This window comes from Salipaludibacillus neizhouensis, assembly GCF_002886185.1.
Classification (GTDB): domain Bacteria; phylum Bacillota; class Bacilli; order Bacillales; family Salisediminibacteriaceae; genus Salipaludibacillus; species Salipaludibacillus neizhouensis.
In genome coordinates this window covers 373,773-457,805 of the sequence record NZ_KZ614148.1, presented here as the reverse complement: position 1 = coordinate 457,805, position 84,033 = coordinate 373,773, and the positions used below count along the sequence as shown (strand labels likewise).

Sequence of the window (84,033 nt, the reverse complement as noted above, 5' to 3'; positions counted from 1 at the left end):
CATTTTAAATTCTTCACTATATTTGGCCATAAAAACACCCCCGAAAGTTAGATTTTCTACTCTAACTTTCGGGGGTCGGTACCAAGCCAGTCTTTTTTTGCATTGTCTTTCCTCAGTATCGTGCCTGAGAAAAGCATCTGCATGTAACTATTAAGAGCATCCCTATCATTTAAAAAACGCTCTAATTCTTTCTTAGATAACTCCACTATCATAATGACACTTGACAAAGTTAGCTATTTCAGTTAAGATTATCTTCGTGCTTGAAAAACACGATGTAGTTATGGTTCATATTATTTAAAATTAATTTTAAACAGTTAGACGTACACAGCATATTTCACCCTAAAAGCTGTGATTTGATCGTATTAAAAAGATCTGGAATCCTGTTAAAACTTCGAGTATGCCTTATTTAAACTGGCGCGGTCTCGGAGCCGCAGAGATGAAAGAGAGGTAGGGCTTTCATTACTTAAGCAATTATTTAGTCTATTGCAGTGATTTACCGCGGCAATATATGATCGAATATAAATCATAACGAGATCGTATATAAGGAAAAAACGTTTCTTATATATGTCGAATAAAAAGCAGGTCCCTTTAGTTGGGTACCTGCTTTTTTCCAATCTATCTAACAAATAAGGAGTCTCGAGCATTCTCCCAAAAATAAATCCGTCAGCCTCTGTACTAACAGAAGCTGACGGATTTAACATACTATGAAAACAACTGAGGGGACAGACCCCCAGTAAAGTAATTTCGCAATTTTGTCACTGGTTTAAAAAAGACCTGAATAAGAGGGCCTATGCCAAAAGCAACCAAAATCGTTCCTACTCCTATCGGACCCCCGATGATAAAAGCAATTACCAACACAAGTACTTCTAAAAATGTCTTGGAAAACGATAAGCTTTTTCCAGTTAAATAGTGAAATGCCATCATTAAATTATCGATCGGATTTCTAGCAAAGTTAGATTGTAGATACATAGATACGCCAACAGCGATACTTAAGATTCCGGTAATGAGCATTCCTGCTCTTAGCGTTAACTGCATCATTACTAAGTCAGCAAACACGAACACAAGCCAAAAATCTATAAACAAGCCTATAATGAACATCGTAATTAAAGCTGAGAAATCCGGCATTTTTTTCATTAGGAGACCGTTTAAAAGGATAAGGAAAAACCCCACAATGAATGTCCAGCTTCCAACTGTTAATCCTAGATTTTCCGAGAGCGCAACAAACAAGGCATCCCAGGGACCCGCACCCAGTCGGGCTAATATCATCATGCTCACACCAAATGAGACAAACATCAATCCTACTAGATAGAATATACTAATTATCAATCTATTTTTCACCTATTCATCCACCTCCCACACCTGCACAAACCATTATACTACCATTCTTTTGATAACCTTACTACTATTATTATAAATACTATATACCTATGCCGACTCAAACTTCTCACTAAGAAGGGACTGAAAAAGTAAATCGACTTTTTCAGTCCCTTGAATGTATAAGTTGGCAGCTATCTTTACGCCACGCGTGTCAAGGGAAACCCATCTCCTATCGAGTAGCACCTACACGCACTACGTAGGTGCTACTCGGGGGTGGCGAAAGATAACACTGCATTTAACAAAAGACGGCTATGCCGTTTTTCTTTCAAGATAAGAAAGATGACAGCTACCTTCATGCCGCGCGCAGCAAGGGAACCCCACCCTTGCTACTTAAATGATGGCGGCAGAAGCTAACGCTGAATTTAATAAAAGACGGCTATGCCGTTTTTCTTATATTTAACTTTTTGCTAGCTTTGCCTTTTTAGATCTTTCTATGGTTTCCAAACCTTGCTTTACCGTCCCGCAGGTAGCAAGACTGGATAGATCGTAATTCAAGTTTTTAGCCATCATCGCTATTTTAGGTGTAATTCCACTAATAATTAATTTTACCCCTTTTAACTGAAGAAGATCGCTTAGCTGAAACAAACCAATCATCGAATGTTCGTTCAGTGTCGCGAGCCCAGACAAATCAACAATCAATACCTCAATATCACCTTTAGCCAATTGTGGTAGCAACTGGTCGACAATATTATCGATTCGCCTTTCATCAATATTACCAATTAAAGGTAAGATCGCTACATCATCCTGAATAGGGACAATCGGAGTAGATAATAACTCAATTTCTTTTTTTATTTTTTCCATTTGCATTTCTGTTTCTTTCAATGGAGTAATGTCTTTTTGAATGCCTACAAAAAAGTGCTTGTCTTCATCCTCAAAATAAATGGGATCAATATGAAGCAAGTTCCAAAAAGATTCTCCATTTTTTTTATAGTTTAAAATTTCCACAGAAATCGGCTCTTTACGATTAATGGCTTCCTTTAGTTCATTAAGAGTTTGTTGGTTAGTCCCATCCCCTTGCAGAAAGCGACAATTTTTTCCAATCACTTCTTCCTGAGAGTAGCCAGTTAACGCAGTAAAACCTTGATTCGCATAAATAATTGGATTATCCTGCTGATCTGGATCACTTATAATAAAAACTAAATGAGTTTTCTCTAAGACTTTATTCTTCAATTGCTGAATACTAGTCAATTGTCACTCCCCCTAACTTCGTAAATTATCATTGTCTCCTATTCTACATCAGTTGGAGACATTTAACGAATAAAACATTAGGGATTCCAAGAAGAGATTGATTTGATGTTTGGAAGAATAATACGTCTAATACTCATGACTGAACAGCTCTGATAAAACGAGTGTCACCGCTCCGATCAACGAACCCTCTTCTCCTAATTTAGAAACGACAATTTCTGTTTTTTTTGCACGATCACTCAACGCTCTCGCTGAAACTACCTCATTTATAGGCTTCAGTAAGAAATTACTGGCTTGAGAAACACCGCCGCCAAGAATGATCATTTGCGGATTAATTAGATGAATGAGATTAAGTATTCCAATACCTAAATACTCTCCGGCTTCCTCAAGGATTTCACGCGAAACCGTGTCACCCTCCACTGCACACTCATAAATGATCTTCCCAGATATAGGACTTAACGTTTCACGTAATTTTTCTGTGAGTTTTGGCGCCTTCCCGGCATTCATTAATTGCTTCCCCTTAAATTTAAGTGCATTTCCCGATGAGAATGCTTCTAGACAACCTCGATTTCCACAAGAACAAACGGGTCCCCTCAAGTCAACGACGGTGTGACCAATCTCGCCAGCCAAGCTGTCATTTCCATGGACGAGCTGCCCACTTTGCACAAGTCCACCACCAATCCCTTCGCCTACATTCAAACAGAAAAAGTGGTCCATATCTTTCCCAACACCAAACCATTTCTCTCCTAAAGCCAAAGCCTTAGCATCATTCTCAACCCGCACTGGTAATGAAAATGTCTCTTCTAACGCCTCTTTTACCGGAACATTTTCCAGCTTTAACGTAGGTGCGTGGATGGCAATTCCACTTGTATGGTCGACAATGCCGTGCATGGCCACACCAATTCCAATAATTTTCTCTTGAACACCCTTTTCGATCTCTTGTTTAAACTTTGAAACAATCTCTTTTAGAAATAGTAGAAATCCTCCCTCATTCAAACCGGACGGGAGTTCTTCCGTTCTACGCATCGATACTTCCGCATTAAGGTTTGTTAAGGCAAGACGCACTTTTTTCACACCGACATCAACGCCAATAATAAAACGACTATCTGCATTTATGGCTAAAAGAATCGGTTTTCTTCCACCATTTGAAGTCCCGGGTCGACGTTCAACCACTAAATTAGCCAGAATTAGTTCCGCAACAATATTTGTCACGGTCGGTGGAGTTAACCTCGTTTCTTTGGCAATCTCGGAACGCGATATCATTCCATGAACCCGAATCGAGTTTAAGATGATCGAGCGATTTAAGGACTTCATCCCTTGAAAACTACCGGTTTTCTGTATGCTCATTACTTTGCCTCTTTCAATGATTCCATAAATGTTAAGAACGCGTTTTGTCCTTCCTGGTCGCGTTTGAATACGCCAGCATGGGAAAGGATTGTTGCAAATACTTTTCCTATTTCCTGTTGCAGAATAGCTTCTGTTTTTTCTAATGTTAAATGATCGTACTTGCTTAAAAGCTGCATTGCCCAATCCAGATGTTTTGCAATCTCTTCATTTTCGGCAATCGCCTTTTCCGGATTATCCGTTAACACTGCTTCAGTCAGTAGCCTTATTTCTTCTTTAAGCCGACCAGGTAACACGGCTAGTCCCATGACTTCTATTAAACCGATATTCTCTTTTTTAATATGGTGAACTTCTTCATGAGGATGAAAAATACCCATAGGATGTTCATCGGACGTTCGATTGTTTCGCAGCACTAAATCGATCTCGAATTTATTGTTACGATATCGTGCAATTGGTGTGATTGTATTGTGAGGTGTTTCGTCAGAAAAAGCGTGTACGCCAACACTCTCATCACTATAATGCTGCCACTTCTGCCGGACCATTTCCGAGGCACGAACAACCTCCTGTTTCGAAGAACCTTTCACCCGTAATACAGACATCGGCCATTTAATTTTGCTCACTGATACATCTCCAAAGTTAACAAGGCTTTCCGTTTCTTCATTCTCTGCTCTCGCCATAGGGAATTCATACTTCCCAGCCTGATAATGATCATGACTAAGAATCGATCCCCCAACTATCGGAAGGTCAGCGTTAGAACCGATAAAATAGTGCTGGAATTCTCCACAAAAATCGAGAAGTCTCTCAAATGTTTGTTCCGTAATTTTCATCGGTTCATGTTTTGCTGATAACACAATCGCATGCTCATGGTAATATACATATGGCGAAAACTGAAGATGCCATTCTTCTTTATTCATTTCCACAGGAATGGTCCGCAAGTTTTGTCTAGCAGGATGATTCAATCTTCCTTCGTACCCAACATTCTCTTTACACAACAAACATAATGGATAGTTCGAACTCGCTGCTTTTTTAGCTGCAGCTATTTCAGCTGGATCCTTCTCCGGCTTTGACAAGTTAATCGTAATATCAAGATCACCATAGTCAGTAGGGGTGGCCCAGCTGACATTCTTCGCAATCCGATCTCTGCGAATATAATGAATATCCTTGTTTATCTCATAAAACCAAGCTGTTGCTGCTACCACAGAATCGACCTTAGAGATACGATTAAATTCTTTGACTACCTGTGAGGGTTTATCCATAAAAACTGCCATTAGCTTCGTGTCTAACAGATCCCGTTCGGTTACTGTATCCTTTAATTGCCCTTCACTAACTGCCCAGTCAAGAATGTCGTCCAGAATTGTTTGAAGCTCGCGATCCGGAAAAGTCGCTGCACGAACATCTGATAAAGCTTCTTTTACTCCGAGAACCTCCATCACCTGATTTTTACAATAAATAAGATCCTCCGCATCAATCAGTTGCTTTTTCAAAGCATATTGAACAAGCTCGTTTAGTTGCTCGTCTATTCTCATTTCGCTGCCTCCTTAAGACTTCGATTCATATCCGTTAGGATGTTGACGGTGCCAGTTCCAAGCAGTTTCAATCATCTTAGTCATATCCGCATACTCAGGCTCCCAGCCAAGCACTTTCTTCGCTTTTTCTGATGAAGCTACAAGAGCTGCCGGATCCCCACTTCTTCTTGGGGCAATCTCTCGCGGAATTTCGATTTTGGTCACTTTCTCTACCGTATCAATAACTTCTTTTACACTAAAGCCATTTCCGTTACCAAGATTAAAAACATCCGGTTCCCCGCCATCACGTAAATACGTGAGTGCTTCTAAATGGGCTTGAATCAAATCTTTTACATGGATATAGTCACGAATACATGTTCCATCCGGAGTATCATAGTCGTCGCCAAAAATCATGATCTTTTCTCTCTGTCCTAAAGCGACCTGTAACACAATCGGAATGAGATGACTTTCAGGCTGATGGTCTTCTCCAATTTCCTCTGTTGGATGAGCTCCTGCTACATTAAAGTAACGAAGAACCACATATGTCATTCCATAAGCATTGGCACTCCACTTCAGCATTTTCTCAATCGCAAGCTTTGTCTCCCCATATGGATTTGTCGGAATCGTTGGTTCTGTTTCCTCGATTGGAATCGTTGTTGGTTCTCCGTAAGTCGCTGCTGTAGAAGAAAACACGATATGTTTTATGTCATATTCTTTCATCTTCTTCAATAGGCAGATCGCGCCGTACACGTTATTTTCATAATAATCAAGGGGCTGCTCCACACTTACTCCAACGAGCGAATCCGCGGCAAAGTGAATGACAGAATCGATATTATGGTTTTTGAAAACTCTGTCTAATGTTAGCCCATCTCGCAAGTCGCCTTCATAGAAGGTTGCTCCGTTTAAGACCGCTTCCCGGTGCCCCATCTGTAAATTATCGACGACAATAACTTCTTCCCCACGGTTTAGTAATTCTGCCACGCCATGACTTCCGATATATCCAGCTCCACCACATACTAATACTGCCATTTTGCGATCACTCTCCTTTAGTTAATTCTCTCGTTCCATCTCCAACATCTACTACATAAAACTCTGTTTCAATGCCTGTTCGTTGCTTATAGTCTCCCGCAATACGAGCGAGCACTTCCTCTATGTTATCTTCCTTAATCAAATTTACTGTACATCCACCGAAGCCAGCACCTGTCATTCTTGCCCCTAAAACAGATGGCTCTTTCCAAGCCGCTTCCACAAGAGCATCCAAATGCTCTCCTGTGACTTCATAGTCATCACGTAATGACCGGTGTGACTCATTCATTAATTCACCCACCGCAATGAGATTTCCTTCTTCCAGTCTTTTATGTGCCAACTTTGTTCGTCCATTTTCTGCAATGGCATGTTTCGCACGACGCATCGCTGTATCGTTTTGAATTACAGACTTATGGTTTTCAAATTGCTCCGTTGTCAGTTCACAAAGGTGATTAATGGAAACTTCCTTTTGAAGGTCAGCCAATGCTTCTTCACATTCACTGCGACGTTCATTATATTTCGAATCAGCTAAACCTCGTCGTTTATTCGTATTCGCAAGCACAAGCTTTACACCTTCTAACTTCACCGGTGCATAGCTGTACTCAAGGGTGTCACAGTCTAATAATATCGCTTGATCCTTCTTCCCCATGCCAATCGCAAATTGGTCCATTACACCGCAATTCACGCCGATATATTCATTCTCTGCTTGCTGGCACAGTTGCACCATTGGAATTCGTTCCATCTGGAAATGATTCATCTCATCCCACGCCACCGCCATCGCAAGTTCAATCGAAGCCGAAGAAGAAAGTCCGGCCCCATTTGGAATGTTACCGAAAAACAAGGCATCGAATCCGTGAGTTCCTGTTAATCCCTTCTCTTTAAACAAAGAAAGGACTCCTTTCGGGTAGTTCGCCCAATCATGTTCCTCTCGAAAGCTCAAGTCATCCAGGTTCGTTTCAATCACTCCTAAGTCCTCGAAATTTTTGGAGTAAAAACGAATAGTACGATCCTCTCTCGGTGAAATGACGATATAGGTCCCAACACTTAACGCACAAGGGAACACATACCCACCATTGTAATCCGTATGCTCCCCTATTAAATTTACTCGTCCTGGAGACAGATACACCTTTGGTTCCTCAGAGCTTTTAAATACTTCTTTAAATGACAACATTAATTCTTCTCTCATTTTATAACCTCCTAAGAAAAACGGCATAGCCGTCTTTTATTAAGTTCAAGTTTACCGGTTCTCGAATCCATTACAAGCTGGGGCTTTCCGCACTGCAACGCTTCAGTCTCCTCGGCAATAAGAACCATGTCCCTTACCGCCGGAGTCACCACCTTACACTTCTTCAAGCATTTCTTTCTATTCTCTCATATTAATGGTTGTTTTATTTAGAACAGGACAGTAATCGAATTAAAGGCCGACGCGTTCCGCGGGCAACGCTTCAGCCCCGTATAGCGCCTTTTGTTCGCTTTATTAATTAAATTAACAAACTAGTTATAACGCTTTCTTTTGTCGTTAATTTAAGTATACATGAATAGGGAGAAGAATGGAATGGACTTTTTTAATTAATTTAATTAAGGGTGGTATGAATACGAAAAGGGAAGGATGCGACGGATAAGCAGCAATTCTAGTTAGAAAATCCTCTCCAATAAAGCTTAAAATCCCTGATACCGTTCCAATGATGTAGAGGACACCTACGATTACTGCAGTCATTCCGCAAGCTTTCATTTCCTTCTCCTTTGTTTTTTATATCGTTTCAACATATGCTACGCTCGTTTTGGTGCAAAATATTTATTGACCTATTAACACTTCCTCTTTTAAATTAATGTCAAGTTACAAGACTGGATTCGAAGGTACTAACGGTCGCATGTTTGCTATCCCAACCATCTCTTTCAAGTCCATGTAACTGGTGACTCGGTAATTAATTTTAAGAGGAGTTACAATCAGAATTGCCAAAAACGAGTTAGTCAAAAGGATCAGAATGTAGCAAGACAAGTTCGCATGTTCAGTATTTGTTTAGAGTAGAATGTTATAAATATATATATTGTTTATGTAATCTATGAAACAGCAATAGCTAGAACAGAGTAAAGGAGATCATATATGAAGAGAGAAAAACTACAGCCAGAAAAGCAAGTTTTGGACCACGAATGGCTTAGACTCATTAATAAAGCAAAAAATATTGGATTAACTAAAGACGAAGTAAGAGAGTTTTTAAGAAGCAAACAAGTTAATTATAAGCTTTAGTTAAAGTTTATGAAGCCGTACCTTTTATTTATGTAGATAAATGTGAAGGTGGGTTAATAATAAAAATAAGGAAAGAATCTAAAGGGATTCATTCCTCATTTGGTATTTGAAAACTTACGATTGTTCCTTGTTCCGGTTCACTTTGAATCTTTAATCCTTGACCAAAAAGCTGCTTTAGTCGACGATCTGTATTATTCAGCCCTACACTAATCCTTTTTTGGGAGTCGTCTTTTTTAAAGAGAAGTCCCTGAAGCTCATCCTTTTTCATGCCTTTTCCATCATCAATTATAGAAATTTCAGTATAGTGAGGGTGTTTTTTTATCCGAATACAAACTGTTCCTCCATTTTCCTGTTTTAGAATGCCATGTTTTACAGCATTTTCAACAAGCGGCTGTATGGATAGTGGAGGTATAGATACATCAATATCTGCTTCTATATCCCACTGAATTGTTAGTCGCTCTTCAAATCGTTGCTTTTCAATATATAAATAGGAACGGACAAGCAATAGTTCATGATCAAGGGATACAATAGGATCGGAATTTTTAAAATCAAAGCTTACCCGTAAATAATTGCTGAACTCTTCAAGAAGCCGTTGCATTTTCGAAACATCAATCATGCCCAGTGCAGCGATAGAATTTAATGTATTAAATAGAAAATGTGGTTGGATTTGCGATTGTAGCCAAGCTCCCTCCATACGGATGCGATCTTCGATAGACATTTTTAACTCTGTTAATGCACGGACTCTTGCTTTTAATTCTAAAGTATCGACCGGTTTTGTTACGTAGTCATTCGCACCAGACTGAAAGCCGGTCATAATATCTTCAGGGCGGGTTCTAGCAGTCAATAACAACACAGGCAGTTCAGAGATAGAAAATCGTTCCCGGATATTACGAGTTAACTCATAGCCTGATGTGTTCGGCATCATTACATCAGAGATTACAAGATCGTAGTGTTCTGTTTCAAGCTTGGTCATTGCTTCGGTTGCACTTGTCGCTGTAATCAATTTATAACCTTCAACTTCAAGGATATTAGTTAGGATGTTTAAGTTTATCGGATCATCGTCTACAGCCAATAGTTTAGGATTGCCATTAACTGGATTAGATGTTCTTTTAGAATCAGAGACTTCAGATGAGGCAGCAATCATATTAACAGATTCAACCATGCTCGAGTAGCGACATCTTTCTTCTGCATCATCGGTACCATCGTATAAAGGTAGTGTAAAAATGAAAACAGAACCTTGTCCTATATCTGAGCGAACAGTTAACGTTCCATTATGCAATTCTACTAATTGCTTACAGATGTTTAACCCTAGCCCAAATCCACCACTTGCTCTTTTCGAATTTCGAGCAGCTTGTTCATAGGGGTGGAAAATATTTTGTGAAACATCTTTCTCAATGCCAATCCCCGTATCTTCTACTTCAATATAAGCCATTCCGTTTGATTCATATGAGCGAATCGAGATCGTTCCTTTATCCGTGAACTTCACCGCATTATGTAGTAAATTAAATAGAATTTGAATAAGTCTGCGTTCATCGGCCTTTACTGCTGGAAAAGTGTTAGCAATGTCTACCTGTAAATCGATCGGTTTCCCTTCTAACATTAGTTTAATCATGTCGAGAACGCCTGTAACCACTGATTGCACCCTTACCTTATTTATGTCTAGTTGAATAGTTTTTTCTTTCAGTCTGGTAACCTCTAGCAAATCATTTAACATGAAAGACATACGCTTACTGACATGGATCAAGATGTTTAAGCGTTTTCTATGCTCATTACTTGGAGGGGACGTTTGATCATCCAATATCGATTGAATAATATTTATAATTCCATGCAACGGGTTTCTCAACTCATGAGAGGTATTAACCAGAAACTCGTCCTTTCGCTTATCTTCAAGCTGTAGCTTTCCAGCAAGTTGTTTTGCTTCTGAAGTTATTAGGAAAAATCGTTTGAACCAAAATGCGGTAAAAGCAAGAAGTGCAATAATTAGATCAAATGGGTAATGCATCAATTCTGGTGTTGTGTTACCCAAAATAATAACCCAAACAATATTTATTCCAATAGTTAAGCATCCAAGTAGAAGAAATATGGTTTCCTCTTTTTCTTTTACGATCCTACGAAGCATGTTAATCGAAATCACAATTGAAAAGATCAAGACTGAGCCTAGCAGTACAGGAGTTAAGTTTATAATATCCTTTGAAGATGCAAATAAGACAAAGCAAATGTCCAACATACAATAAATCGAAAAAGCTTTTAATAATTTTTTATTTTTCTGTATAGGGAATAGACTATTAATAAATGGTGGAATAAATGCCGCCACACCAATATAAGACAAGAAGCTAATTTTCACCGACCATTCATATCCAGTTGAAAACCAACTAAATAATAATCTATCGTCAGCAGTTAGGACACTGAAAATAGCAGATAAGAGCAACAATGAGAAATAAATCATAACATTTTTCTGAGGAGAGCCAATGAAAAATAAGACTATCGCATACACAAGATGTAATAATAAAACAACGCAGAGTAAAAGCTGTAATCCCATGGAAAGATAAGTTCGAAACGTAATTGCCTCCATTGTTCCAAAACGAATGGATTGTAGTATTCCACCTTCTTTAAGATTACTCGATACTTGGATAAACAAATCGATTTCATTGTTATCTGGTTTGAAACTGACTGTGTATGGAATCGTATTAGCCTCTTGATATCCCTCTTCTGTTGCTGGTTGTCCCGCTCCCCCTATTAATTGACCGTTCACATATATTGTAGAGGCATCTTTAATTTTGTACATACGTAACCCAAAAGTCTGCTTGTTCTGATCATTGAGCAATATTCGTAGTCTGTAAGTTCCAAAGCCAAAGGAACGATCTTCATCGTACTTAATTGCATTATCTAAAGTATTTGGGACTTTCAGATAGATTTTTTCATGTTTAGATAGTTCCTGATCTGTTAGTACTTCTGGTTTTAAAAAATTTGAGGGATAAAATTCCCATTCTCCATTCAAAGTAAATGTTTGGTTGCTTGAAAATTCCGATTCGCGTAAATCTAATACGCCGTGAACCGCTGAGGGATTTTGTGGATAGTCGAAGATGGATAAAAAATTCATCCATGTTAAGCGTATAGACGTTATCGCAATAAGAAAAATGATAATTATTAATATCCAATTTTTTTTTGATAGTAACTTCATATTAGGAAATTCTACTTTCATGGAGAAATTATTTTAATATTTTCTTACAGTATTTTCTTATATACCCGCATTTTATCACTGATCTGCTAAAAGTTGTAGGTTTTTATCATAAATATGACTATAATACTTCGTTAAATAATACTCCTCCTTAAATTTGTATAAAATACTTATTATTGGCATATTTTAGTTATTCATTATAAAATTATATAAGTACTTATTAAGTCGGAAAGCAGAATGATGATCCTTAATGATAGAGAAATAGTTCAGAAAAATCTAATTAATAACAATGAAATTAATAGGGGTTATACGATGAGAGTATTATTGATTGATGATGAGAAGCTTGCATTAGATATTTTGACGTTCAATCTAAATAAAATCGAAGGTATAGAGATAATTGGTGCATACTCGGATCCACATGCAGCGATCCGTGATTTAGCAAGCATACAGGTAGACGCAATTTTTATTGATATGGAAATGGGAGAGTTTCACGGAATTGATTTGGCTGAAAGTATTCTAGCAGATTATAGTCATACAGAGGTTATATTCGTTACGGCACATTCTCAGTTCGCATTAGAAGCCTTCGAGGTGAATGCGATTGATTACTTATTAAAACCAGTTTCATTAGAACGATTAAAAAAGGCCATAAGTAAAACGCAAGATAAGTTAGATTTATATCATGCCGGACTGGGAACATCTTCTAAGAGAAACCAAGTATTATATATTTATACAATGAATAACTTCCTGCTTATTGACCTTCAAGAAAATGAAGTGAAATGGCGTACAAGAAAAGTTAAAGAGCTATTCGTTTATTTATGGCATCATCGTGAAGCCCCTGTTCATAAAATAAGATTACTGGAAGAACTCTGGCCTGAAATGGAGGCACCGAAAGCAACATCGCTTTTACATACAACTGTCTACCTATTAAGAAAAAAACTGAAAGAAATTGGGGTAGATAATTCAGTTTCACTTCTCAATGATCGCTATTTGTTAACTGTACCCATTGATAGTGATGTAATGGAGATTGAGAAATTCATACAAGCTAAAGATGTGAATCCTTCAAGTATTAAAAGGCTACTTGAACTTTATCGCGGTGATTACTTAGAGGAAAATGATTATGTATGGGGGACCCAGTTTAGACATTGGTTGAAACAGTCAGTATTAAATTACTTTGAGCAATTTATTGAACTATCTCATGCTCATAAAGAACCCGATATTTTAGTTGAAAAATGTCTGGAAAAAATGTTGAGATTAGACATGTATAATGAACGATATATGTACGAATATATCGATTATTTAGGACGAATTAATAACATCAAAAAGATGAAGGATTTATACTCTTGGATATGTGAAACAATAGAAGGGGATTTAGGGACTGAAATACCTATATTAATTATTGATTTGTATAAATATTATTTAAATAAAAAGTCTGATGGAACAAATACTTATTATTCCTCTTAGAAGAAGGTTGATTATTGGGAGGCCACTTATGAACAATCAAAAAAAGGTAAATAATAAAGTGATTTTTAATGAGTCTAACGGTTTTGTTAAGTTCAATTACTAAATCGACTCTCTAATTTCAAAAGGCAACTAGCTTCTTGATACAGATAGGCAAGGGTTTGAAGTTATCGCTCCTTTTTCCCATTCCCCCAGTTAAGTTAGAAACTTTTCGTACCACTAACGCACCTCTTAATAGAGTCAATTAATTTGTTAAATGCATACAACTATCACATTTTTGATTCTCAAAACTATGTTTTTTAATCTTTCCATTACTATCCTTTATACAAACGCTGTTTTCATCGCTAATTCTGTCATGACAACCATCGCTCGGTATGCTTCTAAGATATCCTTTGCTTGAAAAGACACAATCGTCGTCCCTTCTTCTAAAACCGTACCAGGCATTAAACTTGCCCACTCCGCTTCTCCGTAATTTGTGAATTCAATCTTCAATGTCGGATTTTCAGGGGGTACGAGAGGTTTTACTTGAGCAGCATTTTCAATGGCTTCTTTCGTTTTTTCATGCAGCAATTCTTTCGTTTTTGCTGGTGTTAAGCATATCGCAGCTGATCTTGATTGTTGTTCCTTTACAATAGCAGTTGTAACGTTCGGGATTAGCTGCTTCGCTTCCTTCGCTGTTTCATCATCCCCGGCAACCATAAGCAACGGAACACCAAAATGGCCAGCCACATACGCATTTAACCCTAACTCTCCAACTTCCACATCATTCACCCACATATTATGTACACCAAACGTCATCGTGTGGCTCATCACGCCAGCCTTCGCAGCCCTGGCATGATAACCGATAAACATTGCTCCACCAAAACTATCATCCAACCCTTGAACCATCGCAAAAGGCTTCACATCCCCGGCAATAAGTTTCGCTTCGGAATGAAGTTCTTCGATTAAAAGGTTGTTCATTTTTGAATGACTATCGTTAACAACCACCTCATAGCAATCCTTGCTAAACGCGGCCTCTATCACATGATTAGCTTCCTGCGTCATCATTTCCTGACCACGGCGATAGTTCCTGCTAGACGAATCTACAAATGTCGAATCTACCAAACCACTAATACCTTCCATATCAACAGATAAATAAAGTTTCAATTCAACGGCCCCTCTCTCACATCGCTACATTGATTTTAATTATAGCAAATATACTTGTAAGGTGAGTAAAAACACCAAACTTCCCAGTTAGTGAAAGGGATAATTCATTTACCATTTTATTGGATAAATCACTTCTTGCAATCCACTTTGAATAAGCTCCATCATTTCTTTTACTTCGATGTTTGGGTTTTCCGTCCCTTTACCTTTGAACTCTTGCAGTAGTTTCTTGAAGTTTAGTTCTTTCATATTAACCCATTCCCTCCTTTGTTTCCTGCTTTTTATAATCTATTTGCTAGAGCATCGCAAGCTATGTTTAATGAGTCTTAACTACTGTTGATTTATTTGTTTTTTGTATATACATATAAAGTGCAAATCCGAATGGTGTTGCTAAAAAAGTATTAAACTTACATGGTGTTTCAAATAAATATTTGTAATTTTTTACCATAATACTGCTGGATACGTAGTGAACTGATTGACGAAACCTGTATGATGGAGAAGATGCGTATTGCATTGCAACTTTCCTAAAGAAAGCAAACCCCTTAGGATTTTTTCTGTATTGTTTAAACATATTCAAACTAGATCCATCTTCTAAATACTCCACATGGCAAAGAACCTTATTCATTATTAATAAAGGAGCTTCTTGGTCAATCAGTATATATTTATAACTCAGAGGGCAGTACTTCTCTCCTTCAAAAACCGGGTATGAAAGTACTTTTCGAGTAAGTACTGTTCGATATACCATCTTTTTGTCGCCTTTAACTTTATGCACTTCATATAAATCAGCAGAGGTGGAAGACTTTATATGTCTTGGCATTTCTGTTCCAATAACCTTTCCCACAGGACTTGCATCCAAGCCAACGATACCAGCATATTTACTACTTCCATATGCTCTCCAAAATTGAATGATTTTTCCTATTGCATTATCAGCCATATAATCATCCGAATCTATGCAAATATTTAACTCCGTCTCAATTAATTCGTATGCGGTGTTATGTGCTCCGTGCATCCCCTTATTTTCTTGATAGTAATATCTAATCGAAACTTCCCCTTCATGAATCCACGTATCAACTAAATCTTTTGTATTGTCTGAAGATCCATCATCAATGATTAACCAAATAAAATCTTTACAATCTTGTTTTTTCAAGCTCTCATAGCCTAAGTGAAGTGTATAAGCACGATTATATGTTGGGGTAAAAATCGTTATAATTGGATTCATCCTGTTACCTCCAGTTTTGATTGACTCCCATTTGCTTCAGTAATATAATAATCAGTTAACCAAGTCGCCATTGTAACGGTATCAAATCCTTTTTCACGCATGTCAGTAGCATTGTCCCTATGCCTTACTGAAGAATTTAAAATAGCTGTTGCCCACTTCTCAGGAGAAGTTTTAAGGCTTTTAAAATCGAGTTGCCCCGTTACATCTGTTTCCGAAGTTATCGTATCAGAAACAATACATTTTAACCCAGCAGCTTGCGCTTCAACAAGAACTACGGGTAATCCTTCAAACAAGGAAGGAAATAAAAAGACATCCATACCTTGCATAATCTCTGATATATCTTCTCTAACACCCAAAAATTTAACTGCAGATGATAATCCTAACTTTTTAACCTTTTCTTCCATCCTAATTTTCAAGTCACCCTCGCCTACTAAGAGTAATGTCGAATTAGGGTTCTTTTCATTTACCTTTTTAAAAATATCAATTAATAGTTCATGATTTTTTTGCGTATTAAATCTGCCAATATGCCCAATGACTAAGTTATTCTCGACTTGAAGTTCTCGTCTAACTTTTTTTCGTAATTCTTCATTATATTGGAACTCTTTCACATTAACTGCGTTATTCAATACTTTTATATTCTCAACTTTACCGAATAACCATTCTCCCGCCTTTTCGGAACAGGCAAAATATCTATTTGGTTGATTCTTCATCGCTAATCTAGCATATAAACGGAATGGTAATTTTAAATCTATTCCTAAATCGCTTAAATGACTATGAGCAATTCTGCAAGGTACGCCTGCTCGATTAGCGGCCTTTAAGACGAAACCACTATTTTCATTAATATGTGAATGTACGACTTTGTAATGATAGTTTTCACTGAAGAATTTATCCAGCCCTCTGAAATATTTCCGATAGTTACCTGGACGAATATGTGGCATTCTATGAATCTTCCCACCTAACCTTTCAATTTCATCGTCATAGTGGCCCCTTTCAGACCTATGCACTAAAAAATCAAATTGAATCTTTTTATGTTCCATTTGGCGGTAATAATTCATTAACATCGTTTCAAGTCCGCCTCTATTCATAATAGTGACTACTTGAAGTACCCTAATTGGTTCCATACTATTCCCCTCCTATCTGGTAGCTTTTCTTAAACCTTCAATAACTAGTAACATCGTAAAAAAACCTGTTGCAAACCGATACTTAGCAAAACAATAAAACAGTTTCCAATGAATTGGAAACTGTTTTATGTCAAAGTCTATGAATGAATTCTTTAACCGAGTGTTATTCAGAATAGACTTAATTTGTCTAATCTTCCGAAAAACATTTACATTATTTCTTCTACTAATATTATTCAACCCTAATCCTAACGTATTAAGACACACACGATTAGTTAATGCCTTTTCGTATTCTTCTGTTAAATCATTCGTAACAATAAAATCATCTATAATTTCATATAAAGAATTCCATTGAATAATTAAGTTTGGCTTGTATCCTGTCGTAACAGAAGAACTGTTTGCACGCCAATAGTGATAATAAGGGCTATCGATAAAAGTAAAACTCTGAGCATGAAAAAAAGCATTTATATTAAACAATGAATCCTCGTTGGTACCAATTGCATTTAAGTCTGTAAAGGTAATGTCATTGTCTTGTATTACTTCGCTTCGATATAGTTTGGTCCAGACAGTTCCCCAAGCATCAAGATATTCCGGATTAGATATTTCCTTTTCAAGTGGACCGATTAATCTTCTCAACATTAATTTATTTAGCTCATTTCCCCTGAAAGATTCAAGATGAGACAAGGGAAATTGTTTCTCTTTGGAATGACTTCCAAACTCTCGAATGTAGGAACACATGACGATGTCTGTATCTTGTTCCATTGCGGTATTATACATTTGTGCATACATATCTTTCTGTATCCAATCATCAGGATCAACAAATCCAATATATTCACCCCTGGCAATCTGTAATCCTTTGTTTCTGGCAGCGGAAACTCCCTTATTTGTTTGATCGATAACTATGACACGTTGATCGACAGTTTGATATTCATGAAGTATTTTAGAACTTTTATCTGTAGATCCATCATTGATTGCAATCACTTCAATATCAAATAAGCTTTGAGATAATATACTATCAATACACCTATTTAAATATTGTTCAACGTTAAATACTGGCACTATTATACTTACTTTCGGTCTCATTATTATCACCTCCATACTTTAGATAAGTTTAATAATTTAAAACTTATTTCCTTTCAAGTGTCAATAAATTAATCTCAGGTGTATTAAAAAGCCGAAAGTTAAGGAACCCTATTGCATTGCTGCTACCGAGACCTCTACTTACATATTGGTTTAAGCCATCGTATTCCCAAAAACCACTCACTCTGTCTCTAGGTGGAAAGAAACCATTGTTCTCATAATAAGCTTCCGGAACCATCCGTGCGCCTAATAACGGAATCCTTATTTGCCCACCATGATAATGCCCGGCAATATGAAGATCATAATCGCGGAAAACAACCGACGGGTCATCTTTATGAATATCTATCCTCCTATCAACAAGAGGATAATGGTAAAGCGAAATTAAGATTTCTTGATCTGTTAACACCTCTATTACATTCAACTCTTCATATAAAGACTTTTGATACGTTTCTTCTTGATTTAAACCGGAGACTTCTGATAGTTGTTCTAACTTCGCTGATGTGTCTATTAGCGAAAGACCAAATTCAACAAAATGAACCTTGCCATCCCCTCTATTAATCGTTTTGAACTGCATCCAATTGTTCCACGCCTCTATCACTCATTCCAGTAATAAAATCATGTTGATCTAAAGAATAGGTCGGTCCTGTAAAAACACCTCCAGGATCAGTATTACCAGGAACAAATAATGCATCGTTCAAGTTATCCATTCCATCAAGAAGCGAATAAGTAGGATCATAATTATCACTGTTCTCATCATTTAGCATATCACCGGTAAATACAGCCACATCATACTCCAATTCATTAATTGTTTGAATCAACTTCTCTTGTCCTTTTCCAAACGTCTTTTCATGTAAATCAGCAATCTGTAAAATTTGAAATCCTTGCAAATCCGCTGGTAAGTCTTCTATATAAATAGTTTCTTCCATAACTCTAATCCTGTTATTGTCCCAGATTGTATAAACTGTTAAACTGATTAGAAAAACTAAAATTCCTATTGAGATCCTAATGAAGAATTTCATCTTCAGCACCCCGATAACCTATCTTCTTTCAATCTTTTATATTCTGTCTAGACCATTCATATAATGTAGTCGGTTCTGTTTTAATTTCACCTTTAAAGGGCTCTATACTAAAATGCCCTTTATCTTGTATCCCCTCTTTTATAATTACCTTTTTTACAGTCAATAAGATAATTTTCAGGTCGAAAAGGAAGGATTGCTGGTCCACGTATACAAGATCATAATAAAATTTATCCTCCCACGTAATCCTGTTTCTTCCATTAATTTGTGCCCAACCAGTAATTCCTGGCCTCACATGGTGCCGACGTTTTTGTTCTTCAGAGTATAATGGCAAATACTGCATTAATAACGGTCTAGGTCCAACTAAACTTAGCTCTCCTTTAATCACGTTAAACAACTGCGGCAACTCATCCAAGCTCGTTGCCCGTAACAGCATACCTAAGCGAGTCGCCCTTAGCTCATCCTTCATTAATTTACCGTTTCCATCTGTCGCATCAGACATTGTCCTAAACTTGAAAACTGTAAACGGAGTGCCGTGAAGTCCTGGCCTAACTTGTTTGAAACATATTGGTCTTCCCATCTTTATTAAAATCATCATGCTAATAATTGTGAGGATAGGGGAAAGACAAATTAACGCTATTATAGAGATAACTAGATCAAAGGTGCGTTTCATTGATGATCACCTGCATTAATATAGCTTTCGATTGAAAATCCTATTTTCATAATTCCCCCACCTTTATATTCATCTTTTTTGTTATAGAAAGTTATCCATTCTCTCTTTCAGCTTCCCGTTCCAATCTGTCGCCGTTTTCGAAGAACTGCATAAACTAACAGCAATATCTCCGGACCGATGTTTCTTTACACAATACGGAATCTTCCTTCCTACACCCTGCTTCAAAGCTTATCAACATATTTGAATAACACTCACTTCTTCTTCGGTCCCTAGGTTGTAGACCTCGATTCCAGGACAGGTAAAATCTAACTCTAATGAACTTCAGTGACCAATAGTACGAACCGAAACAAGAATATAATCTTTAATTGGAAATGACAACATCGTAACCAGTTTTTAAAAGTTCTACACACGTATGTTTCCCCATAATAGCAGCATCGCCAGTACTAGAATTTTTCTATGCAGCTCTATAAACAAAAAAAATCCCTTAATAGGAATCATCTGAGTCGTATAATTTAAAGGTTATTTTCAACTAATATTTATATGACCCTCTCCCTCCATTTTTTGTGATCTTTTATCAATTAAATTAAAAATTGGTTTATATAGAAGTTTAATAACATGGGATGTAATCAAACATAAAACAATTAACCAAATAAATATTAAAGGTGGATACTCCGGAAAAAAAGTTACTTGCGGAATAAACATAGTATAAAAAAACATGTGTATCAGCCATAAATTTGTTGAGTGGTTACTAAGATAAGTTAAGACTTTTTGCACAAGAATACTCTTATTCATTAATGAGAATAAGCATACAAATAGGATTCCGTTTATAGGTCCTATAATCGCAGATTCTATTATCCCATGAAAAATAATGAGTGAGAAAATCCCTAATGCACATAAAGTATTTTTAAATTCTATATTACTGAATTTATTATGGATTTTTGTATAAATTCTTTCCTTTGCAAAAATAGAGCCGATTATAAACGATAATTGAGAGGTCCCTAACAAGGTAACCATGCTTACAGTAGAACTTAATAAATCATAATCACTTACATTAATTATATTTTTATAAAACTGGACGTAACAAATAAAATAGATAACACCTGAGCCTAAAAATAACGCTATAGGATTGTATCTTTTTACTAACTTAATTAAGATAGGAGATAACAGGGTTATAATTATATATACTTGTAGAAACCACCAAGCACCATTATAAGAATTAGAAAGAAAGAAGAAATTCTGAAAAAATTTAGAAGCACTACCTGGGAACGTATCTGCTTGACCGGTTAAAATCCCAATAGATACAAACATAACTAAGACAATCCAGAAATTAACGGACAACTTTAGTATCCGTCTGAAATTCTTTAAGACAAAGGTTTCTTGGTTTTTCTTATAAACAATATAAAAAGCATATCCTGTTGCAAATAAATATATTGGTCTACAAGCATCACCAAGTAACCCAACGTAATATTCCACTGGAACGTCATTAATCCAAAAGAATGAAACGTATAACCCGTCAATATCCTTCCTAGCAAATAGATGCAAGTTAATCATCAACAATATAGCCATGCCTTTTAGTATTGTTGTGTCTTTTCTTGATAACTCCATGAATTCATCCTTTCCATCTCATATTAGGTACATCCTTATTTTTCATTTCATTGATAACAGTTATTTGATTTTACCAGACACTGAAACCTCACATTTGTGAATATAAGGTAGCTCCATTATTTAAAACCCTTTATGAGTGGACTAAGCCTGTTTTCATAGTACTTACCAAGTTTTTAACTAATTCTCTTTCTGTTTCATTTGCCCCATATCTCCATATAAAAGTAATGTAAAAAGCAGTAAATAGAATACATTTAATAAAAAAGAGACTCCAACTATAGTCAATAAGAAGATTGTTAAGAACAAAGCCAAATGCATAAGACATCCCCATACTAGGTAAAATTTTAATTATTTCATTACCAAAAACATAGACATTGAATTCAAAAGCTTTTATATATATTTTTTGTATTACTATCCAATTTAACAATATTATTGCGATTGTTAAACCTAATGCAATTCCGATTACTCCTAACCATTGAAATAAAAATAATCCAAGAATTAATCCTACAATCATTAAAGCTAATTGTAGAATAGTTCTTGAGCCATCATTTTTTTTTGCCCGAAGAATCATTACACAAGGGTAAAGAACAGCGTTTATAATCATAGCCGCCATTAGAATCAGTCCTATTGATGCTGCTTGTGAATAATCATTACCAATCCATAAATAAATAAATTCAGAGCCATAAAGTTGAAATGCGATTAATATTCCACCAAGTAATGTAACTTGTATTCTTGCAGTTCTAACTATGAAAAGTGTTAAGTCCTTTCCGTTTACACCTGATGAAACCATCTGTGTGATCCTGGGAAATAACTTACTATTAATAATACCAGATATATATTGATAGTAACTCGCTAAAGTCAATCCAATAGCAAAAACAGCAACTGAAGTAGAACCAGAAATTGCTCCTAGTATGAGCAAACAAACTCTCCAATAGAACATATCTGCAAGGTTACTTAGGAAAACAAAAAATGAATAGCCACTTATCTCTTTCAATAGTTTTCTATCCATCTTATCGAATGATATTTTTAAATTTAACTTAAATTTTGAATAAACGACATATGCTATACCTGTAACTAAGTTCAATATTGTATCAACTATTACAACTGCAATCGACTTATATCCTAAAGAAAGTAAAGTATATAATACTGCTATTCTGATAATTAGTCTAACAAAATTAAATAGATTTATAATTGTGAACTTTTCATACGCTTGTATATAAGCATTAAGGGCACCTATAAAAAAAGATACTGAAAGATTTAATATAGCAATGATAAATATTGCTTTTGCAATATTTAATTCATTAGTAGTTAAACCAGAACTATAAATGTCTTCAATAAAATAATAAAGTACTATACCTAAAAGTAAAGCAAGAGCTGCAATAACTAGATAGATTAGTATAGACATTCCAATTAAATTTGATTCCTTGTCCTTTCTACCTTCAAACCGATACTGAGATACATAACGAGTAATTGCATTCCCGAATCCAAAATCCATCAGGGTAAAACTTGCAATCATAGCTCCCATTAATGCGTAGATACCATATTCAGATTGGCCTAGTGAGTTAATTAAAAAGGGAGTGAAAAGAAGACCTGCGATAATTTCAGCACCATACATACCATAAGATGATAAAATGCCTTTTTTAATATCTTTTGAGGACATCTAGCATATTCCTTCCTCACTTAAATTATATTAGTTTATAAATTTCATTTATTTATTGACAATGATTTTTTTAAACTAGCTAAATTGTTGTATAGAAGTGTAATCGCAATAGTCATAAAATATAATCTAGCCTTTATCGTATATAACATAAACTTACCCATGAGATTCAGTCTTACAGTAGGTTTAATTAATGCACCTTTAGTTTTTGGATTAGATACAATTTCATTAAATTTTTTCACCTTAGAAATCATGCATATTTTATTCTTAGAACTAAATTCTAATATTATGGTATTAATTACTTGCTGTAAAAACCAACCGTTAATTATTTGTTTATTCTTTTCATTTTTTATATTATTCACACATAAGTAATTACTCTTTTCATCAAATAACCTTAAAATCATAGAAAATCTATCTTTTCTATATATTAACGAATTAGAATTACTGTGTCGTCTATATATATATAATGGTTTGTTAACGTAGAACGTATTTTGAGCACAAGAAAAAACCTTTAAATTATAAACAATATCTTGCATTAAAGGCATGTCTAATGGAGACGTTATTTTATTATTAATAAGAAGGTCTTTTTTATACAATTTGTTCCAAGTAAATGCATGCAACTGACCCTTTATTAAACCCATAAATATAATATTTAATACCTCTTCTTTTGTTAAATATTCTTCTTTTAAAAAAGGATATAGTATATTTACACGCCTACCAGTCTTCTCATATATCTCAGTGAAACCACATATTAGTACATCTGCACTGCTTTCAACAGCTTTAGTAAACATAATTTGATAACAATTTAAACTTATCCAATCGTCTGGATCAACAAATCCTATATATTCTCCTGCAGCCATTTCCACGCCTTTATTTCTTGAATAGCTTACTCCACTATTTATTTGGTGAACTACCTTGATTCGTTTATCCTTTAATGCATATTCATCTACAATATCTCTACTTCGATCAGTTGATCCATCATCAACAAGTATAACCTCAATATCCCTTAAGCTTTGAGCTAATATAGAATCTATGCATTCTTCCAGGTATTTTTCAACATTGTAAATAGGAACAATGATACTTACTTTAACATTCATATATTCCCCCTGCTATCTTTAGTTGGTGTTAATATTATTCTCTTTTAAGTTAAGCAATTTAGTTTATCTATTTCTTTCTTATTAGAATAATCCGTTTTTAATGTATTATATGAAAGTTTTTTCCTGAGGTTATCATCTCTAATAAGACTTGATATTCCTTCTGCCACCCCTTTTGGACTTAGTGAAGTAATTAATAAATCAACCCCGTCTAACCCCTGACTCTTAGATGTAGGATAGTTTGTTATAAGTACTGGTTTCCCAAGAACTTGGGCTTCTCTAACTGTGACAGCTTTCCCTTCATATCTTGATGGCTGAACATATATATTGGCTTTCTTTATAAAAGGATAAGGGTTTGTTTTTTTACCTAAGAGAATAAATGTGTCTTTAAGCTCATTAGTTTTGATTAACTCCTTAATTTTCAATTCATCCCCACCATAACCAACTAGATACCAAACAATATTTTCGAAACCTTCGTCTTTTAATATTTTTAATGCTTTTATTGCAATATCGATACCTTTTGCATGAGATAATCTTGCAACTGTAAGAATTTTAAATCTATTATCATTTTCCATTGGATTATCAACTTCTTGGTTACTCATTTTTTTTATAAAATGCGGGGACGTGATATTCTCTATGACGGTGATCTTGTTTTTAAGAGCACCATATTTATTCAAAAAAGAATCTTTGCAGGCGTCTGAAACTGCAATAATATGGTCAAACTTGTTCCACAGTTTCAAATCTAGGTTTATATCAGTTTCAACCGTAGAATAATCGGTATGAATCCAAGCAATTTTCTTCTTTGCTTTAACCTTTTCAGCCACAAAGTAATGTGGCCATAGATAGCTAATGGCTACATCATATTCTCGCTCTAACTCCGGAAGGAAAGGTAATGAATATTTCCACATCAGTTGCATTTGATAGTAACCTGGTTCAGTCATTTTTTTTATTTTCCCCAAAACATCCGCATTAACTTTAGATTGAAGCCTAGCAAGACCAAGTCTATAATGCTTTTCTTTAAAAACTTCTTTAATAGATTTTCGGAAAGTCGTATATTGTGCGACTTCATTTAGAATAGTTACTTCTGGAGGGATTAAATTCATAAACTCCCCTTGGTGTCGGTATAACATGAGATCAACTTTAAAACTGGTATAATCAAAGTGTTCCAGCATACTAATTAGGCTTCTTTCTACTCCACCTACCTCCATATCATAAGAGGCAATCAACACTTTTTTCATTCTTTACCTCCTTAAGATCTTGATGCTAACTTTCTAAGCCTCGCAATATTTTCTCCCCCAATAACTTTTGACAATACATACTTTATATTCCCTTTAAATTTTTGTTTAGGTGGTAGCCAGCTCTTATGGAAATAATGCATTGCATAAGTGTCTTCTGTAATAAAACTTCTGCAATTGATATAATCGTAAGGAGAAAAATACGTCAGAGGATAAAATGTACCTATCCCTTTAAGTTTTTGATACTTTCCATTCTGTTGAAGTCCCTTGTTTCGCAACATTTTAGTAACGAGAGCTACATTAGTGGACGTATCCGCTGTTCCGTCAACATTTAGAAATCCTTTTTCTTCATACGAATCTAAAAAGGATTTAATAAACTCGTTTCCTTTACTACTACCGATAGTACTAGTAGCTATATAGTTTTCCTGTTCAAATCCCCAAAATGCCTGATGGTGTAACAGATCATCGAATGGTTTGAATACTTCCACATCCGTATCTAGATAAATACCTCCGTAGTGATACAAAGCAAAAACTCTTATATAGTCACTAACGAAAGCATAATTTTTTGTTACGTAGGCATCTCTTACATATTTATTAACATTTAAATTAGAATTCTGCTCATTCCATTCAATAATCTTATAACCATCGAGATTAGCATGCCAACTTGCAATACATTTTTTTATCATTGCAGGCTTTTCTTTACCGCCGAACCAGCAATAATGGATCGTCTTTGGTATTTTCCCAGCTTCCATACATAACTCCCCTTAAATACAACTTGGTTAAAATGAGATTGCTTAGTCTAAATTCCCAAGCTAGTTCGTCTCTTTATTCTTCCATTCAATAAACTCAATAACTTTCTCATATTCTTTCAGCTGAGTTGTTGTCACACCTTTTCTCTTCAAGCTTCGGAAAAGGTCCTGGCATCCTTCCTCAAGCAATTGATCTGCATCTTCACCCAAATTAATTTTTATCCCCAAAACAGTGATTAGCTCTACATCCAAAACAATAGCGAGTTTTTCTAGTACTTTAATAGATGGATTCTGATTAATATTTCGTTCAATATTACTTAGATTTGATTTAGCGATATTTGCTCTTTCTGCTAATTCCGTTAATGTTAAACCCTTTTGTTTTCTGAGTCGGTTAATATTATCCCCTATCATTTTGGTTACCTCTTTTTTAATTATTTAAATAACCGCCTCTCGGTCATACGAACTCTCTAGAACCTTTTTTAGGTGATTGATGACAAACATCTGATCAATTTCTGTTAAACTCGAACCGGAAGGTAAACAAATTCCACTTTGAAATAATTCTTCGGCAACATGCTTTCCTGGATAATGAGAATAATAACTACACCCTTTAAACAAAGGTTGTAAATGCAGGGGTTTCCAAACAGCTCTTGCCTCAATATTTTGCTGATTTAAATATGTTACGATTTCACTTGCTGAATTCCCTGTTACTTTTTCATCAACCAATAAGACTGTCAGCCATCTGCTGGAACGAGAACCAAGATATTCAGGCATAAATGAGACACCATTGATCTGATTAAGTTCTTTCTGATAAACAGTAAATACTTTTCTTCTTAAATGAACTCTTTCATCCAATAAGCTAAACTGTGCTCTTCCAATTGCTGCAAGGATATTACTTAACCGGTAATTAAATCCCATCTTACTATGTTGATAAAATGGTGCAGGGTCTTTTGCCTGAGTGGCGAGAAACCTTGCTTTTTCAAGTGCTTCTTTGGAGTTTGAAACTATCATTCCTCCTCCTGAACTTGTTATGATTTTGTTTCCGTTAAAAGAAAAAATCCCATATTCTCCGATAGACCCACTTGCCTTTCCTTTATACGTGGAACCGAGTGATTCCGCTGCGTCCTCAATAACTGGGACTTCATAGTCATTACATATTTCCATAATTTCATCCATTTTAGCTGTTTGCCCATACAAATGAACGACAATCACTGCTTTCGGTAACTCATCCTTTATTGCCGCTTCTTTTAATGCTTTTGCTAAAGCAACAGAAGACATGTTCCAAGACGTCGGTTCGGAGTCAATAAACACTGGCTCTCCCCCTAAATATAAAATGGGGTTTGCGCTGGCAACAAACGTCAATGTGGAACAGAATACTTTGTCCCCTTTTTCAATATTCAATAAAGAAAGAGCCACATGGATCGCTGCAGTTCCTGAACTAAGGGCTACAGCGCCATCGACTCCTATATAATCAGCGACTTCTTTTTCAAATGCATCCAAATGGGGTCCTGTCGGAGCGATCCAATTGGAATCTAATGCCTCCTGAATGTAATCTTTTTCTTTTTCACCCAAATGTGGAGGAGAAAGAAAGATCATGTCAGACTTTGTATTCAACAACATTGTCACCTGCTTTCGTTTTAAATTGGGCTGGAACACCAACTGCAGTCATGAATGGAGGGATGGAATCAATCACAGTTGAACCTGCACCGATAACCGTCCAATCTCCAATAATCTTACTTGGAATAACTGTTGCATTTGCACCAATATGAGCACCTTCTTTTACAATAACGCTTCCTGTTAACGTCACATTAGGAGAGATGTGAACAAAGTCTTCAATGATCGTATCGTGTTCGACTATTGCTCCTGTATTGATGATGACATGGTCCTTTATTTTTGCCCCTGCATTGATCACGACATTTGGCATAATAACAGTACCGTACCCTATTTCCGCACTAGGACTAATAATTGCTGACGGATGGATGAGACAAGTAAATTTACTTCTAGGAAAAGATAGTTTTTTAACAATAGTTTTTCTTAAATAATTATTGCCAATTGCCACCACCCACTTCGCATTGCTATTTCGCTGATCGATCTTTGAAGCTTGGGATAGAGGTCCAAAGAAAACATCGTCTTCTGTCGTCATGCTTGTGAACTTATCATCAAAATAGCCAATGATTTTTATAAGATCATCCATTCTTGCTATATCAGCCAACACTTTACTATGGCCACCTTGACCGATCATCACAACTTCCAATTTGTCACCCCCCCTGTTTACAAAAGAGTAATATAATCACTCCTGTATTCAATATTTAATGTAATTACATACTCATAAATAAAATACATAAGATAAAGGACGATAATCATGTAGTAAACAAACGTTTGATTCTTATTCTGAAAAGTTTTCACTACCCATGAAATTAAAATCAAATTGAACAAATCAAAGTAAATTGCAAATCTTGCAAAAATCCATTGTTGGGTAGAGAGCACCATGAAAAGAACACCTAGCAAACAAAGATTCACAATATAATCACTTTTAGGGAATAGCTCTTTCAATCTCACTCTGCCCAAATAGGCGAGAATTAAAGGGGATGCAGTTACCGCAACTCTTATAACATTGGCCCCACCCTCTTGAAAATTAGCATATGCACCATAATCAGTATTGGAAATAGCTGCAAAGAAAATTTCAGAAAGTTGATTATATCCGGCCACTCCTATTACTCCAGCGCACAATAAGATCATCGTATTTCGTGACCACGCCTCTCTTCGAACAATAAAGTAGACAGGTAACAAAACAATGGCACTTTGATGGATCGTCGAAGCAATAAGAATAACAGTTGTGTATTTGAAGAACTTTCCTTCTAATAAGAATTTTGTGCCTGCAAATATGATCGATGCGGCCAAGTATTGACGAATCCCGTTCATTGACACTAAATACATCCCTGAAGTTATAAAAACGAAAATACTTAGTTCAAACAGCCTTGAATAGTTATACAACGTACTTACAATTAAAAACAAGGTGATAAATGAACACGTAAAAATAAATACTTGAGCATCAGATGTGAAGTAATGTACCCCCATTTGCAATAAAGCAAATCCAATTTCATTCTGTTCTCTGATAGTTTCCCAAGTGAACACATTCAGTTGAAAAGAGTTTATATAAGTATTAGTATCTCCTATGTTACTTCTTAGGCCTGAAACAAAAACTAGTGATAGAAAAGCAAAAAACACAAGAAATTTACTCGCTTTGATTGGAACAACAAAATTGTCTATATTTAATCTTGATTTGGAAAAATATCTTGCACTGAGTGAAAAACCAAATACAGTAGCAAGGTTTAACCATAAGACTCCCATATAATATATCCTTTCAACGGCTTTTGCTTTAGGTTAAAATTTAAAAAAGCCCTTCATTGTATTAATCAAAATTACGAGGCAATCTCCTTACTGCACTGCCCAACTAATCGCACCTTCTTCCTCCATGTATTTTGAGTATATGTTGGTTTGCTCTTGAAGGACGCGAGTTAGACTGTATTTTTCCTCGATCATTTCTCTTCCTGCTTTCCCAAATTTGATTCTTAATCCCTCATTATCCATCAGTTGGATAATCATTTCTGCAAACTCCATTGGATCGTCTTGCTTCACTGTCCAGCCATTATGATCATTCCTGATTAATTCTGAGTGGCCTCGATTTTCAGTGGCAACGACCGGTAATTGACAGGCCATCGCTTCCATAATGTTTACTGGTAAACCTTCTCGCAAACTTGATCCGACTGCCACATCACAGATCGGCAAAAGTGTGTCAATATCGTTACGCATTCCTAAAAAATCAATATAATTGTCTATTTCCAGCGATTTCGCCAGTTTGTCACACGATTGATAAGAACCCGGGCCTGCTAATAAAAGCCTAGTATTTGGTCGTTTTACTATAATAATCGCCATTGCTTTTAGAAGTAATTGTTGATTTTTATTTTTGTTGAATTCTGCTCCATAAAACAATAAAAAACCGTCTGGGCTATACCCCAACGATTTTCTACCTTCCTTTTTCTCTTTTTGGTTCAAGGCTTTAAATTTACTTGTGTTAACTCCTACACCATGAACATGTTTAATCTCTTTTGCTAGTAATCTTTTAGTCGCTAGAAGATGATCTTCTTCATTGATCGTAATTAAAGTATCTGTGTAACCCGATAAAAATCGTTCCACAGGATAATAGAGAAGCCAATTTGAAATCGGTGATCCGTGACAAAAATGGAAGCCATGAGCAGTGTACAATACGTGACTAACACGTCTTTTTCTGCTTCCAAATGCCGCTAGCCTTGTTATAACCCCTCCCAATGGAGTATGACAATGAATCATCGAATAATGGTTATCATCGATGATTTGTTTTAAATCCTTGTATGCCTGAATGTTAGAAAATTTGAATGGTGAGCGGGCGATAGGGATCGTAAATTTTTTATCCGTATACTCTAAATCTATATTTCCTGAGGCAGCAACATGGACTTCCCATCCTTGTTCTTGGAACCATTTCATCTGAGGTAAGTGAAAAGCCTGAAAATGATAATCTACTGTTGCGCAAAACAATATTTTTCTTGGCATAAGTCTCACATTCCCTCTCTATTTGATAGATTCCTTCTCCATTATCTCACTGAGAAATCCTAATATTGGCTCTCTTAGCTGCTCATCCTGCAAGGCAAACTCGATGGTCGTTTTTATAAAACCTTCCTTTTCACCGACGTCATACCTTTCTCCTTCAAAATCATAAGCATAGACAGCCTCTTCCTCATTCAGACGAGCAATTGCATCTGTTAACTGAATCTCTCCGCCGCTTCCCGGCTCCTGATCATTTAATTTATCGAAAATTTTCGGTGATAAGATGTAACGACCTAAAATCGCAAGGTCCGACGGTGCTTCCCCAGGTGCTGGCTTTTCAACGAGACCATTTACATTGTAAAGTCGGTCGGATAGTTGCATCGAATCAACTATTCCATAACGATGTACCTCATCTGTCCCAACTTTTTGCACTCCCAAAATGGATGACTGATAACGATTATATTGATTCATTAATTGTTTTAAACAAGGTTCCTCCGCTTGAACAATGTCATCTCCAAGAAGAACTGCGAATGGTTCATCACCTATAAATTTTCTAGCGCACCAGATCGCATGTCCTAAACCCTTCGGCTCTTTTTGGCGAATATAATGAATATCTACCATATTTGATGCTTCCTGGACTTTCTCAAGAAGTTCCATCTTTCCTTTTAGAAAAAGGGTTTCTTCTAATTCAAAGGAATGATCAAAATGATCTTCAATAGCTCTTTTTCCTTTGCCAGTAACAATGATAATGTCCTCAATTCCGGAAGCAATCGCTTCTTCAACGATATATTGAATCGTAGGTTTATCTAAGATGGGAAGCATTTCTTTTGGCATTGCTTTCGTTGCCGGTAGAAACCTTGTCCCAAGTCCTGCTGCCGGTATAATTGCTTTTCGTACTTTCATAGAAACAACCCCTTTCTCTCTTGTTTATGCTTCCACTTCTACTGGAATAGCTTTAGCTAGTAGTTTCTTAGAAGTTTCTTTTTCCCCATTGCTCAACTGAAGTAATTTACTTCTCAACGCTTCTTTATCAAATAATGGATAAATCATGATTAAATCCTCAATATCTTTAATGTAGATCGTGGAAGGTTTCCCTAAATGAATCTTAGGGAAAATCTGGTCTTCTTCAATTTCATCCTCGTCGAGTAGTTGCTCATATAATTTCTCGCCAGCTCTAATGCCCGTGTACTCTATTTCAATATCTTCAAGAGAATTTCCGGAAAGTTTAATCAGATTTTTGGCTAAATCCACGATTTTCACCGGTAATCCCATATCCAATACAAAGGTTTCGCCTCCTTTTGCAAGGCATCCGGCCTGTATAACCAATCTGGAGGCTTCAGGAATTGTCATGAAGTAGCGGACCATATCCGGGTGAGTAACCGTTACAGGACCACCTTTCTCAATCTGTTTTCGAAATAATGGAATGACACTTCCACTGCTGCCGAGAACATTACCAAATCGAACGACGGTAAACTTTGTCTTGCTTTTACGGTTCATATTTTGTATCACGATTTCAGCTAATCGTTTTGTAGCCCCCATGACACTAGTAGGTTTCACGGCTTTATCGGTCGAAATCATAACAACCGTCTTCACCTTATGTGTATCGGCAGCCTTTGCTACGTTCATCGTCCCTATCGTATTGTTTTTCAATGCTTCTTCTGGATTTCTTTCCATTAAGGGAACGTGCTTGTGGGCAGCCGCATGATAAACGATTTCCGGACGATGTAAGGCAAAAATATTCATGATCTTTTTTAAATCCTGGATATCGGCAATTTCTGTAACAATTTGCATTGATGTTTGCTTAAATACTTCCTGCAACTCCATTTCTATCGAATAAATACTATGTTCCCCATGTCCTAATAAAATGAGCTTCTCTGGTGAGTACTCGGAAATCTGTCGACATAGTTCTGATCCTATGGAACCCCCTGCACCGGTCACCAAAACGACCTTCCCGGTTATGGAAGCTGATATTCTTTTGTTATCAAGTTCGACAGGTTTTCTTCCTAATAAATCTTCCACATTTACTTCTCTAAATTGACTAACAGTAACTTTACCAGTAACAAGGTCTTCGATCATCGGCAATACTTGTGTTTTCACTTCTGCTTTGGAGCATTCCCTGTAGATGCTATTAAGTTTCGGTCTATTTAATGAAGGGATCGCTATGATAATATTTTCTATACGAAACTCTTTCACTAACTTCGATATATCCTTTATTCCACCAGCTACCGGAATGCCGAATATATCAAACTTGTGTTTATTTGGGTCATCATCCACAAAAACTAATGGTGATAGATCGCTCGAATGATTATTTAATAATTGCCTTGTCACCATCATTCCTGCTGAACCAGCCCCTACAATCATCGTTCTTTTTCTTTTACCAGTCACGCTGTCCCTAGAAATTTTTTCTTTTGCCATCCGCCACCAAAAACGTGAACCCCCGATTAACAGCACTTGTAACAGCCAGGTAACGAAGAGGATTCGGTATTGAATATGCGAGAATACCGTTAGTTGGATAAAGGCATTTAAAATAATAGCAAATGTCAATGTCTTTAAAATAATTTGTAATTCACCTACGCTCGCATATTGCCACACTTTCTTGTTGAGCCTGAACCAAAATGAAAATAAATGATAACTAAACAGTATGATAAAACAGGATAGCCAAAAATTCGTATTAAAATAAATACTCGGCTCGTTAATGATGATAAAACTAGCAAAAAACGCGGTAAGTATAAATAATGAGTCAAAAATAATAAAATATGGAACTCTTTTTTTATTGCTCATAATAACCCCCAGTTAAGACATTTTTGACATCAGATTCTTTATATAGCACATTTTATTGTTTACCCAGTTAAATCTTATTCAAAAGATTCACATGAGTAAAAAATAAAATAAAGTGGGCATTCAACCCCTCCTCACACCACACTAGCGACGACAAGCGTCTAAGGTATCTTTAAATACCCACAGAATGATCGAGTATCTCCATTAGTAAAGGTAAGGAGATATCACCTGTAAAGTGTAACTAATTTAATTCTTAATAACGAACAAGTGAATTAAAAAAATTTATGCTCTTATCAGTCGATCCTTTATAGATAGTTTTTTTCCGTTAAAGATGACACCTATAAGATTCACAGCATATGCGTCTAATACTCTCTTTGCCTCTAGCATTTCATTTATATCCGTCTTATGATCTCTTACTACTAAAACCGTTCCGTCAGACTTACTCGCTATGATTTTCCCTGTATCACTATCGAGAACTGGTGGATTATCGATAAAAATAAAGTCAAACTTTTCTTTCACTTCTCCAATGAGATGGTCCATTGCTGAAGATTGCAAAATTGGATTGAAATTAGCCATCGTTGGTCCAGATGTTAAAAGTTTTAAACTCTCAAATTGTGTGGTATTTATCGATTCAGACAGTTTTTTTTGTCCGACTAGTACATTGCTTAATCCGTAGTCATTTTTCACATGGAATATCTTATTAAGCATTGGATGATTTAGGTTTCCGTCTATTAGTAATACGTTTTTGCCTTCTCTGGCAAAAGTTAGTGCCAAATGACAGCATGTCGTTGTCTTCCCCTCCCCGGATGTCGGAGAAATAAAAGAAACAGTTTGATACTTATTCTTGTATGCAGCAAACTCAATATTTGATTTAATATGTTTATAATCCTTAAATAACTTAGATTCTGTACGATTGTAAAACGTTAAGAAATGCTGATTTTTATATTTATCAAACACTCGTTTCACCTCTCAATGATGTTTTCTTTTTCCGAGCAGGATTGCTTCTCAATGTTAAACGCTGAATTCTTGAAACACTGCCTAATACCGGGACTTCCATCATACTTTCAATTTGCCTTTCGGTTTTAATTCTGTTATCGATACTATCCAATAAAAGAGCAAATCCTACAGCCAATACAGCACCCAATATGAAACTGGCAAAACTGAGAGTATTAGTTGTTTCATTAATCGGATAAAGAGAATCTTGAACAGTTGCTTCTGATAACATACTGATTTCTGTATAGCCTAATCGTTCGCGAACGACTTCGGAAAAGACTGTTCCTACTGTATTGGCGACTAATACTGCATTTTCTGGTGAACTACCAGTTGCATCAATTTTTATTATCTCAGATCCTTCCACATCGGAAACCAAAATGAGACTTCCTAATTGTTCAGCCGAAGCTTCAATAGATGGATCCTTTGCTACTTCATCCAGAACAATAGGCTCCGTAATGAAAGTCTTCAATGTGTGCATATTTACGCTTTCTTCTTGTACCAAAATAGATGCGGTTGCAGAATAAATTGGTGCGGCTACATTTTCATGTTGATAATAAGTTCCTAACCCTCCTATAACTCCCGTCATAAGAATGATGATCCACCAACGGGTGACTAATGCCATTAAAATTGGTTTAATTTGAATTTCTTTCTCGCTCGAACCGTTCATTTGATTCCGCCTCCTGTTGGTGCTTGATAAAGAGCAGTAACTGTAAATCAGTACAATATCTTTTGCATTACACCTATATTAATTCTTAATAACGAACAAGTCAACAAAAATAGAGAACTTTTTTATGATTTTTTTGTAAAGTAGCTTTTTCCATAACTACTCCCATATTTACGACATTTTTCTATGTATTTCGTTTTTAAAATGTTCAATAAATGCAATTTTTTATGGAAAACAACATGAGCTATCATCACTCATGCCGTTTCTTATAAATCATCTATTGTTTTTCTTTTGCGATCGTTAGTGTGAACGTTGTTCCTTGTCCTACATTACTTTCCACTATTATTGTAGCGTTGTGGAGATCCAGAATTTGTTTCACAATGGAAAGACCAATTCCCGTGCCTACTTTTTGCGAACGTGCTTTATCAGATTTATAAAATCGTTCCCAAATGTTCGCTAGTTCATCTTCTGACATCCCTAGACCTTGATCTGATATATTTATTTGAACCACATTTTTTTGTTCTTTAACAAGAATGCCAATTTTGCTTCCATAAGATGAGTATTGTATAGCATTTTGTACCAGATTTATAAATACTTGTTCCATCCGTTCGGAATCAGCATAAATGTATACATCTTTTTTTCCTGTATCGAATTGAATCTCCATCTCTCGCTTTGACGTTTCCGGTTCTAATTTAGCCAATATTATTCGGAGTTGCTCTGTGACATTATACACCTTACGATCCAATTCCCAATTTCCTGCTTCGAGACTCGCCGTGCTCAACAGATCATTGACCAGTTTCATTAAACGATCTGTTTCATGATGCATGATGGTTAAATAGTGCTTTTCTTTTGCTCTTGGGATCGTTCCATCCAGCATTGCACCTAGAAATCCCCGAATCGATGTTAATGGAGTTCGTAGATCATGAGAAACATTGGCTACAAAATCTTTTCTCAACTGATCCAAACTTCCAAGTTCTTTCGCCATATGATTGAGAGTGTTGCCCAATTGACCAATTTCATCTGTCGTTTTCACATTTACACGATGAGAGAAATCCCCCTTGGCAAATTGAAGTGCGCTATGGTTCATATTCGTTAAGGGATCTGTTATTTTTCTCGAAGTATAATATATAATCATTGCGGTTATTACCAAAGCAATTAGTGCCGTTAAAAAGTTTATCCAAATAATTTGACGGGACTCACGATCAAACTCATGAAACACCATGACAATAGCTTGTGGTTCTTGCGAAAGGGATGGAATGTTAATTTTTGAAGCCATCACATACGATATTTCTTTTCGTTTTCCCAACAGTCGTTCAGATACCGTTTCTTCTCCAGACAAAGCTTGATCGACAATATTTGAAGAAAGTCCTTGCTCTTGCAAAAATCCTGGATGAAACAACGCCCTTCCTTCTGTATCAAAAAGGAGTATTTGTCGATTTTCTTGATCCATGTTGAATTCTAAGGAATGATGAAGTTCATCGTCTGACATTCCGACTTCACTTGCACTCTCAAAGAAATCTTGTATTTGATTAATCTGGTGTTCGAATGTTCGATTATATCTCGACAGCATTTCGTGATGGATAAGTGTGTTTAAGACTATTGCAAAGATAAGAAAAGAAAGAAATAATATTAGAAGATGTGACGTGAACAATTTCTTAAAGACACTGCTTCGTTTAACCATCACTCGTTCACCTCAAATTTATAGCCGATCCCATGTATCGTTTTTAACTGCCAATGAGGTAACTCATCGTTAATTTTTTCTCGAATTCGTTTAATATGCACATCGACAGTTCGGTTATCGCCTTCATAATCAAACCCCCAGATTTGTTGTACAAGCTGCTGACGAGTGAAAACGTGATTCTCATTGGAAGCAAGATAATACAGCAACTCCAACTCCTTTGGAGGTAACATGATAAATTCATCATTTCGAACAAGACGGTACTGACTAATATCAAGTGTCATGTTTAAGAACATTAAGCTTGGATTTTTTTGAGCATTGGGACTTGTCCTTCTAAGAATCGCCTTAATTCTAGCAATGATTTCTTTTGGATCAAAAGGCTTCACAACATAATCATCTGCACCTAATTCTAATCCTCTCACCTTATCGTAGCTCTCTCCTTTTCCCGTTAACATGAGAATAGGGACGGAGCGTTCATCGCGATTAATTTCTTTACAAACTTCCCATCCATCTTGCTTTGGAAGCATAATATCTAAAATAACGAATTCCGGGTTTTTATCGTAATATTGCTCCAATCCTGCTTCCCCATCCGCTGCAAATATGACTTTGTATCCTTCTTTCGAAAGATAGAGGTCCAGCAGTTCACTTATATAAGGATCGTCTTCTACTACAAGTATTTTCATACTATTTTTCATGGAAACACCTCCAATTCTTCGCATTTTAACGTCATACTATAAAACATCTGAAAGTGGCGTAATCGTTCCATCAATTTCAAACAGCACGAAAGCTCATGAGGGGGGACTCACAAGCTTTCATTTAATCTTTAATTAATTTATTGTTAACAGCCTTTATGCTGGATTTTTTCGGGACGTATACAAAGTGCGGCTTGAATACCTTTGTTACGTAATTCTAGGACTAATTCTGAGGATGTTTTCTTTTTGTATTTAACCATCACGATTCATCTCCTCCTTAACATGTGGTCCTGTGATAGATACTATTTTCGATGACGCTCCTCCAGTATGGTCCATACGTTTAACTTCATCGTGAATGTCTTTCATCTTTTCATCCATTGCACTTGCTGTTTTAGCTGCTTCTAATAGACCTTTTTCCAAATGTTTAGGAATTGTCTTGTCATATTTATAGTAAATTTTATGTTCTAGGCTTGCCCAAAAATCCATTGCAAGTGTTCGTAATTGAACTTCGACATTTACATATTCCACACGATCCGAGAGTGTTATCGGAACCTCTATAATCATATGTAAACTTTGGTAGCCATTCGGTTTTGGAAATCGAATATAATCCTTCACATCTACAACACAGAGGTCCTTTCTTTTCATTAACAGTTCGTACATATCATATACATCTGAGGAAAAAGGACAAACTACCCTCACTCCAGCGATATCATACAAGTTTTCTCTAGCAGAACTAACCGAGACTTTAAGTTTTTTTCTGTTTAACTTAGACACGATACTTTCCGGTGTTTTCAGGCGAGTTTTAACATGCTCGATCATATTTTCATCCCGCATATATTTAGCTTCTTCTACCATAATATTAATTTTTGTTTTCATTTCATCCAGGGCAAATTTATACGGAAGTAAAAAGGCTTTCCAAATCTTTGATTTTTCGCTCATCTTCATAAACCTCCATTGATTTCCAAACTTATGAATAACCTATATTTAATCTATAGTTATATCATATCAATAGTTTATGAACAGAGGATGAACATCCTGTGAAGAATTGTGAAACATTAAGGAAATGTATTATTTCGGTATTACTGTGGTTTCCCATTTTCTGGGGGGGCTAAAAAAGGGGTCTGACCCCTTTTTTAGCCCCCTTTTTAGAAAGTGGTGTTGAAAGGACAATGTTAAATAGGATGAAAGTCTTCTGCGGATTGTTATCCTTTCACTTCATTAACCCCTTATCGATCACGTACTATCAAAATAGAAGTGTCTATATCCTATAGATAGAGCGTCATCAGATACAAGACAGGCAAAACAAAGATCAATAAAACTGTTGTTATAAACCAACTGGAATTTGCTAGATCCTTATCCAAATTGAACAGTTGAGGTGGCACTAAAGAAGTAAATCCAGGGGGCATCGCCGATAGGATAATGATTGTTTTGAATGCAATGCCGTCATAAACCTCTCTAAGTCCAAACATAAGTGCGAGAATTGTTACAGCAACAGGAACAATTCCATACTTGATCGCCGCAACAACGAAGCTTTCTTTTAAGTACCCTTTAACCTTTCCTACTTGTAAATTAAATCCTGTAGGGACAACGAGCAAGATCGTAAAAATAGGAACCAGGACACTGTTTAAATCCGCGTAAAACGCTGGACGTTCCCACGGAGACAGGTTCAAACTTCCACCTATAACTATCGCAATAAGTGTAATAATGATAAAGGGATTTGTTGCTAACTTTTTTAAGAGGGACTTCTCTTTTAATCCTTGATTTTCCCCATAAGACTGGGCAACCGGAAAACCTACTGCATAGTATATTAGATCTTCGAACAATCTAAATAACGCTACGAAAACAAGACTTGCTTCTCCTAAAAAAACAAAACAAAATAAGTTCCCAAAACTCCCTAAGTTTGTAAACGTACCGGAAGCAAACATGGATCCTTGCTGTTTTCTGCCTAACTTCAGCCACTTAGCCGCATACAAGGATAGACCGCCACCTAATGCAATAGCTATCGCTCCTAATATTGGTATAACGATTAATCTCAAATCATCTAACTGAACATACCAAAACGCACCGAAAATAATCAGTGGATTAACAACTAGCAATGCAGACATTGTTGAGCCTTTTAATATCCGATGCATTTTTTCCGGTGACGATATTGTACCTTTATCTAAAAGAACCCTGAGTCCTTTGCCTACTAATAAACCTATTATCACAATCGCAAGTGCAAAAACAAAATTTCCAATCATGAACTATCCCTCGCCAACACTCATTTAGTATCCTTTATCTTACCATCAATTTATTCCTTATAGTTGACGTTCCTCTATAAAAATAATTTCCCACATTATGGGAGGGAACTTAAGGAGGAAGAGAATGGTTTTATACCAAACTGTGATTGGTCAGAAAAGCACTCGGAAGAAGAAAATGACGAGTAAAAGATCGAAAGGCCAACGAAATAGTTGGCCTTTTTTCATACTTGATTAAAAAGATCCTAAGGACGTATAGGATTTCCACGCTTGATTGAGAACAAACATACAAGCAGTAGAAAGCTGATTACATAATAATAGAAAAAGGATGCTGAACAACAATAAGATCTTTGAGTCTCAAGAGATTACCCTTTTAAATTCGCAGAGATGATGCAAAATGCCTCTGCAATAACGAAGGCTCCTGCGGAAGAAAGAGCAAAGCAATACACCGAAAGGCTTGCCCCGCTCCTCCGCGGGAAAAGAAGCAATGTAAGCGTCATCCCTACTCTTATAAATCCACGTCTCTTCCCTGGAGTTGTTCAGTAGCACCTAAATAAAAAATCAGAGAGGAGTGCCAATAAAGAGAGGGGGATTTTTGAAGCATGGAACATCAATCGACCTAATAGGAAGGTGATACAATGGCTTACAAAATTATAATTAGACGTGAATTATTAGTGAACCTACCTTCGTTAGATGAAGGTGAATTTGGCTATAGTACAGATACACAAGAGCTGTTCATTGGTTCATCAAATGGTAATATTTCACTTGCTAAGAAGAGTGATATTCCCAATGAAACCGGGTCTAATATATCTGTAAGTGAAGATAATGGATTTATCATTGTAGATGGTGAAGAACTTCAAGTTTACAACGATCAAGCTATCTTAGAAGCACTTGACTTGAAAGCGAATATTGAGGATTTACCTGCCACGTTTGTCACTATTAATGATGATTCAATTAGTGATAATGAAGCGTGGTCAGCAAGCAAACTAACAACTGAGTTCGATTCAAAAGCTACTACTAGCCACACGCATTCCCTTTCAAATCTAACCGATGTAGATGCAACAGACCGGACAAATGGGAACGCGCTACAATACGATTCGGAACAGCAAATGTTTGTATCGAAATCTCTTCCCCAGGGAAACGGAAATGGCGCCACTAGTTTAAATGGTCTAACGGATGTAGACGTTTCAACGATTCCTCCTTCTCAAGGTCATGTGTTATCTTATGAAGATGGTATCTGGAAACCTATAAAGTCAGAGGGAATACCTACCGACGGGGTAACAAGCGATGATATTCTTCTAAGCATCCAAGGAGAGTGGAAAGTATCGCCAAGTAGAGGAACTTTCGCCATTGAGCTTAGTAGGTGGGGAATTGAGACAGGATTTCCAGAGAAGCCCTATGTAGAAGAAGACTATTATAAAGCAAAAGGGAATGTTGATGGCATTAACGATGCACTTATGCATGCGTTTGAAGCTGGCTACTCAGAAGTTATCCTTCCCAAGGGAGACTACTCCATATGTTATCCTTATGAAATACTACCACAGGATTATCAGACCCTTAACCTTGGAGGTTCCACACTTAAAGTCATGTATGACTCCGATAGTAGGTCTCCTTTTGATACGTCTAGTAATGGCACCCATAGATTTGGAGGTAACACAATTTCGTTTAGAAATGTACGAAATGCCCACCTTAAAAATGGTAGGATTATTGGGTGTAAATACGAAAGAAGCTTTATCCATAGTGAAGAAAGGTGGGTAGAATGGACTTATGGTGTTCTACTTACTGGAGGCTCATCCTACTGTTCTGTCAGCAACTGTTATGTCGCAGGATACATGGGAGATTGTGTCAGTTTTAGCTCTACTGGATCTGTACGTACTGGTACGTCTGGTCAGGGGAATCATCAAGTTGTGGGTTATGTGGATAATAGTGAAGGGAATGTGATAGAGGATGAGGAAGCAAACTCCGTAGTATCCGCACTAATAACTATACCGAGAGAAAACGGTGAAAACATTAGCCCAATACTTTCCTTGAGTGGTCAAGGGTATTCAAGAACCACGAACATACTAAGTAAACGCTTTGACGTATACTACTATAGTAATGGGGATTATCTAGGAAGACTAACAAACAACAAAGTACATGCACCAGTGACTGTACCCCCACTTGCTACCCACTTTAGAATGGTGTATATCGGAGAAACCAATGCTAGTAAAAATATGCAAATTTTCATTAACTACGGAGGCGTACACCATAACCTGGTTGAATACAACGAGATTGTTGACGGTCATAGAGGTGGTATAACCCCTGGCGGGTCTTATAATGTCATACAGTATAATGAACTACGAGATAATGGTTCTAGTAATGGATGGATGCACGGAGGTGTACCTACATTTCCAGACTCTACAAGGTACGGGATTAATCAAGAAGACTCTTATGGAGACAATACTATTATAAGAGGTAATCATATATACGGAAGTTTTCACGGGATGCTTATAGGTGTGTATTCCGCATTTATAGAGAACAATGTTATAAATAATTGCGGTTGGGGAATTAGGGTGTACGGAATGGAGTATGGTCACATATCAGGGAATTATATACAAACTGGCAATCCTATAACATCATCGGGAACAAGCTTACTAGGGGCTATCCAAGTGATAGGGAACTACTGTAATGGAAATATAGTATTAGGAAACGCAAGTTATGAGTGCATAGTACAGGGTAACCATGTAATAGGTGGAGGATTGCAGGTAGCTAATGGCATGTGTGAGGGCAACTATGTCATTCTAAAAAATGGGCAAAGCGGTACACTTGAGGGAGATAACATAAAAAGAAATAAATTTATTGGTATGGGTGAAGAACACTCCTCACTTATGATATACGGTGCTGGACCAGAAGTACTAGAGGGTAACGAGTTTCATAACGTGAAAATTGATATTTTTAAGTACTCTGGGCATCTTACAGTAAAAAACTGTACCCTGAACAGATGTATTGTTACGACATCATCGAGGTCAGATATGGAGGTATTCACCTTGAACATTAAAGGTTGCGATATATTTGATACCCAATTAATTGCTAGGGGTGGAGTTAACTCTGATGCTGGTTTACGCACAAGGATGAATATATCAAATAGCACACTTAGTATTTCTGATGGATACGAAAATTCTTACTTTGTAATGGCAGGTACCAATATAGCCCAAGCCGTTGAGATAAATATTGAGAATTGCGTTCTACAGACAGACAAACATGACTTGGAGACTATATCATACTCTTCTAATCTGAACATTAACTCTTTGAGCCTCTCTATAAAGGACACCACTATAGAGTACACGGGGGAAGGTATGCTAGAGACACAGTTTAATTCACGAGAAGGTACGATTCACACTGGCATCTTGGCTGACGTAATTTACAAAAACGTTATTATAGGGGGTTTAGTAGGTGACAAGTACTCATTCCACAACCCTGACAATTCCGTAAGTAAAAATGTATCATTAGAGCTTGTCGATACAATATATAAAGCTACCGTAATTCATGATTTACAAACATTAAATCCATTTATTTCTATAAAGAAAGATACTGGAGAATTAGTTACCCCTTCTATATTTATTTTAGATAATAAAACAGTGGAGATTATCTCTAATGATGACATGGAAATAAATGTGTTCATAAAAAGAGTTTAAATGACAAAAACATTATTATGAACCTTGAAAAACAGTGCCGGACAAACTATTGATTTCGCAAAATTAAAGGCCAACTAAACTTGTTGGCCTTTTTATAATGTCATTCATTGCTTCCCTTACAATATCATGGAAAAACAAAGCGAAGTGGGGTGCCCTTTTATAGGACTGTATTATAGGGTCAGACCCCTTTTTATTAAGATTGTGAATAAGATAATCGATGGCGGAGCAAGATAAGGGAAATATTACTAAAGGAGAGATCGAATGGTTAAATATTTATTTGGATTTCTAGCAGTTTGCATGCTTTCTGTAGCGACATTATCTGCTCCAGTGAGTGCAGAGGGTGTTAACGATGTTGAACTTACCGAGGATCAGCGTATGGAGATGTCCTTGCTTCAAAAGGATGCCATCGAACGAAAGAAGGAGATTATTAACAAGTACGTTGAATACGGAGTTTTCACAGAAGAAAAAGCACAAAAACTGCAAGCTCATATGGATGAAAAATTTAGTGAACTCGAGGAAAACGGGTTTATTCCTAATTGTGATAGATCTAAAAAGCATTCGGAGAAAGAAGAAAACAACTAATATCATGATTGAAAGGCCAACGGAATCGTTGGTCTTTTTTCGTTTTTGTAAAACGCACTATGTAATTGAGTATCGCTTTGGTAAAATTGAATTCTTCCCCTCTATTCAATTCCCCCAATTATTGATATGATCTTGTTCTTACTATATTAATAAAGGAGAGCAACATCATGAGGTATTACACACACATCACAACTTCTTTATCAGCAGCTGTTTTGCTAACGACATATTCTCCTTTGAACATTCCAGTTGAGTCTACTGTTACAGTTACCGGACTTCTACTCGGAGCTGTTCTTCCTGATATTGATGAAACGAGATCATGGCTCGGGCGAAGAGTACCTGTTTTATCAGGCATTATAAAGTTTCTTTTTGGTCATCGTGGACTTACTCACTCAGGACTAGTACTCGCATTAATGGGATTTTTACTTGTGAATACAGAAAGTCAATTTTTAGTTGGACTATCTGCAGGAGTGATCTTACATATCATAGAAGACTCTTTTTCCAGAGGAGGAATTCCTTTACTCTATCCATTTACATCAAAACGAACCGGAATACCCTTATATAGGACCGGTGGATTGAACGAACTATTAATTTTTGCAGCCAGTCTTGGATTCTTGGTTTATTCCTTCATGTAGAAAAATAGTAATGAATGGAGTTGCTCCATTAGTCAAAGCTGGCATGATCGATCTGTCTTTTTCAGATACGGAGTAACTTTTTTGGCACTATTTTCTGCAATAAAATTTTATTGCATCATGAAGAAAAAAAGCAAATCCTTCACCGAATTTATCAATGTTTTTTGTGAACCTGGCATCTGATACATACATATCAGCAAGCCCAGAATAGATCTCTGTCGTGCATTCATAGAAATTATCCGTAATGTGTTGTTGATAACTAGCAACAAGCTCTTGAACCTTTCTATCTTGCGGTCCACTGGCTGTTCGCTTAGCCATTTCCTCATATATGTGGTTTCCCTCTTGTTGAATCTTTTCCCAGTCTGTCACTTTATAGTTTTTCGTTTTTTGTTGAGATTCTTTGTAGGCTTTCGTGTGACCGTATTTCTCTTTTATTTCCGCTTCATACTTCTTCTGCTGTTCTTCAATTTCAGTCATACCAAATGGTTCAAAACGTTCTTGATCTGTCATTTCCCTTCCTCCTTTTAACTTATCCATGGACGAATTTATTGAATCTATAATTCGATCGAGGCGATCTCTCTTCTTTAATAGCAAATCTTTATGAACTTTCAATGCGTGCATTTGATCGAAAAAAGGATCGTCTAAAATACGTTTTATCATACGCAAAGGAACTTCCATCTCTTTAAAGAAAAGTATTTGCTGTAATCGATCTAATTCTATCTGGTTATATAGACGATACCCATTCTCTTCTAATTTTTCCGGTTTTAATAATCCAATCTGATCATAATGATGTAATGTGCGAACACTTACACCTACTAAATCTGCAACCTCCTTAATTTTAAGCATCCTAACCACCTCTCTATTCTTACGATAAAGTATAACGTAACGTTAGAGTCAATTACTTATTAAGAAAAACGGCATAACATTTATTATCAAATACCACCCCCTGGAAATATATGGGGGGGACTGACCCCTTCACAGTAACGCTTTAAAAATGTTCACAAAAATAAGTCTTGACTATTCAAGGAGAAGTCGCCACAATTATATAGACCGGTTGTCATAATTTATTGTGAAGGAGTTTCTTATATGGGTAGTTCCAGCTCACGGTTAAACATTCTTGAAACAGCTTCTAAGCTATTCCAAGTGCAAGGATATCATGCTACTGGCTTAAATCAGATTATAAAGGAGAGTGGATCACCGAAAGGCTCTATTTATTACCATTTCCCGGAAGGAAAAGAGCAAATTGCTTTAGAGGCGGTTGAATATACAGGCAAAATTGTTCGAGAACAATTAAATAAAACACTCACTGCTTCTGCTGATCCTGTAGAATCCCTTCAGTCGGTAGTTCAACATCTAGTTGATCATTTAGGCCATCCTGAAGATGTGGAGGGTGTTCCTATTGGTTTAATTGCATTGGAGACCTGCTCCATGAGTGAAAAATTAAGAAAGGCTTGCTCTGAAGCTTTTACAAGTTGGCAAAGACTTTTTGCTGATAAATTAATTGAAAATGGGTTCAAACAAGATAGAGCAAGAGAATTAGGCATTCTTCTGCAATGTACATTGGAAGGAGCACTTACTGTCTCTGTGACTCAAGATAACAGTGAGCCCCTGCGTATTTTAAAAGAACAGATCCCGCTAATTATTAAACCTTAAGTTATTTTAACTATATCATTTTTATGAAACTATTTAGAAATTCGGAGGTATTATCATGCAATCCAACAACATTGAAGAATCAAACATAGAAACAGAAATTAAGCATACTGATATTAAAAAACTGCCTATTATGATCTCATTACTTATCGGTGTGTTTTTTGCTATCTTAAATGAAACATTATTAAATGTAGCCTATTTAGATCTTATGGCTACATTCGGAGTTACTGCGTCTACCGTTCAATGGTTAACAACAAGCTTTATGTTAATTGTTGGGGTTCTAGTTCCGATCTCAGCACTATTAGTAAGATGGTTTACGACAAGACAAATGTTCCTCGGAGCAATGATTATGTTTACGATTGGAACAATTATTTGTGCATTCGCCCCGACTTTTTCGCTCTTACTCATTGGCCGATTAATTCAGGCGGCTGGAACTGGACTATTAATTCCTATATTAATGAATACGATCTTATTTTTATACCCACCGGAAAAACGTGGAGCCGCAATGGGAATGGTAGGTTTAGTTATCATGTTTGCTCCTGCCATAGGTCCAACTATATCAGGACTCATTATCGAAGCATTAGATTGGAGATGGCTTTTCATTTTTGTTCTGCCTTTCTCGCTTTTCTCAATCGGTTTTGCATTCGTCTATTTAAAGAATCTAACGATAGTAACCAAGCCGAGAGTCGATGTTCTTTCAATAATCTTATCTACACTCGGATTTGGTGGTCTTGTATTTGGTTTTAGCAGCATTGGTGAAGGTGAGGCAGGCTGGTCACATCCTGAAGTTTACCTCTCAATTATCATAAGCATTATTGCTCTTTTCTTGTTCATCACTCGTCAATTAAAACTAAAAGAACCAATTCTTGAATTCCGGGTATTCAAATCACCAATGTTTTCATTAACAACTGTTCTATTAATTATTATGATGATGACAATGTTTTCAACAATGATAATACTACCAATGTACCTCCAAGGGCCTTTAGCCTTTTCCGCACTTGCCGCTGGTTTAGCATTGCTTCCTGGTGGTGTACTAAATGGAATTATGTCCCCTATAGCCGGTAAAATTTTTGACCGATTCGGACCAAGATTCCTTGTTATTCCAGGGACATTTATTTTAGTTGTTGTTATGGCGTTGTTTACACAGGTCTCTACAGATACATCAGCATATGTGTTTATCTTGCTTCATTCGTTCTTAATGATTGCGATTGCTATGGTGATGATGCCCGGACAAACAAATGGGTTGAATCAACTACCCCCAACCTATTATCCTCACGGTACAGCAGTTATAAACACACTGATGCAAGTAAGTGGAGCAATTGGAATCGCCTTATTCATTGGGATAATGTCATCTGGTCAAGCGAGTTATCTTGAAGGGGTTAATGATCCGAGTGAACCAATTAACATTTCTAATGCAATGACAGCTGGAGTCCAAGCTTCCTTCCAAGTAGGATTAATCTTTGCGATAATTTCCTTTATTCTTGCATTATTTATGAAACGAACCGTATTACCAAAAAGTATTTAACTAAGAAAAACGCGTAATGTCTTTTATTAATTGCAGCGTGAGCTTTCGCCACCATCACTTAAGCATAAAGGGTGGGTTTCCCTTGATGCGTGTGGCGTAAAGCTAGCTGTCATCCTATACCCTTTCTTTTCTTCAGGAAAAAGAGTTAGCCCGGCACTAAACTGGGCTAACTCTTTTTGGTAAATATTGGCGGGTCTGACCCCTTTTTAGACCCCTTTTTATTTCTTTCATATTAGCAGCTTAAATAATCCCATGCTGAAGAGGACGAGAAACGGAAGAAGTTCACCTAACTGCTGAAGCTTATAGACCGGTAATCGGTAGGATACATATAACCCCACCAAGAATAAAACACCAAATAGTACTCCTGCAAAAATTGGAACATACTCATTTAAGTTAGAATAGCCAGCCGACAACCCAAACCCTATGTTATCAATATTAACGATAATGAAAACCTTTAATAGCAGTGCTCTTTTAAAAACTCCCTCTCCATCTATTAAATGATAAATACTCAATATAAGCAGGATGGCACCTGATATTTTATTAAAAAGTTCAAAAGGTATAAAGTCTTCAATAATGATACCCATATGGTAAAAAGCCCATAAAATTAAAGCCGTTCCTGCTGTTAATAAAATAAAGTGAAAAAATGGAAAGTAATGTCTTTTGTATCCAATTAAAACACCCCAAATCAGCCCATCAAAACTTACGAAAAGTATCATCAATAAAGCTGAGAGAAACGCCATAATCTCCGCCCCCCTTTTCCTCATTAATTATATGCCTGTTTTTATAGGGTAGTCCTTTTTTTGTGTGATGCTCCAGCTCTACATAAGCTTGTTAAATTACTAAGTACAGAGGGTCTTGAGTCCGCTACTGACGAAAGCTTTCAGCGGGCAATGCTTTCCCGCTAGAGTTGCAACCTTCTGCTTCTTCAAGCTTCGTTTCTAACCCTTCGACTCAAACTGTTCACAGAAAAGATGTTTATTTAAATTCAAATGTGGAAAAAGATAAGTAGAGTGATCAAGACTTCTTCAAATAAGGAAGGGATGATTTAATAATGGACGCAAAGACAAAAGAACTAGTAAAAGGACTAAATGAGGATCTAGCAAATGAGTATGCTGCAGTTATCATGTACACTTACAATGCAGCGGTTGTCTCTGGTCTTTATCGCCAAGTACTAAAGCCATTTTTCGAAAGTGAAGTAACTGACGAAGCAGGCCATGCTTTATACTTGTCAGAAAAAATTAAAACACTAGGTGGTACTCCGACTACTACTCCTGCACCTGTAAAACAACTTAATGATGTTAAGGACATGTTAGTCGAAGCACACAAAGCTGAGAAGGAAACGATTGAAAGATATGAAACAAGAAAGAAACAAGCTGAAGCTTTAGGATTAACAGAATTAGTTGTGAAAATTGAAGATTTCATTGCTGATGAAACAGGACACAAAGAAGAAATGGCTCGTCTCCTAGACGACCCGCGTTTATAAAAGAAGGTTTGCTCGTAACTATCTAATAGAAACCGAAAGGACTGGAAAAGTCGATTGTACTTTTTCAGTCCTTCTTTTTGACCCTAAAATAAAGCTATTATCATTGCAGTTAATATTCAGGTCCTTCAGCACAGGAAACTCAATGGTTTCTCCAGTTCTCATATCCCGTTTTGGAGATGAGAACTTGTAATGACTTCTCTAAAATACAGTTTTTTAATCTCCCCCTATCATGTTATGGTTATGTAACAAGGCAAACTTTGAAAGGAGCTCGCTATGGAGTTAATTCTTTATACGGATAGATTAATACTGGCCGCTTGTTCTTCCCAACTATCACCATTGCTTCAAAATGATCCTCATCTTGATCTACCTCATATACAAGGACATTTAATAAAACTTGATAAAGAACCTTCGTTATACGGTTGGGGTCCTTGGCTGATTTTGCATCGCGAACATGAACAAGTTATTGGTGACATAGGATTCAAAGGTCAACCGGACCACCTTTCTTCTGTTGAAGTCGGATATGGAATTCTACCCCATTCACGAGAAAAAGGATATGCGACTGAATCTTTGAAAATATTAATGCATTGGGCTTTTCATCAGAAAAATGTCCAATCTATCAAAGCTGAATGCAGACATGATAATCGAGCGTCGATACGTGTTCTTGAGAAAGTGGATATGATACGAACTGGCGAAGAGCATCAAATGGTTCACTGGTTTTTGAATTCGAAAGAAAGAATAAAAAATCCAATAGACAGATAAGAAAAACGGCATAGCAGTCTTTTATTAAATTACAGCGTGATCTTTTTAGCCACTATCATTTAAGTATCAAGGGTGGGGTTCCCTTGATACTTGTGGCGTAAAGATAGCTGTCAATTTATGCTTTCTTATCTGTTAAAAGAGCACTGAAAAAAGAGTAAATAATTATTTTTTCAGTGCTCTTTTTTATTCTATTTTATCCACCCCTACAATTTTTGCTTCTAACTCAAGTTCTACTCCAAAATTTTCTCTGACCTTGTCCTGAACCATCTTGATCGTAGCAATATAATCAGATGCTGTGGCTTCACGTCTATTAATGATAAAACCAGCATGCTTCAAAGATACTTCCGCTCCTCCAACACCTTTTCCTTGCAGTCCACTATCTTGAATAAGCTTTCCCGCAAAGTAACCAGGCGGGCGTTTGAAAACACTTCCTACAGACGGATATTCAAGTGGCTGCTTCGACTCCCTTTGAAAAGTAAAATCATCCACTTTCTCTTTGATTAGCAGAGGCTCTCCTTTTTCAAGTTGAAACGTCGCTTCCAATACAATGTCCTGATTTTTTCCGAGAATACTTGATCTGTAATTCAGTTCTAATTCACCCTTATAAAGAGTAAGAAGCTCTCCGGCTCTATTCACCACTTTCACGTAGTCAATAACATCTTTGACTTCCCCTCCATAAGCACCGGCATTCATAATCATTGCACCGCCTATAGATCCAGGAATACCACAAGCAAATTCTAATCCCGCTAACTCTTGCTGCAAAGCCAGTTGAGAAGCATCTTTTATATCCGCCCCGCCCTGTGCAATGAGTTTGTCGTTCTCAACATACACCTTGGACAGTTTTTTCATGTTTAGCACCACTCCGCGAATTCCGCCGTCACGAATGATCATGTTTGAACCATTTCCAAGCAGCATAAAGGAAAAGTTATGACTGTTTTTCAATTTCACAATATCTGCAACTTCATTATACGATTCAGGTGTGACTAAAAAATCAGCACTACCACCAATTTTAGTTAGTGTATGTGCCCTTAAAGGCTCATCCCTAAACACGTTCTCCTTATTAGTAATCTGGATTAACTGATTATATATCTCATCATTATTCATTATAAGTACCTCTTTAAAATTTATTTTTAATCTTCACTTTTATTCTATTCAATACTCTTTATTATTCTAATCCAATTTAACGCATATGAAAACCATCTGCTTAGAATTATGTCGAGATTTGTTATCTTCTTCTAAACTTGGAGTGCATCAAGATTTATAACTCTTAATCAGCAAGGCTGGTCCTATTAGCTTCTTGTTCCCTTAAAAGTAAACAACAACGCCCCAATTCCTCAGTTTATAGCGCATTTTTTAAATGATTTTCTTAATAATCCATAAGTTTTCCAAAAAAACCTTGCAGTCTACTTAAAAACTGCTAGAATAATATTTAGGCCTTTAATTGATAATGAATCTCATTATCGTTTAGATAATAATTACTCTAATCTAGGATTGGAGGAACAGTCTCTCTTATTAGTCGTCGTTGGAGGAGTTTTATGAAGCTCAAGTATTTGATCTTTCTTTTAATTGTTGTAGCATTTTCGTCTTTATTTATCGGTGTATCTCCACTCTCACCTATGGATCTGTTTTCGATGACGGATCAACAATCACATATATTTTGGACGAGTCGAATTCCTCGTCTCGTTAGTATTATCATAGCAGGAACCGGTATGAGTATTGCCGGATTAATTATGCAACAACTCACCCGAAACAAGTTTGTATCACCAACAACTGCTGGAACAATGGATTCAGCACGCCTTGGTATTCTCGTCTCCATGATGGTTTTTGCCTCGGCAGGTCCAATAACGCGGTTGTTAGTCGCCATGGCGTTTGCAATTGCAGGAACATTCTTATTCATGAAAATTTTAGACAAAGTAAAATTTAAAGACCCAATATTTATTCCGCTTGTGGGACTCATGTTTGGTAATATCATTGGTTCAATTACGACTTTTTTCGCCTATAAATATGATTTAATCCAGAATATGAGTGCATGGCTCCAAGGAAACTTTGCAACTACGATGTCCGGGAACTATGAAACTTTATACATAGCCGTTCCCCTCGTTTTTCTTTCCTATATGTTTGCTAATCGGTTCACGTTAGCAGGGATGGGAGAAGACTTCTCAAAAAACCTTGGTCTTAATTACAGACAGGTCGTTAACCTTGGATTAATTATCGTAGCAATCATTACTTCAACCGTTGTGATTACGGTCGGAATGATTCCATTCCTAGGTTTGGTTGTCCCAAACATCGTTACGATTTTCCGTGGGGACAACATTAGGAAAAACCTTCCTCATACAGCTGCATTAGGAGCTGTGTTCGTATTAATTTGCGATATGCTTGGTAGGATAATTATTTTTCCATATGAAATACCGATTGGATTAACTGTAGGAGTTATTGGCAGTGGCCTTTTCCTCTTTTTACTGTTAAGGAGGAAAAAATATGGCTTATAAAACAAAACTTACTATTTTAGTTGCTGGATCACTCGTATTAATAGCGATTTATATGCTTATTGATTCTGGAGGCAATTGGGAATATATCATTCCAAGAAGGTCCAAAAATTTATTTGCAATTCTGATTACCGGTGCTGCGATTTCTTTTTCAACCATTCTATTCCAAACAATTACAAATAATCGTATTCTTACACCGAGCATTATCGGTCTAGATTCCCTTTACATGTTAATCCAAACGTTTGTTATTTTTACTTTTGGATCCATGAGCATAGCAATGACAAATGCCAATCTCAACTTTATTATTACTGCTGGTGGAATGATTTTGTTCTCCTTTATTTTTTACCAGCTTTTGTTTCGCGGAGAGGGTAACAACATTTACTTCCTGTTATTGATTGGGTTAATTTTAGGAACTTTTTTCTCAAGCTTAACAACTTTTATGCAAGTATTAATTGATCCGAATGAATTTCTGACTATACAGAATAGAATGTTTGCTAGCTTTAACAATGTAAATTCTGATTTACTTCTTCTTTCTACAATTATCTTTATAGCTGTGAGTATCTATTGTATAAGGTATATGAAGTATCTAGACGTCATTTCATTAGGAAAAGATCATGCTGTTAATTTAGGTGTCCCTTTTGATAAAGTTGTGAAACGAATGTTATTAGTCGTCGCCATCCTCATTTCAATTGCGACTGCTTTAGTTGGTCCAATCACTTTCTTGGGATTACTTGTTGCTAACGTCACTTATGAATTTCTGAAAACCTATAAGCACAGCAGAATTATTCCAGCGAGTATCTTCATTAGTATCATTGCACTTATTGGCGGTCAGCTGATCGTTGAACGAATCTTTACATTCAGTACAACGTTAAGTGTTATTGTTAACTTTATCGGTGGAGTCTATTTCCTATACTTATTGTTAAGGGAGCGAAAATAATGGTAGAAGCATTGAAACTTTTTAAAAGCTACAACAACAAAACCGTCATTAAGGATGTCTCGGTAAACATACAAAAAGGGAAAATTACGACATTTATCGGTCCAAACGGGGCTGGAAAAAGTACGCTTTTATCGATGATCAGTCGCCTCATTGTTAAAGATGAAGGGGAAGTATATATCGAGGGCAAAGACATTAGTAAGCAAAAAGATAACGATCTCGCTAAAAAGATTTCGATCCTAAAACAAACCAATCACACGAACCTTCGTCTTACAGTTAGAGACCTCGTTTCGTTTGGTCGCTTCCCTTATTCACAGGGGAATTTGAAAAAAGAGGATTTGCGTCTTATTGATGAGGCCATTGACTACCTGGAGCTTGGCGACATGCAAGAGAAGTATCTTGACGAACTCAGTGGCGGTCAGCGACAACGTGCCTACATCGCGATGGTTGTAGCTCAAGACACTGACTATGTTCTTCTCGATGAACCTTTAAACAATCTAGATATGAAGCATTCCGTTCAAATAATGAAAGTTCTTCGTCGTATGGTTGATGAGTTAGGCAAAACCGTTGTTCTTGTCATCCATGACATTAATTTTGCATCTTGTTATTCCGATTACATTGTTGCTCTTAAAAATGGAGAAATCGTTAAAGAAGGTCATAAATGCGATATCATTCAAAGTGGCACATTAAAGGAGATTTACGACATGGATATTCAAATTCAAAACATTAATAATCAGCAAATCTGTGTTTACTTCTCATAGACGTTTCTGTGTGTGGGAAGTAAACAAACAAATTTTAAAGAGGAGTGTTACCAGCATGAAAAAATCACTATCTATTATTTCTATGTCAATGCTATTGGCTGTCTTTACAGTAGCTTGCGGATCGAATGAGGAGTCAAACGCTGCCGAAAACAATGCAGCAGCAAACGAAGAAAGCACGGAGCAAGAGAATAATGCAAGTGAGAACGAGAACACAGAAGTGGAAAACGCAGCAAATGAAAGCAATGAAAATTCAGGAAACGCAGAAGTGGAAGTGGAAGAAACTCCTGCCGAAATCACTGTAGAGCACGAATTAGGAGAAACTGTTGTACCAACAAACCCAGAGAATGTTGTAGTCTTTGATTACGGTGTTTTAGATACATTACGTGAAATTGGCGTTGATCCTATTGCCGTTCCTCAAGGAAATATCCCTGAATACTTAGGTGAGTTCGAAGGTGAGGAATATGAGAATGCAGGGACTTTGTTCGAGCCTGACTTCGAAACTATTTATGGCTTAGAGCCCGACTTAATTATCATCTCTGGTCGTGCAGCTGAAGCTTTTGATGAACTATCTGAGATCGCACCAACTATCCATGTCGGAGTAGATACTGCTAACTACGTAGAGTCATTTCAAGAGAACTCTCTTCTTCTTGGTGAAATTTTTGGGGAAACAGAGCTAGTCGAGACTAAACTAGCTGAAATTGATGAAGCAATCGCAACGCTTTATGAAACTGCTACAGCAAATGAAATTACTGGTCTGTTTACATTGGCAAATGAAGGTGAATTGAGTGCTTATGGTCTTGGTTCACGTTTCGGTATTATCCATGATGAATTTGGGATACCTGCTGCAGATGAAAACATTGAGGACTCATCTCACGGTCAAAATGTTTCTTTTGAATATGTACTAGAAACAAACCCTGATTATCTTTTTGTAATGGATCGTGGCGCAGCAATTGGTGATGAGGAATTTTCTGCACAAGAAACAATTGAAAATGAACTCATTAAACAAACAACTGCTTATCAAGAAGATAACGTTGTTTACGTAGACCCGAGCTATTGGTATTTAGCTGCTGGTGGTTTAACTTCTGTCGCCGGAATGGTTGAAGATGTGCAAGAAGGATTAGAGTAATAGTAGAGACTGACTCTATCATGTTAACAAAACTTTGAGATACTCTTAAAAGCCATATATAATAAAAGAAACAAGGATGACTTTTAAAGTCATCCTTGTTTCTTTTATTGTCCAATAAGCTTTAACTTTATGATTTTTCTTAAGAGATAAGAATTTATAAAATTGGCAGCTACCTTCACACCGCGCGTAACAAGGGAAACCCACATCCTTTCGAGTAGCACCTACACACACTTCGTAGGTGCTACTCGGGGGCGGTGGAAGCTGACGCTGTATTTAATAAAAGACGGCTATGCCGTTTTTCTTACTAGCTTTGAGTAACTTCTAAATCTTCCACTGGTTTTTCAAGGTATTTTGTGTCTTTGCGTGCATTGAACCGATCAGCCTTTTCAACCTTCACAGCAATATTGTAATCAGGCATACCAGCAAATTTTTCATAGCGGCCTTTCGGCAGGAGAAAGTTTCCTTCAGGAAAGTGAACTCCAAGATTCGATTTTGCAATCTCGACAAACTTAGCCTGACCTTGAAACACGCCGTATTGATTATAAACGACAATCCCTTCTCCTTCTAAAATACTTAGTTCTTTCGCATCTTCTTCATTTATTAGTACGTCATACCTTTCCGCCTGATTAAAAGGATCCGTTTCCCCGTAAACCATCGAGTTAAATTGTTTCCCTCGTCTCGTAGTTACGTAAAAATCTCCGGGTTTTTTATTTAAATCAGGAATCTCAACTGAAATTAAATTACCCTTTCCATCAGGGGTAGGACAGATACCATCTTCACATAGCCACGCTCCGCCCCATTGAAAAACATCTCCTTGTTTTTTCAAGTGTTGGACCCCATCATAGCTTGGATTTGCTTTGGCGATTTCATCACGAATCTCGTAAGCATCCTTAAAGTCTATCAAATGAGCGGTTTCCGGTTTTACACGCTTCGCCAGATCAATATAAATTTTCCATTCAGTACGAGCCTCTTCAATCCTATTTTTGTTCCCTTCTATTTCAGGAGAAAAGTACACCATTCGCTCTGTGGAAGTCGACGTTCCCCCTCCCTCTTGCTCATAACGGGTTTTTGCCGGCAGTACAATAACTGCTTCTTTCGCATCCAAAAGAGTGGACGTATTTAAAATAATGTCTTGATGAACCCTGATATCTAATTCAGATAGTGCTTTTTCAATGAATGCAGGTTCAGGCATCGTTTCTAGGAAGTTACCACCCGACATATAATATAGTTTAATTTTGCGTTCATTTTCTTCTGGAAGAACGATGTTTTCAAGCGTAACACCTACAATATCACCTTGCCATTTAGGTAACTCAAAGCCCCATAGCTTTTCAATACGCTCAATATTATCACCTTTATAGTCTCCACCGGGTAATACAAATGGGTCTGCCCCCATTTCACCACTACCCTGTACAGAGGAGTGGCCACGGAACGGCATTAACCCACTATACTTACGCCCAATAAACCCGCGCAACAGAGCAAGATTCGATACCTGGGAGATGTTATCGGTAGCAAATGAGTGCATTGTTAAACCTAATGCCCAGGCAAAAACAGCATTTTTACTTTTTGCCAATAGCTCCGATAATTCTATGATTCTTTCTTTCGATACTCCTGCTGAGTCCACAATTGAATCCCAGGATTGCTTTTCGACATTTTCTTTAAGTTCATCATAATCATTCACATGCTCTTGAACAAATGGATGGTTAATTGCAGATCCGTGTTCTTTCTCTTCCATGTCAAACCAATGCTTCATAATTCCATGCATAAAAGCAATATCACCACCGATATTTACTTGATAAAAATCATCCGCCACCTTTGTTCCAAATAATGCAGATTCAGGAACAGAAGGAACCCAATATTTATCCATCGATGGTTCTCTGTAAGGATTAATAACAATGATCTTTGTCCCTTTTTTCTTTGCTTCCAGCATGTATTTTGTAGAAACTGGTGAGGAATTAGAAGCCACACTCCCCCAAAACAATAGAACATCAGTCCCGATCCAGTCTTGGTAATTGGATGTAGATGCTCCAACCCCTAATGAACGTTTCATCGCCGTTTTACTAGGTGAGTGACAAATGCGTGAAGCATTGTCGACATTATTTGTACCTAAGAAACGGGAAACTTTCCCGCCCACATAATATGACTCATTCGTAATCCCTCGGGAAGTCATATAAAATGCATACTGTTTTGGATCCAGTGTTTTCATTTTTTCGGCTATTGTATTCATCGCTTCATCCCAAGTAATGCGGGAAAAGTTCTTCTCCCCTGGTTTGCGAATCAGCGGGTATGGAATTCTACCTAACTTTCGAAGCTCTGTGCTTGAATATTTACGCAACTCATCAATATCTTGGTGAAGGATCTCTTCTTTAATTGCAGGCATCGTATTTAACCGAAGAACATTAAACCTCGTTGTACACATGTGCGGCCCTGTTAGCGTTTGGTCATATAAACCAGAGACTCCCAGCGCACATCCATCACATACACCCTTCGTTATAATATTTTTTGCATAATTAATATTATCTTTGTTTTCCCATACTGTTTTAAATGAGTCACGAATATGCGTTGGTTTAATTTTTCCAAGGCCGAATGGAATTGGACTCACCCAATGTTCTGGTGCTGGCATTTTAGATTTTTTCATCGGGCCATTGTGTTTCGTCTTCCCCATCTTTACACCCCTTCGTATTTTAAGAAAAACGGCATAGCCGTCTTTTATTATATACAGCGTGATCTTTAAGGCCACCATCTTTTAGGCATCCAGGGGCGAACTTCCCTTGATGCGTGTGGCTTAAAGATAGCTGTCAACTTATTAAATCTTTTCTTGTTAAAAATATAATTTGACCTTTTGGCTCGGGACTTCACCGTAGGACGAAAGCGATAACTTTTCAAAATAAACACTCATCGATACTGTAATTTTAAAAAAACCACCGCACATTTTAATCAAAAAATGCATCGGTGGTTGAGTCTTAAACAGGAACGCTGCCAAGTGCCAAACCTAACTATTTTAATTTAGTAAACTTTTCTTCCAGGTTACCATCAAAAACAAAGATAGACATTCCTTTATCTTGTTCTATATCAATATCTACGAATAGTTCAACAAAGTTATATCCTAAAAACTCTTCCATTTCAATTGGGCGGTTTTTACGATACATTTCTTTCACCATTTCAGTTCTAGCCGAACGTAGCATTGTTTTCCCATCTTCGGCACTTGCAATAAACTTTTCTATAGGTGACAAATTCCCTTCCATTTCACATATAGCCCAGTTCTTGCAAAAAGTTGTACTGATTTTGCTTGGGCCCTTTCCCATATGTTTTTTCCTGAATGCCCGAACTAAGTTGCTGAATTCTGCTTCATATTTGCCCATGATACTCCAATCTCGATACGTTTATAATAAAAGATTAGTAGTAAGAATATAAAATGTCAACCTGCTAGTGTTTCATTAGCATTTTTTTCTCTTAATTGTTTAATGTCCATGCGAATAATCAGTGATACAACGAGCGCTACAATAAACATTCCACCAAAGATATACAGAGTGGCCGCATAGCTTTCAGTCACTTCTCGAACCCGAGCTGCAACAATTGGTCCGACTAAACCAGCAAGAGCCCAAGCAGTCAGGATATATCCGTGAATGGCCCCTAGTTGCTTTGTGCCAAATAAGTCTCCAATATAAGCCGGTATCGAAGCGAACCCACCTCCATAACAGGTGATGATTAGAAACAAAACTACTTGAAATGCTATAGCGTGTGAGATCGATGGTAGCATAAAAAAAGCGCCAATTTGGAGGACAAAAAATGTTGTATACACATTTGGACGTCCAATGTAATCGGAAATAGAAGCCCATGCCAGACGCCCTGCACCATTGAAGAAGCCCATAATACCAACCATTGTCGCCGCCGCTACTGCTGACAGACCAGCGATTTCCTGTGCCATTGGTGACGCAACAGCTAAAATTGCTATCCCACACGTCACATTAATAAATAACATGGTCCATAAAAACCAGAATCGTTTCGTTTTCACTGCCTCATTTGCAGTTAATTGTGAAAGGTCTGCTTGCGTTTTTTTATTCGCAACAGCAGCCCCTTCCATGTAACCTTCTGGTGGTCTTTCAAGATATAAAGAAGATCCTATCATTATAATAAAATAGCTAATTCCAAGAATATAGAACGTGTTCGAAATTCCAACTGAATTGATTAAAGAAGCCATAATCGGACTTGCAATCATTGCTGCAAAACCAAATCCCATAATTGCTAATCCTGTTGCAAGACCTCGACGGTCAGGAAACCATTTTACAAGCGTCGATACTGGTGTAATATAACCGATACCTAAGCCAATACCTCCTAAGGCCCCGTATGTAAGGTATAATAGCCAAAGCGAACCAATATCTACAGCAAATCCTGCTCCGACAATACCTATTCCAAAAAAGGTAGCTGCAACAAGCCCCGAAATGCGGGGTCCATACTTTTCCACAAAATGTCCCATAAATGCAGCTGAAAGACCCAAAAACGCAATTGCAATACTAAAAGTTAAGGAGATCTCACTTAAACTCCAGCCAAATTGTTCTGCTAAAGGGTTTGTAAATACACTCCATGCATATACGGAACCAATTGAAATGTGAATACCAACTGCTGCAAGAGCAATCAGCCAACGATTCTTTGTTTTCCCCATTACCTTCACTCCTTCTCCTAATTAAAATAAACTGCTATCTACTAATTACAGCTAGAATTATCCACTAGCTTAAGGGATTTCCTCCTTGAAAAGTGTTGCGTGAAGCAATCTCCTTTATCTTTCCAAACAAAAAACCGTTGCTAATACTTTTTAAAATGAATGAGAGCTCCATTTCAAAAAGAACGCAACGGTTAGTTTTAAGCAGGTTCGCTACTTTATGCTAACTGTAATCGTTTTTAGAGTTGTAACATTTAAACCGGACGACAGGTTCGCTGTCTCGCATCTTAAATGTGACAATTCTATGAATTTATCTAAATCATACCTTCTTTTGTAAGCAGTTACAATAGTTAATTTTAATACCATTCATTATTTAGACACATTTGAAAAAGGGGAAATTCATGACACTTGTCTCTTGGAAAATAACTGTTTATAATCATAATCTAATAGCATATATGATACTTTATCTAAGGTAGCTTTTTATTATAGTTTTGAAAAGAGGTGGAACTAATGTCTCAACACGAAGTGTGCCTGAAAAGGCAGATTGTAAAGTATAAAGATGGCGCTTTTCAAACGCTGGAAGATGATATTGTAACAGAATTCCCTTTAACTATTCATGTAAACAATGAAGAATTTGCGACAATGGTGTGCACACCGACTAATTTTGAGGAAATGATTGTTGGTTTTCTGGCATCGGAAGGTGTCCTTCGTTTTAAAGATGATATTCAGACACTTGAAATTGATGAAGACAAGGGGTTCGCATACATAGATCTTTATAATAAAAAAGTTATGAATCAACAATCCTATTCAAAGCGTTTTATTGGCTCCTGTTGTGGCAAGAGCAGACAATTTTATTTCCAAAACGATGCAAAAACAACAAAAACTTCTACGATAAAATCATTTATTACAGCAGAACAATGTATCCAGTTAATGCGTAAAATGCAAGAGGACAGCCTTGTCTTTAAGGGGACAGGCGGAGTTCACAATGCCGCCCTTTGCTCAAATGAGGAATTGATTGTAAGCCGTACAGATATAGGTCGCCATAACGCGCTCGATAAGTTATATGGATATAGCATTTTGAACAATGTTCCGGTAAGAGATAAGGTACTGGTTTTTAGTGGCCGTATTTCCTCTGAAGTTCTTACAAAAGCAGCTAAAATCGGCGTTGGAATCGTTCTATCTAAGTCCGCTCCTACCGACTTAGCCATTAAACTTGCAGAAGACCTAAACATTACCGCGGTTGGTTTTATTCGCGGTAGTTCCTTTAATGTCTATTCCCATCCTGAAAGAATTGTTTTAGAATAATAAAATCTTGCTGGTATTATAGTCTAGAAATAATACCGGTGGGACGCTTATCCTCAGCTGGTAGCAACTTTATTCGCTATCCAATATATCCCCCCACTTCCCCCTCCAATTCTCTCATCCATCATAGTAACAATAAAATAATTGTCGTTTTTCAATGAAATTACGGTTCACGACGTCAACATAAAAAGGATAATCCTATATGATTTGTCCTACGCTCAAAATACAACATATTTGATTATTAAATTTAAGTTGACTTTAATAATCGGGGGTGGTAAATTATTCATAATATGTTCTTTATAACGTACGTCAAGAACTAAAAAAAGTATGTGTTGTTCTTTTACAAGAACCTCATTCACCTGTATAGTAAACCAATTATCATATACATTCCGCGTTAATTAGGAGGTAACAATGAGTGCAATAGCTGGCATTCTTCATACAAATGACGAACCTGTATCACAAGATAATATTGATGCAATAATGGAATCTTTACTCCAGTTTCCAGCAAATGATATTCAAATATGGAAAAAACAAAATATTTTTTTAGGATGTCATGCACAATGGATAACTCCGGAATCAGTAGGAGAACTGCTCCCCTTCTATGATTATGAAAGACAGTTAGCTATAACAGCTGATGCGATTATAGATAATCGTTCTGAGTTATTTAATCTATTACAAGTTGACCGAGAAGACAGAAAAAAAATGACAGATAGTCAATTAATGTTACTCGCTTATGATAAATGGGGTGAGGAGTCCCCTAAATATCTAATTGGTGATTTTGCATTCGTACTGTGGGATGAAAAGAAACAAAAGCTTTTTGGCGCTCGAGATCACGCGGGGTATCGAACTCTTTATTATCATTTCAATCAAAATAAGTTTTCTTTTTGTACAACGATAGAGCCATTATTATCTCTGCCTTACATTCCCAAAAACCTAAATGAAGAATGGCTTGCTGAATATCTCGCAATCTCTGGAAACATTGATACAGTAGACGCAATTACTACTCCTTATGAAAAAATTTATCAAATACCACCAGCTCATAGTTTCTCAATATATTTAGATCAATTAAAGCTTACAAGATATTGTTCCTTGTACCCAGACAAAAAAATAAAATTAAATTCAAACGAAGAATATGTGGAGGCATTCCAAGAAGTCTTCCAAAAAGCAGTTAAGGCAAGATTACGAACACATCATAATGTCGGCTCACAATTAAGTGGTGGATTAGACTCAGGTGCAGTAGTTGGATTTGCAGCAAAAGAAATGCGAAAAGAAAATAAACAATTACATACATTTAGTTATATCCCACCAAGAGACTTTATAGATTTTACACCAAACCATTTATTGGCCGATGAGAGACCATTTATTAAATCAACTGTTCATCAAGTTGGAGGTATTTCAGATCATTATTTAGATTTTGAAGGGGAAAATTCTTATTCAGAAATAGATACCTTTCTAGAAATTAATGAAATGCCTTATAAATTTTTTGAAAACTCTTTTTGGTTGAAGGGAATGTTTGAGGTTGCTGAAGAAAAAGGAGTAGGGATTTTACTTAACGGTGATAGAGGTAATTACACCATTTCATGGGGTTCTGCCTTTAATTATTTCTCTATTCTGATGAAAAAATTAAAATGGGTAAAGCTTTACCAAGAATTAAATAAATATAGCAGGAAAATTGGTGGATCAAGATTACGTAACTTACCCCATATTGCATGCATAGGTTACCCAGTACTAAACCGATTCTCTAATAATATCCCTTGGAAACTGCCAAGAATAATCAATCATAAATTTTCTGAACGCACTGATGTATTCAATAAATTAAAAAAATCTGGTCTTGGCGAAACGGGTTGGTTCACTACAAACGATATTTACAAGGAAAGAAAGAGACTTTTTGAAGACTTTTTTCCGTGGAACACAGGAAATAGTTTTACTTGTAAACTATCTTTACGTCATTCGTTATGGAAACGTGATCCTACAAATGATTTAAGAGTAATACGGTTTTGTTTATCAATTCCAGATGATCAATATGTTCAACAAGGATTGGACCGGGCTTTAATTAGAAGAGCAACAAAAGACATATTACCCGACAAAGTTAGATTGAATCAGCGAATCCATGGGGTACAAGGTGCTGACTGGGTTCACCGCATGAAACCGTATTGGGGTTCATTTGTTAGTGAAGTGGACGCTCTAACAAAAGACGATAGAATGTTGGCGTTTCTTGATAGAGACATTTTGAACACTGCTCTAGAAAAGGTTAAAAAAGGTCCTAGAGTAGAATATGCAACTGATACAGATTATAAAATTTTAATGCGAAGCATAATTATAAGCCGGTTTGTTAAAAATTTCAACTGAGAGGGGGTGAGATTATGAAGAAGCAATGGCAAAAGCCCGAAATAGACATTCTTGATGTTAACAAAACTATGTTACAAGGTGATGGTAATTTTACTGATAATGATTTTCCGGACCAAACACCAAAGGATCAATTGACATTTAGTTAATCGTATTACAATTGATGGTAGTTAGTAATCTTCTACAATACTTATTTTGTTTTATTCTATTTAGCACATTTCATTTAATTACTAACTGAAGCCTCTATATTTTATCAATTTTAGGGGCTTCCCTTTTATAATTCAAGATTTACCTATTTAACTAGTTGACAACACAAAAAAACTGTAAAACCATCACAATTTGTTCCATATAACGAATTACTTTTCGCAATTATAATTAATAAGACATTATTTATGAAAGTAATCTCTTCTGCTCGTTATTATGGATAACTTAAATGAATTAAATTTTTTTTTCAGTTATAATCACTTTTGATCTGGAGGAAATCATGAGCGCAATTACTGGTCTTATCCACTTTAACAGAGAGCCGATAAATAGTGAATATATTAGAAGCTTAATGGACTCCTTTAAGCAATTCCCTGCTGATGCTATTGATATATGGAAAAAAGATACTGTTTTTCTAGGATGTCATGCACAATGGATCACTCCGGAATCAGTTGGTGAGGTTGTCCCTTATTATGACTCCGAAAGACAATTAGTGATAGCTGCCGATGCGATTATTGATAATCGTAGAGAATTATTTAACACGTTACAAGTAGATCAAGCCCAAAGAAAAATCATGCCTGATAGTCAGTTAATATTATTAGCCTATGCAAAATGGCAAGAAGAGACTCCGAAACACTTAATCGGTGATTTTGCTTTCATGATATGGGATGAGAGAAAACAGCAACTTTTTGGAGCAAGAGATTTTTCAGGGTCTCGAACGCTTTATTATTTCAATGAGAACAATCATTTTGCGTTTTCTACCACAATAAAATCACTCTTTTCATTACCATATATAACAAAAAAGCTGAATGAAGATTGGTTAGCCCAATTTATAGTTATACCAACAATGGTCGAAGCCGCAGACATGAAAGCAACAGTATACAAAGACATTCAACAAATACCTCCTTCTCATAGCATCACTGTACTGAATGGAAGAATCACTCTTTCAAGATATTGCATGATTAATGTGGATAAGAAGTTGAAATTAAATTCAGATGAAGAGTACGAAGAAGCCTTTAGGGACATTTTCGGGAGAGCAGTGAGTGACCGTATTAGAACACATGGTGAAGTAGGCTCTCATTTAAGCGGTGGATTAGATTCTGGAACGGTTGTAAGTTTTGCAGCAAATCTATTAAAGAAAGATCATAAACAACTACATACGTATAGCTACATCCCAGAAAAAGATTTCCAAGACTGGACCCCTTCTTATTATCAAGCCGATGAATCACCCTTTATCAAAGAAACGGTCGCACACGTAGGGAATATCAATGACCATTACATGAGTTTTCCTGGCAAAAGTCCGTATACAGAAGTAGATGACTTTCTAGAATTGATGGAAATGCCTTATAAGTTTTTTGAGAACACCTTCTGGCTCAAAGGAATTAATGAAGAAGCACAGTCCAAAGGGATTAAGATCATGCTTAATGGTGCAAGAGGAAATCATTCGATCTCTTGGGGATCATTAAATTTAACATACTGCTACTACACAACCCTCATGAATAAACTTAAATGGATCAGTCTATATCGGGAACTAGGAGTTTACTGTCAGAACTTTAATACCGGAAAAAAAGTTGTTGTACCCTTTATTGCAAAAAAAGCATTTCCTAAGATCTCACAATGGGGAAAAAGAAAACAAGATAGTCCATTCACTTCAATGATTAATGGTGAATTTGCTAGAAAAACAAATGTATATGAAGAACTTCTAGGTAATGGAATGAATATAAACGACTCTGTGACAAATCTAACAGACTACCGAAAAAAATATTATCAGCAACTCTACCCATGGAACAAAAGTGGGGTTGTTAATACGAAAATGAGTCTTCGCTACGGAGTATGGGATCGAGATCCAACAAATGATTTAAGAGTTATACAATTTTGTTTAGCTTTACCAGATGAACAGTATGTCCAAGATGGATTGGAACGTTCCTTTTTACGCCGTGTTACTAAAAATGCATTGCCAGACAAAGTAAGGCTAAATCAAATAAGTAGAGGTTTTCAAGGAGGAGATATCATTCATCGAATGGCAAGCAACTGGTCTTCTTTTACGGAAGAAATTGCACAGATGTTTATGGATGATAGGATAGCTGAACTAATTAATATAGACGCCTTCAAAGATATTATAAAGAAGCTATCTAACCAACCTCATCCTGAACTGATCATCGATCATGACTTTAAAAAATTAACACATTACTTAATTCTTTACCGTTTTATTAAGAGTACACCATGACTTGGGATGGAGAGGGGGTGAACAGATGAAAAAGACATGGTCTGCACCAGTGCTAGATGTTCTTGATATAAGTATGACAATGAATGGTCCAGGTAATGCGAATGCTGATTGTTTTGATGTTTCAGATGGAAAAAGTGAGACTCACGATGGACGGTCTAATGCTAGCTGTTTAAGTTAACGGCTCCCAATACCCTTATACTTATTAAAGTATAAGGGTTAATTAACCAGAAAGGATCAAAACAGATGATTGAAACAACTGAAAAGATTATATATAAAGCATTCAGATTAACTATCTCAAGTGAATACGATTTACCCGAATTACTTAAAGAAACATCCAATTATATTGATACAGACGTAGTGATAAAAAAAGGCGATCTTACTGCACAGTGGGCTGAACTAGCAGAACCAAACCAAACTTTTGTCATCAAGGCAAATCTCATCATGTTCCACATGCCAAATGTAGCTATTTTTTCTATTACAAATGGTCGTAACATTGTCGTATCGCCTCTAGACCAAGCAAGTGACGACCATATCCGCCTCTACCTCTTAGGTACCTGCATGGGCGCAATCTTAATGCAACGAAAAATCTTACCGTTACATGGCAGTGCCATAGCAATTGACGGGAAGGCATACGCCATTGTTGGAGACTCTGGCGCCGGTAAATCTACCACTGCATCTGCTCTGTTAAAACTGGGCTATGAACTTATTAGTGATGATGTCATCCCTGTTACCTTAACGCCGGATAATGTTCCAATGGTAACACCGGCCTATCCTCAGCAAAAGCTATGGCAGGAAAGCCTTGATGAGTTTGGAATGGATTCAGGAAACTTGCGCCCCATTGTTGATAGAGAAACAAAGTTTGCTATTCCTGTGCTCTCTCAGTTTACAACTGAATCGTTACCACTTGCAGGTATATTCGAATTAGTTAAAACTGAAGGCGAAGAATTAGACATTCAACCTATTAAAAACCTGGAACGATTCCATACACTGTTTTATCATACGTATCGTAACTTCTTCCTCAAACCTTCTGGATTAATGGAATGGCATTTCGCTACTTGTGCGGCTATGGTCAATAAGTTGGAACTTTTCCAAATCCAACGCCCAACATCTCGTTTTACCGCTAATGAAATATCTGCTCTAGTACTTTCAAAAATTAAAAAGGAGATACGCATATGATTACAAATAAAAATTTTCTGACTGGTCATTTCATCAGTCAAAAACCTGGAAACATCGTCAGTGATATGGATGGCGAAAAGGTCATGTTAAGTATTAATAACGGAAAATACTATAACTTAGGAGATATTGGCGGAGAGATTTGGAAACTCATCGAGAAACCAATAGCAATAGATAGTCTAGTAAACACGCTGATGTCCACCTATGACGTTGATAAAAATCAATGTGAAGAACATGTCCTATCATTTTTAGAAATGCTCTATAAAGAAGATCTGATTCAGACGAAAGAATAATAGATCAATAATCGATGAAAGGACAGCTGTGATGGTTAAAAAAATCAGGTTATTCTTGAGTTTCGACTCGAAAATGAAACGATTACTAATAGAAGCATTTATATATTTAGGCTGGGCCCGAATTCTTAAAAAAATGCCTTTTTCTAAAATTGCGCCTTCCTTAGGAGAGCATATGCAGGAAACGACGTATTCCTCTAATAGTAATAATAAGGAAACACTTTCCAGAGTATCTCAAGCAATTCATTTGATGAGCCGGTACACAATTTGGGAAAGTCAATGTCTTGTAAAAGCTATTGCAGCGATGAAAATGTTAGAAAAACGTGAAATTGAAAGTACGTTATACCTCGGTACCGGAAAAGATGAAAGTGGAGCTTTCGCAGCACATGCTTGGTTACGCAGCGGACCTTATTATATTTCTGGCTCGGAAGGTATGGAAAAATTTACGGTTGTTAGTATATTTGCAAATAAAACCTCTTTGAAACATTCTGAAGGAGAAAACTATGGATAATCAAATTGTTCTTAATTTAGAACAGGTACCAAAGGAGTTATCACTTATTCTTGAACTAATAAAAGATCAACAGGACGAATCCCATCAAATTTATCATGAACTTTTTAAAGATATTAATTGGGAGTTGTTTATTGACCTATCCCTACATCACCGTCTATACCCTATCCTTTACAAGAAAGCAAAGCAGTGTAATGATGTTATACCAGTAAACGTTACGAAAACTTTATATCAATATTATCAAAGAAATACGTTCCAAATGCTCCATTTAACACGAGAAATGGAGACTGTCAGTCAATTGTTAGACGAGAATCAAATACGTGTTCTTTTCCTGAAAGGTCCTCATTTGGCTTATGAATTGTATGGAGATCTGTCACTAAGAACTTCCAGTGACTTAGATTTTCTCATTCCTATTGAAGCGCTTGAAACTGTCGGCAATCTTCTGAGTGAACTTGGCTATGCTAAGGATGACTATATTCAAACCGTTCTTAATGACTGGCGATGGAGACACCACCACGTCACTTATATCCATCCTGAAAAAGGGTTAAAGTTGGAAGTTCACTGGCGGTTACATCCTGGACCAGGGATAGAACCTAGTTTTAACGACTTATGGGACAGAAAAAGTATCACCTCTATCACAAGTTCCCCTGTATATTATCTGGGGAAAGAAGACTTATTTGTATTTCTCGTATCCCACGGAAGCCGTCACGGTTGGTCAAGATTGCGGTGGTTAGTAGATATTAATCAACTATTAAAACTAGATGTAAATTGGGAAATCGTCTGTAAACTTTTCAAAAAAGGGAAAAGTCTTTCTGTTGGTGGACAATCGATTGTCTTAGCAACCTACCTTATAAATTCACACATCCATGAAACTCTAAATCCATTATTAAAAGGGAAACAGCCAATGAGATTAGCGCAGGATGCTGTCTTTTATTTAGAAAACATGGTGAATCTTCATACAACACCTGTTCCAGAAAAGACAGCACGTTATCATAGCCGTCATTTATTTTCGTTAATGTCATTATCCCAAAAGCTTCTATTTATTTTAAGCTTTTTATATCCCTACCCAGAAGATGCAAAAACGCTGCCGTTGCCAAAAAAACTTCATTTTCTTTACTTTCCGTTACGGCCATTTCTTTGGGGGTGGAGGAAAACGAGGAAACATGCAATATCCTAGGAGGAAAGTGAAATGTTAAAACCTGTTTTCTATTTCGTAAAACAAATACATGCCTATGCCGGTACTATTCTCTATTTCAATCTCCTGGCAATGATTTTAATTAGTTTACTTGACGGTGTTGGCATCCTGCTTTTAATACCAATGATCAGCATGACTGGCATCGTAGACATCGACGCAGGAAATACTCCTGTCGCTGGCATTTTTGAGTTCTTACAAGGGATTCCTGTAACGACAGGTTTGCCAATAATTTTAGCTATTTTTGTATTCATTAGTATTGCGCAAAATGTGCTTCAAAGGAACATTACGATTCGTGAAGCAAAGATACAACACGGTTTTTTTCGAGATATGCGTGTGAAAACGTATGACTCTCTGCTCCATGCCAACTGGCGTTTCTTCGTTAAAAACAGAAAGACTGATCTTATCAATATATTAACAGCCGAACTAGCCCGCGCAAGTGCAGGAACCCATGCTTTTTTACAGTTTTTTGCTTCTCTTATTTTCACTATCATTCAAATAGGAATTGCCTTTTGGCTTACTCCCTCGATCACTGCTTTTGTTTTATCGTGCGGGTTAATTTTGATCTTTTTTAATCGAACATTCCTTAAAAGATCCCTTGCTCTCGGGCAAAGAAATTACGAGTTAGGAAGAAATTATCTCGGTGGGATCACAGACCAAATAAATGGAATCAAAGACATAAAAAGTAACACTTTAGAAGATTCGCGAATGAACTGGTACCGCTCCATAACAAAACGAATGGAGCATGAGCAGGTAGAATATACAAAGTTAAAAACTAAGTCTCAATTGATTTACAAGGTTGCTTCCGCTTTACTAATCGCCACATTTATTTTTATATCCGTAAATTTGTTTCAAGCTCAAGGAGCGCAACTTTTATTAATTACGGTTATCTTTTCCCGACTTTGGCCCCGGGTAGCTGGAATTCAATCATCTTTGGAGCAAATTGCCTCCATGCTTCCGGCATTTAAAGAAGTGATTGCCATTCAGGAAGAATGTAAATCTGCAGTAGAATTTGAAAATGCTGACCATGAGATTAGACCGCTTCAAGTGGATAAAAGCATTGTGTGCAAAAATATTTTTTTCCGTTATAATGAATCGGAATATGCACTAAAAAACATCAATGTCACCATTCCAGCCAATCAGATGACTGCAGTTGTCGGCCGCTCCGGGGCAGGAAAAAGCACATTGATCGATATCGTAATGGGGTTGAATAAACCTGAAAAAGGAGAGTTATTGATAGATGGGATTCCTCTTTCAAAAGACAACCTTATCTCTTTACGGCGTGCCATTAGTTACGTCCCACAAGATCCGTTTCTTTTTAACGAAAGTATCCGTGAGAACTTGCAGCTAGTGAAAACAGATGCTACAGAAGATGAAATGTGGGAAGCGCTTGAATTCTCATCAGCAGCTGACTTTGTAAGCAAGCTGCCGGAAGGCCTTGATACCCTTATCGGAGACCGCGGTATAAAACTGTCAGGTGGAGAGCGACAACGCGTTGTTTTGGCCCGTGCTATCTTACGAAAACCTTCCATTCTCGTTTTAGACGAAGCAACAAGTGCCCTCGATACCGAAAATGAAGCACGGATAAAAGAAGCACTCGATCATTTAAAAGGCAAAATGACAATTATCGTAATTGCGCACAGGCTGTCGACAATTCGCAATGCAGACCAAGTCATTGTTTTAGACGATGGGTTCGTGATTCAAAACGGTGAATTCGAACAGCTAGCGCAGGAAAAAAAGAGTGTATTTAATTCTTTACTACAGAAACAAATGGAAGCTACGTTATGATAAATAACAATAAGGAGCACACGATGTCTAGTTGTGTGCTCCTTATTGTTTCATTTTAGCTTGTCAGAAACTTTGATTTCTTAGAAAAAAGCTTTAAATAGTAGTCGAGAACTTTGACTTCAACCCCGTGCCCTATCATTTAAGCTCGGATTTCCGTCACAACTACTAATCCACGTAAACAACTTCACCCGTATACGCATCAATATAGACCTCGACATCATCATCATTATGCTCAACTTCCACTTCAAAAAGCAGCAATCCATCTTCATTGTCTAGCTCAATGTCATCCACTTTGCCATTCCCAACATGAGCTAATGCGATTTCCTTTGCTTCCTCACTGGAAATTTGCTCACCCTTACTATCTTTCGAAGCATTATCATTTGATTCACTGGAGTTTTTTTGCTCATTTGAGGCTGAATTCCCCTCCAACAACTTCTCTAGATCATCTTCTATTTTTAAAACTTCACCCGTTTCCGCATCAATGTGCACATCACCGTCTTCATCATTTACTTCCACTTCTATTTCATATACGTAACGCGAGTTTTTCATTTCCAGATCAACATCATCTATGTTTCCGCCTGGAGCTAATTCACTCACAATTTTTTTCGCTTCTTCCAAGGAAATACTTACTTCATCAGCTACTGGAGTGTTTAATAAATCATCGTCCGTCTCTCGTATCTCACCTGTATAGGCATCGACTTTGATATCATAATCGTCACCTTCAAAATCGATTTCTACTTCATATACTTGAACACCATCATCTGTGTCTAATTCTACCTCATCAAGTTTTCCATCGATCGTATTTTGCGCGATCTTCACCGCTTCTTCTTCAGTGATTTTATCACTGCTAGAATCTTTACTCACATTGGTATTATTCTCCGTTACTGATTGTGTTTTATCTTCCTCCGCGCCTACTGTATCCACCACCGCTGTATTCGATTGAAGCTCCGCCTGCTCAACATTTGAATTCGTGGTTGCCATTCCCAATGCTGTTGTACCTCCTAAAGCAAAGATCGTCGTTAAAATAATCGTAAGTTTCTTCATCATTTATTCCTCCTCTTAAGGTTATATCTTTATTGTAGAGAAGGATTATGATAAGAACCTTAGAGAAAAATGAGAATTCGATGAGAGTGATATGGAACTGCAGAGAGTCTTTTATTTTTATTTTAGATGCTTTATTATCGCGGTTGGTGGTTTGGAAGAATTACGAATCTCTGTTCATCACCTTATTCAATTATCCAACACTACAGATATTACTTCTCCTGAATATGCATCAATGATGATATCTGCATCTACTCCTGTTTCATCACTTTCGACTTCTATTTCATAAACAAGTCGCCCGTCTTGTTGTTCTAAAGTAATATCATCAATGACGCCGGAGTGCTCATTTAAGGCAATTTCACTAGCCTGTTGCTGAGTTAATTGCTCTACTTGATCTTCGGTATAAGTGAGAACTTCCTTTGAAGTTGCATCTATTTCAAACGTTCCTCTGTTTCCGGAATGATTTACCGCCACACTATAGAACATGGAACCACTTCCACCTTCATTCAATTGGATATCCAGAATCTCCGCTTCATCGGTTAGCCGAGCCTCAACAATCTCAGTGATTTCTTCTTTGGTTAATTCGACATCCACTTGTTTTTCTTGGAACTCTGTCTCTGCTGAAATTTTCTCTAAGGATAGAACCTCTCCTTTGTGAGCATCCACTTCAATCAAATACGCTCCTTGTGCAGAGTGCAATTCAGCATCATAAGATAAACCTGTGCTTTCCTCGTTCACTTCCAACGACAAGACACTCCCATTGTAACGTCCTTCCAACATTGTTTTAATATCAGCTTCTGACATCATTTCCTCTGATGTCAAGGCCGAGTATGTGAAGTATCCAATACCAATCAAAAGAAGAATCCCAAAGAGGAGGAAAAATAGGCTTTTATTTCTCATCATCTACCTCCTCCTCGGTTAGAACCGGAAATACGATCCTGAAAGTTGACCCTTTTCCTTCTTCACTTTCAACGGTGATCGTGCCACGATGACTAGCTACAATTTTCTTCGCGATCGCAAGACCTAGACCACTGCCACCCGTTTTTCTATTACGATCTTTATTCACCCGATAAAACCTGTCAAATACATGAGGGATATCCACTTCTGCAATTCCTACTCCGAAGTCTTTTACAGTTAACTCAAAGTTCTCGCTGCGCTTCAGAATCATAACTTCCAGTTTTTCTTCACTGTATTTCAACCCATTTTCAAGCAATATAAACGCGAGTTGTTTTAATTGCATCTCGTTCCCAAGAATCAAAAAGTGAGAATGACCATCTGTTTGAATGGTAATCGTCCTGTGATACGTCGTCTCCATTTGCCTAGCTGTTTCAAACATAGTTTTCGCCAAATTCACTTGCTGCAATTCCATAGTAACTGCTTCATCCTGTGAAGCCAAAACAAGCATTTGGTTTGTCATTTCTTTGATTCGCTTTGACTCGGATGAAATCGCACTCACTGCTTCATCTAATACCTCTGGCTTGTCTTTCCCCCATCTTTTCAATAGCTGGGCGTAACTGTCAATTACAGTAAGAGGGGTTTTTAACTCATGAGAGGCGTCAGAGACAAATTGCTGTTGTTTCTCATAGTTTTCCTTTAACAAATCAATCATGTGATTAAACGTTCGTCCCATCTCAGTGAGTTCATCTTTTGCTTTTTCGTTAATATCAATCTTTTTAAACGTACCTTCTTCCCGGATTTGGTTCATTGTTTTTACCAGAGCCTGTATTGGGATTAATATAAAGTTACTTAACGATCGGCCGGCAAAATAACTAGGGACGATAATAAAGAGCGAAGCAATGATTAATATAACGCGTAAAATCCCCAGTGTCTCTTCGTATAATGTAAGGGGCTCATACATTTCAAGACTAACCACTTCCCCATCCGACCAAATCATTGGAACTCTTGCCACCGCAAATGATCCCATATTTGTTTCCAGTTTCGCTGTCATTTCTTCTGCAGTGTACTGTCCGTCCAATTGATTTAATAATTGATTTCTTGCAGTTACGGAAACGGTGATACTCGATGATTCATCAATAACCCGTATCATTCCTTCTCCTGATACAGATGCCCTTAAGTATTCTCTTGGTTGCCAATTATCTGTACTAGGTTCTAATGCTTCCACTAAGGATCTAGCCTGATTTTGTGTACGTGCAAGCTCTGCATTCATGGTGTAGTATCCGAATAAAAAGTAAATACTTGTATTCACTAAAATCAAAATAATAAAAAGCATTACAGTAGAAATCAGTGTAATGCGTTGTGAAATTTTCATGATTCTTTCTCCTTCATCACATAACCAACTCCACGTACAGTCTGAATAATTTCCGTCCTAAACCCTCGATCCATTTTATTTCTTAAATAACGAATATAAACGTCTACCACATTCGTATCTCCAAAGTAATCAAACCCCCATACTTGCTCAAGTATTTGGTCTCTTGAGAGAACCTGATGGTTATTTTTCATTAAATAGACTAGTAAGTCGAATTCTCTTGGCGTGAGTTCAATATGTTTATTCGACCGGGTGATTTCCCTGGTTCCAAGGTTAACTTTTAAATCCGAATATTGTAAAAGGTTCTCCTCTATCGACTGATCAGCTTGAGTTGAAGCAACTTTGTTATTCCGACGAATCAACACTCGCATTCTAGCAAGTAATTCTTCGATTTCAAATGGTTTCGTTACGTAATCATCGGCTCCTTGATCTAGTCCGGTAACTTTATCAACGATCGCATCTCTTGCCGTCAACATGATTACGGGAACTGAAATTTCTTCTTTTCGAAGTCTCCGCAATATTTCGATTCCACTCAGCCCAGGCAACATGATATCTAACAAGACAAGATCCCAGGCATCAGGTGTCGCTATTAATAACTGCCAAGCTTCAAGCCCATCATTAACGACCGTTGTCTGGTAGCCTTCATACTCCAATTCCAGCTTGATCACTCTGGCTATTTTCTCTTCATCCTCTACGATAAGAATTTTTACCTTTTCCATCCGAATCACCCCGCTTCTACCGAATTGAATTGATTCCATTATAGTCTTTGGTTTCAAAAAGCGCATTATTTATTTAAGAAAAACGCGTAGCGTCTTTTCTTAAACGCAACGTTATACCTTTCGAGTAGCACCTACGTAATGCGTGTAGGTGCTACTCGAAAGGAGGTGATCTTCCTTGCTACGTGCGACTGAAGGCAGTTGCCTTCTTATTATCTTTTAAAAAAAGCACTGAAAAAGTCAAATCAACTTTTTCAGTACCCTATATGCAAAATCTATCCTCGTTTTTCTTCTTACTTTCCAAACTTTGTTGCAAAAGCTGTATAAACTGCTGGTACAAGAATAACAGTGAGCACTGCTGAGAATAACAACCCTGATATGATTGAAATAGCCAGCGGAGTAAATAAAACATCCCCACTTAGCGCTACCGGTGTAAGGGCACCGATTGCAGTGAACGCCGTTAATAAAATCGGTCGTAAACGAACTCTCCCTGCTTCAATAACTGCTTCTTCAATATTCATCCCCTCATCTCGACGTTGCTTGATAAATTCGAGAAGAACAATCGAATTTCTTACCACAATACCGGAAAGAGACACAATTCCCATTAAAGCCATGAATCCCAAGCCTGTTTGCGTGAGAAACAATCCAATCATCGCCCCTGCTCCAGCGATATAAATCGTACTAATCACTAACAGTGGAATGCTTAATGAATAAAATTGAATCGCCATAACAATATAAATTAAAAACATCACAACAATAAACAATGTGGCCAATTCAAGAATAAAGTCCGTGCGTGCTTCAGTTTCGCCGCCTAAGCTCACGGTATAATCAGATCCGGCTGATGCTTGCAAATCTTCTGTGATTGTTCCTATCTCGGACTCCAGAACATCATCGTTGTCATCCGCCGGAAAGACTCTTACAGTAATCGTGCGAACTCCTTCATCACGAATAATCTGCGGAATCTCCTCCACTTCTGTTGCATCTAGTAACGTCTCTAGTACAATAAGTTCTGGAGGACCCGCTTCTCCATTTCCCTGACTTGGTATAACGATCTCTGACAAATCCAATTCATCATTTTCTTCGAGTCTGTCCAACGTCAGTTGAAGATCAATCACTTCTTCTCCTGTACGGAATGTCATTAACGGAATTCCTTCTGTACGAATCCCAATTTGCTCACTTATTTGTGCTAAAGTAATCCCTTGTTCTTCTAATTCTTCTCGAACCGGTTCGTAAACAATGGTCGGTCGCAGTGGCCCCATATCATCTAGAACAGTACCACTTTCTTCTAAATTCCGAATTTCTGTCTGCAGCTGGTTACTCATCTCAATCAACGTATCTACTTCCGGACCTTGTAACGCGATCGCAATCGGAGCTCCTACCGGGGGACCTGATTCGATCGTCGTTAATTCTATTTCAGCATCTGAAAACTCCTCTTGCAATGGCTCTGTCCACCTAGAGATTGTTTCTACTGCTGATTGCTTTTCTCTGTCCACCCGCAGCAACAGGTTCCCTGTCTCATTTCCCCCGTTCGTGATACCATCACCGAACAATGGAGGTAATCCATTGCCCGCGTAAACAGCCGTTTCATTAATAAATTCATCATCTGCTAAAATAAAATCTTTCATTTCCAGTAAAGTACTTTCGGTTTCCTCTATTGTTGTTCCTGCTGGTAATCGAACTTCAACTGTCACCTCTGCTCTATCCGTGCTCGGGAAAAACTCTACAGGAATAAAAGGAATCAATGCATAAAAGCATGTCGTAATAATAAAACCAAAGATAGCTACTTTCCATGGGTGACGGACGACCCGTTTTAAGATAGAATCACTATACCAATTTGCCAACCGGTCCAATTGAATTCCTAATAGTCCTTCTTTAGGCACACGGTGTGACTTTTCTTTTTTACGCCGTTGTTTTTTCTCTCTCCACACAAGAAAAATAGGCACAAACGTTAAAGCTACGATCGTTGAAGCTAAAATAGTCATGATTAAAACTGTTGGAAGTGCCCGTATAAAGTCTCCATTTGCCCCTGAAATAAATACAAGTGGCAAAAAGGTAAAAACAATGGCTAATGTAGAAGTAATAATTGAGATGCGAACTTCTTTACTTCCTTGCAGCGCACCTTCTAAAGGTCCTAATCCTTCCCGGTATTTATTACGTATGTTATCGCCAACTACGATCGCGTCATCCACTAATATACCGAGTGCAATGATCAAACCGATAATAGAAATTTGGTTTAAACTCACATTAAAGAATGGTAATGGAATGAGTCCTATTAATACGGAAGTTGGTATAGCCAAGGCAACTACCAAAGCAGATGAAAAGCTTAAACCTAATAAAGACACGACAATGACGGAAACTACCGCTAATAGAAATGAAATCGACAAGTTACTGAATATCTCATCCACTATCGTTTTTTGAGTATAAAATAACTCAAATTCAACTTCTTCAGGGAGCTCCGCAGATAAATCTACCATTCTATCGTTAACATCATCATGTAAGTTTGGTATGTGAACATCGCTTCCTGTTGTAACCGTAAACGATACCGCAGATTCATCCTCGTATGTGATTAAATCTTCCGGTGTTTCATTTTCCATTCCTATAGAAGCAATGTCCTCTAAATAAACGGCATTGTCGTCAGGATTACGTCCAATGAAGATTCCACCTATCTCTTCTTCACTTTCTAGTACAGCCAGTGCTAATTGGACATTCTCCCCATTGATCTCCTGTAAGCCAAGCGGTTGCGTATTGAGTTCTTCTTCCACAGCTTCAATGACATTAGGAATCTCAAGGCCATTTTCAAATAGTTCCTCTGAATCTATATTAATCTGGTAGTTTTGATCGGGAAACCCTTTCACAATGGTGTTCTCTACCCCGGGTATTGCTTCAATCTCCCTTTGCCACCCATGAATAATATCTTTTAATTCATATAATTCTTCTCTATCACTACTTTTCACATGGTAGCTTGATAACGCACCAAGTCCACCGGATTGAGATAGATTAGGCGTACTTACCTGTTCAGGCAGCTTGCTTTCTGCACCATTTATTGCCTGTTGAATTTCCATAAACACTTCAGTTCCATTGACTCCGTCTTGAAGCCGGAGAACAATATTCGAGAATCCCGAAGTAGATACAGAATTAATTTCATCAATCCCATCGATATTTTCAAGTGCATTTTCTATAGGTATCGTTACTTGCTGCTCAACGTCCTCAGGTGTTCCACCGGGATAAACCGTTGAAACAGTTCCAATATCTAAAGATATCGTCGGTATTTCCTTTTGTGGAAGTTGAAATAACGTTAATGTCCCTATTGCAATGAGCAGCAGTACAAACACCATTGTGATTTTTGGCCTTTTTATGATTGTATTAAACATTCTTACTTCCCCCTATTCCACTATAAAATGACAGTTGTGTCACTTTCACATAAAAAAAGAGACGCCAATCTGTTCACGACGAGTAGAGCAATGTTTTAGTAGTTCCGAATATGCTCCGTTCATTATATACCTTTCTTTTCAAAAAGGCTCGAATCTTAACTCTTTTTCTTTATTTTTTTAATCCGGACATGAGTAGTTGATAGACTTCATTTACCCATTCGTCAAGTGTTTCATGATGAACAGGAATTTGAACCGTTGACATGACTAAGCCTACAATGGTTTTCATATGAATATCATCGCGGACGACACCTTTCATTTGACCGGCCTTTAACGTTGCCTCTATTTTAGCCTTCATCTTTATGAATAGACCAAACATCTTTTTCGTGTTTTCTTCTACTGCAGGCGAGGCCTTTTTATCAATGTAAGGCATTATTTGCAGCATTTGATGCATATTTGCATACTTAGACCACAATCTGATTAATTCTTTAACTGGTTCTTCTTCTTGATCGACATTATCCATTTGAGCGACCGCATTTTCTAACAAGTGCACCATGTAATCAGTAACTAGCTCTTCTTTTTTCGTATAATAATTGTAGATGGTACTTCTTGCCACTCCTAAGCGGGCAGACAAAGCTTTAAAGTGAAAGCCACTATACCCTGACTCCATGATGAGTTTTTCCGTTTCCTTAAATAACATTGCCTGATCGATTGTTTTTTTTCGACTCATCCTTACTAGGACTCCTTTTTCTTTATCTCTATTTCATCCGTATATATTCTACATTATCTCAAAAAATACAAGATGTACAATCATTTCATGAGGGAAGGCAATAAATAAATTGATGATTAATCTCTATTACCAAGTATACCGCCCCACTTTTTAAATGTTTCTATAATTCTTACTTTGAAGTTGAAGCCATTTTTAGGTATGATTAGATATTAGGGGGAGGGGAAATATGGAAACATGGTATTATATTGATTCAGGTAACAGGTCTCCTTCTTATAACATGGCCTTAGATGAAAAATTAATGAATTGGCATAAGGAAGGAACTATTCCTCCGGTCATTCGTTTTTATGGTTGGCAACCCGCCACTTTATCCTTAGGATATTTTCAACGCGTTGAAAAAGAAATTAATATGGAGGAAGTAAAACGGCATTCCCTTGGATTCGTAAGAAGATCGACTGGTGGAAGGTCTGTTTTACATGATGATGAACTTACTTACAGCGTGATTGTGTCGGAGGATCATCCCCGAATGCCAGAATCCGTCACCGAAGCTTATCGGATTATTTCTGAAGGCCTGTTACAAGGCTTTCGACTTTTAGACCTCCAAGCAGAGTTTTCAATTCCTAAGACCGATGAGGAAAAAAAAGCGCTCAAGCAACCAAGATCTTCTGTTTGTTTCGATGCTCCTTCTTGGTACGAGCTCGTTGTCGAAGGGCGTAAAGTTGCCGGCAGTGCTCAAACAAGATCTAAAGGGGTCATCCTTCAGCATGGCTCGATTATTTTATCGATCGATGAAGAGAAATTATTTGATTTATTTAATTACTCGTCTGAAAAAGTTAGACGAAGGATGCAACATAGTTTTTCAAAAAAAGCAGTGGCAATCAATGAACTACTTGAAGTGTCAGTCTCATTGGCTGATGTAAAAGATGCTTTTAAAATAGGGTTTGAAAAAGGTTTAGACATTCATTTGGAATCTTTTCAATTAACTAATGAGCAAGAACAGGAAGTATTAAAATTAGCCTCAGAAAAGTATGAACAGGATCGTTGGAATTACAAACTTTAAACGAGTAAAGTGAGGAGTGTTTATTCATGGCAACAAAACGGGAAGAACACGTTCGTAAACCAGACTGGTTGAAAATTAAACTGAATACAAATGAATCATACACAGGATTAAAGAAGCTAATGCGGGAAAAAAACCTACATACCGTCTGTGAAGAAGCAAAGTGTCCGAACATTCACGAATGCTGGGCAGAGCGGAAAACAGCAACATTTATGATTCTCGGAGATATTTGTACAAGAGCATGCCGATTCTGTGCTGTTAAGTCGGGGTTACCGAATGAACTTGATGAACAGGAGCCGGAAAGAGTTGCCGATTCTGTTAGTATTATGGATTTAAAACACGTCGTAATCACGGCGGTCGCCCGTGATGATTTAAATGATAAAGGGGCCACTATCTTTGCCGAAACTGTTCGGGCAATTCGTAGAAAAAGTCCTTTCACCACTGTGGAGGTTCTTCCGTCAGATATGGGTGGAAGCGAGGAAAACTTACGCATTTTAATGGATGCACGTCCAAACATTTTTAATCACAATATAGAAACTGTTCGTCGTCTAACCCCGACAGTCCGAGCGATAGCGACTTATGAACGAACCTTGGAAGTTCTTCGTCGCTGTAAAGAGATGCATGCTGATATCCCTACTAAATCGAGTGTGATGTTAGGTCTAGGCGAGACGAAAGAAGAGATCCTCGAAACAATGGATGATCTGCGTGCAGTTGATGTAGATATATTAACGTTAGGTCAATACATGCAGCCTACTAAAAAACATCTAAAAATTAAAAAATACTGGACACCGGAAGAGTTCGCTGAGCTTCGGGACATCGCATTCTCAAAAGGATTTAAACACTGTGAATCTGGTCCTCTCGTTCGGTCTTCCTATCATGCGGATGAGCAAGTGAATGCAGCACAAGAAAACATTCAATCTGCTAAATAAGTATCTGCTAGTACCCACGACAAATACTATCGTGGGTATTTTTCTGTTCATTTCACCTTGAAAACGGTTACTTATTGAATCCAAAACTTTCTGATTGCCTTCATATCTACTTACATGCTATGTTTTTAATGGAGTAAAGATAATTTTTGAGGAGGTTCTTTTTTTATGCTTAATTTTTCCAATACGATTCGAAAAGCATCACTATTGGGTGCTTTATCGACGACTCTCATACTCACTGCTTGTGGTAGTAATGATGAAGAAGTATCTCAATGGGATGAGATCCAAGAAGAAGGAACATTAACTGTTGCTACATCCGGGACTCTCTTCCCTACATCGTTTTATTCTGATGAGACTGAAGAGTTAACAGGGTTCGAAGTAAAGATTGCACGTGAAGTTGCTGCCCGCCTTGACTTAGACATTGAGTTTACGGAGATGGGTTTCGACGGGATGCTGACTTCCATTAATAATGATCAAGTTGATTTTGCTGTGAACGACATTGATATAAGTGAGTCCCGCGAAGAAGACTTTTTGTTTTCCGATCCATATAAATTCTCATATGGCAGCATGGTCGTTCGCGAAGGTGACTATTCCGGCATTGAAACGATGGAAGATTTAGAAGGTAAACGTGCGGGTGGTGCTGCAACTACTATCTATACGCAAATTGCGGAAGGGTATGGTGCCGAAGCCGTCACCTATGACAACGTCACAAATGACACTTATTTACTTGATGTAGAAAACGGCAGAACGGACGTTATCTTAAACGATTACTATTTGCAAACAATGGCCGTAGAAGCTTTACCGGAAATTGCGGTAACCGTTCACCCTGAATTATTTTACCGTCCAAATAATCAAGGAATTATTATGAAAAAAGAAAATACTGAGCTCCAGGAAAATATAAACTCTGTCATTCAAGAAATGCTTGAAGATGGCACAATCACAGAGTTATCCGAGCAATTCTTCGCTGGCCAGGATGTATCTAAAGAACCGGATATTGATTTCGCAGTCGAAGAGTAAGGAGAGCCATGATGTTTGATATAAGATTAGCGATTGAGTCAATCCCATATATCATGCAAGGAATAGGTTATACGTTATTTATTTCTCTGACAAGTATGGTGCTAGGGCTTTTGTTAAGTCTTTTTCTAGCCCTTGCACGAATGTCGGATAATGCTCTATTAAGGTGGCCCGCCCGCACTTATATTTCTTTCATGCGAGGGGTTCCGATACTTATCATTCTATTTATGCTGTACTTCGCATTTCCGTCTATCGGTTTACAATTCAATGCTGTAACCGCAGCAGTTATCGGTTTTAGTTTAAATAGTGCTGCTTATATGGCCGAAATTAATCGATCTGCTATTGCCGCTGTGCCGAAAGGGCAATGGGAATCAGCTCGATCCCTTGGGTTTTCCTACTGGCTTATGCTGCGTCGTATTGTTTTACCCCAAGCTACACGAATTGCTATCCCTCCCACTTCAAACGTGTTACTCGATTTAATAAAAGCTTCTTCTTTAGCCGCAATGATCACCGTGCCTGAAATTTTTAACATGGCCAAAATCATTGGTGGAAGAGAAATGGACTTTTTAACGATGTACATGTTAGTAGCATTGATTTATTGGGGTGTTTGTTCGTTGATGACTGTATTGCAAGATTACCTAGAGAAACGATTTGAGAAATACGGAGAATTATAAGAAAAACGCGTAGCGTCTTTTGGTAAATACAGCGTTATCTTATGCATTATCTGTAAATAAAAGACAAGGTCCCCCTTAAAAGATAAGGAGTGGATCTTGTTTTTTATTAAGATAGAGGGACACTTCTTTTTTTCGGTGTGTAAAATAAAATAGTAAGGCCTAAAAAAATAAAAAACACGCCTATGATCGCCGTTAGGGTAAGAACCTCCCCAACGACCAACACACCAAGCATCGCGGCAGTCAAAGGTTCTGCCAGAGATAACGTCACTGCAACAGAAGCACGGACACCCATCAGCCCTTTGACGAACAAAAGGTACGCAAGTGCAGTTGCTATGATACCTAAGTGAAGAACCACCATAGCACCGTTAAATTGCAGCACCCAGCTTACATCGAATACAAATAATAAAGGCGAGAGAAACAAAGCGGATAACGAAAATACTACCGCTACTGCCATTTCTGAAGGCAGTTTCAGGATAATTTGTTTATTTATCAACGTATAGCAAGAGAAAGCCACCCCCGCTCCAATTGCCATTAAAAATCCAAGAGGATCTAACTGGATATTCCCATCGGTAGCAAACAGAAGGATACACCCTATAATTGATAAAACAGTCGCCAGCCACCATTGTCTGTCCGGTCTTCGTTTATAAACGAGTAATTCTATTAGTCCAGTAAGTATTGGTGCACTCCCTATGGCTATGACTGTCCCTATAGCTACGCCAGTCACGGAAACGGCTGAGAAAAATAATGGTTGATAGGCTGCCATAGCTACTGCCGCCATTAAAATAGCTTTAACAGGCCATTGAATGCTTTTGTCTCTTTTTTGAAAGATAACCAAAAGGAATAAAACAGAACCTCCCACCGCCAAACGCATCGTTCCAATTGCGATTGGATGTGCATTTTCTGGTGCGAAAAATTGCGCTGTACCTGTTGTTCCCCAGAGCATTGCTCCAAATAGCACTAGAAAAAATGATCCCTTCTTCACGTCTGTCACGTCCTTTGAACGGTAAGATTAATATGTATGCACCATTTTAATTATACTATCATGTTCTCCTTTCCGATAGATTGTTTCTTTATTCGAGGCACTTAATCCGTTCTAGGTGGACACTTTCGCCTCTTCAATTCTTCTCAAAATATAGTTTATAAAAACAACAGTTAAATACTACGATAAAAGATGAATCCAATCATTTTTTATCGACCTTTTGTTTTCCCACCGGGTCATGTTAAGTTTTACATAAATGGTTATCTCCCCCCTTATTATGTTTATTTTTTTCGAATAGTGGGATATTAGAATATTGATATATTGAGAGGAAGATCATAATGGAGCGACTTTTATTTATAATGCTGTTTTTTGTATTACTTCTTACTGCATGTGGCAACGGTAATGAGGAACTTGATCCAAATGAAGAGAGTATGGATGTCAA

The 84,033-nt window shown here is 37.1% G+C and carries 75 protein-coding genes (1 of these 75 cut by a window edge); 28 read left to right on the top strand and 47 right to left on the bottom strand.

The window, feature by feature from the left end:
- Positions 1–702: 702 nt before the first annotated feature.
- From CEF18_RS25100 to CEF18_RS25070, 7 genes are all read right to left on the bottom strand, one after another.
- Positions 703–1,338, bottom strand: a complete 636-nt coding sequence (locus CEF18_RS25100) for a YczE/YyaS/YitT family protein (RefSeq protein ID WP_110939230.1) — start codon at positions 1,336–1,338, stop codon at positions 703–705.
- A 435-nt stretch (positions 1,339–1,773) separates the two neighbouring features.
- Positions 1,774–2,565, bottom strand: a complete 792-nt coding sequence (locus CEF18_RS25095; protein WP_110939229.1) for a YtvA family blue-light photoreceptor — start codon at positions 2,563–2,565, stop codon at positions 1,774–1,776.
- A 126-nt stretch (positions 2,566–2,691) separates the two neighbouring features.
- Positions 2,692–3,909 (bottom strand): ROK family transcriptional regulator, encoded by a 1,218-nt coding sequence (locus tag CEF18_RS25090; RefSeq protein ID WP_110939228.1) that lies wholly within the window; start codon positions 3,907–3,909, stop codon positions 2,692–2,694.
- A complete protein-coding gene (gene galT, locus CEF18_RS25085) occupies positions 3,909–5,432 on the bottom strand; it encodes a UDP-glucose--hexose-1-phosphate uridylyltransferase (RefSeq protein WP_110939227.1) in 1,524 nt (507 codons plus the stop codon). Before galT ends, CEF18_RS25090 begins: the two co-directional genes overlap by 1 nt.
- Before the next feature lie 12 nt (positions 5,433–5,444).
- The gene (galE, locus tag CEF18_RS25080) at positions 5,445–6,440 is read right to left on the bottom strand and encodes a UDP-glucose 4-epimerase GalE (RefSeq protein ID WP_110939226.1); all 996 of its coding nucleotides are present in this window, start codon (positions 6,438–6,440) and stop codon (positions 5,445–5,447) included.
- 7 nt (positions 6,441–6,447) lie between these two features.
- Complete coding sequence (locus CEF18_RS25075) at positions 6,448–7,623, bottom strand: galactokinase (RefSeq protein ID WP_110939225.1); 1,176 nt, start codon at positions 7,621–7,623, stop codon at positions 6,448–6,450.
- Between the two features lie 333 nt (positions 7,624–7,956).
- A complete protein-coding gene (locus CEF18_RS25070; RefSeq protein ID WP_110939224.1) occupies positions 7,957–8,169 on the bottom strand; it encodes a hypothetical protein in 213 nt (70 codons plus the stop codon).
- Positions 8,170–8,541: 372 nt separating this feature from the next.
- On the opposite strand from CEF18_RS25070, the gene CEF18_RS25065 reads away from it, so the two are divergent.
- Positions 8,542–8,685 carry an anti-repressor SinI family protein gene (locus CEF18_RS25065; protein WP_110939223.1) on the top strand — a complete coding sequence of 48 codons (144 nt, stop codon included), beginning with the start codon at positions 8,542–8,544 and terminating at the stop codon, positions 8,683–8,685.
- 88 nt (positions 8,686–8,773) lie between these two features.
- Here the strand turns inward: CEF18_RS25065 and CEF18_RS25060 are convergent, their stop codons facing one another.
- Positions 8,774–11,866 carry a hybrid sensor histidine kinase/response regulator gene (locus CEF18_RS25060; protein ID WP_110939222.1) on the bottom strand — a complete coding sequence of 1,031 codons (3,093 nt, stop codon included), beginning with the start codon at positions 11,864–11,866 and terminating at the stop codon, positions 8,774–8,776.
- A 309-nt stretch (positions 11,867–12,175) separates the two neighbouring features.
- On the opposite strand from CEF18_RS25060, the gene CEF18_RS25055 reads away from it, so the two are divergent.
- Positions 12,176–13,324 (top strand): response regulator, encoded by a 1,149-nt coding sequence (locus CEF18_RS25055; RefSeq protein ID WP_183041138.1) that lies wholly within the window; start codon positions 12,176–12,178, stop codon positions 13,322–13,324.
- A gap of 318 nt (positions 13,325–13,642) precedes the next feature.
- Here the strand turns inward: CEF18_RS25055 and CEF18_RS25050 are convergent, their stop codons facing one another.
- The 26 genes from CEF18_RS25050 to CEF18_RS24930 form a co-directional block, all read right to left on the bottom strand.
- Positions 13,643–14,467 carry a M55 family metallopeptidase gene (locus CEF18_RS25050; RefSeq protein WP_110939220.1) on the bottom strand — a complete coding sequence of 275 codons (825 nt, stop codon included), beginning with the start codon at positions 14,465–14,467 and terminating at the stop codon, positions 13,643–13,645.
- 108 nt (positions 14,468–14,575) lie between these two features.
- Positions 14,576–14,713, bottom strand: coding sequence for a hypothetical protein (locus CEF18_RS26245; protein WP_183041137.1), 138 nt, complete (start codon positions 14,711–14,713; stop codon positions 14,576–14,578).
- Between the two features lie 67 nt (positions 14,714–14,780).
- Positions 14,781–15,683, bottom strand: coding sequence for a glycosyltransferase family 2 protein (locus CEF18_RS25045; protein ID WP_110939219.1), 903 nt, complete (start codon positions 15,681–15,683; stop codon positions 14,781–14,783).
- Positions 15,680–16,804 carry a glycosyltransferase family 1 protein gene (locus CEF18_RS25040; RefSeq protein ID WP_110939218.1) on the bottom strand — a complete coding sequence of 375 codons (1,125 nt, stop codon included), beginning with the start codon at positions 16,802–16,804 and terminating at the stop codon, positions 15,680–15,682. Before CEF18_RS25040 ends, CEF18_RS25045 begins: the two co-directional genes overlap by 4 nt.
- Positions 16,805–16,816: 12 nt before the next feature.
- On the bottom strand, positions 16,817–17,884 hold the full coding sequence (locus CEF18_RS25035; RefSeq protein ID WP_110939217.1) for a glycosyltransferase: 1,068 nt from the start codon (positions 17,882–17,884) through the stop codon (positions 16,817–16,819).
- A gap of 43 nt (positions 17,885–17,927) precedes the next feature.
- Positions 17,928–18,455 (bottom strand): metallophosphoesterase, encoded by a 528-nt coding sequence (locus CEF18_RS25030; RefSeq protein WP_110939216.1) that lies wholly within the window; start codon positions 18,453–18,455, stop codon positions 17,928–17,930.
- On the bottom strand, positions 18,436–18,807 hold the full coding sequence (locus CEF18_RS25025; protein WP_147422003.1) for a metallophosphoesterase: 372 nt from the start codon (positions 18,805–18,807) through the stop codon (positions 18,436–18,438). The genes CEF18_RS25030 and CEF18_RS25025 overlap by 20 nt, the downstream gene beginning before the upstream one ends.
- A gap of 121 nt (positions 18,808–18,928) precedes the next feature.
- Positions 18,929–19,570 carry a sugar transferase gene (locus CEF18_RS25020; protein WP_110939214.1) on the bottom strand — a complete coding sequence of 214 codons (642 nt, stop codon included), beginning with the start codon at positions 19,568–19,570 and terminating at the stop codon, positions 18,929–18,931.
- Positions 19,571–20,095: 525 nt separating this feature from the next.
- Positions 20,096–21,175 carry an acyltransferase family protein gene (locus tag CEF18_RS25015; protein ID WP_110939213.1) on the bottom strand — a complete coding sequence of 360 codons (1,080 nt, stop codon included), beginning with the start codon at positions 21,173–21,175 and terminating at the stop codon, positions 20,096–20,098.
- 130 nt (positions 21,176–21,305) lie between these two features.
- Positions 21,306–22,832, bottom strand: coding sequence for a lipopolysaccharide biosynthesis protein (locus tag CEF18_RS25010; protein ID WP_110939212.1), 1,527 nt, complete (start codon positions 22,830–22,832; stop codon positions 21,306–21,308).
- Between the two features lie 44 nt (positions 22,833–22,876).
- Positions 22,877–23,926 carry a glycosyltransferase gene (locus tag CEF18_RS25005; protein ID WP_110939211.1) on the bottom strand — a complete coding sequence of 350 codons (1,050 nt, stop codon included), beginning with the start codon at positions 23,924–23,926 and terminating at the stop codon, positions 22,877–22,879.
- A gap of 44 nt (positions 23,927–23,970) precedes the next feature.
- Positions 23,971–25,161: a glycosyltransferase gene (locus tag CEF18_RS25000; protein WP_110939210.1), complete on the bottom strand. Its 1,191-nt coding sequence runs from the start codon at positions 25,159–25,161 to the stop codon at positions 23,971–23,973.
- A gap of 11 nt (positions 25,162–25,172) precedes the next feature.
- Positions 25,173–25,910, bottom strand: a complete 738-nt coding sequence (locus CEF18_RS24995) for a glycosyltransferase family 32 protein (protein ID WP_110939209.1) — start codon at positions 25,908–25,910, stop codon at positions 25,173–25,175.
- 60 nt (positions 25,911–25,970) lie between these two features.
- Positions 25,971–26,318, bottom strand: coding sequence for a helix-turn-helix domain-containing protein (locus CEF18_RS24990; protein ID WP_110939208.1), 348 nt, complete (start codon positions 26,316–26,318; stop codon positions 25,971–25,973).
- Positions 26,319–26,342: 24 nt separating this feature from the next.
- Complete coding sequence (locus tag CEF18_RS24985) at positions 26,343–27,524, bottom strand: DegT/DnrJ/EryC1/StrS family aminotransferase (RefSeq protein WP_110939207.1); 1,182 nt, start codon at positions 27,522–27,524, stop codon at positions 26,343–26,345.
- The gene (locus tag CEF18_RS24980; RefSeq protein ID WP_110939206.1) at positions 27,502–28,158 is read right to left on the bottom strand and encodes an acetyltransferase; all 657 of its coding nucleotides are present in this window, start codon (positions 28,156–28,158) and stop codon (positions 27,502–27,504) included. Before CEF18_RS24980 ends, CEF18_RS24985 begins: the two co-directional genes overlap by 23 nt.
- A 17-nt stretch (positions 28,159–28,175) precedes the next feature.
- Positions 28,176–29,255: an EpsG family protein gene (locus tag CEF18_RS24975; RefSeq protein ID WP_110939205.1), complete on the bottom strand. Its 1,080-nt coding sequence runs from the start codon at positions 29,253–29,255 to the stop codon at positions 28,176–28,178.
- Between the two features lie 87 nt (positions 29,256–29,342).
- The gene (locus CEF18_RS24970) at positions 29,343–30,494 is read right to left on the bottom strand and encodes a glycosyltransferase family 4 protein (RefSeq protein WP_110939204.1); all 1,152 of its coding nucleotides are present in this window, start codon (positions 30,492–30,494) and stop codon (positions 29,343–29,345) included.
- Between the two features lie 18 nt (positions 30,495–30,512).
- Positions 30,513–31,391, bottom strand: coding sequence for a UTP--glucose-1-phosphate uridylyltransferase GalU (gene galU / locus CEF18_RS24965; RefSeq protein WP_110939203.1), 879 nt, complete (start codon positions 31,389–31,391; stop codon positions 30,513–30,515).
- Between the two features lie 24 nt (positions 31,392–31,415).
- The gene (locus CEF18_RS24960; RefSeq protein WP_110939202.1) at positions 31,416–33,269 is read right to left on the bottom strand and encodes a polysaccharide biosynthesis protein; all 1,854 of its coding nucleotides are present in this window, start codon (positions 33,267–33,269) and stop codon (positions 31,416–31,418) included.
- A gap of 279 nt (positions 33,270–33,548) precedes the next feature.
- Positions 33,549–34,223, bottom strand: a complete 675-nt coding sequence (locus tag CEF18_RS24955) for a CpsD/CapB family tyrosine-protein kinase (protein WP_190238721.1) — start codon at positions 34,221–34,223, stop codon at positions 33,549–33,551.
- Positions 34,216–34,926 carry a YveK family protein gene (locus tag CEF18_RS24950; protein ID WP_110939200.1) on the bottom strand — a complete coding sequence of 237 codons (711 nt, stop codon included), beginning with the start codon at positions 34,924–34,926 and terminating at the stop codon, positions 34,216–34,218. Before CEF18_RS24950 ends, CEF18_RS24955 begins: the two co-directional genes overlap by 8 nt.
- A 274-nt stretch (positions 34,927–35,200) precedes the next feature.
- Positions 35,201–36,604: a sensor histidine kinase gene (locus CEF18_RS24945; RefSeq protein WP_110939199.1), complete on the bottom strand. Its 1,404-nt coding sequence runs from the start codon at positions 36,602–36,604 to the stop codon at positions 35,201–35,203.
- Positions 36,604–37,296: a response regulator transcription factor gene (locus tag CEF18_RS24940; RefSeq protein WP_110939198.1), complete on the bottom strand. Its 693-nt coding sequence runs from the start codon at positions 37,294–37,296 to the stop codon at positions 36,604–36,606. Before CEF18_RS24940 ends, CEF18_RS24945 begins: the two co-directional genes overlap by 1 nt.
- A gap of 249 nt (positions 37,297–37,545) precedes the next feature.
- Positions 37,546–38,232 carry a GTP pyrophosphokinase gene (locus CEF18_RS24935; RefSeq protein WP_110939197.1) on the bottom strand — a complete coding sequence of 229 codons (687 nt, stop codon included), beginning with the start codon at positions 38,230–38,232 and terminating at the stop codon, positions 37,546–37,548.
- A 326-nt stretch (positions 38,233–38,558) separates the two neighbouring features.
- Positions 38,559–39,533, bottom strand: a complete 975-nt coding sequence (locus CEF18_RS24930) for an AEC family transporter (protein WP_110939196.1) — start codon at positions 39,531–39,533, stop codon at positions 38,559–38,561.
- A gap of 671 nt (positions 39,534–40,204) precedes the next feature.
- Here CEF18_RS24930 and CEF18_RS24925 point away from each other — a divergent pair.
- From CEF18_RS24925 to CEF18_RS24915, 3 genes are all read left to right on the top strand, one after another.
- Positions 40,205–43,204: a right-handed parallel beta-helix repeat-containing protein gene (locus CEF18_RS24925; RefSeq protein ID WP_147422002.1), complete on the top strand. Its 3,000-nt coding sequence runs from the start codon at positions 40,205–40,207 to the stop codon at positions 43,202–43,204.
- Between the two features lie 261 nt (positions 43,205–43,465).
- The gene (locus tag CEF18_RS24920; protein ID WP_110939194.1) at positions 43,466–43,786 is read left to right on the top strand and encodes a YckD family protein; all 321 of its coding nucleotides are present in this window, start codon (positions 43,466–43,468) and stop codon (positions 43,784–43,786) included.
- 167 nt (positions 43,787–43,953) lie between these two features.
- Positions 43,954–44,418 (top strand): metal-dependent hydrolase, encoded by a 465-nt coding sequence (locus tag CEF18_RS24915; RefSeq protein ID WP_110939193.1) that lies wholly within the window; start codon positions 43,954–43,956, stop codon positions 44,416–44,418.
- 87 nt (positions 44,419–44,505) lie between these two features.
- On the opposite strand, the gene CEF18_RS24910 is transcribed toward CEF18_RS24915, so the two are convergent.
- Positions 44,506–45,261, bottom strand: a complete 756-nt coding sequence (locus CEF18_RS24910; RefSeq protein WP_110939192.1) for a MerR family transcriptional regulator — start codon at positions 45,259–45,261, stop codon at positions 44,506–44,508.
- A gap of 240 nt (positions 45,262–45,501) precedes the next feature.
- Here CEF18_RS24910 and CEF18_RS24905 point away from each other — a divergent pair, with 240 nt between their 5' ends.
- On the top strand, positions 45,502–46,068 hold the full coding sequence (locus CEF18_RS24905) for a TetR/AcrR family transcriptional regulator (protein ID WP_110939191.1): 567 nt from the start codon (positions 45,502–45,504) through the stop codon (positions 46,066–46,068).
- 55 nt (positions 46,069–46,123) lie between these two features.
- Complete coding sequence (locus tag CEF18_RS24900; RefSeq protein ID WP_110939190.1) at positions 46,124–47,590, top strand: MDR family MFS transporter; 1,467 nt, start codon at positions 46,124–46,126, stop codon at positions 47,588–47,590.
- Between the two features lie 227 nt (positions 47,591–47,817).
- Here CEF18_RS24900 and CEF18_RS24895 read toward each other — a convergent pair whose 3' ends face one another.
- Positions 47,818–48,330: a hypothetical protein gene (locus CEF18_RS24895; RefSeq protein ID WP_110939189.1), complete on the bottom strand. Its 513-nt coding sequence runs from the start codon at positions 48,328–48,330 to the stop codon at positions 47,818–47,820.
- 311 nt (positions 48,331–48,641) lie between these two features.
- Here CEF18_RS24895 and CEF18_RS24890 point away from each other — a divergent pair, with 311 nt between their 5' ends.
- Positions 48,642–49,073 carry a ferritin-like domain-containing protein gene (locus CEF18_RS24890; RefSeq protein WP_110939188.1) on the top strand — a complete coding sequence of 144 codons (432 nt, stop codon included), beginning with the start codon at positions 48,642–48,644 and terminating at the stop codon, positions 49,071–49,073.
- Between the two features lie 273 nt (positions 49,074–49,346).
- A complete protein-coding gene (locus CEF18_RS24885) occupies positions 49,347–49,832 on the top strand; it encodes a GNAT family N-acetyltransferase (protein ID WP_110939187.1) in 486 nt (161 codons plus the stop codon).
- A 183-nt stretch (positions 49,833–50,015) separates the two neighbouring features.
- Here CEF18_RS24885 and murB read toward each other — a convergent pair whose 3' ends face one another.
- Positions 50,016–50,939 (bottom strand): UDP-N-acetylmuramate dehydrogenase, encoded by a 924-nt coding sequence (gene murB, locus CEF18_RS24880; RefSeq protein WP_110939186.1) that lies wholly within the window; start codon positions 50,937–50,939, stop codon positions 50,016–50,018.
- A 428-nt stretch (positions 50,940–51,367) separates the two neighbouring features.
- Between murB and CEF18_RS24875 the strand changes: the two genes are divergently transcribed.
- The 4 genes from CEF18_RS24875 to CEF18_RS24860 are packed head-to-tail and all read left to right on the top strand — an operon-like array spanning position 51,368 to position 55,139.
- Positions 51,368–52,321: an ABC transporter permease gene (locus tag CEF18_RS24875; RefSeq protein ID WP_110939185.1), complete on the top strand. Its 954-nt coding sequence runs from the start codon at positions 51,368–51,370 to the stop codon at positions 52,319–52,321.
- Positions 52,311–53,255: an iron chelate uptake ABC transporter family permease subunit gene (locus CEF18_RS24870; RefSeq protein WP_110939184.1), complete on the top strand. Its 945-nt coding sequence runs from the start codon at positions 52,311–52,313 to the stop codon at positions 53,253–53,255. The genes CEF18_RS24875 and CEF18_RS24870 overlap by 11 nt, the downstream gene beginning before the upstream one ends.
- Positions 53,255–54,013, top strand: a complete 759-nt coding sequence (locus tag CEF18_RS24865; protein WP_110939183.1) for an iron ABC transporter ATP-binding protein — start codon at positions 53,255–53,257, stop codon at positions 54,011–54,013. The genes CEF18_RS24870 and CEF18_RS24865 overlap by 1 nt, the downstream gene beginning before the upstream one ends.
- Before the next feature lie 55 nt (positions 54,014–54,068).
- Positions 54,069–55,139, top strand: a complete 1,071-nt coding sequence (locus tag CEF18_RS24860; RefSeq protein ID WP_110939182.1) for a siderophore ABC transporter substrate-binding protein — start codon at positions 54,069–54,071, stop codon at positions 55,137–55,139.
- Positions 55,140–55,443: 304 nt separating this feature from the next.
- On the opposite strand, the gene CEF18_RS24855 is transcribed toward CEF18_RS24860, so the two are convergent.
- From CEF18_RS24855 to CEF18_RS24845, 3 genes are all read right to left on the bottom strand, one after another.
- A complete protein-coding gene (locus CEF18_RS24855) occupies positions 55,444–57,801 on the bottom strand; it encodes an FdhF/YdeP family oxidoreductase (protein WP_110939181.1) in 2,358 nt (785 codons plus the stop codon).
- Positions 57,802–58,132: 331 nt separating this feature from the next.
- Positions 58,133–58,498 carry a Na-translocating system protein MpsC family protein gene (locus CEF18_RS24850; RefSeq protein WP_110939180.1) on the bottom strand — a complete coding sequence of 122 codons (366 nt, stop codon included), beginning with the start codon at positions 58,496–58,498 and terminating at the stop codon, positions 58,133–58,135.
- A gap of 56 nt (positions 58,499–58,554) precedes the next feature.
- Entirely contained in the window at positions 58,555–59,799 is a 1,245-nt protein-coding gene (locus tag CEF18_RS24845) for an L-lactate MFS transporter (protein ID WP_110939179.1), read from the bottom strand.
- 507 nt (positions 59,800–60,306) lie between these two features.
- On the opposite strand from CEF18_RS24845, the gene fdhD reads away from it, so the two are divergent.
- The 10 genes from fdhD to CEF18_RS24795 all read left to right on the top strand — a co-directional run bounded on the left by fdhD (position 60,307) and on the right by CEF18_RS24795 (position 70,823).
- The gene (fdhD, locus tag CEF18_RS24840) at positions 60,307–61,101 is read left to right on the top strand and encodes a formate dehydrogenase accessory sulfurtransferase FdhD (RefSeq protein ID WP_110939178.1); all 795 of its coding nucleotides are present in this window, start codon (positions 60,307–60,309) and stop codon (positions 61,099–61,101) included.
- 408 nt (positions 61,102–61,509) lie between these two features.
- Positions 61,510–63,447, top strand: a complete 1,938-nt coding sequence (locus CEF18_RS24835) for a lasso peptide isopeptide bond-forming cyclase (RefSeq protein ID WP_110939177.1) — start codon at positions 61,510–61,512, stop codon at positions 63,445–63,447.
- 14 nt (positions 63,448–63,461) lie between these two features.
- Positions 63,462–63,593 carry a paeninodin family lasso peptide gene (locus tag CEF18_RS24830; RefSeq protein ID WP_110939176.1) on the top strand — a complete coding sequence of 44 codons (132 nt, stop codon included), beginning with the start codon at positions 63,462–63,464 and terminating at the stop codon, positions 63,591–63,593.
- Positions 63,594–63,928: 335 nt separating this feature from the next.
- The gene (locus CEF18_RS24825) at positions 63,929–65,872 is read left to right on the top strand and encodes an asparagine synthase-related protein (RefSeq protein ID WP_110939175.1); all 1,944 of its coding nucleotides are present in this window, start codon (positions 63,929–63,931) and stop codon (positions 65,870–65,872) included.
- A gap of 25 nt (positions 65,873–65,897) precedes the next feature.
- Positions 65,898–66,050 (top strand): paeninodin family lasso peptide, encoded by a 153-nt coding sequence (locus tag CEF18_RS24820; RefSeq protein ID WP_110939174.1) that lies wholly within the window; start codon positions 65,898–65,900, stop codon positions 66,048–66,050.
- A 65-nt stretch (positions 66,051–66,115) separates the two neighbouring features.
- Complete coding sequence (locus CEF18_RS24815; RefSeq protein ID WP_110939173.1) at positions 66,116–67,048, top strand: HPr kinase/phosphorylase; 933 nt, start codon at positions 66,116–66,118, stop codon at positions 67,046–67,048.
- Complete coding sequence (locus CEF18_RS24810) at positions 67,045–67,338, top strand: lasso peptide biosynthesis PqqD family chaperone (RefSeq protein WP_110939172.1); 294 nt, start codon at positions 67,045–67,047, stop codon at positions 67,336–67,338. Before CEF18_RS24815 ends, CEF18_RS24810 begins: the two co-directional genes overlap by 4 nt.
- Positions 67,339–67,369: 31 nt before the next feature.
- On the top strand, positions 67,370–67,846 hold the full coding sequence (locus CEF18_RS24805) for a lasso peptide biosynthesis B2 protein (RefSeq protein ID WP_110939171.1): 477 nt from the start codon (positions 67,370–67,372) through the stop codon (positions 67,844–67,846).
- On the top strand, positions 67,839–69,020 hold the full coding sequence (locus CEF18_RS24800; RefSeq protein ID WP_110939170.1) for a nucleotidyltransferase domain-containing protein: 1,182 nt from the start codon (positions 67,839–67,841) through the stop codon (positions 69,018–69,020). The genes CEF18_RS24805 and CEF18_RS24800 overlap by 8 nt, the downstream gene beginning before the upstream one ends.
- 12 nt (positions 69,021–69,032) lie before the next feature.
- Complete coding sequence (locus CEF18_RS24795; protein WP_110939169.1) at positions 69,033–70,823, top strand: ABC transporter ATP-binding protein; 1,791 nt, start codon at positions 69,033–69,035, stop codon at positions 70,821–70,823.
- A gap of 165 nt (positions 70,824–70,988) precedes the next feature.
- Here the strand turns inward: CEF18_RS24795 and CEF18_RS24790 are convergent, their stop codons facing one another.
- The 6 genes from CEF18_RS24790 to CEF18_RS24765 all read right to left on the bottom strand — a co-directional run bounded on the left by CEF18_RS24790 (position 70,989) and on the right by CEF18_RS24765 (position 78,944).
- Positions 70,989–71,870: a PepSY domain-containing protein gene (locus CEF18_RS24790; RefSeq protein ID WP_110939168.1), complete on the bottom strand. Its 882-nt coding sequence runs from the start codon at positions 71,868–71,870 to the stop codon at positions 70,989–70,991.
- A 183-nt stretch (positions 71,871–72,053) separates the two neighbouring features.
- Entirely contained in the window at positions 72,054–72,767 is a 714-nt protein-coding gene (locus CEF18_RS24785; RefSeq protein ID WP_110939167.1) for a PepSY domain-containing protein, read from the bottom strand.
- The gene (locus CEF18_RS24780; RefSeq protein WP_110939166.1) at positions 72,754–74,133 is read right to left on the bottom strand and encodes a sensor histidine kinase; all 1,380 of its coding nucleotides are present in this window, start codon (positions 74,131–74,133) and stop codon (positions 72,754–72,756) included. Before CEF18_RS24780 ends, CEF18_RS24785 begins: the two co-directional genes overlap by 14 nt.
- Positions 74,130–74,849 carry a response regulator transcription factor gene (locus CEF18_RS24775; protein WP_110939165.1) on the bottom strand — a complete coding sequence of 240 codons (720 nt, stop codon included), beginning with the start codon at positions 74,847–74,849 and terminating at the stop codon, positions 74,130–74,132. The genes CEF18_RS24780 and CEF18_RS24775 overlap by 4 nt, the downstream gene beginning before the upstream one ends.
- A gap of 290 nt (positions 74,850–75,139) precedes the next feature.
- Complete coding sequence (locus CEF18_RS24770) at positions 75,140–78,217, bottom strand: efflux RND transporter permease subunit (protein ID WP_110939164.1); 3,078 nt, start codon at positions 78,215–78,217, stop codon at positions 75,140–75,142.
- Positions 78,218–78,386: 169 nt separating this feature from the next.
- Entirely contained in the window at positions 78,387–78,944 is a 558-nt protein-coding gene (locus tag CEF18_RS24765; RefSeq protein WP_110939163.1) for a TetR/AcrR family transcriptional regulator, read from the bottom strand.
- A gap of 226 nt (positions 78,945–79,170) precedes the next feature.
- Here CEF18_RS24765 and CEF18_RS24760 point away from each other — a divergent pair, with 226 nt between their 5' ends.
- From CEF18_RS24760 to CEF18_RS24745, 4 genes are all read left to right on the top strand, one after another.
- A complete protein-coding gene (locus CEF18_RS24760) occupies positions 79,171–80,001 on the top strand; it encodes a lipoate--protein ligase family protein (RefSeq protein WP_110939162.1) in 831 nt (276 codons plus the stop codon).
- Positions 80,002–80,027: 26 nt separating this feature from the next.
- Positions 80,028–80,927, top strand: coding sequence for a lipoyl synthase (gene lipA, locus CEF18_RS24755; protein WP_110939161.1), 900 nt, complete (start codon positions 80,028–80,030; stop codon positions 80,925–80,927).
- Between the two features lie 165 nt (positions 80,928–81,092).
- The gene (locus tag CEF18_RS24750) at positions 81,093–81,941 is read left to right on the top strand and encodes a transporter substrate-binding domain-containing protein (protein ID WP_110939160.1); all 849 of its coding nucleotides are present in this window, start codon (positions 81,093–81,095) and stop codon (positions 81,939–81,941) included.
- 8 nt (positions 81,942–81,949) lie between these two features.
- Complete coding sequence (locus CEF18_RS24745) at positions 81,950–82,612, top strand: amino acid ABC transporter permease (protein WP_110939159.1); 663 nt, start codon at positions 81,950–81,952, stop codon at positions 82,610–82,612.
- A gap of 106 nt (positions 82,613–82,718) precedes the next feature.
- On the opposite strand, the gene CEF18_RS24740 is transcribed toward CEF18_RS24745, so the two are convergent.
- Complete coding sequence (locus CEF18_RS24740; RefSeq protein WP_110939158.1) at positions 82,719–83,594, bottom strand: EamA family transporter; 876 nt, start codon at positions 83,592–83,594, stop codon at positions 82,719–82,721.
- A 335-nt stretch (positions 83,595–83,929) separates the two neighbouring features.
- Here CEF18_RS24740 and CEF18_RS24735 point away from each other — a divergent pair, with 335 nt between their 5' ends.
- A protein-coding gene (locus CEF18_RS24735; protein WP_110939157.1) for a YusW family protein crosses the window boundary here: on the top strand, positions 83,930–84,033 show its 5' end (the start). The gene runs 439 nt beyond the window's last position; only the first 104 of its 543 coding nucleotides appear in the window; it begins with the start codon at positions 83,930–83,932; the stop codon falls past the right edge of the window.

Bases quoted from the DNA above. Each gene is read 5' to 3' on its own strand.
- CEF18_RS25090 (WP_110939228.1), bottom strand. From the start codon at position 3,909: ATGAGCATACAGAAAACCGGTAGTTTTCAAGGGATGAAGTCCTTAAAT.
- galT (WP_110939227.1), bottom strand. From the start codon at position 5,432: ATGAGAATAGACGAGCAACTAAACGAGCTTGTTCAATATGCTTTGAAA.
- galE (WP_110939226.1), bottom strand. From the start codon at position 6,440: ATGGCAGTATTAGTATGTGGTGGAGCTGGATATATCGGAAGTCATGGC.
- CEF18_RS25075 (WP_110939225.1), bottom strand. From the start codon at position 7,623: ATGAGAGAAGAATTAATGTTGTCATTTAAAGAAGTATTTAAAAGCTCT.
- CEF18_RS25070 (WP_110939224.1), bottom strand. From the start codon at position 8,169: ATGAAAGCTTGCGGAATGACTGCAGTAATCGTAGGTGTCCTCTACATC.
- CEF18_RS25065 (WP_110939223.1), top strand. From the start codon at position 8,542: ATGAAGAGAGAAAAACTACAGCCAGAAAAGCAAGTTTTGGACCACGAA.
- CEF18_RS25060 (WP_110939222.1), bottom strand. From the start codon at position 11,866: ATGAAGTTACTATCAAAAAAAAATTGGATATTAATAATTATCATTTTT.
- CEF18_RS25055 (WP_183041138.1), top strand. From the start codon at position 12,176: ATGAGAGTATTATTGATTGATGATGAGAAGCTTGCATTAGATATTTTG.
- CEF18_RS26245 (WP_183041137.1), bottom strand. From the start codon at position 14,713: ATGAAAGAACTAAACTTCAAGAAACTACTGCAAGAGTTCAAAGGTAAA.
- CEF18_RS25045 (WP_110939219.1), bottom strand. From the start codon at position 15,683: ATGAATCCAATTATAACGATTTTTACCCCAACATATAATCGTGCTTAT.
- CEF18_RS25040 (WP_110939218.1), bottom strand. From the start codon at position 16,804: ATGGAACCAATTAGGGTACTTCAAGTAGTCACTATTATGAATAGAGGC.
- CEF18_RS25035 (WP_110939217.1), bottom strand. From the start codon at position 17,884: ATGAGACCGAAAGTAAGTATAATAGTGCCAGTATTTAACGTTGAACAA.
- CEF18_RS25030 (WP_110939216.1), bottom strand. From the start codon at position 18,455: ATGCAGTTCAAAACGATTAATAGAGGGGATGGCAAGGTTCATTTTGTT.
- CEF18_RS25025 (WP_147422003.1), bottom strand. From the start codon at position 18,807: ATGGAAGAAACTATTTATATAGAAGACTTACCAGCGGATTTGCAAGGA.
- CEF18_RS25020 (WP_110939214.1), bottom strand. From the start codon at position 19,570: ATGAAACGCACCTTTGATCTAGTTATCTCTATAATAGCGTTAATTTGT.
- CEF18_RS25015 (WP_110939213.1), bottom strand. From the start codon at position 21,175: ATGGAGTTATCAAGAAAAGACACAACAATACTAAAAGGCATGGCTATA.
- CEF18_RS25010 (WP_110939212.1), bottom strand. From the start codon at position 22,832: ATGTCCTCAAAAGATATTAAAAAAGGCATTTTATCATCTTATGGTATG.
- CEF18_RS25005 (WP_110939211.1), bottom strand. From the start codon at position 23,926: ATGAATGTTAAAGTAAGTATCATTGTTCCTATTTACAATGTTGAAAAA.
- CEF18_RS25000 (WP_110939210.1), bottom strand. From the start codon at position 25,161: ATGAAAAAAGTGTTGATTGCCTCTTATGATATGGAGGTAGGTGGAGTA.
- CEF18_RS24995 (WP_110939209.1), bottom strand. From the start codon at position 25,910: ATGGAAGCTGGGAAAATACCAAAGACGATCCATTATTGCTGGTTCGGC.
- CEF18_RS24990 (WP_110939208.1), bottom strand. From the start codon at position 26,318: ATGATAGGGGATAATATTAACCGACTCAGAAAACAAAAGGGTTTAACA.
- CEF18_RS24985 (WP_110939207.1), bottom strand. From the start codon at position 27,524: ATGTTGTTGAATACAAAGTCTGACATGATCTTTCTTTCTCCTCCACAT.
- CEF18_RS24975 (WP_110939205.1), bottom strand. From the start codon at position 29,255: ATGGGAGTCTTATGGTTAAACCTTGCTACTGTATTTGGTTTTTCACTC.
- CEF18_RS24970 (WP_110939204.1), bottom strand. From the start codon at position 30,494: ATGCCAAGAAAAATATTGTTTTGCGCAACAGTAGATTATCATTTTCAG.
- galU (WP_110939203.1), bottom strand. From the start codon at position 31,391: ATGAAAGTACGAAAAGCAATTATACCGGCAGCAGGACTTGGGACAAGG.
- CEF18_RS24960 (WP_110939202.1), bottom strand. From the start codon at position 33,269: ATGAGCAATAAAAAAAGAGTTCCATATTTTATTATTTTTGACTCATTA.
- CEF18_RS24950 (WP_110939200.1), bottom strand. From the start codon at position 34,926: ATGAACGGTTCGAGCGAGAAAGAAATTCAAATTAAACCAATTTTAATG.
- CEF18_RS24945 (WP_110939199.1), bottom strand. From the start codon at position 36,604: ATGGTTAAACGAAGCAGTGTCTTTAAGAAATTGTTCACGTCACATCTT.
- CEF18_RS24940 (WP_110939198.1), bottom strand. From the start codon at position 37,296: ATGAAAAATAGTATGAAAATACTTGTAGTAGAAGACGATCCTTATATA.
- CEF18_RS24935 (WP_110939197.1), bottom strand. From the start codon at position 38,232: ATGAGCGAAAAATCAAAGATTTGGAAAGCCTTTTTACTTCCGTATAAA.
- CEF18_RS24930 (WP_110939196.1), bottom strand. From the start codon at position 39,533: ATGATTGGAAATTTTGTTTTTGCACTTGCGATTGTGATAATAGGTTTA.
- CEF18_RS24920 (WP_110939194.1), top strand. From the start codon at position 43,466: ATGGTTAAATATTTATTTGGATTTCTAGCAGTTTGCATGCTTTCTGTA.
- CEF18_RS24915 (WP_110939193.1), top strand. From the start codon at position 43,954: ATGAGGTATTACACACACATCACAACTTCTTTATCAGCAGCTGTTTTG.
- CEF18_RS24910 (WP_110939192.1), bottom strand. From the start codon at position 45,261: ATGCTTAAAATTAAGGAGGTTGCAGATTTAGTAGGTGTAAGTGTTCGC.
- CEF18_RS24905 (WP_110939191.1), top strand. From the start codon at position 45,502: ATGGGTAGTTCCAGCTCACGGTTAAACATTCTTGAAACAGCTTCTAAG.
- CEF18_RS24900 (WP_110939190.1), top strand. From the start codon at position 46,124: ATGCAATCCAACAACATTGAAGAATCAAACATAGAAACAGAAATTAAG.
- CEF18_RS24895 (WP_110939189.1), bottom strand. From the start codon at position 48,330: ATGGCGTTTCTCTCAGCTTTATTGATGATACTTTTCGTAAGTTTTGAT.
- CEF18_RS24890 (WP_110939188.1), top strand. From the start codon at position 48,642: ATGGACGCAAAGACAAAAGAACTAGTAAAAGGACTAAATGAGGATCTA.
- CEF18_RS24885 (WP_110939187.1), top strand. From the start codon at position 49,347: ATGGAGTTAATTCTTTATACGGATAGATTAATACTGGCCGCTTGTTCT.
- CEF18_RS24875 (WP_110939185.1), top strand. From the start codon at position 51,368: ATGAAGCTCAAGTATTTGATCTTTCTTTTAATTGTTGTAGCATTTTCG.
- CEF18_RS24870 (WP_110939184.1), top strand. From the start codon at position 52,311: ATGGCTTATAAAACAAAACTTACTATTTTAGTTGCTGGATCACTCGTA.
- CEF18_RS24865 (WP_110939183.1), top strand. From the start codon at position 53,255: ATGGTAGAAGCATTGAAACTTTTTAAAAGCTACAACAACAAAACCGTC.
- CEF18_RS24860 (WP_110939182.1), top strand. From the start codon at position 54,069: ATGAAAAAATCACTATCTATTATTTCTATGTCAATGCTATTGGCTGTC.
- CEF18_RS24855 (WP_110939181.1), bottom strand. From the start codon at position 57,801: ATGGGGAAGACGAAACACAATGGCCCGATGAAAAAATCTAAAATGCCA.
- CEF18_RS24850 (WP_110939180.1), bottom strand. From the start codon at position 58,498: ATGGGCAAATATGAAGCAGAATTCAGCAACTTAGTTCGGGCATTCAGG.
- CEF18_RS24845 (WP_110939179.1), bottom strand. From the start codon at position 59,799: ATGGGGAAAACAAAGAATCGTTGGCTGATTGCTCTTGCAGCAGTTGGT.
- fdhD (WP_110939178.1), top strand. From the start codon at position 60,307: ATGTCTCAACACGAAGTGTGCCTGAAAAGGCAGATTGTAAAGTATAAA.
- CEF18_RS24835 (WP_110939177.1), top strand. From the start codon at position 61,510: ATGAGTGCAATAGCTGGCATTCTTCATACAAATGACGAACCTGTATCA.
- CEF18_RS24830 (WP_110939176.1), top strand. From the start codon at position 63,462: ATGAAGAAGCAATGGCAAAAGCCCGAAATAGACATTCTTGATGTTAAC.
- CEF18_RS24825 (WP_110939175.1), top strand. From the start codon at position 63,929: ATGAGCGCAATTACTGGTCTTATCCACTTTAACAGAGAGCCGATAAAT.
- CEF18_RS24820 (WP_110939174.1), top strand. From the start codon at position 65,898: ATGAAAAAGACATGGTCTGCACCAGTGCTAGATGTTCTTGATATAAGT.
- CEF18_RS24815 (WP_110939173.1), top strand. From the start codon at position 66,116: ATGATTGAAACAACTGAAAAGATTATATATAAAGCATTCAGATTAACT.
- CEF18_RS24810 (WP_110939172.1), top strand. From the start codon at position 67,045: ATGATTACAAATAAAAATTTTCTGACTGGTCATTTCATCAGTCAAAAA.
- CEF18_RS24805 (WP_110939171.1), top strand. From the start codon at position 67,370: ATGGTTAAAAAAATCAGGTTATTCTTGAGTTTCGACTCGAAAATGAAA.
- CEF18_RS24800 (WP_110939170.1), top strand. From the start codon at position 67,839: ATGGATAATCAAATTGTTCTTAATTTAGAACAGGTACCAAAGGAGTTA.
- CEF18_RS24795 (WP_110939169.1), top strand. From the start codon at position 69,033: ATGTTAAAACCTGTTTTCTATTTCGTAAAACAAATACATGCCTATGCC.
- CEF18_RS24790 (WP_110939168.1), bottom strand. From the start codon at position 71,870: ATGATGAAGAAACTTACGATTATTTTAACGACGATCTTTGCTTTAGGA.
- CEF18_RS24785 (WP_110939167.1), bottom strand. From the start codon at position 72,767: ATGATGAGAAATAAAAGCCTATTTTTCCTCCTCTTTGGGATTCTTCTT.
- CEF18_RS24780 (WP_110939166.1), bottom strand. From the start codon at position 74,133: ATGAAAATTTCACAACGCATTACACTGATTTCTACTGTAATGCTTTTT.
- CEF18_RS24775 (WP_110939165.1), bottom strand. From the start codon at position 74,849: ATGGAAAAGGTAAAAATTCTTATCGTAGAGGATGAAGAGAAAATAGCC.
- CEF18_RS24770 (WP_110939164.1), bottom strand. From the start codon at position 78,217: ATGTTTAATACAATCATAAAAAGGCCAAAAATCACAATGGTGTTTGTA.
- CEF18_RS24765 (WP_110939163.1), bottom strand. From the start codon at position 78,944: ATGAGTCGAAAAAAAACAATCGATCAGGCAATGTTATTTAAGGAAACG.
- CEF18_RS24760 (WP_110939162.1), top strand. From the start codon at position 79,171: ATGGAAACATGGTATTATATTGATTCAGGTAACAGGTCTCCTTCTTAT.
- lipA (WP_110939161.1), top strand. From the start codon at position 80,028: ATGGCAACAAAACGGGAAGAACACGTTCGTAAACCAGACTGGTTGAAA.
- CEF18_RS24750 (WP_110939160.1), top strand. From the start codon at position 81,093: ATGCTTAATTTTTCCAATACGATTCGAAAAGCATCACTATTGGGTGCT.
- CEF18_RS24745 (WP_110939159.1), top strand. From the start codon at position 81,950: ATGATGTTTGATATAAGATTAGCGATTGAGTCAATCCCATATATCATG.